At 53.7% G+C, this 112,202-nt stretch carries 114 protein-coding genes and 2 riboswitches (2 of these 116 cut by a window edge); of the genes, 63 read left to right on the plus strand and 51 right to left on the minus strand.

Annotation, left to right across the window (positions count from 1 at the left end):
- From ACT53G_RS07145 to ACT53G_RS07190, 10 genes are all read right to left on the minus strand, one after another.
- Window positions 1-88, minus strand: the beginning of a protein-coding gene (locus tag ACT53G_RS07145) for an aminotransferase-like domain-containing protein (RefSeq protein ID WP_476169061.1). 1,337 nt of this gene lie to the left of the window's left edge; 88 of the gene's 1,425 nt are visible here — the first part of the coding sequence; its start codon is at window positions 86-88; its stop codon lies beyond the left edge, outside the window.
- A gap of 161 nt (window positions 89-249) precedes the next feature.
- Complete coding sequence (locus tag ACT53G_RS07150; RefSeq protein WP_476169062.1) at window positions 250-612, minus strand: hypothetical protein; 363 nt, start codon at window positions 610-612, stop codon at window positions 250-252.
- The gene (locus ACT53G_RS07155) at window positions 602-2,926 is read right to left on the minus strand and encodes an FdhF/YdeP family oxidoreductase (RefSeq protein WP_476169063.1); all 2,325 of its coding nucleotides are present in this window, start codon (window positions 2,924-2,926) and stop codon (window positions 602-604) included. Before ACT53G_RS07155 ends, ACT53G_RS07150 begins: the two co-directional genes overlap by 11 nt.
- A gap of 335 nt (window positions 2,927-3,261) precedes the next feature.
- Window positions 3,262-3,750: a BLUF domain-containing protein gene (locus tag ACT53G_RS07160; protein WP_275357828.1), complete on the minus strand. Its 489-nt coding sequence runs from the start codon at window positions 3,748-3,750 to the stop codon at window positions 3,262-3,264.
- Window positions 3,751-3,964: 214 nt separating this feature from the next.
- On the minus strand, window positions 3,965-5,179 hold the full coding sequence (locus ACT53G_RS07165; protein ID WP_476169064.1) for a DUF2252 domain-containing protein: 1,215 nt from the start codon (window positions 5,177-5,179) through the stop codon (window positions 3,965-3,967).
- A gap of 84 nt (window positions 5,180-5,263) precedes the next feature.
- Window positions 5,264-5,443 (minus strand): hypothetical protein, encoded by a 180-nt coding sequence (locus tag ACT53G_RS07170; RefSeq protein WP_275357824.1) that lies wholly within the window; start codon window positions 5,441-5,443, stop codon window positions 5,264-5,266.
- Window positions 5,444-5,645: 202 nt separating this feature from the next.
- A complete protein-coding gene (locus tag ACT53G_RS07175; RefSeq protein WP_476169065.1) occupies window positions 5,646-7,400 on the minus strand; it encodes a putative bifunctional diguanylate cyclase/phosphodiesterase in 1,755 nt (584 codons plus the stop codon).
- Between the two features lie 2 nt (window positions 7,401-7,402).
- Window positions 7,403-7,846 carry a response regulator gene (locus tag ACT53G_RS07180; RefSeq protein WP_313985077.1) on the minus strand — a complete coding sequence of 148 codons (444 nt, stop codon included), beginning with the start codon at window positions 7,844-7,846 and terminating at the stop codon, window positions 7,403-7,405.
- Window positions 7,818-9,329: a sensor histidine kinase gene (locus tag ACT53G_RS07185; protein WP_476169066.1), complete on the minus strand. Its 1,512-nt coding sequence runs from the start codon at window positions 9,327-9,329 to the stop codon at window positions 7,818-7,820. Before ACT53G_RS07185 ends, ACT53G_RS07180 begins: the two co-directional genes overlap by 29 nt.
- A gap of 239 nt (window positions 9,330-9,568) precedes the next feature.
- Window positions 9,569-11,455 carry a sensor domain-containing diguanylate cyclase gene (locus ACT53G_RS07190; protein WP_476169067.1) on the minus strand — a complete coding sequence of 629 codons (1,887 nt, stop codon included), beginning with the start codon at window positions 11,453-11,455 and terminating at the stop codon, window positions 9,569-9,571.
- A 309-nt stretch (window positions 11,456-11,764) separates the two neighbouring features.
- Here ACT53G_RS07190 and ACT53G_RS07195 point away from each other — a divergent pair, with 309 nt between their 5' ends.
- Together ACT53G_RS07195 and ACT53G_RS07200 are read left to right on the plus strand one after the other, a co-directional pair.
- Window positions 11,765-12,031 carry a hypothetical protein gene (locus ACT53G_RS07195; protein WP_379074250.1) on the plus strand — a complete coding sequence of 89 codons (267 nt, stop codon included), beginning with the start codon at window positions 11,765-11,767 and terminating at the stop codon, window positions 12,029-12,031.
- A 43-nt stretch (window positions 12,032-12,074) separates the two neighbouring features.
- Window positions 12,075-12,632: a YgjP-like metallopeptidase domain-containing protein gene (locus tag ACT53G_RS07200; protein WP_313985089.1), complete on the plus strand. Its 558-nt coding sequence runs from the start codon at window positions 12,075-12,077 to the stop codon at window positions 12,630-12,632.
- Here the strand turns inward: ACT53G_RS07200 and ACT53G_RS07205 are convergent.
- Both ACT53G_RS07205 and ACT53G_RS07210 read right to left on the minus strand, forming a co-directional pair.
- Window positions 12,578-13,726, minus strand: a complete 1,149-nt coding sequence (locus tag ACT53G_RS07205; RefSeq protein ID WP_476169068.1) for a DUF1501 domain-containing protein — start codon at window positions 13,724-13,726, stop codon at window positions 12,578-12,580. The genes ACT53G_RS07200 and ACT53G_RS07205 overlap by 55 nt on opposite strands.
- Before the next feature lie 2 nt (window positions 13,727-13,728).
- Complete coding sequence (locus ACT53G_RS07210) at window positions 13,729-15,114, minus strand: DUF1800 domain-containing protein (protein ID WP_476169069.1); 1,386 nt, start codon at window positions 15,112-15,114, stop codon at window positions 13,729-13,731.
- Between the two features lie 226 nt (window positions 15,115-15,340).
- Here ACT53G_RS07210 and ACT53G_RS07215 point away from each other — a divergent pair, with 226 nt between their 5' ends.
- The 5 genes from ACT53G_RS07215 (at window position 15,341) to ACT53G_RS07235 (ending at window position 20,760) form a co-directional block, all read left to right on the plus strand.
- A complete protein-coding gene (locus ACT53G_RS07215) occupies window positions 15,341-16,687 on the plus strand; it encodes a sensor histidine kinase (protein WP_476169070.1) in 1,347 nt (448 codons plus the stop codon).
- Entirely contained in the window at window positions 16,672-18,021 is a 1,350-nt protein-coding gene (locus tag ACT53G_RS07220) for a sigma-54-dependent transcriptional regulator (RefSeq protein ID WP_476169071.1), read from the plus strand. The genes ACT53G_RS07215 and ACT53G_RS07220 overlap by 16 nt, the downstream gene beginning before the upstream one ends.
- Window positions 18,022-18,178: 157 nt before the next feature.
- On the plus strand, window positions 18,179-19,021 hold the full coding sequence (locus ACT53G_RS07225) for a hypothetical protein (protein ID WP_476169072.1): 843 nt from the start codon (window positions 18,179-18,181) through the stop codon (window positions 19,019-19,021).
- A gap of 145 nt (window positions 19,022-19,166) precedes the next feature.
- Window positions 19,167-19,514 (plus strand): DMT family protein, encoded by a 348-nt coding sequence (locus ACT53G_RS07230; protein WP_476169073.1) that lies wholly within the window; start codon window positions 19,167-19,169, stop codon window positions 19,512-19,514.
- 10 nt (window positions 19,515-19,524) lie between these two features.
- Complete coding sequence (locus ACT53G_RS07235) at window positions 19,525-20,760, plus strand: MFS transporter (RefSeq protein ID WP_476169074.1); 1,236 nt, start codon at window positions 19,525-19,527, stop codon at window positions 20,758-20,760.
- A 20-nt stretch (window positions 20,761-20,780) separates the two neighbouring features.
- Here the strand turns inward: ACT53G_RS07235 and ACT53G_RS07240 are convergent, their stop codons facing one another.
- Window positions 20,781-21,050: a KTSC domain-containing protein gene (locus ACT53G_RS07240; protein ID WP_338655598.1), complete on the minus strand. Its 270-nt coding sequence runs from the start codon at window positions 21,048-21,050 to the stop codon at window positions 20,781-20,783.
- A 6-nt stretch (window positions 21,051-21,056) separates the two neighbouring features.
- On the minus strand, window positions 21,057-21,296 hold the full coding sequence (locus ACT53G_RS07245; RefSeq protein ID WP_194748884.1) for a hypothetical protein: 240 nt from the start codon (window positions 21,294-21,296) through the stop codon (window positions 21,057-21,059).
- Window positions 21,297-21,578: 282 nt separating this feature from the next.
- Between ACT53G_RS07245 and ACT53G_RS07250 the strand changes: the two genes are divergently transcribed.
- The 4 genes from ACT53G_RS07250 to ACT53G_RS07265 all read left to right on the plus strand — a co-directional run bounded on the left by ACT53G_RS07250 (window position 21,579) and on the right by ACT53G_RS07265 (window position 24,511).
- A complete protein-coding gene (locus ACT53G_RS07250; RefSeq protein WP_476169075.1) occupies window positions 21,579-23,159 on the plus strand; it encodes a Na+/H+ antiporter in 1,581 nt (526 codons plus the stop codon).
- Between the two features lie 219 nt (window positions 23,160-23,378).
- Window positions 23,379-23,600, plus strand: a complete 222-nt coding sequence (locus ACT53G_RS07255) for a hypothetical protein (RefSeq protein ID WP_194748882.1) — start codon at window positions 23,379-23,381, stop codon at window positions 23,598-23,600.
- Between the two features lie 58 nt (window positions 23,601-23,658).
- On the plus strand, window positions 23,659-24,084 hold the full coding sequence (locus tag ACT53G_RS07260) for a YeeE/YedE family protein (protein WP_275357794.1): 426 nt from the start codon (window positions 23,659-23,661) through the stop codon (window positions 24,082-24,084).
- 7 nt (window positions 24,085-24,091) lie between these two features.
- Complete coding sequence (locus ACT53G_RS07265) at window positions 24,092-24,511, plus strand: DUF6691 family protein (RefSeq protein WP_379074282.1); 420 nt, start codon at window positions 24,092-24,094, stop codon at window positions 24,509-24,511.
- A gap of 5 nt (window positions 24,512-24,516) precedes the next feature.
- Here the strand turns inward: ACT53G_RS07265 and ACT53G_RS07270 are convergent, their stop codons facing one another.
- Window positions 24,517-25,881, minus strand: coding sequence for a sigma-54 interaction domain-containing protein (locus ACT53G_RS07270; RefSeq protein WP_476169076.1), 1,365 nt, complete (start codon window positions 25,879-25,881; stop codon window positions 24,517-24,519).
- 174 nt (window positions 25,882-26,055) lie between these two features.
- Between ACT53G_RS07270 and ACT53G_RS07275 the strand changes: the two genes are divergently transcribed.
- From ACT53G_RS07275 to ACT53G_RS07285, 3 genes are read left to right on the plus strand one after another with little or no spacing between them, the layout of a single operon-like run.
- Window positions 26,056-26,760, plus strand: coding sequence for an MBL fold metallo-hydrolase (locus ACT53G_RS07275; RefSeq protein WP_476169077.1), 705 nt, complete (start codon window positions 26,056-26,058; stop codon window positions 26,758-26,760).
- Window positions 26,757-28,484, plus strand: coding sequence for a SulP family inorganic anion transporter (locus tag ACT53G_RS07280; RefSeq protein ID WP_476169078.1), 1,728 nt, complete (start codon window positions 26,757-26,759; stop codon window positions 28,482-28,484). The genes ACT53G_RS07275 and ACT53G_RS07280 overlap by 4 nt, the downstream gene beginning before the upstream one ends.
- Before the next feature lie 34 nt (window positions 28,485-28,518).
- A complete protein-coding gene (locus ACT53G_RS07285; RefSeq protein WP_194748877.1) occupies window positions 28,519-28,698 on the plus strand; it encodes a YgaP family membrane protein in 180 nt (59 codons plus the stop codon).
- Here ACT53G_RS07285 and ACT53G_RS07290 read toward each other — a convergent pair.
- On the minus strand, window positions 28,695-29,141 hold the full coding sequence (locus tag ACT53G_RS07290; protein ID WP_476169079.1) for a hypothetical protein: 447 nt from the start codon (window positions 29,139-29,141) through the stop codon (window positions 28,695-28,697). The two genes, ACT53G_RS07285 and ACT53G_RS07290, sit on opposite strands and share 4 nt — an antisense overlap.
- Window positions 29,142-29,294: 153 nt before the next feature.
- Here ACT53G_RS07290 and ACT53G_RS07295 point away from each other — a divergent pair, with 153 nt between their 5' ends.
- Window positions 29,295-30,284, plus strand: coding sequence for an AraC-like ligand-binding domain-containing protein (locus tag ACT53G_RS07295; RefSeq protein WP_476169080.1), 990 nt, complete (start codon window positions 29,295-29,297; stop codon window positions 30,282-30,284).
- Here the strand turns inward: ACT53G_RS07295 and ACT53G_RS07300 are convergent.
- Window positions 30,281-31,288, minus strand: coding sequence for a zinc-dependent alcohol dehydrogenase family protein (locus ACT53G_RS07300; protein WP_476169081.1), 1,008 nt, complete (start codon window positions 31,286-31,288; stop codon window positions 30,281-30,283). The genes ACT53G_RS07295 and ACT53G_RS07300 overlap by 4 nt on opposite strands.
- Before the next feature lie 365 nt (window positions 31,289-31,653).
- On the opposite strand from ACT53G_RS07300, the gene ACT53G_RS07305 reads away from it, so the two are divergent.
- The 3 genes from ACT53G_RS07305 to ACT53G_RS07315 are packed head-to-tail and all read left to right on the plus strand — an operon-like array spanning window position 31,654 to window position 35,270.
- Entirely contained in the window at window positions 31,654-32,109 is a 456-nt protein-coding gene (locus ACT53G_RS07305; RefSeq protein WP_194748873.1) for a (2Fe-2S)-binding protein, read from the plus strand.
- Between the two features lie 11 nt (window positions 32,110-32,120).
- Window positions 32,121-34,283, plus strand: a complete 2,163-nt coding sequence (locus tag ACT53G_RS07310) for a xanthine dehydrogenase family protein molybdopterin-binding subunit (RefSeq protein ID WP_476169082.1) — start codon at window positions 32,121-32,123, stop codon at window positions 34,281-34,283.
- Between the two features lie 3 nt (window positions 34,284-34,286).
- The gene (locus tag ACT53G_RS07315; protein ID WP_476169083.1) at window positions 34,287-35,270 is read left to right on the plus strand and encodes an XdhC family protein; all 984 of its coding nucleotides are present in this window, start codon (window positions 34,287-34,289) and stop codon (window positions 35,268-35,270) included.
- Here the strand turns inward: ACT53G_RS07315 and ACT53G_RS07320 are convergent, their stop codons facing one another.
- On the minus strand, window positions 35,271-35,870 hold the full coding sequence (locus ACT53G_RS07320; protein ID WP_476169084.1) for a nucleotidyltransferase family protein: 600 nt from the start codon (window positions 35,868-35,870) through the stop codon (window positions 35,271-35,273).
- 126 nt (window positions 35,871-35,996) lie between these two features.
- On the opposite strand from ACT53G_RS07320, the gene ACT53G_RS07325 reads away from it, so the two are divergent.
- Window positions 35,997-36,917 (plus strand): CE1 family esterase, encoded by a 921-nt coding sequence (locus tag ACT53G_RS07325; protein WP_476169085.1) that lies wholly within the window; start codon window positions 35,997-35,999, stop codon window positions 36,915-36,917.
- 38 nt (window positions 36,918-36,955) lie between these two features.
- On the opposite strand, the gene ACT53G_RS07330 is transcribed toward ACT53G_RS07325, so the two are convergent.
- Complete coding sequence (locus ACT53G_RS07330) at window positions 36,956-37,750, minus strand: MipA/OmpV family protein (RefSeq protein WP_379074314.1); 795 nt, start codon at window positions 37,748-37,750, stop codon at window positions 36,956-36,958.
- 147 nt (window positions 37,751-37,897) lie between these two features.
- Between ACT53G_RS07330 and ACT53G_RS07335 the strand changes: the two genes are divergently transcribed.
- The gene (locus tag ACT53G_RS07335; protein WP_194748867.1) at window positions 37,898-38,332 is read left to right on the plus strand and encodes a DUF3429 domain-containing protein; all 435 of its coding nucleotides are present in this window, start codon (window positions 37,898-37,900) and stop codon (window positions 38,330-38,332) included.
- Between the two features lie 29 nt (window positions 38,333-38,361).
- On the opposite strand, the gene ACT53G_RS07340 is transcribed toward ACT53G_RS07335, so the two are convergent.
- Window positions 38,362-39,378, minus strand: coding sequence for a trypsin-like peptidase domain-containing protein (locus tag ACT53G_RS07340; protein WP_194748866.1), 1,017 nt, complete (start codon window positions 39,376-39,378; stop codon window positions 38,362-38,364).
- 200 nt (window positions 39,379-39,578) lie between these two features.
- Between ACT53G_RS07340 and ACT53G_RS07345 the strand changes: the two genes are divergently transcribed.
- Window positions 39,579-39,953: a hypothetical protein gene (locus tag ACT53G_RS07345; protein WP_194748865.1), complete on the plus strand. Its 375-nt coding sequence runs from the start codon at window positions 39,579-39,581 to the stop codon at window positions 39,951-39,953.
- A gap of 199 nt (window positions 39,954-40,152) precedes the next feature.
- Complete coding sequence (gene sbmA, locus ACT53G_RS07350; protein WP_275357771.1) at window positions 40,153-41,379, plus strand: peptide antibiotic transporter SbmA; 1,227 nt, start codon at window positions 40,153-40,155, stop codon at window positions 41,377-41,379.
- Window positions 41,380-41,411: 32 nt separating this feature from the next.
- Here sbmA and ACT53G_RS07355 read toward each other — a convergent pair whose 3' ends face one another.
- Together ACT53G_RS07355 and ACT53G_RS07360 are read right to left on the minus strand one after the other, a co-directional pair.
- On the minus strand, window positions 41,412-43,571 hold the full coding sequence (locus tag ACT53G_RS07355) for a sensor domain-containing protein (protein ID WP_476169086.1): 2,160 nt from the start codon (window positions 43,569-43,571) through the stop codon (window positions 41,412-41,414).
- A complete protein-coding gene (locus tag ACT53G_RS07360; RefSeq protein ID WP_476169087.1) occupies window positions 43,571-46,153 on the minus strand; it encodes a chemotaxis protein CheW in 2,583 nt (860 codons plus the stop codon). The genes ACT53G_RS07355 and ACT53G_RS07360 overlap by 1 nt, the downstream gene beginning before the upstream one ends.
- Before the next feature lie 292 nt (window positions 46,154-46,445).
- On the opposite strand from ACT53G_RS07360, the gene ACT53G_RS07365 reads away from it, so the two are divergent.
- On the plus strand, window positions 46,446-46,904 hold the full coding sequence (locus tag ACT53G_RS07365; RefSeq protein WP_275357768.1) for a DUF2721 domain-containing protein: 459 nt from the start codon (window positions 46,446-46,448) through the stop codon (window positions 46,902-46,904).
- On the opposite strand, the gene ACT53G_RS07370 is transcribed toward ACT53G_RS07365, so the two are convergent.
- Window positions 46,901-48,010 carry an HPP family protein gene (locus tag ACT53G_RS07370; protein ID WP_476169088.1) on the minus strand — a complete coding sequence of 370 codons (1,110 nt, stop codon included), beginning with the start codon at window positions 48,008-48,010 and terminating at the stop codon, window positions 46,901-46,903. The genes ACT53G_RS07365 and ACT53G_RS07370 overlap by 4 nt on opposite strands.
- Window positions 48,011-48,257: 247 nt before the next feature.
- Between ACT53G_RS07370 and ACT53G_RS07375 the strand changes: the two genes are divergently transcribed.
- The 5 genes from ACT53G_RS07375 (at window position 48,258) to ACT53G_RS07395 (ending at window position 52,712) form a co-directional block, all read left to right on the plus strand.
- Window positions 48,258-49,718 carry a DegQ family serine endoprotease gene (locus tag ACT53G_RS07375; protein WP_313985187.1) on the plus strand — a complete coding sequence of 487 codons (1,461 nt, stop codon included), beginning with the start codon at window positions 48,258-48,260 and terminating at the stop codon, window positions 49,716-49,718.
- A gap of 126 nt (window positions 49,719-49,844) precedes the next feature.
- Window positions 49,845-50,891 (plus strand): nicotinate-nucleotide--dimethylbenzimidazole phosphoribosyltransferase, encoded by a 1,047-nt coding sequence (cobT, locus tag ACT53G_RS07380; protein ID WP_476169089.1) that lies wholly within the window; start codon window positions 49,845-49,847, stop codon window positions 50,889-50,891.
- Window positions 50,888-51,679 carry an adenosylcobinamide-GDP ribazoletransferase gene (locus ACT53G_RS07385; RefSeq protein ID WP_194748858.1) on the plus strand — a complete coding sequence of 264 codons (792 nt, stop codon included), beginning with the start codon at window positions 50,888-50,890 and terminating at the stop codon, window positions 51,677-51,679. The genes cobT and ACT53G_RS07385 overlap by 4 nt, the downstream gene beginning before the upstream one ends.
- Window positions 51,676-52,257, plus strand: a complete 582-nt coding sequence (gene cobC, locus ACT53G_RS07390) for an alpha-ribazole phosphatase (protein ID WP_476169090.1) — start codon at window positions 51,676-51,678, stop codon at window positions 52,255-52,257. The genes ACT53G_RS07385 and cobC overlap by 4 nt, the downstream gene beginning before the upstream one ends.
- Window positions 52,258-52,466: 209 nt before the next feature.
- Window positions 52,467-52,712, plus strand: coding sequence for a DUF2171 domain-containing protein (locus ACT53G_RS07395; RefSeq protein ID WP_194748856.1), 246 nt, complete (start codon window positions 52,467-52,469; stop codon window positions 52,710-52,712).
- A 105-nt stretch (window positions 52,713-52,817) separates the two neighbouring features.
- On the opposite strand, the gene ACT53G_RS07400 is transcribed toward ACT53G_RS07395, so the two are convergent.
- On the minus strand, window positions 52,818-53,042 hold the full coding sequence (locus ACT53G_RS07400) for a glycine zipper 2TM domain-containing protein (protein WP_476169091.1): 225 nt from the start codon (window positions 53,040-53,042) through the stop codon (window positions 52,818-52,820).
- Between the two features lie 261 nt (window positions 53,043-53,303).
- Here ACT53G_RS07400 and ACT53G_RS07405 point away from each other — a divergent pair, with 261 nt between their 5' ends.
- From ACT53G_RS07405 to ACT53G_RS07415, 3 genes are all read left to right on the plus strand, one after another.
- The gene (locus ACT53G_RS07405; protein WP_476169092.1) at window positions 53,304-53,702 is read left to right on the plus strand and encodes a BON domain-containing protein; all 399 of its coding nucleotides are present in this window, start codon (window positions 53,304-53,306) and stop codon (window positions 53,700-53,702) included.
- Window positions 53,703-53,873: 171 nt separating this feature from the next.
- Window positions 53,874-54,032 carry a DUF3309 family protein gene (locus ACT53G_RS07410; protein WP_275357757.1) on the plus strand — a complete coding sequence of 53 codons (159 nt, stop codon included), beginning with the start codon at window positions 53,874-53,876 and terminating at the stop codon, window positions 54,030-54,032.
- A gap of 76 nt (window positions 54,033-54,108) precedes the next feature.
- Window positions 54,109-55,263, plus strand: a complete 1,155-nt coding sequence (locus tag ACT53G_RS07415; RefSeq protein WP_476169093.1) for an OmpA family protein — start codon at window positions 54,109-54,111, stop codon at window positions 55,261-55,263.
- A gap of 151 nt (window positions 55,264-55,414) precedes the next feature.
- On the opposite strand, the gene ACT53G_RS07420 is transcribed toward ACT53G_RS07415, so the two are convergent.
- The gene (locus ACT53G_RS07420; RefSeq protein WP_275357754.1) at window positions 55,415-56,824 is read right to left on the minus strand and encodes an aminotransferase-like domain-containing protein; all 1,410 of its coding nucleotides are present in this window, start codon (window positions 56,822-56,824) and stop codon (window positions 55,415-55,417) included.
- A 105-nt stretch (window positions 56,825-56,929) separates the two neighbouring features.
- Here ACT53G_RS07420 and ACT53G_RS07425 point away from each other — a divergent pair, with 105 nt between their 5' ends.
- Complete coding sequence (locus tag ACT53G_RS07425) at window positions 56,930-57,214, plus strand: hypothetical protein (protein WP_476169094.1); 285 nt, start codon at window positions 56,930-56,932, stop codon at window positions 57,212-57,214.
- Complete coding sequence (locus ACT53G_RS07430; protein ID WP_476169095.1) at window positions 57,201-57,842, plus strand: FMN-binding negative transcriptional regulator; 642 nt, start codon at window positions 57,201-57,203, stop codon at window positions 57,840-57,842. Before ACT53G_RS07425 ends, ACT53G_RS07430 begins: the two co-directional genes overlap by 14 nt.
- Here ACT53G_RS07430 and cobD read toward each other — a convergent pair.
- Window positions 57,828-58,808, minus strand: a complete 981-nt coding sequence (gene cobD, locus ACT53G_RS07435; protein ID WP_476169096.1) for a threonine-phosphate decarboxylase CobD — start codon at window positions 58,806-58,808, stop codon at window positions 57,828-57,830. The genes ACT53G_RS07430 and cobD overlap by 15 nt on opposite strands.
- A complete protein-coding gene (gene cbiB / locus ACT53G_RS07440; RefSeq protein WP_476169097.1) occupies window positions 58,801-59,754 on the minus strand; it encodes an adenosylcobinamide-phosphate synthase CbiB in 954 nt (317 codons plus the stop codon). Before cbiB ends, cobD begins: the two co-directional genes overlap by 8 nt.
- A gap of 2 nt (window positions 59,755-59,756) precedes the next feature.
- Here cbiB and ACT53G_RS07445 point away from each other — a divergent pair, with 2 nt between their 5' ends.
- Window positions 59,757-61,208 carry a cobyric acid synthase gene (locus ACT53G_RS07445; protein WP_476169313.1) on the plus strand — a complete coding sequence of 484 codons (1,452 nt, stop codon included), beginning with the start codon at window positions 59,757-59,759 and terminating at the stop codon, window positions 61,206-61,208.
- Here the strand turns inward: ACT53G_RS07445 and ACT53G_RS07450 are convergent.
- From ACT53G_RS07450 to ACT53G_RS07490, 9 genes are all read right to left on the minus strand, one after another.
- Window positions 61,205-61,423 (minus strand): RNA-binding S4 domain-containing protein, encoded by a 219-nt coding sequence (locus ACT53G_RS07450; protein WP_194748846.1) that lies wholly within the window; start codon window positions 61,421-61,423, stop codon window positions 61,205-61,207. The two genes, ACT53G_RS07445 and ACT53G_RS07450, sit on opposite strands and share 4 nt — an antisense overlap.
- Before the next feature lie 35 nt (window positions 61,424-61,458).
- On the minus strand, window positions 61,459-62,274 hold the full coding sequence (locus tag ACT53G_RS07455; protein ID WP_476169098.1) for a DUF4198 domain-containing protein: 816 nt from the start codon (window positions 62,272-62,274) through the stop codon (window positions 61,459-61,461).
- A 14-nt stretch (window positions 62,275-62,288) separates the two neighbouring features.
- Window positions 62,289-62,813: a bifunctional adenosylcobinamide kinase/adenosylcobinamide-phosphate guanylyltransferase gene (gene cobU, locus ACT53G_RS07460; RefSeq protein ID WP_194748844.1), complete on the minus strand. Its 525-nt coding sequence runs from the start codon at window positions 62,811-62,813 to the stop codon at window positions 62,289-62,291.
- Entirely contained in the window at window positions 62,810-63,613 is an 804-nt protein-coding gene (locus ACT53G_RS07465; protein WP_476169099.1) for a cobalamin-binding protein, read from the minus strand. The genes cobU and ACT53G_RS07465 overlap by 4 nt, the downstream gene beginning before the upstream one ends.
- Window positions 63,610-64,284, minus strand: coding sequence for a 5,6-dimethylbenzimidazole synthase (bluB, locus tag ACT53G_RS07470; protein WP_476169100.1), 675 nt, complete (start codon window positions 64,282-64,284; stop codon window positions 63,610-63,612). The genes ACT53G_RS07465 and bluB overlap by 4 nt, the downstream gene beginning before the upstream one ends.
- Window positions 64,281-65,582, minus strand: coding sequence for a cobyrinate a,c-diamide synthase (locus ACT53G_RS07475; RefSeq protein ID WP_476169101.1), 1,302 nt, complete (start codon window positions 65,580-65,582; stop codon window positions 64,281-64,283). Before ACT53G_RS07475 ends, bluB begins: the two co-directional genes overlap by 4 nt.
- Window positions 65,582-66,187: a cob(I)yrinic acid a,c-diamide adenosyltransferase gene (gene cobO, locus ACT53G_RS07480; RefSeq protein WP_476169102.1), complete on the minus strand. Its 606-nt coding sequence runs from the start codon at window positions 66,185-66,187 to the stop codon at window positions 65,582-65,584. Before cobO ends, ACT53G_RS07475 begins: the two co-directional genes overlap by 1 nt.
- A 12-nt stretch (window positions 66,188-66,199) precedes the next feature.
- Window positions 66,200-66,769, minus strand: coding sequence for a hypothetical protein (locus ACT53G_RS07485; protein ID WP_476169103.1), 570 nt, complete (start codon window positions 66,767-66,769; stop codon window positions 66,200-66,202).
- Between the two features lie 87 nt (window positions 66,770-66,856).
- Entirely contained in the window at window positions 66,857-68,899 is a 2,043-nt protein-coding gene (locus ACT53G_RS07490; protein WP_476169104.1) for a TonB-dependent receptor domain-containing protein, read from the minus strand.
- A riboswitch (cobalamin riboswitch) is annotated at window positions 68,900-69,111 on the minus strand. It abuts the gene before it with no gap.
- 90 nt (window positions 69,112-69,201) lie between these two features.
- Here ACT53G_RS07490 and ACT53G_RS07495 point away from each other — a divergent pair.
- Window positions 69,202-69,438: a hypothetical protein gene (locus ACT53G_RS07495; protein ID WP_194748837.1), complete on the plus strand. Its 237-nt coding sequence runs from the start codon at window positions 69,202-69,204 to the stop codon at window positions 69,436-69,438.
- A gap of 2 nt (window positions 69,439-69,440) precedes the next feature.
- A complete protein-coding gene (locus tag ACT53G_RS07500; RefSeq protein ID WP_338655521.1) occupies window positions 69,441-69,743 on the plus strand; it encodes a cell division protein ZapA in 303 nt (100 codons plus the stop codon).
- A gap of 283 nt (window positions 69,744-70,026) precedes the next feature.
- Here ACT53G_RS07500 and ACT53G_RS07505 read toward each other — a convergent pair whose 3' ends face one another.
- On the minus strand, window positions 70,027-70,386 hold the full coding sequence (locus tag ACT53G_RS07505; protein WP_275357727.1) for a DUF2237 family protein: 360 nt from the start codon (window positions 70,384-70,386) through the stop codon (window positions 70,027-70,029).
- A gap of 68 nt (window positions 70,387-70,454) precedes the next feature.
- Between ACT53G_RS07505 and ACT53G_RS07510 the strand changes: the two genes are divergently transcribed.
- The 5 genes from ACT53G_RS07510 to ACT53G_RS07530 all read left to right on the plus strand — a co-directional run bounded on the left by ACT53G_RS07510 (window position 70,455) and on the right by ACT53G_RS07530 (window position 75,999).
- Entirely contained in the window at window positions 70,455-70,919 is a 465-nt protein-coding gene (locus tag ACT53G_RS07510; protein ID WP_194748834.1) for an EVE domain-containing protein, read from the plus strand.
- A 34-nt stretch (window positions 70,920-70,953) separates the two neighbouring features.
- Complete coding sequence (locus ACT53G_RS07515; protein ID WP_476169105.1) at window positions 70,954-72,126, plus strand: GGDEF domain-containing protein; 1,173 nt, start codon at window positions 70,954-70,956, stop codon at window positions 72,124-72,126.
- Between the two features lie 58 nt (window positions 72,127-72,184).
- The gene (locus tag ACT53G_RS07520) at window positions 72,185-73,063 is read left to right on the plus strand and encodes an alpha/beta hydrolase (RefSeq protein WP_476169106.1); all 879 of its coding nucleotides are present in this window, start codon (window positions 72,185-72,187) and stop codon (window positions 73,061-73,063) included.
- Entirely contained in the window at window positions 73,050-74,624 is a 1,575-nt protein-coding gene (locus ACT53G_RS07525) for an FAD-binding domain-containing protein (RefSeq protein WP_476169107.1), read from the plus strand. Before ACT53G_RS07520 ends, ACT53G_RS07525 begins: the two co-directional genes overlap by 14 nt.
- 367 nt (window positions 74,625-74,991) lie before the next feature.
- Window positions 74,992-75,999: a S1 family peptidase gene (locus ACT53G_RS07530; RefSeq protein WP_228518842.1), complete on the plus strand. Its 1,008-nt coding sequence runs from the start codon at window positions 74,992-74,994 to the stop codon at window positions 75,997-75,999.
- Window positions 76,000-76,082: 83 nt separating this feature from the next.
- On the opposite strand, the gene ACT53G_RS07535 is transcribed toward ACT53G_RS07530, so the two are convergent.
- The gene (locus ACT53G_RS07535; RefSeq protein WP_194749138.1) at window positions 76,083-76,232 is read right to left on the minus strand and encodes a hypothetical protein; all 150 of its coding nucleotides are present in this window, start codon (window positions 76,230-76,232) and stop codon (window positions 76,083-76,085) included.
- A 226-nt stretch (window positions 76,233-76,458) separates the two neighbouring features.
- Window positions 76,459-76,541, plus strand: a riboswitch (S-adenosyl-L-homocysteine riboswitch).
- A 93-nt stretch (window positions 76,542-76,634) separates the two neighbouring features.
- On the opposite strand from ACT53G_RS07535, the gene ahcY reads away from it, so the two are divergent.
- The 3 genes from ahcY to metF all read left to right on the plus strand — a co-directional run bounded on the left by ahcY (window position 76,635) and on the right by metF (window position 79,383).
- Entirely contained in the window at window positions 76,635-78,044 is a 1,410-nt protein-coding gene (ahcY, locus tag ACT53G_RS07540) for an adenosylhomocysteinase (RefSeq protein ID WP_476155843.1), read from the plus strand.
- Window positions 78,045-78,146: 102 nt separating this feature from the next.
- Window positions 78,147-78,497, plus strand: a complete 351-nt coding sequence (locus ACT53G_RS07545) for a phage holin family protein (protein WP_194748829.1) — start codon at window positions 78,147-78,149, stop codon at window positions 78,495-78,497.
- Window positions 78,498-78,555: 58 nt separating this feature from the next.
- Window positions 78,556-79,383 carry a methylenetetrahydrofolate reductase [NAD(P)H] gene (metF, locus tag ACT53G_RS07550; RefSeq protein ID WP_194748828.1) on the plus strand — a complete coding sequence of 276 codons (828 nt, stop codon included), beginning with the start codon at window positions 78,556-78,558 and terminating at the stop codon, window positions 79,381-79,383.
- A gap of 72 nt (window positions 79,384-79,455) precedes the next feature.
- Here the strand turns inward: metF and ACT53G_RS07555 are convergent, their stop codons facing one another.
- From ACT53G_RS07555 to ACT53G_RS07565, 3 genes are all read right to left on the minus strand, one after another.
- The gene (locus ACT53G_RS07555; protein ID WP_275357717.1) at window positions 79,456-79,923 is read right to left on the minus strand and encodes a Smg family protein; all 468 of its coding nucleotides are present in this window, start codon (window positions 79,921-79,923) and stop codon (window positions 79,456-79,458) included.
- A 78-nt stretch (window positions 79,924-80,001) separates the two neighbouring features.
- Entirely contained in the window at window positions 80,002-81,114 is a 1,113-nt protein-coding gene (gene dprA / locus ACT53G_RS07560; RefSeq protein WP_476169108.1) for a DNA-processing protein DprA, read from the minus strand.
- A gap of 11 nt (window positions 81,115-81,125) precedes the next feature.
- Window positions 81,126-82,163, minus strand: a complete 1,038-nt coding sequence (locus ACT53G_RS07565; RefSeq protein ID WP_476169109.1) for a LysM peptidoglycan-binding domain-containing protein — start codon at window positions 82,161-82,163, stop codon at window positions 81,126-81,128.
- Window positions 82,164-82,329: 166 nt separating this feature from the next.
- Between ACT53G_RS07565 and def the strand changes: the two genes are divergently transcribed.
- From def to ACT53G_RS07600, 7 genes are all read left to right on the plus strand, one after another.
- Window positions 82,330-82,845, plus strand: coding sequence for a peptide deformylase (def, locus tag ACT53G_RS07570; RefSeq protein ID WP_194748824.1), 516 nt, complete (start codon window positions 82,330-82,332; stop codon window positions 82,843-82,845).
- Between the two features lie 14 nt (window positions 82,846-82,859).
- Complete coding sequence (gene fmt, locus ACT53G_RS07575; protein ID WP_476169110.1) at window positions 82,860-83,780, plus strand: methionyl-tRNA formyltransferase; 921 nt, start codon at window positions 82,860-82,862, stop codon at window positions 83,778-83,780.
- Window positions 83,781-83,864: 84 nt separating this feature from the next.
- Entirely contained in the window at window positions 83,865-84,734 is an 870-nt protein-coding gene (htpX, locus tag ACT53G_RS07580) for a zinc metalloprotease HtpX (RefSeq protein WP_194748822.1), read from the plus strand.
- 119 nt (window positions 84,735-84,853) lie between these two features.
- The gene (gene rsmB, locus ACT53G_RS07585) at window positions 84,854-86,143 is read left to right on the plus strand and encodes a 16S rRNA (cytosine(967)-C(5))-methyltransferase RsmB (protein ID WP_379074419.1); all 1,290 of its coding nucleotides are present in this window, start codon (window positions 84,854-84,856) and stop codon (window positions 86,141-86,143) included.
- Window positions 86,121-86,696, plus strand: coding sequence for a DUF4390 domain-containing protein (locus ACT53G_RS07590; RefSeq protein ID WP_194748820.1), 576 nt, complete (start codon window positions 86,121-86,123; stop codon window positions 86,694-86,696). The genes rsmB and ACT53G_RS07590 overlap by 23 nt, the downstream gene beginning before the upstream one ends.
- A 4-nt stretch (window positions 86,697-86,700) precedes the next feature.
- Window positions 86,701-88,863, plus strand: coding sequence for a sensor histidine kinase (locus ACT53G_RS07595; RefSeq protein WP_313985275.1), 2,163 nt, complete (start codon window positions 86,701-86,703; stop codon window positions 88,861-88,863).
- A 9-nt stretch (window positions 88,864-88,872) separates the two neighbouring features.
- Window positions 88,873-90,135: a sigma-54-dependent transcriptional regulator gene (locus ACT53G_RS07600; RefSeq protein WP_194748818.1), complete on the plus strand. Its 1,263-nt coding sequence runs from the start codon at window positions 88,873-88,875 to the stop codon at window positions 90,133-90,135.
- 39 nt (window positions 90,136-90,174) lie between these two features.
- On the opposite strand, the gene ACT53G_RS07605 is transcribed toward ACT53G_RS07600, so the two are convergent.
- On the minus strand, window positions 90,175-90,555 hold the full coding sequence (locus ACT53G_RS07605) for a DoxX family membrane protein (RefSeq protein WP_194748817.1): 381 nt from the start codon (window positions 90,553-90,555) through the stop codon (window positions 90,175-90,177).
- Between the two features lie 251 nt (window positions 90,556-90,806).
- Here ACT53G_RS07605 and ACT53G_RS07610 point away from each other — a divergent pair, with 251 nt between their 5' ends.
- The 4 genes from ACT53G_RS07610 to ACT53G_RS07625 are packed head-to-tail and all read left to right on the plus strand — an operon-like array spanning window position 90,807 to window position 93,421.
- Window positions 90,807-90,998, plus strand: coding sequence for a hypothetical protein (locus tag ACT53G_RS07610; RefSeq protein WP_194748816.1), 192 nt, complete (start codon window positions 90,807-90,809; stop codon window positions 90,996-90,998).
- Window positions 90,999-91,019: 21 nt separating this feature from the next.
- Window positions 91,020-91,457, plus strand: coding sequence for a response regulator (locus ACT53G_RS07615; protein WP_476144555.1), 438 nt, complete (start codon window positions 91,020-91,022; stop codon window positions 91,455-91,457).
- On the plus strand, window positions 91,447-92,238 hold the full coding sequence (locus ACT53G_RS07620; RefSeq protein WP_476169111.1) for an HD-GYP domain-containing protein: 792 nt from the start codon (window positions 91,447-91,449) through the stop codon (window positions 92,236-92,238). The genes ACT53G_RS07615 and ACT53G_RS07620 overlap by 11 nt, the downstream gene beginning before the upstream one ends.
- Before the next feature lie 37 nt (window positions 92,239-92,275).
- Entirely contained in the window at window positions 92,276-93,421 is a 1,146-nt protein-coding gene (locus tag ACT53G_RS07625) for a sensor histidine kinase (RefSeq protein ID WP_476144551.1), read from the plus strand.
- On the opposite strand, the gene ACT53G_RS07630 is transcribed toward ACT53G_RS07625, so the two are convergent.
- On the minus strand, window positions 93,416-94,048 hold the full coding sequence (locus tag ACT53G_RS07630; RefSeq protein WP_476169112.1) for a response regulator: 633 nt from the start codon (window positions 94,046-94,048) through the stop codon (window positions 93,416-93,418). The two genes, ACT53G_RS07625 and ACT53G_RS07630, sit on opposite strands and share 6 nt — an antisense overlap.
- Before the next feature lie 154 nt (window positions 94,049-94,202).
- Here ACT53G_RS07630 and ACT53G_RS07635 point away from each other — a divergent pair, with 154 nt between their 5' ends.
- From ACT53G_RS07635 to ACT53G_RS07645, 3 genes are all read left to right on the plus strand, one after another.
- A complete protein-coding gene (locus ACT53G_RS07635; RefSeq protein WP_476169314.1) occupies window positions 94,203-94,631 on the plus strand; it encodes a GNAT family N-acetyltransferase in 429 nt (142 codons plus the stop codon).
- 47 nt (window positions 94,632-94,678) lie between these two features.
- The gene (fae, locus tag ACT53G_RS07640; protein ID WP_313985285.1) at window positions 94,679-95,221 is read left to right on the plus strand and encodes a formaldehyde-activating enzyme; all 543 of its coding nucleotides are present in this window, start codon (window positions 94,679-94,681) and stop codon (window positions 95,219-95,221) included.
- Window positions 95,222-95,305: 84 nt separating this feature from the next.
- Entirely contained in the window at window positions 95,306-95,707 is a 402-nt protein-coding gene (locus ACT53G_RS07645; RefSeq protein ID WP_194748810.1) for an RDD family protein, read from the plus strand.
- Window positions 95,708-95,725: 18 nt separating this feature from the next.
- Here ACT53G_RS07645 and lptG read toward each other — a convergent pair whose 3' ends face one another.
- Together lptG and lptF are read right to left on the minus strand one after the other, a co-directional pair.
- Window positions 95,726-96,820 carry an LPS export ABC transporter permease LptG gene (gene lptG / locus ACT53G_RS07650; RefSeq protein WP_194748809.1) on the minus strand — a complete coding sequence of 365 codons (1,095 nt, stop codon included), beginning with the start codon at window positions 96,818-96,820 and terminating at the stop codon, window positions 95,726-95,728.
- Window positions 96,817-97,926: an LPS export ABC transporter permease LptF gene (gene lptF / locus ACT53G_RS07655; RefSeq protein WP_194748808.1), complete on the minus strand. Its 1,110-nt coding sequence runs from the start codon at window positions 97,924-97,926 to the stop codon at window positions 96,817-96,819. The genes lptG and lptF overlap by 4 nt, the downstream gene beginning before the upstream one ends.
- Window positions 97,927-98,014: 88 nt before the next feature.
- Between lptF and ACT53G_RS07660 the strand changes: the two genes are divergently transcribed.
- From ACT53G_RS07660 to ACT53G_RS07670, 3 genes are read left to right on the plus strand one after another with little or no spacing between them, the layout of a single operon-like run.
- On the plus strand, window positions 98,015-99,496 hold the full coding sequence (locus ACT53G_RS07660) for a leucyl aminopeptidase (RefSeq protein ID WP_194748807.1): 1,482 nt from the start codon (window positions 98,015-98,017) through the stop codon (window positions 99,494-99,496).
- 5 nt (window positions 99,497-99,501) lie between these two features.
- Window positions 99,502-99,930 (plus strand): DNA polymerase III subunit chi, encoded by a 429-nt coding sequence (locus tag ACT53G_RS07665; protein WP_476155826.1) that lies wholly within the window; start codon window positions 99,502-99,504, stop codon window positions 99,928-99,930.
- Window positions 99,931-99,942: 12 nt separating this feature from the next.
- Entirely contained in the window at window positions 99,943-100,896 is a 954-nt protein-coding gene (locus ACT53G_RS07670; RefSeq protein ID WP_476155824.1) for a hypothetical protein, read from the plus strand.
- Here the strand turns inward: ACT53G_RS07670 and xth are convergent.
- Window positions 100,893-101,669 carry an exodeoxyribonuclease III gene (xth, locus tag ACT53G_RS07675; protein ID WP_476155822.1) on the minus strand — a complete coding sequence of 259 codons (777 nt, stop codon included), beginning with the start codon at window positions 101,667-101,669 and terminating at the stop codon, window positions 100,893-100,895. The two genes, ACT53G_RS07670 and xth, sit on opposite strands and share 4 nt — an antisense overlap.
- A gap of 277 nt (window positions 101,670-101,946) precedes the next feature.
- On the opposite strand from xth, the gene ACT53G_RS07680 reads away from it, so the two are divergent.
- Window positions 101,947-105,636 (plus strand): EAL domain-containing protein, encoded by a 3,690-nt coding sequence (locus tag ACT53G_RS07680; RefSeq protein ID WP_476169113.1) that lies wholly within the window; start codon window positions 101,947-101,949, stop codon window positions 105,634-105,636.
- Window positions 105,637-105,800: 164 nt separating this feature from the next.
- Here the strand turns inward: ACT53G_RS07680 and ACT53G_RS07685 are convergent, their stop codons facing one another.
- Window positions 105,801-106,685 (minus strand): TorF family putative porin, encoded by an 885-nt coding sequence (locus tag ACT53G_RS07685; protein WP_476169114.1) that lies wholly within the window; start codon window positions 106,683-106,685, stop codon window positions 105,801-105,803.
- Between the two features lie 385 nt (window positions 106,686-107,070).
- Here ACT53G_RS07685 and ACT53G_RS07690 point away from each other — a divergent pair, with 385 nt between their 5' ends.
- Window positions 107,071-108,057: a helix-turn-helix domain-containing protein gene (locus ACT53G_RS07690; protein WP_476169115.1), complete on the plus strand. Its 987-nt coding sequence runs from the start codon at window positions 107,071-107,073 to the stop codon at window positions 108,055-108,057.
- Window positions 108,058-108,072: 15 nt separating this feature from the next.
- Here the strand turns inward: ACT53G_RS07690 and eutC are convergent, their stop codons facing one another.
- The 4 genes from eutC to ACT53G_RS07710 form a co-directional block, all read right to left on the minus strand.
- Window positions 108,073-108,873: an ethanolamine ammonia-lyase subunit EutC gene (gene eutC, locus ACT53G_RS07695; protein ID WP_476169116.1), complete on the minus strand. Its 801-nt coding sequence runs from the start codon at window positions 108,871-108,873 to the stop codon at window positions 108,073-108,075.
- A gap of 1 nt (window position 108,874) precedes the next feature.
- The gene (locus tag ACT53G_RS07700) at window positions 108,875-110,272 is read right to left on the minus strand and encodes an ethanolamine ammonia-lyase subunit EutB (protein WP_338655476.1); all 1,398 of its coding nucleotides are present in this window, start codon (window positions 110,270-110,272) and stop codon (window positions 108,875-108,877) included.
- A gap of 66 nt (window positions 110,273-110,338) precedes the next feature.
- Window positions 110,339-111,685 (minus strand): ethanolamine permease, encoded by a 1,347-nt coding sequence (gene eat / locus ACT53G_RS07705; RefSeq protein WP_194748798.1) that lies wholly within the window; start codon window positions 111,683-111,685, stop codon window positions 110,339-110,341.
- Between the two features lie 274 nt (window positions 111,686-111,959).
- A protein-coding gene (locus ACT53G_RS07710) for a DMT family transporter (RefSeq protein WP_194748797.1) crosses the window boundary here: on the minus strand, window positions 111,960-112,202 show its 3' portion. It continues 75 nt past the right edge of the window; 243 of the gene's 318 nt are visible here — the last part of the coding sequence; the start codon falls outside the window, past its right edge; its stop codon occupies window positions 111,960-111,962.

Here is a 112,202-nt window from a genome sequence, read left to right on the forward strand (position 1 = left end):
GTACCGAGAAGATTTTTTCGCCTGGCCGCAATACGCCTTCATCAATCATGGCGCGGACGCGGGCGGCAAACGAGACGTAAAGCTTCATGGATGGCAAGGCTTGCGGGTGTGAAGATGCTTGCCATTATACGTGAAGCCAGCGGGCGAGGACTCGACCGTGACATGCCTGATGGCAGTATTGATTTAGCACCAGCGATGAAAAAAGCCTGTGGACGCGCACAGGCTTTTCGGAACAGGTTCAGGCGTTGATTATGCTGCTTGCAAAGCGAGCGCAACCTCTGCCCCAGCGGCGGTCAAGCTGGCAACCAAGCGGTCTTTTTGCGCACATACGTGAACCAGCGCTTGCTCATCCAGTGCGGTCAACAGGCGCTGCACAGTGCTCATGCGCAGCTCGAGACGTTTGCATAGCGCGGCCAGTGGCATATGTGCACGGCCTTGGCTGTGTTCGGTATACAAGCATTCGAGGATGCTTAACAGCATCACTGCGCTTGGGTCCAGCGGCGTCAGGTTGATGGGGGTTTCATCTAGCGCCTGCCTGTTTTCAACCTCGGGCGTTAATGTCACCTCAGCTGCGAGCATGGACTGTAAGCTGTGGTCACGTTCAAGCAGCATGGGCGACCTCAGGGGTAGTGGTTTTCTCGATGATCACCGGAATCGATTTTGAGGTCGGGGTGCGCGAATCGTCGGCCACACTCTCCAGTGGCACCAGGTTATTGGTTTCCGGGTAATAGCCACTTAGGCAGCCTGACGGAATATCGTAAGCCACGACCAAAAAATTGTCTGCGCGGCGCGTGATGCCATCCTGCCAGACGCTGACCAGATTGATCCAGTCCCCGGCTTGCAGGCCCTGGCGAGTGATATCGGCCGGGTTCATGAAAATGACGCGGCGTTCCCCAAACACCCCGCGGTAGCGGTCATCCATGCCATAAATGGTGGTGTTGTACTGGTCATGTGAACGGGTGGTCATCAGCACAAATAACTGGTCGCCATATTGCTCACGGGCCTGATGGATGGGCGAGTTGTTAGGGATGGCTTGCAGCGTGAATTCCGCCTTGCCGGACGCCGTGTTCCAGATACGCTCGCTGGAGGGCACGGGCAGGCGGAATCCGCCTGGGTGCTTGATGCGCTCGTTATAGTCTTTAAACGCGACCGGCAGGGTTTGTTCAATCAGGTCACGGATTTTGCTGTAATCCTCAATCAGCGCCAGCCAGGGGATGTTGCTTGCCTTGAGCGTTGCCGCGGCCAGGCGCGCCACAATCGCCGGCTCTGATAACAAGTGCGGCGAAGCAGGTTTGTTCATGCCGTAGGAAATATGCACCATGCTCATAGAGTCCTCCACGGTCACACCCTGTGGGCCTGTGGCCTGTGTATCGATTTCGGTACGGCCCAGGCAGGGCAGAATCAACGCCTGTTTGCCATGCACCAGGTGACTGCGGTTGAGCTTGGTGGTGACATGGGCAGTCATCTCGCAATTGCGCATGCCTTGCCAGGTGCGGTCAGTATCTGGCGTGGAAATCGAGAAGTTACCACCCAGGCCAAAAAAGAATTTTACTTTGCCTGCAATCATGGCGTCGATGGCGCCGACGGCATCGTAACCTGGTGCTTTCGGCACATTGAGGTCAAACACCTGGTCCAGCCGTTGCAGAAACTCCAGCGGCATTTTTTCATAAATGCCCACTGTGCGGTTGCCCTGTACGTTGCTATGGCCGCGTACAGGGCACAGGCCTGCGCCTTCCTTGCCGATATTGCCGCGCAACAGCATCAGGTTGACCAGGGTTTTAATGGTGGCCACGCCATGTTTGTGCTGGGTAATGCCCATGCCCCAGGTCGCAATGACGCGATCCCCCGTGGCATAAATGCGGGCAATTTCCTCAATTTGTGCCAAGGGGACGCCGGATTCTTCAACGATGACCTCCCAGCTTTCCTGACGCGCATCTGCGGCAATCGCCGCAAAGTTATTGGTGTGTTCGGCAATGAAATCGACATCGACCACGCGCTCGGTGCCGTGCAGAATGGCTTCGTCATCCCACTGAATGACGAACTTGATCATGCCTTTGATCAGCGCCAGGTCCCCGCCCAGCTTGGGCTGGATAAACAGGCTGCTGATCTTGCTGCCTTTAAAGCTCAGCATGTCAAACGGGCTTTGCGGGTCGGCAAAACGTTCCAGGCCACGCTCTTTCAGTGGGTTGATGGCGACAATGCGTGCGCCGCGTTTAGCCGCTTCACGTAACTCACCCAGCATGCGCGGATGGTTTGTGGCCGGATTCTGGCCAAAAATAAGTAGCGTATCGGCATGCTCAAAGTCATGCAGGGTCACCGAGCCTTTGCCGATGCCCACCGTGGCAGGCAAGGCAATACTGGTGGATTCATGGCACAGGTTGGAGCAATCAGGAAAGTTGTTGGTGCCAAATGCACGCACAAACAGCTGGTAGAGAAAGGCGGCTTCATTGCTGGCGCGGCCCGAGGTGTAAAACACGGCCTCATCTGGATGATCCAGACCGTTAAGCTGTGTTGCCATCAGCGCAAAGGCCTCGTCCCAGGACACTTCTTCATATTTGTCGGTGACCGCGTTATAACGCATGGGGTGGGTCAGGCGGCCTTCATTTTCCAGGGCGAAGTCGCTCCAGCCCATCAGTTCCGTCACCGTATGTTGGGCAAAAAAAGCCGGTGGGACACGTTTAGCCGTGGCCTCAGCGGCCACCGCCTTCACGCCGTTTTCACAAAACTCAAAGGTAGAGGTGTGTTCTTTGTCCGGCCAGGCACAACCTGGGCAGTCAAAGCCATCGGGCTGGTTTTGTGACAATAGCGTCATCACGCCCTTGACCGGGATTTTTTGCAGCGCCAGTTGGGCGGCCACTTGCTTCAATGCGCCCCAGCCAGCGGCCGGGTGGTGATACGGTTTAATCACAGCTTTGGATTGCGACATAGTTTCCAGTAAGATTGCGTCAGTACGTTTAACAGTGACAACAGGCGAGATTCAACTTGTCTGTCAGTGGGTTGCGCGGATTGCGGATGGTGTTTATCGTAGTCAGGTTGAGGCAACAAAAACAGACACAGAACCGCCCTAATTTTTAGGATACAGTTATTACGGCAGCGATTCAGATTCCTGCAGGGTCAGGCGTGGTTTTCAGTCAAAACGCCATTCCTTAAACGAGAATCCGAGCAGCGTTGCGGGAGTGTTTGACCCAGGCAACACCGCCCATGTGGAGACCTGTGTTGTGCACGTGAGGTTGAGGTGTGCACGTAGATGAAGCAGCAGACTTAGGCGACGTGCTGATAGCGGTATTGTTGGGTATTACGGGTCTGCCAGCGACCCTGTCTAAATGCGTTGATCAGGGTTTTCGCCCGCTCACTGTGCATGCCGTCAAAACCGGGTTGATCCCTATCCAAAAAGTCGGTCAATCCAGTCACATGAGCCAAGTCTTCACGCGTCACATGGCGATACCCCATACTCCAGTCGTTAAAACTGCGCGCATCAATGGGTTCTTCAATCAGCTTCATCACATGATGGTGGCGCTGATCATGCGCGATTTTTTCATAGAGGGCATCGATCACCGCCCGCTCCCCTTCCAGCACTTGAAAGAAACATCCTTCCATGTACAGCAGCATGCCGGTGATGTGCAGGTGGCGGTTGTTCTCTCGCGCCATCGCCAGAAGCTGGATCAGCTCCTGGCTAGACATCAGGTGGTCGGCAATGCTGGTATAGCTCAGCATTACGAGGTCGTTTTCCTGTATCGGATCATGGTCCATGGCAGTTCCTTGATGAAACAGACAAACACTATGACCAGTTTGCTTGGGCGAAGGTTCTGGGTGGATGGGAGTGCATGCCTGAAGCCACGCAGACAAACTTAAGCACCTCATCCCGGCTCGCCAGCAGACTAAAAAATCTGCGGCCATGACGCATGGCATAAAGCAGGCGGCACCCGTATGCAACGCGGCCTTGGGCGTCGCTGATCCTTCAGAATTAAGAGGATTTCTTGAAGGCGGCCTGGTAGGCGCTCACATAGTCCTGCCATTGATGGATGGTCTGATCGGCCACCTGTTTCGCCAGCGTGAGCACGGGGCCTCGCCAGTCGGCGACTTGCGCACCAAACGCCATCAAGGCTTCGCGGTTGGCGGCGCCCAGATAACCGGCATTGCGCAAATGGGCCCAGGCGGTAAGGGCGGCCATGCTGGCAAAAATATTATCCAGCACGCTGAGTTTGCCATCCCACTGCGTGAGGTCTACCCGGTCTTGCGAGGGTTGCAGCGCTTTGATCAAATAAGACTGTTTGTCTACGCACACGGCTTTGAGAAGGGCGGGCGGCAGGATTTGGGCGCCTGCCTGTATGGTCGCGACGCGTTGAGATTCCAGCATCCAGTCAGGTTGTGTGAGTTTGATTGCTGCGGTGTTCAGGTAAGGGCTCAGTGCACTCTGGTTGCTGGCTTTCATGTCTATGAGTGCGCGGCGCTCTGGCCCTTTGCCGTTCACGAGCACGACATAGCGTTCCAGGCCCAGGCTACCGGTGCCAGCAATGCGGCGCGCAATATCCAGCGGATAAAAGAAGTCTTTTTTAGACTGCACTTGCATGGCCTTCATGTATTTTTCCAAGGCGGCTTGTTTTTGCGCTTTGTCCAAGGCCAGCGCACGTTTGCCGTCTATCAGGAGTGTGTCCGGTGCTTTGGCATTGGTCCGGCTTGCGATAAAGGCCTGGTTGCTGCGCTTGCTCAAGTCTGACAACAGATGCCTGATCGAGCCACGGGCCGTTTTGCGCTCTACCCATTTGGGTTTGCCTTCCGCCAGTGCCTGCGCGTAGTTCTGCACCATGATGTCAAGCAGTGCAGTGGTTTGTTTGGGTTTGAGCTTGAGTGTGTCCTGGGCGACCAGCAGGCTGGTCAGCAAGCGCGTCAGCTCCCACAGGCAAGGCGCCAGGGCGGCTTCATCAAAGTCGTTGAGGTCAAAATAGGCCAGGCCGTTTTCGGCTTTGTAGCTGCCAAAGTTTTCCAGATGCAGGTCGCCGCAAATCCAGGCGGCAGGGCTTTTTAGCTTTGCTAGGGCTGGGTGCCAGTCTTCATAAAACAAATGGCAGGTGCCGCGCAAAAACACAAACGGGTCTTTGCACATGGCGGCCAGTTTCATTTGCAGACGCTCAGGGTCGCGGCCGGCGTTGTAGTGTTGGATTCTGTCTAAAATAGGCATGGCGGTTCCGGATAAGGATGCAAAGCGTTGTTTGTGCGTGGCGGGTTCTAGGAGGAATGCTAGGGGCTTTCAGCACGCAACGGTTTAAGGCAGGCCGACCAGCTTGAGATATTCCTCCAGCGTCAGCGTCAATCTTTGCAGTGAGGCATTCACCTCATCCAGCGGTTGGTTATCATGTAAATGCAGTTTCTCCAGCAGGCTTTTATGGGCCTCGATGGCTTGCAAGTGCGCTTCGAGCTTGGATGTTTTGAGGTCTTGGGTCATGGTGGATTCTCCATCATCGTCGGGGGCGGTGAACAGGCTTGAGCGCCTGCTGCAATCTATGTATGTCTGGTTCGAGTATCAATCGGATGACTAAGTTTTGTGGCGCCTGCTGAAAATGATGTGTTGATGGCTGGGCGCTTGCCCAAGCCCCGGTAATTTTCCAACATGCCGCGCTGAGACTGCTTGCCTGATCACGCCTGACTCATCCTGCCTGGTCTGGCTCGCCATACAGTGACAGGTAACGGGCGGGCTGATGCGAGCTTAAAAAATGTTCAAAGTCGTCTGGCGACAAGGGTTTTGCAAACAGGAATCCTTGCAGCTTGTCTGCACCCAGTGCTCGGCACAGGGTGGCTTGTGGCAGGGTTTCTATGCCTTCGACAATGACTTCAAGATCCAGACTTTTGGCCATGACGATCATGGCTTTGAGCAGGCGACAATCCGCCTCATTCTCTGGCACATTTTGCACAAAGCTGCGGTCTATTTTCAGGATAGAGGCAGGCAGGTGTTTCAAATAGGTCATGGACGAGTAGCCTATGCCAAAATCATCCAGTGCCACTTTGAGCCCAAACTGCTTGAGGTGACGGAGTCTTGCCGAGGTTTTGTCAAAGTCAGACACCAGTACACTTTCGGTAACTTCCAGTAACAAACAGCTGCCAGGCAGGTCAATCTGCCTTAAATCACGCTCAATTTCAGTCAGCATGTGTTCATGTTGTAACCATTGTGCGCTGGCATTCACTGCGAGTACGCAGTCCGCGTCAATCAGACCGCTCTGGCGCCAGCGTGCAAACTGTAAGCAGGCCAGTTGCCGGTTTCTGCTGTCGATCTCGGCAAAAAAGCCAAGCTCTTCCACCACATCGATAAAGACCGCCGGTGGCAGCAGACCTTGCGTGGGATGCTGCCAGCGCATGAGCATTTCTGCACCGCACACGGTAAAGTCTTGTGCATTCAATACCGGTTGGTAGTACTGCACCAACTGGTTTTGCAGGCGTTGCGAACGCAGTTCGTTCTCTACCATCATGCGATGGATAATCTGCTCTTGCAGTACTTCGCTGAAAAAGTGAAAGCCATTTCGCCCTGCACGCTTGGCATGATACATCGCCAGGTCGGCACGCTTTAACATGTCTTCTGCCGTGCTTGCGCAGCGGGGAAAGGTGGCAATGCCTATGCTGCAGGTAATAAATTGTTCGGTTTGATTCAGCGCAAAAGGCTCACGCACCTGTTCGAGGATGCGCTGCGATAAGGCGCCGACGGCGGTTTCATTTTCCAGATCGTGCACGATAATGGCAAACTCGTCCCCTCCCAGGCGGCAGACCATGTCGCCTTCTCTGACCACTTCCTGCAGTCGCTGTGCGACCTGCTTCAGCAGGTGATCGCCAGAGTCATGTCCCAGGCTGTCATTGACCAACTTGAAATTATCAATGTCCAGATAAATTAAGCCGAGTTGAACGTTGAGGCGATGCGCACGTTGCATGGCATTGCGCAAATGCTCTTCAAAATAATATCTGTTTGATAATCCGGTCATCGGGTCATTCTCTGCCAGATACTTCAATCGCTTGTGCGTTTCAATCAACTTGTTGTTCAGGGCATGGCGGGCTTGCGCGTGTACCAGCGCTTTGGTCAGGTGTCGCTCAGACAGCTCTTTTTTAAGTAAAAAATCCTGGGCCCCGGCGAAGATGCAATTTCTTTCTATGGTCTCGTTATCTTCCATGCCGGTCAGGATCACCACGGCGGCCTGCTTTTCTGTGTGTTGTGTGAGTTGGCTTAACAGATCCAGGCATTCCATATCGGGCAGGCGGTAGTCGAGCAGTACGATATCAAAATCGTTTTCTTCATACAGTTTCAAGGCCTTGACGGCGGTATTTGCATGCACAATATCCTTCACCAGTGATGGGTTTTGCAACACCCGTACCACCGCCATGCGGTCCAATTCATCATCATCTACCAGTAGCAGGCGCATGGTTACTCCTTCGTGGCTGGCAGCTCAACAATGCGCCAATAATGCTCAATTAGCCCCATGACTTCCATAAAGTCGCGGTCCATGTGCTGCTTGAACACATAGCCCGCGACATGTTTGCGGTAGGCCGCGACCAGGTCCTCGTCTGATTTTGACGTCGTCAGCACAAACACCACAGCATGGGTTAATAATGGATCCGTGCGTAAGGCTTCCAGAAACTCCAGGCCATTCATGCGCGGCATATTCAGGTCAAGCAGGATAATATAGGGTGCAGGAATCTGGCCCGAACGCAGCAACTCCAGCGCTTCACGGCCATCGCGGGCACGAAACAGGGTGTTCAACAGTCTTAATTTGCGTAATGCGCGCTCCAGCGAGATGGCATCAATGTCGTCATCGTCAACAATCAGCAACGATACTTCCTTATAACGATGTTTGGGCAGGATTTGCACGCATCAACCTTTCTTCTATATTGATCGGCCAGGTGAACGTGATCGCACAGCCGCGCTGACCATCGGAGCGGATGCTGGTACTGCCCCCATAGGCTTCGACGATTTTTTTAACCAGTGCCAATCCCATGCCGCTCCCTTCCACCTCATCGCGCGGCCTCAAGGTCTGGAACATGATATAAACCCGCTCCTGGTATTCTGGTGAGATGCCCGGCCCATCATCAATGACGCTGAACTCATAGTAATGCGGGTTGGTCTGCTGCCATTGCAATTGTATGCTGCCGCGCGTTTGATCATGGTGTTTGATGGCATTGCTAAACAGATTGCGCAGCACCTGTTCCAGCGGGGTGGCCAGCGTATAAAACGTGGGCAAATCGTCTGCCATCTTCAGGCTAAAGCCTGCAGGCGGAGCTTGCATCTCAAAAATGGACTGCGCTACTTTGCCCAGGTCGACCTGGCTGACGCTGCCTTCCAAACGTCCGGCGCGCGAGTAGGCCAGTAAATCATCCAGCAGGCGTTCCATTCTGCGCAACCGTCCGCGCAAGAGGGACATGTGTCCACTAATGGCCTCCACTTTGCCCTGGTTAAGGTCTTCTTCGATCCAGTGCGAGATTTGGAAAATGCCGCGTAATGGCGATTTGAGGTCGTGGGAGGCCACATAGGCAAAAGTGGCCAATTCTTTATTGCTGCGCTCCAGCTCGTCACGGTGTTGCGCCAGCTTTTCACTGGCTTTGACACGGGCAGAAATGTCCGTAATGGCCGACAGCACCTTGACGCCGTCATCGGTTTCTATCGGATTGAGCCCGACCTCGACAGGAAACTCACTGCCGTCCTTGCGGCGGCCGTATAAGTCCCGCCCGGTGCCCATCGCGCGCGGACTCAGCTCGGAAAAAAAGAAGGCCCGGTGATGGGCATGCTGATGGCGCAAGCGCTCAGGTAACAACATATCTATGGATTGCCCCAGCAGCTCCTCGCGCGGGTAGCCAAAAATACGTTCTGTTTGCGGATTGACCATTTCGATCAAGCCATTTTTATTCACCATCACCATGGCATTGGGCGCGGCTTCGACGACCTGGCGAAAGCGCGCTTCCATGCGCTTGCGTGCCGAAATGTCGGTAATGGCTGACAAGACTTTGACGCCATCATCGGTTTCAATGGGATTGAGCCCGACCTCGACAGGAAACTCGGTGCCATCCTTACGGCGGCCATACAAATCCCGCCCGCTGCCCATGGCGCGAGGTCTGAGGTCAGAGAAAAAGGCGGCGCGATGATGCGGGTGCTGTTGGCGGAAGCGCTCAGGTAACAAAATGTCTATAGTTTGTCCCAGCAGCTCTTCTCTTGGGTAGCCAAAAATGAGTTCTGTCTGGGTATTGACGAGTTCGATCAGGCCGCGACTGTTTACCATTACCATGGCGGTCGGGGCGGCTTCTACTACTTGCCGGAAGCGCAGATTGGCTCGCGCAACGTCTCCACTTTCATCATGCATACCCAATCTCCCATGGTGACTGCACTTAATATTTTTATTTTAATAGTTGATGTTGCACTGTTGAAAAGAAGCACATGCGACCACTGGGCTGCCGAGAGAGCTGATGCTGCAAAAGTATTCTTGCCGCTCGCTGAACCGTGGTTTTTATGATGAGTCACAGTCTACACCCATCTTGCTGACTCTTGTATAGTACATCAGCGTGGATAATCTTGCTGTCAGACAGTCAGTATCGGTGCTGGTCAGTCTGTTGGCGCAATACTGACAGCGTTCCGTCCAGACTGTTTGGCCTGATAGAGAGCCGCATCTGCCTTGATCAGCAGTTTTTCCAAGCTGGTGCTGATCTCCGAGGTGGTAGCTAAGCCAATCGAAATAGTCAGTTGAAGTGCGCGGTGGTTTCCAAGGTGCATTTCGGTGTTGGCTGCAGTCGTTCGCAAGCGCTCCGCGACTTCTATCGCTTGTTCTTTCTGCGTATCTGGCAACAAGATCGCAAACTCCTCACCACCATAGCGGCTGATCAAATCAATATCGCGCAACTGCGTCTGACATTGCCGGGCAAACGCTTGCAATACAACATCGCCAGCCTGGTGGCCATAGTTGTCATTGATTTTCTTGAAATGATCGATGTCTATCATCAATAAAGCGATGGCGCCGCCACGGCGTTTGAGTCTTGCCAGCGCGATATTGGCCTCTTGGATAAAGTGGCGTCGATTGGGCAATCCGGTTAAAAAGTCTTGATTGGCTTGCTTCTGCAATTTTTCCTGTAGCGCCTTGTACTCAGTAATATCTTGTATTTGTACGACAAAGTGCTGGAGCTGGCCGGCTTCATCTTTAATGGAGGAGTAGGTTAACAATACCCAAAGCGTATGACCTTGGCTATGAAAAAAGCGCTTTTCTACCTGATAGTTATCTCGCTGGCTAGTGAGCAGCGAGTCCAGCAGCAGATGGTCAAGCTGGTGGTCTTCAGGGTGGGTGATCTGCTGGATGGTTTTCTGGCATAACGCCGCTTCATCTTCCCCCAGCATATGGCATAAGGCCCGATTTGCCTGCATAAACCTGCCATCGAGGCCTAGCAAAGCCATGCCGATGGCTGCGGAGTCATAGGTTGAGCGAAACAGTTTTTCGGATTGAAACAGGGCGTGTGAATGTTCAGCCGCCATTCGTGCGTGTTTGCTTTCACGGCGTTGGAATACAAACAACATAGTGAATGTAAAGAGTGCAAAAATACTGAAACAGATGATCTGAATCATGGCATTTTCGTACCAGTATCTAAAAATGCGTTCAAGGTCGCGGCTGACCGCCACCATGAGTGTGCTATGCAGTTTGAGGTCGCCGGGGGTCAGTGTGGTTTGAGCCACCATACGCTGCTGCCGGGTTGAATATAACTGACCGCTAAATACGGTCACCGCTTTGCCGCTTTGGATATGCCGGGTAAAAAATGAACCAGGGGTTGCCAGATTTGTGCCCGGCTTGAGCCCGTTATCGGGCACGCTCATGAACAGCACGCCTTTGCTGTGTATCAGTGAGCTGCGGCTATCCTGCGTGTATAACACAGAGGCTAGCAGCGGTTTAAAGTATTCGGGATCCAGGATGGCAGTGACAATCCCGGAAAATTCACCTTGCTTGCCAGGAATGATCCGGGTCAGGTTGAGTATATAGTTACCGCTCATACCGGTGAAAGGGGGCGAAACGTAAAGCCTATCGGGATCACTAACCCGCCGGGCGGTCTGGTAATAATCACGGTAACTGAAGTTCATGCCGAGATATTCTGGAAAACTAGTGTATATCAGTGTTCCATCGGCATCAAACACGTCAAATCCCCGTATTCCTGGCATGGTGCTCGCCATGGTTGTCAAGCGTTTGGTCGCGACTTGCTGTTGATGTTTCCACTCCGGGATTTCTTGAATAATGGCCAGTAAGGCTTGATTGGCGCCTTGAAACTGGAAGGCCAGGTTTTTTGAAATGACATTGGCTTGCGTAATCAGGCGGTCGCGTTCATTCGCTTCAATTTGCGCATGCTCATGGTAAATATTGAGCGCAATCAAGCCGCCAAGCACAGACAGTGCGAGCACAAGTTCTATCCAGAGCACAACGGTCAAGCGAGTTAATAACTTTTTATGCGTGATCATGCGATGTTTTTTGCGCTACCAATGTTGACCAGGGCGAAGTGCGATTGTCCATAGCAGAGTAATTAGCATACTGCAATATTTACGCGATATCTATATGGTCTTTGCACGTACGCAGTGTTCATGGCATTTTTGATGGATACCGCGCATGCGCGACGGTAGATGAGGCAGAAAATTGGCCGGCCTGTGATGGTTTGATTGGCCTGACGCAGGATGAACTGGTTTAAGCGGCTGTTAACAGGAAGCTTTCCCGTTGTGGCCTGGCGGCAGCTGGCTTAGTCTATGCGGTCATAGGTATGCAAGAGGCCAACAATGAGACTTTTCACTAATGTATGGATATTGGCGACGATCTTGTCTGCAGTGGTCGGGGTGGCCTGCGCGGCAGATGCGGGCGCGACGACGCAAGATGGCCGCCCTTTTGCGAGCCTGAATGCGGAGGCCATCGCGCAGCTGAGTCCTGTCGATCAACAGGCATATGATGCCTGGAAACGGGCGTCAGCACCGCCGGTGACGACATCTACCTATCAGGAGGACACTGGTCCCAACACCATGGATTTGTCTTCCGATTTTTCAATGTAACTGATTTTTGAATGTTGTGGCCGTTGCCGTTTAAAATGGCGGCATGTCTGCGACCTTGATTCAACAATTTCTGCCGGGGTATCCCGCGCATTTACGTGCGCAAATTGCCCAGTTGCATGCCCAGGGCCAACTGGGCCATTATCTGCAGCAGCGTTATCCCGAGACGCACACGATTCAAAGTGACAAGGCGCTGTATGATTTTTGTAATGCGCTCAAGCAGCGCTATTTGAAAAACGCGCCCTTGCTCGACAAGGTCTATTTCGACAACCGGCTCACCATAGAAAAGCAGACACTGGGGCTCAATGCCGCCATTTCGCGGGTGCAGGGCGGCAAGCTCAAAGCCAAAAAAGAAATCCGGATTTCGGCTTTTTTTAAAACGGCGCCGCTGGCATTTCTCAACATGATCGTGGTACACGAACTGGCACATCTCAAAGAGCGCGAGCATGACAAGGCGTTTTACCAGCTCTGTCTGCATATGGAACCCGACTACATGCAATATGAGTTTGATTGCCGGGTGTATTTGTTATGGGGCGCCCTGCAAAAACATCAGCTGGATGCCGGAAACAGTGTGCGGGCGACCTTGCCTGGCTCCAAGCCATAGTGTGCGCTCACCAATGCCGTGATTGCCTTATCCAGCGCCAGTGTGGGTTGCAAGTCGCGCCCCTGATACAGCTGGCTGTCTTTGAGGCCGGGCCAGTCGGCGATGACTTTGCCGGCTGGCCAGCTTCGATTGCTTGCCGTGATAGCGGGCAGGGCGCCCCCAAACGCCAACATGGCGGCGCCTGTGCCATGGTCGGTGCCGCCTGTCCCATTGGCGGCGGCGGTGCGGCCAAATTCGGTGGCGACGATGATCAGCGTTTGCTGCCAGTGATTCCCCAGATGAATTTGCAGGCTGGCGAGCAGGGTGTCCAGGTCAGACAACTGTTTGCTCAAACGGCTGTTTTGGGCGCTATGGGTATCCCAGCCGCCGGTTTCCAGCATGGCAATGCGCGGGCCGTCTGGCCGGCTTAAAAAATCACCGACCATGTTGCCCAGCGCTGCTGGTTGCTGGCTGTTTTGCCCTTGCATGCCTTTGTCCGCCATATTCTCGACTTGCATCGCACTTTCCCAGGCGGCATGTAATTGGGCATCCTGCTGGTAAAGTTGGCTGACTCTTAACAGTAAATCATCGGAGGGTTGTGGCAGCTTGGCACTGGCATAGGCATCGACCTGATAGTTGCCACGCAAGGCCAGCGGAATGGTGGGGGAAAATGCAATCGCCTCGTTTTGGGCGGGCGGCAGCAGGCCGAGCAAGCGGTTCAACCAGCCATCTTTAAGCTGATAAGCACGCGTCCCCCCACTTTCCAGCACATTCTGCCCGTCAAAATGGGAACGCTCGCGGTAGGCAGAGGCCACCGCATGTACAAACAGTGCATGTTGCTGCTGGTAAAGCGCCTTGGCCGTGACCAGCGACGGGTGTAGCGCAAACAGGCTGTCCAGCTTGGTGTCATTGATGTCTTGCACGGCCAAGGCGCCACGCAAGCGCTGGTAATCGGGATCTGCATACGGAATCACGGTGTTCAAACCATCTGCCGCGCCACGCTGGATGATGAAAATAAAGCGTTGTTCGGTCGCCGCCGCCGCAAAACTCAAGCTGGGGAGCCAGAAGGCGGCCAGCCCGGCACCGCATAATTTCACAAATTGTCTGCGCTGCATGGCTATCTCCTTAAAAATTCAGGGCTGACCAGCAGAAGGGCAAAACCGGTGTGCGCAGATTCGGCGCGGCTCACTTGCTGCAAGGTCTCCTGGCTGAGCCTGCCGCGCAGGACGGTATTGGCCAGCACCGCGGGTGGCATGCTCAGCTTGGTCAGCGAAGCCAGCCGCTGCGCATACTCCACCCGGCGCAACAAGGCGTTGGAGGCGAGCCAGCTTTCGGCCACATCGTCATAACCGGCGGGGGAGCCTGGTTTCCAGATCGGTTGTCCCAGCTGGGTCATGACTTGCGAGACGCGGACATGCGAAAGGTCAATGTCCAGCGCCCGTACACTGCTAATCAGCCACTCCCATGGGGTTTTGAACTTGACCGGCGTGGGCACGCGGCACTCCGGCGCTTCTATCAGCACGCGATACAGTGCCGGAAGTTGGCCCCCGGTTTGCAGATAGGTGTCGCGTAGCCGGTTAATCAGAGCGGGCGGTGGCTGGTCGCCAGCAAAATGGCAGGCCAGTTTGGTCGCCACATGCGTGGCCGTGGCCGGGGCGGCGGCCAAGTCAGTGAGGATGGCTTCGGCTTGTTGCACGCCAGGTTGCGCATAGGTTTTGCCGAGTAACTGACGGACATCAGGCTCGTGTACGCGCTCATTAAAGACAAAGCCAGGATAGCGCGCATCGGTCTCGCCTGTGAGCTTGGGACCGGGCACGGTCCAGCCGGTCAGTGCGCGTGCAAATTCGGTCACATCCTGTTGGCTATAACCGCTGCGTACGCCCAGCGTGTGCAGTTCCAGAATTTCGCGGGCAAGGTTCTCGTTGAGGCCACTTTTCTTGTCCGGCTGGCGGCGCATTTGCCGTTGTACGGCTTCGCTTTGTGGCCCGCGTGATTGCTGCTGGTCTAGGTAGATCAACATGGCCGGATGCTTCTCGACCGCAAACAGCATGTCTTTAAACGTGCCCAGTACAAACGGACGGATGGCTTGCAGTTCAAACAATCCGGCCAGTTGTGTGACCTGCGATTTTTGTGCCGAGATTGCAAAATGGTTGGACCAGAAATGCACCAGTCTTTCCACAAACGGGGTATCGGTCTGCTGCGCCACTTGCGCGCGTACCTGCACTGCCTCGGTATAGCTGTCCCGCGCTTCGTTACGCATTTGGCGGCGCAACTGCAGTTTGTCCTCAGGCGATTCGGCCTGATTGATCATGCGCATTTCCTGCATCTCTTGCTCGATGGACGGCAGCGCTTGCTGGTATTGCTGCCACAATGGCGGCAAGGCCTGGTAACGGCTAAATTCGTCTAGCAATGCCTGCGAGACACTATTTGAGGGCGTAGTGGCCGCGGCGCGTGCGCCCAGACCAAAACGTTGATTAATGATCAATGCGTCATCCGTCATCATCGACTCCAGACGTGAGTGGGAACAGAAATACTAACAGCCATGGCCAGACTAACAAAGCTGGATTACAGCGGGCTTACAATCGCACGGGGACCAGTCCTGCGGTGCGCTTGGTCAGCCGCCAAGGCTTGTCAGCGCCAGCCTGATTGAAGCGCTGTGAGTGATGTGCTACCGTGTGGTTGCCGCTTTAACCTTCTTACTCACACCATCGACTCTACACAGGCTTTTTATGCAGACCCATACCCACAAGGTGCGCCGAGACCTGCTCCTGCTCTGGGCTGTGATTGCGGCCGTCTCGGCGTTGCTGGTCTGGCTGTTGATCGAACTGAGCCGCCAGGGCGCGGCCTCGCAGATTGCTGAGGCCAGGCTGCATGCGGCTGCCAGCTGCCAGGCCATGCAACATGGGGTACACCTTGCGAGGCTGGAGAGTGCTTCTGCGCAGGCAGGCTGGCAGGCGGTGATAGATCTTGCCTTGCGCGAAGAGCCTGGCAGTGAAGGCGGCTTTTGGCGGCCAGGCCAAGGCGTGTTTGCATATGCCTTTCCCACCTATGATGGCACCGGCGTCAAGCGTGATCCACCGGTGGCCGAACTTGAAAAAATCACTGCCACCGCCGAACTAGCCAGCCGCAGCCACCAGTTGATTCTGGAGGTGCGCCCCGGCTTGCGTGAAGCCATTGTGTTTGCTGCCTGCCCACTGACCCAAGCCCCCGGCACGTCTGTCGCCTGGGTGATGAAACGCGTGTTGCTGATTCAGGCCGAGGTACTCAATCATTTGAGCCTGGCGTTAGCGCTGCTGATAGGCCTGGTCGTGATGTCAGGCGCCTGGCTGGCCTGGATGCTGCTGCGCTGGCAGCGCCAGATGGCTACACTGATGCAACAGCTGGCACAGTCTGAGCGCATGGCGACGCTGGGCCGGGTCTCTGCCGGGTTGGCACATGAAATCCGTAATCCGCTGGCCACCATGCGCATGAAGGTTGAAAATGCCATGGCCGCGGCCCCTGAGCGCTATCAGCAACGCAGCCAGAGTGCCTTTGAGGCGGTGCTGGCGCAAACCTCGCGCCTCGAAAGCCTGATCTCCAGCTTGCTGGCACTGACCCATCCCTTGCAAATACACAAACAGTCAGTGGATTTGCGTGCCTGGCTGACCAGCCTGACCAGCTTGCATCAAGAGGCCATGACTGCGCAGCAGGCACGCTGGAAGTTAAGCCTGAGTGATGCCGTAGTGACACGTGCTCAAGCGCAGGCCGTGCTCGACCCGGATAAAATGGCGCAAGTGATGGACAATTTGATCCTAAATGCGCTGGCGCATATCCCCGTGGGAGGCGAGATTGAGTTGGGGCTGGACAGCGTCACTTCGGGGCACCTGCGATTGTGGGTGGCCGACAATGGCAGTGGCGTGCCCGCGCATTTGCGCCCCCAGGTGTTTGAACCTTTTAGTACGGCGCGCAGTGGTGGTACCGGCCTGGGCCTGGCCCTGGCGCGCGAGATTGTCCAGGCGCATGGCGGCGAGCTACGCTTGGCCGATACTGCCGCGGGCGCCCGTTTTGAGATTGAATTGCCATGGCACACCTCCTGATTATTGACGATGACCCCGCCTTTAGAAGCAGCCTGTCTGAAATGCTGTCTGACCTGGGGCACCATGTGCTGGAAGCCAGCCATGTGCAGGCGGGCCTGCACTGCTTGCGGACGGCGCCGGTAGAGTTGGTGATCACCGATCTCAAACTCACCGTGGAAGACGGCTTGTCCTTCTTGCGTCAGGCGCAGGCGATCAAGGCGGTGCCCTGCATCATGCTTACCGCCTACGCCAGTGGCAGCAATACGATTGAGGCCATGCGGCTGGGTGCGTTTGACCATTTGACCAAGCCCGTTTCACGGCAGAAGCTGATGGAAACCTTGCAACGCGCACTGCCCGAGCGCAGCGCTGACCGCGAGTCTCGCCTGGAGGCCGACGCGTCGCTGACCGCAGACAACCCAACGGCGGAACGCTTGATTGGCAACAGTGAATGCATGCGCGAGGTGTTCAAACACATCGGCCTGGCTGCGGCGACCGAGGCAACCGTGCTGATTTTGGGCGAGACCGGCACCGGCAAGGAAGAGGTGGCGCGTGCACTGCACCGTAACAGCTTGCGCGCCCATGGCCCTTTTGTGGCCGTCAACTGCGCCGCCATCCCGGCAGAATTAATGGAAAGCGAACTGTTTGGGCATGTCAAAGGTGCGTTTACCGGTGCGGTGGCTGACCGTAAAGGTTATTTGCGACAAGCGACTGGCGGCACCCTGTTCCTCGACGAAATTGGTGATATGCCGCTGGCGCTGCAAGCCAAGATTTTGCGGGTGCTGGAGGCGCGCGAGTTTAGCCCGGTCGGCGCGCAAACGGTGCTTGCGCTGGATGCGCGCATCATTGCTGCCACCCATAGAGATTTACCTGCCGCCGTCCGCGCCGGGCAGTTTCGTGAAGATTTATGGTACCGGCTGCAGGTGATGCCGATTGCCTTGCCACCACTACGCGCGCGCGGTGAAGACCTGTTGCTGCTGGCACAGCATTTTTTGGCCAGTGAAGCTGCGGGTACTCCCAAGCGTCTGACCGCTGAAGCCGCACAACAGCTGGTGCAACATGACTGGCCGGGGAATATCCGTGAACTCCGCAACACCATCGCGCGCGCGCAGATTTTGAGTCATCATGCCTGGATCGAGGCTGAACATATTTCTTTTACGCCACGTCCGCAGGCGGCAGACGCTTCTGGTCGTGGCGCCGCCACCGGCACGCTGGCCGAGACCCTGCAGCAAGTCGAGCGCGAGATGATAGAACGCGCCTTGCGCGAGAGCGGTGACAACCGCAGTGAAGCGGCGCGTAAACTGGGGTTGTCCCGTCAGCAACTTTACCGCAAGCTCGAAGAGCATGGCCTGACATAAGCGCTGACAGCTGTCCGCCCAGCGGACAGTGTTGTGTCACCAAAGCGGACAAGTGTGCCAGGGTTTATTTTTCAAGCAATTGATTTAAAATGATTTTTTATCTGGCATGCCCCTTGCAATAGAGGAGATAACCTCTATCCATGACAAGGAGCATTTCATGTTAACTTCTTCTGTATGTACACGTAGCAGCCATCTTGCACGCGGCAGTCGTCCTCTGCGTGCCGCGCTGCTCGTCACTACCCTAAGTATGACCCTGCAAGCATTTGCCTTGCCGCCCTTAGCTGCGAATCCTTCTCCGCTGACGCCTGCGCCACTTAATCTGGGACCAGGCGCATCGGCACCACTGGCGCCTGCGCCTATGGTCCCCGCTCCGCTTGCGCCTGCAGGCGCGCTGGATTTACAGGCGACGGCGGCGCTGCCCGCGGTAGCTGAGGCGACTGTCAAGTCCATCCTGTTTAATCCGTATGGGGAAGCGGATGGCTTGCGCTTGGCGAATGACGTGATTGTCAAATTCCCCCCGCACCGTTCGCAGGCCTTGCTAGGCGCCGTGCAACCCGGTCAGCATGTGCGTATTCTTGGGCATGCTGAAACGCCAGCCATGGTTAAAGCCGATGCCATTATCAATGTGACCACCGGCAATATTGTGGTGGACCAGCCACCAGCCAATAACCTGCCCTTGTTACCCCCACATTTGCGGGCACAGTCATTGCAGCCGCTGCAGGTGGAAGGCAAGGTCGATCTGATCCTGAATGGTCCGCGCGGCGAAGTCGATGGTGTCATCCTGGATAACCAGAGCATTGTTCACTTTCCGCCTGAAAGCCTGAGTATGCCATTGCGCCCAGGGCTGCGTATTGCGGTGGCTGGTCTAGGGACCAGGACGGCCAATGGTGTATCACTGGAGGCGATTCGCATGGGGAGCTCCGCCGCTACGATGCAGCCACTCTATGCGTCCGCGGCCCCAGCTTGCCAGCCAGCGGCTGCGGTAGCCGGCCAGTGCTAGACCCTGATTTAGCCCAAGCCAACGCTTCATCCGGCGTCGCCTGCGATTTAAGCAAGTTAGGTATTGCTTAAATCGCTTTGGGCAACAGCGGTGCTGCCTAAAGGCCGCCGCCCACGCTGGACGCCCTCTTTTGACAGGATGCATCATGATTGCAAAATTAGCCCCTATTCTATTGTTACTGATCTCCAATGTGTTTATGACGGTGGCCTGGTATGGCCATCTCAAGTTCACCGAAAAGCCGCTGTATGTGGTGATTGTGGTGAGCTGGTTGATTGCCCTGTTTGAGTATTGTTTTGCGGTGCCGGCCAACCGGATCGGCCATACCGTGTATTCGGTGGCAGCGCTCAAAACCATGCAGGAAGTCATTTCACTCAGCGTGTTTGTGGTGTTTTCGGTGTATTCGCTCGGCGAGCAATTCACTTCCAGCCATGTTGTCGGCTTTGCCCTCATTGGTCTGGGCGCCTTTTTTATCTTTAAAGCCCCTGTGGTGTAAGGAGAAAAGCATGCGTCTATTCAAACGGCCTGCAGATTCAAGGCAATGGCTGGCGGTGATGAATTTTTTCATGGCCGATGTCCGCGACGGGCTGGGCGCCTTTCTCGGTGTGTACTTGTTGGCACAGTCCTGGCAGGCGGATGATATCGGCTATGCGATGACCATAGGCGGGTTGGCAACCATGATGGCGGGAATCCCGGCGGGTGCCCTGATGGACCGCACACATGCCAAGCGCTTGTGGCTGTCTGTGTGCGCCATCCTGATGGTGGTCGGTTGCCTGGTGTTGTTGCTGTGGCACTCGTTTGCGGCGATTGCCTTGTCGCAAGCGGCTACCGGTGTGGTCCGTGCCATGATCGGGCCCGCGATTGCCAGTATCAGCCTGGGCCTGGTCGGGTCTAAATATTTGTCCAGGCAGCTTGGCCAGAACGAGGCCTGGAGTCATGCCGGTAGCCTGGTGTCAGTCTCCGTGGCTGGCGTGCTCGGTTATTTCTGGGGCTTGTCTGCCGTCTTTATGCTACTGGCGGTGATGGCGGTGCTGGCGCTGCTGTGCATCCGCCGCATTCGCCCGCAGGAGATTGATTACCATGCGGCGCGCGGTCTGGAGTCACATGCTGCGGTCAGTGATTCTAGCCGTGCCGTATGGAAGGCCTTGCTGCAGTCACGCCCGTTATTGATGCTGGCTTGCATCATGATGCTGTTTCATTTGGCCAATGCTGCCATGCTACCTTTGCTGGGGCAAACCATGGTGTCACAAGGTCTGGTCAACGCCAGCCTGTTTACGGCTTTGACGGTAATGATTGCGCAACTGGTGATGATCCCCATGGCATTGCTAGCCGGGCGTTATGCCGAGCAGTTTAGTTACGAACGGCTGGTCACGCTGGCCTTGCTTGCCTTGCCGGTGCGCGGCGTGATTGCGTCCACCTGGAACTCGCCCTGGGCGGTGGTGCCCGTGCAGTTACTGGATGGCGTCGGCGCGGGGCTGTTAGGGGTGGCTTTGCCAGGACTGGTGGCCAAGATGTTGCAAGGCAGTGGGCATTTCAATGTCGGGCTGGGATTTGTGTTGACCATCCAGGGCCTGGGGGCAGCCTTGAGTCCGGCCATGGCAGGCTGGGTCGCGCAGCGTTATGGCTACGCCATGAGTTTTACCTTACTAACGGGGGTGGCGGTGCTGGCGATATTGTTGTGGTGGCAACAGGCCAGGCAAACGGCTGCTCAATCTGCGGCAGGCTTGCAGGCGGGGACTTGAATGATTATCTGTACCCGCGGTTACTGGAACAAATCATCCAGCGGGTTGCGGCTCACGGTCGTGGCCAAGGTGACTGGGGTGCTCACCCGTTGGCAACCGTATGCTTCTTCGATATTATCGCGGTAGTAGCTCCACTGGGCGCTGGCGCTTTTGAAGCTGCGCCAGACGCTTTCGCCGACATTGGTATATTCGAGGGTGCTGCCGTCTTCCAGCCTCACGCGCAACGCCCGCTTGCCTGCATCATAGCCAATCGCCCGCAACTTGCCGGCATGGATGTTGATCATGTCCATCAGGGCCTAGCCGCAGCAGCCGGGTTTGCAGCCGCAGGATTTACCCGCAGGCTTGAGGCCTTTTTGTTGCCAGGCTTGCAAAAACGCTTCTTTGCTCATGGGCTGCAGTTGCAAACTTTGTTGCAAGGCGGGATCCACCACTTGCGACTGGTAATGCTGAAAATGCGCCAGATATTTGGCATACGCCCGATCTGCACCGCGCCAGGCCTGCCATTGCCGCCATATCCATTTTTTCAAGCTAAACATGTTTACTCCTTATCCTGTGCCGGACTGCCGTCATCTTACTCCAACTTGACGGTATTCAGTGCGGCCACTTCATCTTTGAAAAGGACACTCTTTGGTTTGAGCCATTGCGGGCATGCAAGTTCAAGCCCGCGTCAAACAGGCGCTTCCCCCGCACACTCACAACAGACAAATCCTGTTAACGCAAGCCTGGCGCAAGCTGCCTGTGTTAGATTAGCGGCACTGGCGCGCCTCAGTGGTGCGGTTTCATCTGTTTACATGAGGGCCTGACCCTCTCGGTCTATCATGAGTAATTCGTTTTATTTCAATTTAATCCTGTTTTTTCTGGTGGCGATTATTGCACTCGAGGTCCTGGCCAACAGGCTGCGCTGGCCGCCTGCGGTAGCACAGCTGGCGGGTGGTGCCCTGATTGCCCTGGTGCCAGAATTACCGGCTTTTGAGATTGATCCTGCCCTGGTCATGGAGGTGTTTTTACCGCCGTTGCTGATGGCAGGTGCCTATTTCACGGTCTGGCATGAGTTCAGGCGGCACCTGGGCGGCATTTTACTGCTGGCGATTGGTGCGGTGCTGTTCACCACGCTGGCGGTGGGGCTGGCCTTGCATAGCTTCAATCCCAGCCTGCCGTGGGCGGCCTGTTTTGCCTTGGGCGCAATTGTGTCACCGCCGGATGCGATTGCCGCCAAAGCCGTGCTGCAACGCGTGGCCTTGCCACGCAAGCTGCTGGTGTTGCTCGAAGGCGAGAGCTTGCTCAATGACGCCACCGGGCTGGTGCTGTACAAGTTTTCGATTGTCGCCTTGCTGACCGGCGTGTTTTCACTGAGCGGTGCGCTCGAAACTTTTGCCTGGCTCAGTGTTGGGGGCGTATTGTTTGGCGCGGCTATGGGCTATCTGGTGTTTAAAACCCTGCGCTATCTGCATGGCACTAAACTCATGGTGCTGGCCTCGGCCTTGCCGGGGTGGATTTGTTATGTTGTGGGCGAGCACATCGGTGTTTCAGGCGTGATCGCCACGGTCACCTACGGCATGATGCTGGGCTGGCACCAGCATGAAATCATGTCGGCCACAGCGCGCCGGCGCGGTGCCGCGTTTTGGGAAATCATGATTTTTATCTTTGAGTCGCTGGTATTTATCTTTATCGGCCTCTCTTTGCGCGGCGTCTGGGAGCGTGTCGCCCATGCCGACAAGTCCCTGGGGGCCTATGGACTGGAAGTGTTGCTGGTGCTGGCCGTGGTGATCTTGTCGCGCTTTGTCTGGATTTTCATGATTGATGGGTTGGCCAGACTCATCCGCAAGCCGCATGCGGCGCATGGACACAGCACCTGGGGCGAGTCTTTTGTCAAAAGCTGGGCAGGCATGCGTGGCGTGGTCACGCTGGCGGCGGCACTGGCGGTGCCTGCTCAGGTGCCCGGACGCGATTTGATGCTGATGTGCGCGTTTGCTGTGATCCTGGTGACGGTGGTGGTGCAGGGGACGACAATTGGTCAGGTGATCCGCGCATTTAAACTGAAGGCGACCAAGCATGAGCACATTTACCTTAATGAGCCGCAGGTGTGGGCCCGGATTGAGCAGGCACAGTTTTCAGTGGTTAACAAACTGGCCTATAACGAACATGGTGCATTAATGCACCCGCGGTTGCTGGAACAGTACAGCTACCGGCAAAGCCTGTCAGACAAACATAAACATGAAGACAGTCTGCCCGACGACCTCCGCAAAGCGCATTTTAATGTAGTGCTGGCTGCCGTGGCGGCCGGTCGCGAAGAGCTACTTAAACTGCATCGCTCGGGGCAGATTCATGACGAGTTGCTGCATCTGATGGAACGTGATCTGGACATTCAGGAAATCGCTGCGTTACATAGCCGAGGTTAAGGGCGCCTGTCCACATTTTTTGTGGATAACTTTTATGGTGAGCTGTGGGTGAGTGTCTTAACTATTTGATTTTATGTATTAAATTAGACCTGATTAAAATCTGCACGTTAAAATTATTTGATGAAAAATCTTGCTCAAGGCGATTTTTTGTGTATTGCCAGCCTCCTGGCGACAGCGTAGCATAGGTCTTGTCTAGTGCTGTGATGAGGAGCAATTAACATGAAACGACTGTTTTATATCGACTATCCGCAAGAGCACTTTGAAGGCCAGGCCCACCGTTACCGTTGCGCCTACTGCAAGCAGGAAACCACCCATATCAACGGCAAGCTGGAAGGGCATTTGCCCGGCTGCGAGTATCGGGTTGCGCTGGAAAAAGCCGGTTTTGAATGTAACCAGCTTGCGGAACCCGCCCATGAGGACATGGCCGACGAAGTCGATTGAGGAGTGATCACGCTGGCTAGGCCTGTTCATAAACGCTGTTGAGGATGTAGAAAAAAGCATGATTTCTTTTACCCCCTGGCAATCACTGATGGGTGGATTGCTCATAGGATTTTCCACCTTGCTGATGATCCGCTGGCTGGGCAAGGTCACTGGCATCAGTGGCATTGTGGGTCAGGTCTGGTCGGCCGCCGCCGGTGACCGGGCCTGGCGCCTGGCTTTTGTCGCGGGTCTGGTGCTGTCGCCATTGGTTTATGTGCTGGCACGGCCGTTGCCTATGGTGGAGATTCAGGCGTCCACGCCCTGGTTGATCGTGGCGGGATTGCTGGTGGGCTTCGGTAGTCGCCTGGGGTCGGGGTGCACCAGTGGTCATGGGGTTTGCGGCTTGTCACGGCTGTCGCCACGCTCGCTGGTGGCGACGTTGACGTTTATGCTGGTGGCGATGCTGGTGGTCTGGCTTTGGCGCCATGTGTGGATGATAGGGTAGAAGCAAGATGGCAAATATGATGGCATTAATCGCCGGGCTGATCTTCGGCGTGGGGTTGATTGTGGGCGGGATGACCAATCCAGCCAAGGTACTGGCCTTTCTGGATGTGACCGGTGACTGGGATCCGTCACTGGCATTTGTGATGATGGGTGCGATTGCGGTGGGCTTTTTTGCCTTCAAGTCTGCGGCCAGGCACTCCACCAGTGTCTTGGGCCTGCCTGTGCAGTTACCAGGCACGCGCCTGATTGACCGCAAACTGGTGCTGGGGGCGGTGATCTTTGGCACCGGCTGGGGCATTGCCGGATTTTGTCCCGGCCCAGCCATCGCCTCACTCTTGACGGGTGGCCCGGCGGTCTGGCTGTTTGTCGCCAGCATGCTGGCGGGAATGGCCGTGCATACGCTGGCGGTGCGTCGCGGCTGGTTGTGACCGTATCAGTCTTTTTGCCAAAGTTTGCGGTAACGCCACAGTGTGGTGCGGCCAATCCCGAGTTGTTTGGCCGCCTGGGTCAGGTTGCCCTGGCAGTCAGTGACGGCTTGCACGATGGCGGCTTCTGAAAGCGCCTGGCGGCCCGGTTTGGCGACTGGCGCTACCATTGCATGTGTTGACGCGGGTATCGCTTGTAGTTCGGGCGGCAAGTCTGCGGTGTCGATCTGTTTGCCATCCGACATCACCAGTGCGTAATTCAACACATTGCGCAGTTCGCGCACATTGCCTGGCCAGTCATAGGCCATCAGTTGCTGCATGGCGGCGGCCTTCACTACGGGCAGCTGTTCCCCGGTAAATTGCTGTTTAAGCAGGTGACGCACGATGAGCGGAATATCCTGTTTGCGCGCCTGCAAGCTGGGTAAGAAGATGGGCACCACGCGCAAGCGGAACAACAAGTCCTGCCGGAAACGTCCGGCTTTAACCTCTTCGCGCAAGGCTTTATGTGTGGCGGCAACAATGCGGACATTGGCCTGCATGGACTGACTGGCCCCGACGGGCAGGTATTCACCGGTTTCGAGTACGCGCAACAGTTTGGCCTGTAATTCGTAAGGCAGTTCGGCGATTTCATCCAGAAACAGCGTGCCGCCCTCGGCTCGGCCAAACAGGCCCTGATGATCTCGAATGGCACCGGTGAAGGCACCCTTGACGTGGCCAAACAGCTCACTCTCCAGCATGCCCGCATTGAGCGTGGCACAGTTGATGGCGACAAAGGCGCCGCGTTGACGCGGACTCTCGCCATGAATGGCGCGGGCCACCAGCTCTTTGCCCGTGCCGGAGTCGCCGCGGATCAACACCGGGATATCTGTCACTGCCACGCGGCGTATCATTTCAAACACTTTTTGCATTTCCGGCGCATGGCTGATCAAGCCATATTTTTCACCCAGCGAGGATTGTCCTGCGGTCTTGCCTGCGTCCGCCTGCTGGGGCAGCAGGATTTCGAGGCCGCCCGCAAACGCGCCATCTTCTGGCAGGTAGGCCATGGCATATTTCAACACTGCCTGTCGTTCACCATCAGACCGGTGCAGCAGCAGGGGAGCGCCCTCGACTTTGCCAGACTCGGTGAGCCCACAGCCGCGCATACACTGTTCGCAGCGGTTGGCGGTCAGGCAGTTTTCACCCAGGAGCGTAGCCTGAGTGAAGCCTAGCAGTTTTTCGGCACCCGGGCTCCAGTAGCTGATCCGCTTTTGAGCATCGACGGTAAACACGGCTGCATCTGGCATGATCAATGAAATCATGCGGGCCAGCGATTCGCCCTGTGCCCGGCTCAGACCGGCCTGCTGGCTGAAAAAATCGGGGGTGGTTTGTTCCATTTTTTTATTTGAAACGTTTCATGATTGTGGTTTTGTGTTTCATTGAAACATTTTTGGCGGGGGTGGGCAAGTGATATTTTTATATAAGTCATTGATTTGACTGTTTTTAAATTTTTATTGAAACATTGGCACTGGTTTTGCTGAATCAACGCCATCTTGATAAGGAGCACGCGGATGATTTTCAAGCAATTTTTTGAGCCTGAAAGTAGCACTTATACCTATCTGCTAGGCTGTGAAGAAACCCGGCAGGCGGTGATGATTGATACCGTAGGCAGCGAGGTAGACAAGTATGTGGCGGCTTTGCAACAGCATGGGTTGACGCTGGTGTTTACCCTGGAAACGCATGTGCACGCCGATCATGTCACCGCTGCCGCCACCTTGCGCGAGCGTCTAGGCAGTAAAAGTGTGGTGCATCGTGATGCTGGCGCGCAATGCGGCGATGTGCTGGTGACCGATGGCGTGCACTTGCAAGTTGGCACGCTGGATATCGAGGTCCGTTACACGCCCGGGCACACCAACGGCTGCGTCAGTTATCTGGTCGGTGACCGCATTTTTACCGGCGATGCCTTACTGATTGATGGCTGTGGCCGCACCGACTTTCAGCAAGGCGATGCCGGGCAATTGTATGACAGCATACATGCCAAAATTTTCAGCTTGCCAGAAGATACGCTGATTTTTCCCGGCCACGATTATCAAGGCAGGACGGTCTCCACGGTCGGCCACGAGAAGCGTGAAAACAAGCGGCTGGGCGGGCAGATTTCCCGCGCGGAATTTATCAATATCATGGCCAATCTCAAGCTGGCGTATCCCAAGCAAATTGATGTGGCCCTGCCTGCCAACCAGGCCTGTGGGCAAGTGATGATCAAGCAGTCGGCATGAGCACAGCGATGTTGACTCGGCTGGCCCGTTACGTGCCCGCCCTCCGCTGGGGGCCGCATTATCGGCGCGAGCAGGCCATGCATGACCTGATGGCGGCGCTGACGGTGACCCTGATGCTGGTTCCGCAGGCGCTGGCTTATGCCATCCTGGCGGGCTTGCCGCCACAAGTCGGCCTGTATGCCAGCCTGTTGCCGTTGATCGTCTATGCCCTGTTAGGCACCAGTGCGACGTTGGCCGTAGGCCCGGTGGCGGTGGCGGCACTGATGACTGCGACCGCAGTAGCGCCTTATTCAGCACAGAGTCCCGCGCTGGGGCTGCAAGCGGCGCTGATCCTGGCGTGTTTGTCTGGTCTGTTTCTGATGCTGGCCGGGATGTTCAAATTAGGCTTTCTGGCAAATTTTCTATCCCACCCCGTCATGAGCGGCTTTATTGCTGGCGCCAGCCTGGTGATTGCCAGTAGTCAGCTGCCCACCTTGCTTGGCATCCGGGCCGAGGGCAGTCATGTGCTGGCGCTCTGGCAGAGTATGCTGGGGCAATGGCCGCAGATTCATCTTGCTACGGCTATGCTGTCAGTGCTCACCCTGCTATTGCTGGTGCTGGCCAGGCGGCAAGGGCAATCGCTGTTGCTAAGTCTGGGCTGCTCGCCGTTTTGGGCGCAGGCGTTGGTGCGGGCAGTGCCTGCGCTGCTGGTGTTGATCGGGACGATTGCCATGCATGCCGGTTGGGCCCTGCTCACCGGGGTGCGCACCGTAGGGCAGATTCCCGCCGGGCTGCCTGCGCTGGCCTTGCCGCATGGGAGTCTGGCAATGTGGCAATCTTTATTGGCCCCGGCCTTGCTGATTTCCATCATCGGCACGGTGGAGTCGATTTCTGTGGCGCAGAGTCTGGCCATGAAACGGCGTGAACGCATAGACCCTGACCAGGAGTTGATTGCCTTGGGTGGCGCCAATCTGGCGGCCAGCCTGAGTGGGGGGCAGCCGGTCACCGGCGGCGTGTCGCGCTCGGTGGTGAATATGGATGCGGGTGCGCAAACGCCGGCAGCGGGTTTGTTTACCGCATTGGGCATGTGGTTGGCCACGGTTTTCCTGGCCTCGTGGCTCAGTGCGTTACCCAGATTTATTTTGGCCAGCACGATTATCGTTGCGGTGATGAGCCTGGTGGACGGACGCGTGTTTATCGAGACCTGGCGGCGTAACCGCAGTGACTTTGCCGCCTTGCTGGTGACTTTTATGATCACCTTGCTGGTCGATATTGAACATGGCATCAGTGCAGGCGTGTTGCTGTCCATGGCCATGCATCTATACCGCAGCAGTCGGCCGCACATTGCCATTGTCGGGCAGGTGCCGGGTACCGAGCATTTTAGAAACGTGGCGCGGCATGCGGTCAGTGTGTGCCCGGATGTGATTACTTTGCGTGTGGATGAGAGCTTGTATTTTGCCAATGCGCGCTATCTCGAGCAAAAAGTGCTCGAAGTGGTCGCCGATAACACGGCATTGAAACATGTGATCCTGATGTGCTCCGCCGTCAACGAGGTAGATGGCAGTGCCCTGGAGGTGCTGGAAGTCATCAACCACCATTTATCTGCATTGGGAATTGGCTTTCATTTGTCCGAGGTCAAAGGCCCGGTGATGGACATGTTGCAACATGCTCCACTCAGGCAGCAGCTCAATGGTGAGATTTATCTGACCCAACATCAGGCTTATGCAGCGCTGTCCTGTCATTAACGGCGTTGATCGCCGCTAAATATAGGAGGCTGCCATGGCAGATAATATCGGGCAATTGGAACAGTATTTAAGAGTGATTATCGGCGCCGGATTGCTGATGTGGACCCTGTTTTTCCAGGGTCCCACCTGGGGCTGGTTTGGGCTGGTGCCGCTGGCGACCGGGCTGATCCAGTGGTGCCCGCTTTATGCCTTGCTCAAGATTAACCGTCGCTAAGGTTCTCGGTGAGGGGTTGTTTGCAACCCAGACTTTAAAATCAGCACAGAGGCTTTGCCAAAACCATAGCTGGTGGTAAAGAGGCTGGCAAACAAATAGCCCTGAAACAGCAAGGGCGGCGGGAGCTCAGGATTGTCCAGCGCCGGGAAAATGGCCATCAGTAAAAACAGGCTGGAGTTGGTAAATGCGCCTATCACCATCGCCCAGCGTACATGCCATGGCAACGAGACCCGGCTGGCCGCAATGCCAAAAATGAGGGCGGTCATCAGCAGAAAATCGATATGTGCTTGCAACAGCCGCGTGAATTTTCCCGCGAAAATCGCCTTGAGTGGGGCCACACCAAAGTTCAGGCCCACCATACACCATGCCAGTAACAACGCCATCAGCAGCCAGCATGCGGCCCCTTTCAATAACATCTGGTGGGCTTGTGGGGTCGATTGCATCAAAGTCTCCTGGGGGATATCGTGTCCCCAGCATAGCCCATCTGTCATGGTTTGCTTGATCTGGACGGAGCTCACGCTTGACTGAAACGGAGATGACTCGCTTGCGAAATCTAGCTGTTTGTGACTTAATTTCGCTCAGCAAAGGAGAGGGTCATGGCGCAGCAAGCAAGGACAGTAGTCGCAGCGACAGGTCGAAAATATAGCTCCGATCTGGTCGCACCCAGTCAGCGCAAGGCATGGTTGTGTGAGGTGATTGGACGTGAATATGCGGAGGTGGACATCGTCCCGCCCACGGCAGCCCCACTTTACAACGAGATGACGCTCTATCCTTGGCAGGCGTTGCAACTATCCGTGATCCACTCCAACAGCCTGACCATCCAGCGCGGGACGCGAGAAATCAGTCGTCCGCAGTTGGATAATTATTTTGCCGTCCTGTTGCTGCAAGGCCGGTATTGTCTGCAACAGCAAGGGCGGGAAGTGTTTTTGCGCCCTGGCGACATGACTATTTATGATGCCACGGTGCCGCACTATATCCATTGTCCAGAGGCGTTTTCCAAGCTGATTGTTTCTATCCCAAGAACCTTGTTGCATCAGCGTTTGCCGCAGGCCGGGCATCTGACGGCGATGCCCATGCGATTGCAGCACGGCATGACCGCCATGTTGTCGCCGTTTTTGCAACAGCTCAAGCGTCAGCTGAATCAACTCTCCATGCAGGCATTCGATGCCAGCGCGGCGCCCATGCTAGACATGCTGGGCAATGCGCTTGAAACCTTGCAAGACCATACGCTGCCGCGTTCGCCTGGCCGCAGTTTGTCATTGTTGCAAATCAAGCAGTGGCTCAGTAAGCACCTACAGGATGCAGACCTGGATAGTGACGCCATTGCCGCTGCCACCGGATTTTCCAGCCGGTATATCAATCAATTGTTTGCCGATGAACAGACGTCTTTGATGCGCTATGTCTGGCAACAGCGGCTGGCGCTGAGTGCGCAATACCTCAAGCAACCGGCCTGGCAGCACCGGAGCATTTCCGAGATCGCGCTGGCTTGCGGCTTTAACGATTTTGCACATTTCAGCCGGGCCTTTAAGCAGCAGTTTGGCGACGCCCCCCGTGCTTTTCGGCAGCAGGGGGCTTTACTCCGTTAAATCTGCAGGCAAATTTTGCCAAAGTGCTGATTGGTCTCCTGATACTGGAAGGCCTGCACCATTTCCTCCAGCGCAAACACCTTATCCACCACCGGTTTCAGGCCATTCGCGTCTATGGCCTTGATCATGGCTTGCTGCATGCTGCGGCTACCCACCAGCACGCCTTGCAGGCGCAGTTGCTTGATCAGGGCCGTGACCAGGGGAAAGTCGCCCGCCAAGCCGGTCAAAATACCAATGACAGAGACATGGCCACCGACGCGCGCCGCCAGCATGGACTGTTCGAGGGTGGCCGGACCGCCCACCTCGACCACGTGATCGACGCCACGGCCGCCCGTCAGTTCGCGCGCCAGCGTTCCCCAGGCCGGGGTGGTTTTGTAATTGATCAGGTGATCTGCACCCATGGCCTTGAGTTTTTCCAGCTTGGCTTCGCTGGACGAGGTGGCAATCACGGTTGCGCCTGCCAGCTTGGCAAATTGCAAGGCAAAGAGGGAAACGCCACCCGTGCCTTGCACCAGCACAGTATTGCCAGGGGTGAGCTGATCATCAGACATCAGTGCGCGCCAGGCCGTCAGGGCGGCGGTAGTCAAGGTGGAAGATTCGATATGGCTCCAGCCTTTGGGGGCCAGCGTAAAAGATTCCACGCTGGCGGTGACGATTTCACGCGCATAGCCATCCACACCATCGCCTGGCACGGTGGCAAAGCCTTCAACCAGCGGTTCACCCACTTGCCAGGTGGGGAAAAAAGTACTGACCACGGCATCGCCTACTTTGAATTCGGTGACGCCTGCGCCGACCGCGACTACTTCACCCGCGCCATCCGCCATCGGGATACGCGGCTCGCTGGGCCCCCACATGCCGCTGACCACGGCAAAATCATGGTAATTGAGCGAGTTGGCATGCAGCCTGACCGTGATTTGCCCGGCAGTTGGCGCAGGCGCTTCGCGTGTGCCGACGGTGACATTTTGGTAGCCGCCGCCCGGTTGCAGAATAATGGCTTTCGTCATGGCGTTCTCCTAATCAAGCGTGACATGGGGATTGCATTTATAAGGATAAATGTTCACGGTAAGCGCTTGATTCTGCCCTGACTTGCAGACAAAGTAAATCGCCCGGCACCAGCAGGCGGACGGGAGTGAAGCCAATGTAAAGACTGTTTCAGGATCTCGTCCTGATTGGATCGACAGATGTAAAGCGGCTGCGTGACCAGCTAAATCACGGGCTGCACGCTGTAGACTTAACACGATTAAATTTAAATTTATGCAGCTCCGGGACGCCCATACATACAATCATGTATGTTAGTATATTTTCACGATAGCCAACCTTAAATTGGTTTTGCGACTGCAGCATCAGATTTTAAAAAGGAACAAACACGATGAAACTCAATATCAATGGCAAAGAGACCGAGCTCAACGTGAGCGATGACATGCCTCTTTTATGGGCAATCCGCGATGTGGCTGGCATGACCGGCACCAAGTTTGGCTGTGGCATGGCGCAATGTGGAGCCTGTACTGTGCACCTGGATGGTCAGGCCATTCGCTCTTGTGTGACCCCGGTCAGTGCGGCCGCGGGTAAAAAAATCACCACCATAGAAGCCATGCATGACGACAAGGTGGGCCAGGCCGTACAAGCCGCCTGGCAACAGATTGATGTGGTGCAGTGTGGCTACTGCCAATCCGGCCAGATCATGTCTGCGACCTCACTGCTCAAGCAAAACCCTAAACCCAGCGACGCCGATATTGATGCGGCCATGAGTGGCAATATTTGCCGTTGCGGGACTTATCAACGTATCCGGGCAGCAATCCACGAAGCCGCTGCCAAACTGGCTTAAGGAGAGACCCCATGAATGATCTCATTAATCTCTCCCGCCGCAGTTTTATCAAAAGTACGGCCCTGGTCGCTGGCGGCCTTGTGGTGGCATTCAGTATTCCGCAAGCCAAACGCTTTATGGGCGTAGCCAATGCGGCAGAAGCGCTGCCGCTGCCTGCGCCCAATGCCTTTTTGCGCATCGGCGCCGATGACAGTATTACCGTGATGTTGGCGCATAGCGAAATGGGGCAGGGCGTGTGGACCACCTTGCCCATGCTGATTGCAGATGAGCTGGATGCCGACTGGAGCAAGATCAAGGTCGAGCATGCGCCTGCGGCGCCTGCTTATGTGCATACCGCCTATGGTATCCAGATTACCGGCGGCTCTTCCACCACATGGTCAGAGTTTGACCGCTATCGCCAGGCGGGCGCATTGACACGTGTTCTGTTGCTGGAGGCGGCGGCCAAGCAATGGAAGGTGCCAGTAGCTGGCTTGCGCACCGAAAATGGTTTTGTCATCAACGGTACGCAAAAGCTCAGTTATGGCAAGCTAGTGGAGACCGCCAGCCAATTGCCGACACCGACCAGCGTCACGCTTAAAAAACCGGAGCAGTGGAAATTGATCGGCAAGGCCACCAAGCGTCTGGACAGCGCAGAAAAAATCAATGGCACGGCCAAGTTTGGTCAGGATGTGCAGTTTGAAGGACTCAAAGTCGCCATGGTGGCACGTGCGCCGGTGTTTGGCACCACACTCAAAAGCCTGGATGATGCCGCTGCACGCAAAGTGCCGGGCGTGATCAAGGTGGTCAAAGTGCCCACGGGGGTTGCCGTGATTGCCGAGCATTACTGGGCCGCCAAGCAGGGGCGCGAGGCTCTCAAGCTGGAATGGGCGCTGGCCGGGCATGACAAACCGGATACCCCTGCCTTGCTCAAGCAATATCAGGCGCTGGCGCAAAAGCCAGGCTTGCAGGCTGCGAAAGCGGGCGATGTCGCCACGGCCAGCAAGCAGGCCAAGCAAACCATACATGCGGAATATGTGTTGCCTTATCTGGCGCATGCACCGATGGAACCTTTGAACTGTGCCGTCAAAATCTCTGATCAGGGCTGTGAAATCTGGACCGGGACGCAAATGCAAACCACGGACCAGGCGTCAGCTGCCAAGATTCTGGGCTTGAAACCAGAACAAGTGAAAATTCACACGCTGTTTTTGGGGGGCGGTTTTGGCCGTCGTGCCAATCCCCGTGCAGACTTTGTGTCTGAAGCGGTTGAAGTGGCCAAAGCGGCAGGCATGCCGGTGAAAACGGTTTGGAGCCGCGAAGACGATATCAAGGGGGGGTTCTACCGGCCGATGTTTGTTCACAAAGCCAGTATCGCGCTCGACACACAGGGCAAACCGCTGGCCTGGCAACAGACGCTGGTCGGACAGTCCATTATCAAAGGCACGCCCTTTGAAGGCGTTATGATCAAGGACGGCATTGATGCCACCTCGGTGGAAGGCGTGGCTGATTCGCCCTATGTGAAAGGCACTCCGCATCATGAGGTGCAGTTGCACTCGGTGCAAAGTGAGGTGCCGGTGTTGTGGTGGCGCTCGGTCGGGCATAGTCATTCTGCCTTTGTCATGGAAAGCCTGATTGATGAACTGGCGCATGCCAGCAAACAGGATCCGCTGGCGTATCGCCGCCAGTTGCTGAAAGACCATCCCCGTCATCTGGCGGCACTCAATCTGGCGGCCGATAAAGCGGGCTGGGGCAAACCGTTGCCTGCGGGCGTGTTCCGTGGCATTGCCGTCCACGAATCGTTTGGCAGTTATGTGGCACAGGTGGCCGAAGTGTCCGTCAAAGGCGGCGAGGTCAAAGTGCACCGCGTGGTGATGGCGATTGATTGCGGGCTGGCCGTGAACCCGGATGGTGTCAAAGCGCAGATGGAGTCTTGTGTCGCCTTTGCGCTGGGTGCCGCGCTCAGTAGCGAGGTGAGCTTCAAAGACGGCCAGGTAGAACAATCCAACTTCCACAACTACCAGGTGTTACGCATGAAAGATATGCCCAAAGTGGAGGTGCATATTGTGCCTAGCACCGAAAAAATGGGCGGGGTGGGGGAGCCGGGCGTGCCGCCGCTGGCACCTGCCGTGACCAACGCCATTTTTGCTGCGACTGGCAAGCGTATCCGCCGGTTGCCGATTGGTGATCAGCTGGCTTAAGCCATGCAGTCCTCTGATTGGGAAGTGTTACAACGTGCCCGTGACTGGCTGGACCACGGCTATGGCGCACATCTGTTTACCGTGATCCAGACCTGGGGCTCTGCCCCCCGGTTGCCGGGTGCGATACTGGTGGTGCGTGAAGATGGCCATTTGGTCGGCTCTGTCTCTGGCGGCTGTATTGAAGATGATCTGGCAGACAAAGCCCGCCATCAACAACTGCCCGCGCAGCCTGCAATCATGGAGTATGGCGTCAATCAGGCAGAAGCACAGCGTTTTGGCATCCCTTGTGGTGGCCAGCTCAAGATTTTTGCCGAGCCACTGACGCAGGCGGCGCAATTAACGCCCATGCTTGAGAGCTTGTCACAGCGACGCTTGCTCAAACGATCGGTGCATGTGCATCGCGGCGAAGTGCGGCATCAATACGTGTTGCCTGAAGGTCAGCCTTATCTGGAAAGTGACTGGTTTCACAGCTATTTTGGCCCGCAATGGCGGCTGCTGATTATTGGCGCCAACCAACTGGGCTCCGTGTTGGCGGCCATGGCACAAGCGCTGGATTTTCACGTCATGATCTGCGATCCGCGTGAGGAAATGCGTGCTGAATGGCATGTGGAAGGCGCAGACTGGTTGCCCGGCATGCCGGATGATGTGGTGCTGGAGATGGCGCCTGATCCACACACGGCGATTGTGGCCGTCACCCATGATCCCAAACTGGACGACATGGCGTTGCTTGAAGCGCTCAAGTCAGACGCGTTTTATATTGGCGCCTTGGGCTCCGTCAAAAATCAGGAAAAACGCAAACAGCGCTTGCGCAGTTTTGACCTCACCGAGCAAGAGGTGAACCGCCTGCATGGCCCGGTCGGTCTGCGTATCGGCAGCCGCACGCCGGCCGAAATTGCCGTGTCTATCCTGGCTGAGTTGATTCAGGAACGCGCACAGTTGCAGCAAACGGGCCTGGTCTCACGGGCGCACAGGCTGGCGATGGCCTGATCATTTCAGGTCGGCGGGGGTATCAATATCCCTGAAGATGCCCGTGTCCTCGCACGCAATGTGTATGCTCTGTCCCTGATGGGCGCGCACCACCTCCCGCGCGCCCTGGTCGCCTTCCACCCGGAGTAATTCAGGAATCAGCGCACGGCTGAAACCCACCGGATGACCGGCTTTGCCTGCCATGACCGGTTGTGCCAATGGATGCTGAGCCAAGGCATTCGCGACATGCTGTATGGTCTGCGGCTGGATAAAGGGCATGTCTGCCAAGGCAATCACCACGCCGGCGTACTGCGGAAAGGCCGTTAACACGGTGTTCAACCCCAGCTTGAGACTATCGGCCATGACCTGCTCCTGCTCGCCACATTCGACCACTATCAATCCCAAGGCCTTGAGTGCGGCACTCAACTCAGGCACATTGGCGCGTATCACGGCGACACTGTGAGGCAAGGCGGTGATCAGGCTGCGGGCGGCCACTACTGCCATGCACTCACCATTAGGCAAGGGCTGTAAGAGTTTGTTTTGCGCACCAAACCGGCGGGAGAAGCCAGCGGCTAACAGCAGGCCTACAGGGGGGGCGTCAGAGGGAAGGTGCGTATGCATCTGGGCCTGATCGTCTAAAAAATGCTTTTCTAACATAAGGCGGTGGGTTCAGCTACAGCGCTGCGTCAACATCATCGTATACTTGAGCGTTCATGACAATATTCTGTTCTGGTTGAGGGGGTCCCCATGTCCTGGTTTCGGCGCTTGATGGTGTATTTGCTGTGCAGTGTAACCTGTTTGCCCGCCCTGTGCCGGGCAAATCTCGCCTCTGGCGATTATGCCTTTGAGGTCAATGTTGGTGGTGAGACGCGCGAGTATCTCGTGCATGTGCCCAAGCAGGTCGGCGCAGGCCAGGCCTTGCCCATGGTGCTGGTGCTGCATGGCGGGATGGGCAATATGCAGGTACAGGCCACCGAACGGTTTTATCACCAGATTTCTGCGGCCGAAAAACATGGCTATATTGCCGTGTTTCCTAATGGTTACAGCCGGTTGCCGGGCGGCAAGTTCGCCACCTGGAATGCCGGTAACTGTTGTGGTCCAGCGCTCAAAAAACAAAGTGATGATGTGAGTGTGATCCGGGCCATGATTCAAGCCATGCAGCAAAAGACAGCCATTGATGCCAACCGCATTTTTGTCGATGGCATGTCCAATGGTGGCATGATGTCTTATCGGCTGGCCTGCGAGTTGTCAGACACCATCAGTGCGATTGCGGCTGTCGCCGGGACAGACAATACCAGGCAATGTCTGCCCAGCAAACCGGTGGCGATTTTGCATATTCACGCCAAAGACGATGACCATGTCCCATTCAATGGTGGTCCGGGCGAGAAATCCATGACAGATGTCAGTTTTAATTCGGTGCCTGCCACTATACAGAAATGGGTAAAGCTCAACCAGGCCAATCCACAGGCGGAGCGTATCCTTGAAGTCAGCGGTGCCTATTGTGAGGTGCATCGTGGCGGGTTGGCGCCCGTGCAGCTTTGTGTCACCGACAGTGGCGGACATGCCTGGCCGGGGGGCAGCAAACCCCGTGGTGGGGAGGCTGGATCAACGGCGATTGACGCCAACGATGTGGTCTGGGCCTTTTTCAATGCCAATGGCCGCCATTAAGCCTCCGTCGGCATGTACGCCGCGCTGGGCTGTTTATGTTAAAACGGGATGCTATAGCCGACGTAAGCCATGGGTTGTATGCGTGTTTCTGTGATCGGGCTGTCGTATTGTTCATCACTGAGTCGGGTGATGAATGCACCAAAAAGCAGTGAGTGATTCGTCATCACAGGCATCATGCCATTGATGCCTGCCTGCCATTCAACGCCGGATCCCGCGCGGTAAAACGGCCGACTGGCGTTGACTTCATTGTTGCGCACCCCAAAGTAATAGTTGTTGAATTTCTGGCTGTTCCAGGTCGCCCCCACCAGGCCGTTCAGGCGCAAGTTTGGCGACCTTAACAGGCTCTTGATGTATTGCACCTGAAACTGCTGGCCGTTACTGTTGCCACTGGCATCCGTGGTCCATTGCGCATTCAATGTGCCATAGTCTGTTTGCCAGCGGAGCAGCGGCCCAACAAAAATCGAAAAGTCGCGGTCATCCATGCCGCGCGTACGGTCGCCCTTACTGGCATCCCAGCCAAACTTGGCCTCGGCAGACAGGCCAAAGCGTAAGCGTTTATCCTCGCTATCCACTAACCAGGCGCCCGCTTGCAGGGCATTGATAAAAAAACGGTCGCCATAATTCGCGTTAATAATGGGCAAGACCAGCGCGCGGTATTCATCCGAGCCAGAGGTCTTTGGCAGGACGCCAACGCCAATCCCATACAGGTTTTGTGCTCTGGGCACGGCAGTTTCTGTTTGCCGGTCTATGCGGGATTCGGCAGACGTAAGGGGACTGAAGAAGGTGATGGCCATACAAGTGCCAACCACGGGCAATGCGCGATGAAAGTTCATGGTGTGTATCCGTATATTATTTTATGTTGATGGCATGAGCGCTTAACTGCTGATTTAGTTCCCGCATGCCATACAGGCTTTTTCGTCTGCAGCCCCAAAACCAAAATGATTGACCATGGTCACATCGCTGCAAAGAGGAGAAAACACATGCGACCTATACATATTCAGCTGGCTAAAACATTGACCTTTATGGGCGCGCTGCCTTTTGCGGGCGCCGTGGTGGCGCAAATGCAGGGGATGGCGCATTATCATACCGGCTATCTGGCGCTGACCTATGGCGCCGTTATTATCTCATTTTTATGTGGGATACACTGGGGCTTGTTTTTGAACCATGCCCAAGACACCCGCCTGAATTTGCTGGTCACCAGCAATTTGCTGGCCCTACTTGCCTGGGCTACCCTGTTTTTTGTGGTGCCGGTCACCCAATATCTGGTGCAGATCGCCGCCTTTATCGTTTTATGGCTGATAGACCGCAAGCTGGTGGCTGAGGGGCTGATTGAACGCTGGTTTTACCAGTTGCGCACACAAATCACGCTGCTGGTGACAGTGTGTTTGTGCGCGATGCTGGTGTTGCAGTTTTAAAAGCCAGGCCAGCGTCAGATTAGACCGGCTCAGGGACTGGCTTGCTTTAAGGCCTGGATTTGTTGCGTGACTTTTTCGCCTTGTTCCGGGTCTATCGCCTGAATCGCTGGCTGGATAGACTCTAATGTCGCCAGATCTTTTTGCACAAAAGCGACTCTGGACAGCGCAAGCATGGCATCAACATCGCGCTGGTTAAGGTCATAGGCTTTTTTCAGGTCCTGCTCTGCCTGCACATAATGCTGCAAGCCTTCTTCCGCCAGCCCCAAAAAATACCAGGCATCGGCAGAAGCCGGTTCTTGGCCCGTCCATTGTCCGGCAATGATTTTCAAATCACGCCAGTCTGCATTTTGGTAGGGAATTACCACCTGCATGAAATAAGGCCGTTGTTCCAGCGGCAACGCCCAGAAAGGGACATCATTGGTTTTGAGTGACGTGGTTTCAGGCGCCGCCATCAGCTCCTTGATCCACTCGACCGGTAGGCTGTAATAAAACGCTGGTTGGCCCGGGCTTTTGAACGTGGTCAGGCCAATCAGGTTGTAGTGCTGGTCAAACAAGGCGCCGCCGCTAGAGCCCATGTAAAAAGAGGCGTTCGAGCGCACAATCAGGCTGCCATCAAACGGATAAATGCCCTTGATCGCGCCATAAGACAGCTGGGGCACTGGCGCACCGGCTGGAAAACTCATGCTAAAGACTTCTTCTTCATATTGCAGGCTTTGACTGTCTCGCATGGGGATGGGTTTGAATGGCAGCGGGTCAAACTTGAGCAGGCAGACATCGCGCTTCCAGTTGGCTTTCAGGCCTATCGGCTGATAACCATCTCTAAATTTGGCGATATTCACACCTTTGCTATTGGCAATCACATGACAGTTGGTCGCCACGTATTCGGGGCTGACCACTACACCAGAGCCCCTGCCGTTTGAGCCATCCGGCAAATCGGTGGTGACCATGACAATCGAGTGTCCGAGTTCCAGCGTATCAACAATACTGGGCTGAGCATTTAAAACATTGGTCAGCAAAAGCAAGCTGGTGAGCAAGATTGACTTCATAACCCCTCTATTCTTTATTTAGGTCTGTCGGATAGTTTAGTAAAAAATTCTTAAGCGGTAAGACCTGTCAGGATCAAAAACGTTTTCGGGGCGGTACGAGTAAGCATTTTCTGACAGGCAAATCAGCGGCAGCCTACGGCTAAGTGCGGCGCTTACCATTAAGATGGTGCCTGACTCAACCTTCAAATATTGAGCATAAAATGCATTCCCACAAATCGTACATGCTTCCCAAACTGATTTTCCTCAACATGTTGGCCTTGATGATGATTACCTTTGAACATGAAGCGCCTGCCGATAACCGTTATTTTCTTAAAGCTGTGAATGCAGGTGAAGGGGCTAAGCCTGAGCCTGAGCAGCGCGTGCAATTGGCTGAGGCTAGTGACGCCATGGCTGATGCCGCACAAGCCACGCCAGTTCAAGCCACACCCGGTAAGGTGGAGTCTGCAAGAAAAGCGCCGGTAAAACGGCGGCTGGTCAGCCACAAATCTTCACCCAAGGCTAAAGTCATGCTTCAACGCGCCAGCTATCAAAGCAACTCCCCTTTAGGGTGCTGCTTTAGAGGCAATTACAGTTAACACGACCGTTTTAAAGTCGGCTATGTAAAAGATTTTGAACATTTTCCCCGCACAATACTCAAGCTCCCACATGGGGGCTTTTTTGTTGCCGGACGTTATTTGATCTGCAAAACTTGATGAATCTGATTGCATGACCTTGTTGCAGGCCAGGGCAAGAGCCAATACACTGAACACTTGTTAATAAGAATATCAATCGCCTATGTTCAAATCCTTTTTTCCCGACTCCCGCTGGTTCTGGCCGTCTGTCATTCTGTGGGCAATGGTCTGTTGCGGCATATGGTTCGAGTATTCTTCTGCCATTGGCACGGCATTGGGTTTATCCATGGTAGAGAAGGAGCCGGTGATCGGACTCGGGCATTTTGTCACTGACCCGTTCAAGCTGTTTTATCTGTATTACCTGGTGAGCGTCGCGATTTTTGCGCTGATGTGGTTCAAGCTTAAACCTAGCCGCTGGCAATGGTGGTCGATTGTCGGTAGCGCGTTTATTTTGTTCTCGACCTATTATTCTGTGCAGGTATCGGTAGCGCTCAATAACTGGCGCCGGCCTTTCTTTGATGCGGTGCAAGCGGCGCTTTCGCCCAACTCCAAGGTCACGACCGCGCAGTTGTATATCCTCATGTTGCAGTTTGCCGAAATCGCGTTCGTGGCCATTTTTATTTATGTCCTGACTCGCTTTTTTGTCAGCCACTATATTTTCCGCTGGCGTACGGCGATGAACGATTTTTATACCCACCAGTGGCCGCAGGTGCGCAACATTGAAGGGGCATCGCAACGGGTACAGGAAGACACTATGCGCTTTGCGACCATCATGGAGGGCCTGGGCGTGTCTATGGTGGAGGCGGTGATGACCTTGTTTGCGTTTTTGCCGGTGTTGTGGAGCTTGTCTGCGTATGTAAGTGAGCTGCCCGTGTTTGGGGCGGTGCCTGCGCCGCTGTTCACGGCGGCAATTGCCTGGTCTGTGTTCGGTACCTTTTTGTTGGCTGCGGTCGGGATTAAGTTGCCAGGCCTGGAATTCAGAAACCAGCGGGTAGAAGCCGCGTATCGTAAAGAGCTGGTGTATGGCGAAGATGACCCGGCACGCGCGCAACCTGAGACGCTAAAAGCCTTGTTTCTGGATGTGCGTAAAAACTACTTCCGCTTGTATTTTCACTATATGTATTTCAATGTCGCGCGCAGCCTGTATTTGCAGGCGGATAATATCTTTGCCTACTTGATTCTGGTGCCTACCATTGCTGCGGGTAAAATCACGTTTGGTATTTTGCAGCAGATTCTGACGGCGTTCTCACAAGTGAGTAACTCGTTTCAATATCTGGTCAACTCCTGGACCACCATTGTCGAGCTGCTGTCGGTTTACAAACGGTTGACCGCATTTGAAGCCGCCATTAAACACGAGGCCCTGCCTGAAATCGAACGCAGCAACGCTTAGTCGGTTGCAAGCTGGATATCGCAGGTGACCGCCTAGCGGCTCACCTGCAAATGGTCAAACTTGGGCCGTTGCTCGCGCATGAACTCTGCCAGCGCTTCATCCGACAAGGGCTTGCTGTAATAATAGCCCTGGCCGACATCGCAGCCGCTGTGCAATAAAAAGCGGTGCTGATACTCGTTTTCTATGCCTTCTGCGGTCACTGATTTATGCAAGCTTTTACCCAGATTGATCAATGCCAGCAGGATATTGCCATTGGTCACGCTTTGTTCCAGGTCCTGCACAAACGCTTTGTCAATCTTGAGTTCGTCAATCGGATAGTTTTTCAGATAGGCCATATTGGAGTAGCCGATGCCGAAGTCATCAATGGCAATACAAACGCCCAGGCGTTTGAGTTGCTCCAGTGTCCGCGTAAACATGGCTTCATCCTTAAAGCGCGCATTCTCGGTCACTTCCAGCGTAATCAAGTGTGGCGGGACGCGTTCCTGCCGTAAGACCCGCTGCACCGTCTCCACCAGGTTGCCGCGCAAAAACTGGATAGGCGAGACGTTGACCGCAATCGGCACCAGATAGCCCCATTCGGTTTGCATGGCTTTGATTTTCTTGCAGGCAGTCTGCAAGACCCACTCACCAATGGCAAAAATATGGCCGGTTTCTTCGGCCACCGGAATAAACTGGTCAGGCGGGATCAGGCCGCGCTCCGGGTGCTGCCAGCGGATCAGGGCTTCCAGGGCGCTGATATTGCCGTGCTGCATATTGATTTGCGGCTGGTAATACAGCATGAGTTCTTGCCGTTGCAGGGCATGTCCGAGGCCATATTCAATTTCGTTACGTTCGCCCAGTTGCTGTGCCAGGGAGCCACTAAACATTTGCACTTTATTTTTACCGGCATTTTTAGCGCTATACAGTGCAGAGTCGGCGCACGTCAGCAAGGTATCAATGTCTTGGGCATGGTCCGGGTAGATGCTGACGCCAACGCTACAAGTCATGTTAAACACATAGTCGCCAATGGCAATCGGTTGCGAAATGGCTTCCATCACGCGTGACAGCAAGGGTTGGGCATCTTCTGCCGAGCGCATGCCGGGGTAGAGCATGACAAACTCATCGCCGCCAAACCGCACAATGGCATCCGTCGGGCGTGTACTCTGAATCAGCCGTTGCGCGACGTTCTCCAGCAGCTTGTCACCGGCACGGTGGCCCAGCGTGTCGTTAATGAGTTTGAAATGGTCGAGGTCAATAAAGGCAATCGCTATTTTGTAGTGAAACTTGTCGGCTTCCGCAATCAGGCTGGCCAGTTTGCCACTGAAGGCATGGCGGTTTAACAACCCGGTCAGGTTGTCTGTCACCGCCAGTTGGCGGATTTGCAACTCATAGTTTTTACGGTCGGTGATGTCTTCGACCGTGCCCTCGTAGTAAAGAATACTGCCTTGTGCATCATAGACGGCATGCGCGTTTTCCGAGATCCAGATGGTTTCGCCATTCAGCCGGTAGACTTGCGACTCAAAATTCTGCACACGCCCCTGCAGGCGGATGGCTTCGGTAAAGTCGTGACGGCGGCTGTCTTCTACATACAGTTGCGTGCTGATATTGTTGAGGTCGCTGATCAGCTCCGCCGGCGAGGCATAGCCATAGAGCTTGGCCAGCGCCAGGTTGGCATTCAGGTAGGTGCCAGATTCTGTGGTTTGGAACATGCCTAGCGTCGAGTTCTCAAACATGGAGCGGTATTTTTGCTCGGTGCTGTAGAGCGCCTGCTCAATGCGTTTGCGTTCAGTGATGTCTTGAATAATGCCTTCAAGGGCGACGGGTTTGCCCTCGGGATCAAAGACGCCACTGCCGCGTTCGGCCACCCAGCTGATTTCGCCATCGGCACGCACAATGCGGTATTCAAGTGCAAACCGTTGTTTGCGACTGACCGCTTCATGAATGATTTTGCGCGCCTGTGCACGGTCTTCAGTGTGCGTGATCCGTTCGTAGGACTTGACCTTGTTCAGGATCAAGTCTTGCGGAGCATAGCCGGTCAGCGACTCACAGCCTTTGCTGACATAAATCATGGTCCACTGATCATCATACAGGCAGCGGTATATCATGCCATCCAGATTATCCAGTAGCGTATCCAACAGCCGTTGTTGCTGTGAGGTCATTAAGGCATCGACGATTTGTGTTTGCATCATGTCCCAGTTGATCTGGCCACGCATTACAGCATCGCCTGTTCAGTTTGCCTTTGCTGGCCGATAGTGACTTTTTCCCACAGGCTTTGGGCATTGATCAGGGTCAGCATGCTTTGCTGGGCGAGATTGGCAATGGCAATGCCGGGGTTGTTGCTAATCCCCTTGAAAAAAGTATTCATGGGCTGAATCTGGTTGGGGGCAAGGTAAGGAATCTCGCCCAGCGCCGAGACAAAGACCCCGAATTTGAGGGCGACGGCCTTGTCTTCAATCACCACAATCTGCCGGTAATCGGTAAAGTAGTGCGCGTGACCCAGCATGCGCGCCAGGTCGATAATAGGGATGACCTGATCGCCATAGGGGTGCATGCCCGCTATAAAGGGCGCCGACTCTGGCAGCGTGCGTAACTGCACTTCGTCAATCGCTTCGCGGACAAAGCGGGCCTCTATCCCTAGCCAGCTGTTGCCGACATAAAAGGTTGCGTACTCCTGGCTGTCTTCAGCATTTTGCAGGAACAGGTTAGGGTTAAATTTGTTGTGGATGACCTGCGACTCTGCCGTGATGCGCTGGTTGATTTCGTTGACATTGCCGAGTGGGGTAAAGATCAAGGCAAAGACTTTATTCCGGTAGTTGTCTTCTGCCCCCTTGAATTCACGATAACCATACGCCGCATGCACCCCCACCGCATAGTAGGTGTGATGGTAAATGGCAATATCAAACAGTCGCTGGCCTTCGTTGAGTGTGCTGATTTCCGGCATCAATGCAAAGTCATCGCCGGTGACAAAGTCTGCATGCGTGCTGGAGATCACCTTGAGCTGCTCGTTGACAAACAGCGTAAAGCTGCCGCTGACCGGGGTATCGGTTTTGTCCCGTGGAATCACATCACGGAGCATGGCCTGGAATTGCGGCTTGCTGTCAAACACAATGCCTATGCCACCGACAATACTGTTGCCATCCAAATGCCGGATCGGCGCTGCGTAAATATAGGTTGCCTGATGGTTGTACAAGGGCGTCGGTTCAAACTGCGACACCACATAGTCCTGGCTTGAAGTGCAGCTGCGCGTGCGGCCTACCCATTCTTCGGTGAGCTGGCTGTCGATCAACTCATTGTAACGTGGGTTGGACACTGCAATCACCGTGCCTTGCCGGTCAAAGACGATCAGGTTGTCGTAAACAGTATACAAGCCATTGATGTAGCGCAGAATTGAGCTGATCTGGTTTTTATCCTGTGCAGAGAGCTGGGCATTACCCAGGCACTCTCTGAAGACGTGGGTGAGTGCCCACCAACGGACGTCATTCGCTCGCTCGTACAGGTTGCGGTCCATGATCTCTACCGCCAGCTGCGCATAAAAACTGGAGTTTTCGAGCATCACCGAGACCACGGTCTGATACAGCTCAGAGACCATGCCCTCAATAATTTGCTGGGTTTTATGTCCGGTATTGCTGATCTCCGAGAGCAGGCTCTTGGAGAAGTTCTTTTGCTGGGTGTTGACGTAGTTGCTCTGCCAGATATTGCCGTTCCACACCGACTGGTTCAGCTTGCTCTGAATGTTGGCCGCCTGTTTTGGAATATTCAGCAGGCTTTCAGAAAAAATCAGCGGGCTGCGCATCACCTTGCGCAAGATTTCCGCATCAATATTGCTGATCATGCCCTGCATGCTCTGGTTGAATGCATACTCAAGCGGAATCATGGCTTGTCCCAGCCAGCCTGGCCCTGAGTAGCCTTGATAATTCTCGGCCTGCTTGGTGACACACAGGTATTCACGGCCCGCAAATCGCGCCACAAACCAGTCCTTGTCCGTGTCTGCACAGAGGGTGATGCCAATGGGGATTTGGTGTGGATCGCTAGAGGCAATCACGTGACGATGCTCATCCAGCAGGATGCCTATGGTCCAGTCCGAGCCAGAAATCAGGTTTTGAAAAATGGTTTGCAGTTCGTTCACAAACTTGAAGCACAAGCACAGGACGCCTAAAGACCGCAGGCCATCACTGCTGCGCACTTCATGCGCATACATCAGGGATTGGTAAGGTTTGCCGTTGATTTCCGTTTCATAAAAATACTCGACATACGGCGCGCTGGATTGTGCTGCCAGCTTGAAAATTGCGTGTTGGTCTACCAGCGTCTGCTGGGAGGCATCCAGCTGATGCAGCAAGTTGCCCGCCATATCAAAAAGGGCAATATTTTCGTAGACGGTATATTTCTTTTGATATTCCTGAAAACGGTGCGTGATACGCGATTGCTCATGCGCCGTGACTGCGCCTGCCGCATGTTTTTCAAGGTAGCCCCTGACATCATCGTCGGTGGCAAAAAAGCCGATATCCGCCGTGCGTTCAAACAGGTTGCGGATCAGCAGGTTAATGACCTCAAATGCCTTGGATGTCAGCTGTGCCGCCGTTTTGTGCAAGGTTTCTTCTGACAGGTGGCGTAACACGGCATTCGAGATTTTGTTGAATGCCGTGCGTGTTTCTTCCATTTCGGAGCCTGTGCCAGACAGTTGCGCCATCAGCGCAAGACTGTCCCAGGCATTTTGTAGCTGGTAGATGTGTGAACGGAAATCGTTGACCTTTTTAAAATGGCTGGCGAGCTCTTCAGTCAAAGGTTGTGGGTGCATATATTTCTAGTGTTCTTCCATGATTGCAATTAATTCCGCCTATTTATAGCAAGAATGGTTCCCATTTAGCGGGGTCGAATTGCAAAACAATGGCAAGAAAAATGCTTTTATTTAAATATTAAAACCTGAGGGACATGATTTCGCTGGTGATTGGTCAAATAAACGCTACCTGCTTTGCGCGCATGCCTTGTGTTGGTGCGCAGTTGGCTAAAATGGTGCACGCGTGTCTGGTGTTTTTCATGTCAAAATAGGCCTTCCTTTTTCCTGAGTTCGCCAGCGCATGATTAATACCATGATAGAAATCCACAGTGTGTCGGAAGCGATCCGTGATGCGGTGGCGCCCGTGTTTTTACTCACTGGCATCGGGTCTATTCTCGGCGTGTTAATTGGCCGCCTGGGCCGCTCGATTGACCGTGCCAGGTTTTTAACCGATACGCCGGAGGAGAAGCGTGAGCGGTTCAAGGATGAGCTCAAGATTATTGTCAGGCGCACCAAATGGCTACGCCGGGCGATTGGCCTGGCCACGTTTGCCGCCTTGTGTATTTGTGTCTCCATCGCCAGCATGTTTATTTCGGTGGAAACCGGCTTGCGCTTGCCGCACCTGGTGATGGTGTCGTTTATTATCTCGATGGCGTCACTGATATTGGGACTGCTGTGTTTCTTGCGCGAGATTGTGCTTGCCTCACGCGAAGTGATCGTGCCGTATCAGCAATTGGAAAAACCGGCGCGCAAGCAGGCGGGCAAGTCCTAGCGGTAAAGTGCGCGGATCACGTCGGTTTGTGTCAGCAGGCCGACCAGTTTGTTGGAGGCATCCACCACGGGCAACAGTTGCAAGTGATGGCTGGTCATGAGCGGAATGGTATGCATGAGATGCATCTGGGCCTGGATGGTGATAGCTGGCGTGGTCATGATTTGGCCGACAACTTCCGCTTTGTCGCTATGGGTGGTGGGTGACCAGCGGATCAGTCGCTGCAGGGCAGGCCCCACTTCGCGATAACTGCTCGCCTGGGCATGCCGCAAAAAGTCTGACAGGCTCAATATCCCTATCACCAGCTTTGCCTTGTTGACTACAGGCACCGCAGGTTCGGTCTGCGCCAGCATGGTGTGCCAGGCGGCTTCCAGAGGGTCGCCATATTCAAAGGTGGTCTCCACTGGCCGCATGATCTGTTCGCAGGTAATCGCCTCCAGTTTACGGTGGTAGGCAATCAATTCGGTTTGCTCAAGCAGGTGTTGTAATTGCGAGGGGTGAATGTCCAGCACTTCGTGAGACTGCCCCAGTGCCTGCTGCAAATCTTCAGGCGTGAATCCAAACTGGTAGCGCATATGCGTGGGCGTCGCTGCGGCATGGTCATGATCCGCCACCGGGTATCGATAGCCGGTCAGACGATGGTAAATCCAGGCTGTGAGTACCAGTAACAGGCTGTTTGCCAGCACCGGCCACCAGATAAAGCCAAAGCCGAGTTGCCAGATTGGTTCGCCGCCCAACACGGCAGTCAGGGCCACCGCGCCGCTAGGCGGATGCAGGCAACGAAAGGCAAACATCAACGCAATGGCCGACAGCATGGCAAGCGCTGCGGCGGTGACCGGAAAATCTGGCAACCATTGCGCAAACAATACCCCGCTTAAGGCGGCAAGCGTATTGCCTGCCAGCAAGGCCCACGGTTGTGCCAGCGGGCTGGATGGCAAACAAAACAAAATGACAGCGGAGGCCCCCATGGGCGCAATCAGGAACACAGCAGTATGCCAGTCTGCAGCTGGCGCTTCTGCGATGACCAGGCCGGCCATCCCGCCAGTGAGCAAAATCCCCAGGCCCGCGCCCAGCGCCGCCCGTGCGTAATCGCGCAACGACCCGGTCATGCGCCGCGGCCAATAAGGCTTTAAAAAACGGGCGAGGTTTGCCATTCCAATTCAAAAAAGCAAAGACCGCAGTGTAACACGGACCCTTTTTAGGGGTGATGTTGGTGTGACGATGAGCGGGAATTTCTCCCGATACAATTCGGTTACAAAAATTCGGAAACTTAGGCCCTGTTTTAAAGCTCATAAGCGCTGAATGGTCCTGCAAGAAAGGACACAACTTGATTGATGCAGAAGAAAGGAAACTGTGATGCAATCGTTCTTACAATCAAAATTGACGCATTGGGTGTCTGTGCCTTTGGCCGTGGCAGCACTGTTTGGTGCTGGCTACTGGATGAAAGGCTACACGCTGGTGAATCATGCGCAGGCGACTGCGCCGGTGTCGGCCAAAACCATGACCGCGCCAAGTGCTTATATCACGCTGCCTAACTTTGCCAGTATCGCGTCTACCCAGGGCGCTGCAGTGGTGAATATCAGCGTCAGTGGCACCGTGAAAACCGCCGGGATTCCGGGCATGGATCCTAGCGACCCCATGTTTGAGTTATTCCGCCGGTTTCAGCCCAATATGCCACAAACCGAAACGCCGATGAATGGCCTGGGTTCAGGCTTTATCGTCAAGTCTGATGGCGTGATCCTGACCAATGCCCACGTGGTGGATAAAGCCGATGTGGTGACCGTCAAACTGTCTGACAAGCGTGAGTTCCAAGCCAAGGTGGTCGGCGTGGACAAGCTGACCGATGTGGCGGTGCTGAAAATTGATGCCAAAGATTTGCCGACTGTCCGTATTGGCAGTACCAAAAGCAGCAATGTGGGGGACTGGGTCGTGGCAATAGGCTCGCCCTTCGGCTTTGACAACACGGTGACGGCAGGCATTATCTCGGCCAAATCCCGCGCCTTGCCAGACGAGGGCTATGTGCCTTTCCTGCAGACTGACGTGGCTATTAACCCCGGTAACTCTGGCGGGCCGCTCTTCAACCTGAATGGTGAGGTCATTGGCATTAACTCGCAAATTTACAGCCGTAGCGGTGGCTATCAGGGCCTGTCATTTGCGATCCCGATTGATGTGGCCATGGGCATTGAGCAGCAGTTGCTCGAAAAAGGTAAAGTCAGCCGTGGCCGTCTGGGCATTGGTGTGCAAGCCATTAACCAGGATTTAGCTTCTTCATTTGGCTTGCAGGCCCCCAATGGTGCCCTGGTCAGCAATGTCGAGAAAAATGGCCCTGCGGATAAAGCCGGCCTAGAACCTGGCGATGTGATCTTGAAGTTTAATGGTCAGAGCATAGACCGCTCCAGCGACTTGCCGCCCATGGTGGGCAGTATCAAGCCGGGCAGTACGGTCAGCGTTGAAGTCTGGCGCAACAAACAGCTCAAAAAACTGACTGTGCGTATTGATGAAATGCAAACCGCGCAGGCAGACCCTGCTGCAAGCATGGATAGCAAGCAAGCCAGATTAGGGGTGAGTGTGCGCCCGCTCACTTCGCAAGAGCTGGCGCAGACGCAACTTAAGCAGGGCTTGCTGGTGGAAGAGGTGGGTAAGGGTCCTGCCGCCAATGCCGGCATCCAGCCAGGTGACGTCATTCTGGCCGTTAATGGCGATCAGGTGAAAAGCGTCAGCCAGTTGCAGGACAAGTTAACGCAAAACAGCAAGAATGTAGCGCTACTGGTCATGCGTGGGGACAGCAAACTCTATGTTCCCGTTAAAATAGGTTGATTCACGTGTTGCTTCCTTAGCCATTTGCCCCGCAGTTGCGGGGCTTTTTTATTCAGGCAGCGGTGTAGACGCCAAAGCGTTTAACAATTCTGCCAGACTGACCTTTTTGCCCGGTAAAATAACAATATGCAAACATTTCAAATCACCCCCATCGAAGACCAGACCCTGCAAGCCGCGCTGGCCCAGCAGATCAACCAAAAAACCAAACCCTTAGGTGCTCTTGGGCGGCTGGAAGCCCTGGCCATGCAACTGGGGCTGATCCAGCAAACCGTACATCCGGTGTTGCAGCAGCCCACCATGCTGGTGTTTGCGGGCGATCATGGCATCGTTGCCGAAGGCGTCAGCCCTTATCCGCAAGCGGTGACGGCGCAAATGGTGTTTAACTTTTTAAATGGCGGCGCCGCCATCAATGTGTTTGCGCGCCAGCATGGGTTTGAGTTGCATGTGGTGGATAGCGGCGTCAATGCCGTATTCGCCCCGCACCCCAAGTTGATTGATGCCAAGGTGGGCATGGGCACCGCCAGTTTTCTGCATCAGCCAGCGATGACGGCCGAGCAATGCGCTCAGGCGATTTACCGCGGCTCGCAAATTGCCAGGGATGCCATTGCACAAGGTTGCAATGTGCTGGCACTAGGCGAAATGGGCATCGGCAATACCTCCAGCGCCAGTTGCCTCATGAGCGTGTTGTGTGGCTTGCCCATGCATCAATGTGTGGGGCGTGGCACCGGTGTCAGCGACAAAGGGTTGCAGCACAAACTGGCTGTTCTCACTTCTGCCTTGCAAGCGCATCATGTGCCTGCCAGCGATCCTCTGCATGCATTGGCCGTTTTTGGCGGCTTTGAAGTCGCCATGATGGTTGGGGCATTGCTTGCCGCTGCCGAAGCCCGTGTCACCTTGCTCATTGATGGTTTTATTGCCACCTCGGCCTTGCTGGTAGCCGCCAAGCTGTATCCGCAGGTGGTCGACTATTGCGTTTTTGCACATTGCTCTGACGAAAGTGGCCATGGCATCATGCTGGCACACCTCAAGGCGCAGCCCTTGCTGCATTTGTCTTTGCGTCTGGGTGAAGGCACCGGCGCCGTACTGGCTTATCCCTTGCTGCAGTCTGCCATCGCCTTTCTCACCGAAATGGCCAGCTTTGAGAGTGCTGGCGTCAGCGAGCAAGTGCAGTGAAATCGCAATGGCGTTCCTTTTTGCTGGCCGTGGGCTTCTTTACGCGTATCCCGGTGCCTGCACTGCCTGATTTTAAAGAAAGTGATCTGAATCAGGCGGCCCGCTATTTTCCGCTAGTCGGCCTGTTGGTGGGCTTACTGGCCGCCATGGTCTGGTGGCTGGCGCACGGGCTGTTCAACCCGGCATTGGCCGTGTTGTGCAGCATGGCTGCCACCATCCTTGCCACAGGCGCCTTTCATGAAGATGGCCTGGCCGACAGTGCGGACGGCTTGGGCGGAGGCATGACGCGCGAGCGCAAGCTGGAGATCATGCATGACTCTCGCCTTGGTAGCTACGGCGCCATTGCGCTGGTGGGCATCTTGCTGTTCAAGTTTGAGGCTTTGTCTGCGCTTGCGCCCGCCATCTTGCCGTTTGCACTGATTGCCAGCCATGCCCTGAGCCGACTGGCGGCGGTGTATGTGATGGCGACGGCCAACTATGTGCGCACTGCGGGCAAGGCCAAACCGCTAGCCACCACGCTGACCCGGCAGGATATTGTGTACGCCAGCGTCTTCGGCCTGCTGTGCTGGCTGGGCTTCGCCCTGATGCTGGGCATCAATCAGTCATTGATGGCTGCCGGACATTTTTTACTGATCACCAGCTTGCCTGTGCTTGTGGTCTGGCAGATGTGGCGGCAAACGATGTTACGACAGATTCAAGGGTATACCGGCGATACGCTGGGTGCGACACAGCAACTGACTGAAGTCGCTTTTTATTTGGGCCTGCTGGCCTGGGAGCGCTTGGCATGAAATTGACGTTGGTGAGACACACCAGTTTACAAATCGCTGAAGGCATCTGTTACGGACAAAGCGATGTCGATGTCTCGGCCAACTTTCATCACGAGTTGGCCAGCGTGCAGCAAAAGCTGCAAGTCGATGCTTTCCACGCGCTCTATACCAGCCCTTTGCAGCGCTGCCACAAACTCGCACTGGGTCTGGCCCACGGACTGGGGCATGCCGGAGACATTCAGGCCGACGCACGCCTCAAGGAGCTGCACTTTGGCGAATGGGAGATGCAGGCCTGGAACGATATTCCGCGTGAGCGATTTGATGTCTGGGCCCAAAACTATGCCGAACTTTCGCCGCCACAAGGCGAAACCTTTGCCCAGTTACAGGCGCGCGGTGTGGACTTTTTGCAAGAGATACAAGCCCGCCATGCCGGTGAACATGTGCTGGTGGTCACCCACGGCGGCATGATACGCGCGCTGATTGCGCATGTGCTGAATATGCAACTCAAAGGCTTGTTCCGGTTGCATATCGATTACGCCAGTTTGACCCGCATGGAATTTTTCGGGGACATTCCCAAAATTACGTTTGTGAATCGTTAGTATCAGGCTTGTATCACCTGCATGCACGCTCTCCATGTGGGTCACCACGCTGCGCCTCAAAAAACAGTCTGTTCTGCCATTGGCCGGAGGGGAATCCCGCTTCGTCGCTGTCTGACCAAGCGTGGGCTAGCGTACAGTCGGGGCTTAAAAAGGCTGCGACACTCTAAGGCCCTAAACGCAAACACTTGGTACAAGTGGAATGGAGAACAATGAATACAGTCAAAGCAAGTGACATCAAGCCGGATATGTCGGTGGTCTGTTCGCAAAACAATGAGTTTGCCAAGGTCGACCATATGGAAGGTGAGCAAACGATTAAATTAATGAAGGATAAAAGCGGCCAGCACCACTTTATCCCGCTGAGCTGGGTCGTTTCAACAGAAAACAATCAGATTCAGGTAGATCGCTCTGGTGAGCAAGCCATGAAGGATTGGAAAAGCTCGGCATCGGCCAACTAAAGTAGTGTAGCGCATCGTCTTGCATCTCTTGTTGGCATCCGCCGCGGGGGATGTTTTTTTGTGTGGGGCGACAGCGTCCGAGGACGCTCCGGCATGCGTAGCCGCTTATTTTTTGTCTTTGCCAATCTGGTTGCCAATGATGCCACCAACGGCTGCCCCACCCACCGTACCCAGTGCACCTCCACCCGTCAGCACTGCACCTGCCACACCGCCCATACCAGCGCCAATCGCTGTACTTTTATCTCGTGTGGTCATGCCACTGCATCCTGTCAGCAATATAAACAGTATGGCAGCCAGCAGCTTGTTGCTTTTGTGATTCATCGTATTCATGTTGAGACCTCTTGAGTCAGGGTTGAGTAAGCGTAGACAAAGAGCTTATCTCCGCATCAACACCCGGTCTGTGCGCTAGCTGTAGATGCAGTGGCTGACCATGATTCCGGTGGCTGCCCGCTAAGCGCGCTAACGCACAGACCCCGGGTGCATTCATTCCAATAATGGCAGCAATCAACACGCAGCTTGTGTTTTCAGCATGGCCGGGCAGGCGTGATGCAATCGTCACCTGGCTGCAGTTAAAAAATTGAGGAGCAGGGAATGAATCGTTTAGCAATCAGGCATATTTTTATCGCCGGGCTGTGTGGTCTTGCCGTGACCGCCTGCAATGACCCCAAGAACGCACCGGATGTGGGTAAGGAGATAGACCAGGCCGTCGAAAGTGCCGAGCAGCGTCTGGGCCAGGCCCAAGACCCACTGGAAAACAAGACGGATGCCGCAAAGGAAGCGCTCTCTGATACGGCTATTACCACTAAGGTTAAAGCTGCGTTTCTGGCCGAGTCCAGTATTGCCAGCATGGATATCGCGGTCAGCACCCTCAACGGGGTCGTTACTCTGAATGGGGTGGTCACTTCGCTGGCCAGCCGCGATAAGGCTGTGGAGATTGCGCAAGCGATGCCCGAGGTGAGCAAAGTCGATAATCAATTGAAGATACAGTAGTTTTTTAACAGAGACAAAACTCAGGCGCGGAGATGCGCCGGGTTCATATTGAAAATCACTCGAAACCATACAGCGGCAGAGTGCACGCTCACGCATGACCAGATTGATGCCTTGCGTGACAACATCACGCACCAATAAGCGCACTTGCTGACGCTGCCTACGGAGAAGACCATGACCATGATACAGATTTTGATCCTTGTTTTTATATTGATGCTGATTGGTGCCTTGCCGCGCTGGCCACATAGCCAGAACTGGGGCTATCTGCCCAGCGGCGGGCTGGGGGTGATATTGCTGGTGTTGCTCATCTTGCTGTTGACCGGACGGATTTAATTGACTGACAACATGTCGCGTGGCCAGGCTTGCGCACTGGTTCATGCAACCCATTTTTACTTACTTAAGGCATCGTATGCATCCTGCTGTCATGAATGTTCCGCTTAAAACTATCGCTGTAGCCACCTTGTTATCCCTGAATATCGGCATGGTACATGCCGGGCAGATGTATCAGGGCGACTGGTATGTGTTACCGGGTGCCAGCAGCATGCGCACCGATGACCAGCTGGATGCCAAACAGCATGGCGGCGGCTTTTTTATCAAGCTGGGCAAGGAGCTCTCGCCTGACTGGGATGTGCAGGGCGGTTTTACTTACAATCGCGTGGCTGAAGATACCGGTATCGCCGGCGTCGGCGGGCATTACAAACAAATCACCCTGGGTGCTGACGTGTTATATCTGTTCAGCCGTCAGGCGCTACGGCCATTTTTACTGATAGGCGGCGGCGTCGCACGTAATAATGTGGATTACAGCAATCTGCCTGGCTTGCATCATGAAATGCGCACCTCCTGGATGGGCAATGCCGGTTTGGGCGCGCAATGGATCATCAGCGATCGCTTTGGCGTACAGGTGGATTGGCGACGTCAATGGTCAAAGTCTGATGCCCATGCACCGGGTACCAGCGTGGATACCTCAGGCACCATTGCTAACGATCTGTTCAATATCGGCGGCATGTGGCGTTTTGGCGCACCGCCGCCGGCCATCCTAGCTGCAAACGACATGCCGCCACCCAATGCCCCGGTCACACGCCCCATGCCACCAGCCACACAAACTGAGCCCAGAACAACGGCGACTCTCCCGGTCGCCGCGCCGCCTCCTGATTGCAAAGCCCAGTTTGAAACAATTACGCTGTCGGCAGAAAAGCTGTTTGATTTTGATAAAGCCCAGATGCGTGAAGGCGCAAAACCATTGCTGGATGACGTGGTGAGCAAGTTAAACGCGCATCCTGAATTTGAGCTGGTGATGGTGACCGGCTACAGCGATCGCATCGGCAAGCAACAATACAATCAGCGGCTTTCTGAACAAAGAGCCAATCAGGTCAAAGACTATCTGGTGCAGGCAGGCGTAGCGTCCGGCCGACTGAAAAGTGTAGGCAAAGGCGAGGCCGATCCCAAAGTCAGCTGTCAGGGCATACATGGAGAGCCACTGATTCTATGTTTGCAACCCAATCGGCGCGTGGTCATCGAAGATCAGGCACAGCACCAGTTGCCTGACCGGCCCGGGTGCTCTTAACGCCAAGGCCTCCATGGGGCAGGGCGGGCCGCCGACGCCTACTCTTGGGTGGCCTGTTAACCTGAGCGGCAGCAGCGTCACGTTGCCAGCATCGCCACCTGAATGTGTCAGGTGCGATTCCCAAGGTCGGTTTTGTAAACCCGTTAAGACGCTAGGCGGTGCTTAATAGCTCAAATACCTTGTCGCCCTCGCAATGCGCCACGTTAAAGCGCAACCACGATGAAGGCTCCTGATACGGTCTGAACAAGTTGCCAGGGGCCAGCATGACGTTCTGTCTGGTCGCCAGACTGGCGATTTCGGCCGCCTGTCTGCCATGGCCCAGGCTGGCCCAGACGAACATGCCTCCGGCCGGTTCGGTGTAAAGCGTCAGCCCGCATTGCTCTAGTGCCTGAATGACTTGCCCTCTTTTGACTGCCAGGCGGTTGCGTACTTTCTCCATATGCTTGCGATACCTGCCCTCCACCAGGATTTGGTACATCACGCGCTGGTTGATTTCAGAGCTGGTCAGCCCTGTCAGGAGCTTGAGGTCTAGCAGCCTGCGCGCCAATTCTGCCTGGCAGGCGATAAAGCCCACACGCAGGCTGGCAGAAATGGTTTTGGAGTAACTACTGACATAAATGACGCGGTTGAGCTGGTCCAGGGCGGCGAGCCTGACCGCCGTCTGTGGGTGAAAGTCACCATAAATATCGTCTTCCACCAGATAAAAACCATATTTTTCTGCCAGCTGTAACAACTGGTGTGCCACCGCCAGGCTGGTGCTGGTGCCGGTCGGGTTATGCAGCACGGTGTTGGTGAAAAACAGCTTGGGCTTGTGTATGTGCAACAGCTGCTCCAGCTGTGCGATATCGGGACCATGGAGTCCGCGCGGCACGCCAACAATCTGGGCGCCCATGGATTTGAGCAGGCCAAATAAGGTGTAATAGCCGGGATCATCCACCAGCACCACATCGCCCGCTTTGATCATGAGTCTGGCGATCAGGTCTAGCCCATGCGAAGCGCCGTTGGTGATGAGCAGTTGCGAGGCCTCAGCGTGGATACCGATCTCGCCCAGGATTTTTTGGGCGAGCAACTGCCTGAGCGGTAAATAGCCGCTGACGTCGCCATAACTGGTTAAAAAACCGCCAGACTTTCTGGATAATTCATTCAGGCTTTTTTGAATGACTTTTTGATCCAGCCAATCCTTGGGTAGCCAGCCGCAGCCCGGCCGGATCGCCTCTGGCACATCCCTGAACGTGTTATGCAACAGCCACAATACATCATCTGCCCGCTCCAGATAAGACGTGTCCGTTACCGCCGTTTGCAAGGGGGTGACGGGCGCCACATAAAAGCCAGAACCGCGCCGCGACAGCAGGTAGCCCAGCGCGACCAGGCGATCATAAGCATCGACCACGGTAAAGCGGCTGACCCCATGTTGCGCGGCAAAATCACGGATAGACGGCAGGCGCGCACCGGTGCGTAGCACCCGCTGTGCGATCTGTTGCTGGATCCCGCTGACAATTTGCTCAACCAGTGGTATCGGTTCAAGCGGGTTAATGGTGATTAGCGGCTGTGTGACTGGCATGGTAGATGGGCCTGTACAGTTTTGTAGATTGATGCATAAAGTGTATATGTAGTGTACTGGTTTTGGCGATTACGATCACGCTGTCTTTCATCAAGGAGCGTCATCATGTCTTTGGTTCTGAGTAGTGTGCTGGTGCTGACACTACTGGCTGCATGTGTGATCCCTGCACATCCCTTTCACCAACAAGCGCTATCCCCCAGCCAGCCGCCGGTATGCCTGCAAAACCTGACTCGCCCTCTGGGGTGCGACCCTGGTAACCGAACACGACAGGCGGCTGTGATGGTCAGGGGGCAGGTGTTGTGGGTATCGCCTGTCACCAATCAATCGCAGGTCACAAGTCAGTCACAGGCTAAGGCTCAGTCGCAGGATGAATCAAATGTATCTCCCTAAACATTTTTCTGCACCGAGTGACGAAGCCCTGCTGTCATTGATCCATCGCTATCCTTTTGCGACATTGATTGCATCGTTGCCGACCGGACTGGAGGTGAACCACCTGCCGCTGTCTTTGCAGGCCGGTCGCTTATGCGGGCATTTGGCGCGTGCCAATCCGCTTTGGCAACACTGGCAACAGAATGCGTCAGCGCAAGCCGTGATGGCGGTTTTTCATGGTCCGCATGCGTATGTTTCGCCCTCCTGGTACCCCAGCAAAACGCAGCGTGGAAAAGGGGTGCCTACCTGGAATTACATGGTGGTCCACGTGCAAGGTCAATTACGGTTGATTGAAGAGGCGGATTGGTTGCGCGAGCATTTGCGGGCGCTGACTGCGCAGCATGAGGCCGAGTTTGAACATCCGTGGCAGCTTGAAGATGCACCGGCTGACGATATTGAGCGGATGATGCAGGCGACCGTGGGCATCTCGATAGAAATCATGCAACTGACTGGCAAATGGAAGGTGAGCCAGAATCAGCCGCTGGAGAATCAGCAAGGCGTATGGCAGGGCTTGCAGGCAAGTGAGGCACCGCATGCCAGGGACCTGGCTGCCATTGTGCAGGCGGTGAATGGGTTAAACGGCAAGTGATCCTAGCGCCTGCGCCAACCGCGGCCAGTCGGCCTCAGAGGGCAATCCAAACCGTAGCGCTTGTGGCGCGGCAAAATAACGCGTCCACACACCATATTGGGCCAAAGACTGGTGAAACTGGTGCGCACAAGGATGTTGCACATATTGAAATAAATCCGTGCCGCCGTAAGGGGTCAGTCCATATTGCGTAAGCAGTTGCGCTAAGTTCGCCGATTGCACAGGCAACTGTGCACGCATCTGTTGCTGCCATGACCGATCCGCCAGGGCTAACTCGGCCAGGTATTGGCTGGGGCCGGCAAGGGTCCAGGGGCCAAGCAGGGCGGCCACTTGCGCCAGGGCCGTAGGCTCCCCCAGTAAAAAGCCGACCCTGAGCCCGGCCAGTCCAAAAAACTTGCCTAGTGAACGCAACACCCATAACCCTGCCTGACCGCTCTGGCTGGCGAGGCTGTGTTGTGGCGTGCTGTCCATAAACGCTTCATCCACCACCAGCCAGCCGCCCCGCCGCGCTAATGCGGCATGCCAGGCAAGCAGTGTCTTAGCGGCGTACTTCTGGCCGGTCGGGTTGTTGGGGTTGCAGACCACTAACACCTCGCATTGTTGCAACAGGACGTCGTCTGGGGACTGTTCAAAAAAGTGCACTTGGTGGCCAGCTTGTTGCCAGGCATGTGCGTGTTCCTTATACATGGTGCGCGGCATGGCGACGTGGCAAGGCGCGCGCAAACGCGGCAACACTTGCAGGGCCGCTTGTGAGCCCGCACAGGCGAGCACATGCGGTGCGCCGTAATAGGCTTTTGCCATGGCGTGCAAACTGTCCGCCGCAGCAGGCAGCCGATGAAACAAGTCGGCAGGCAGTGCGGCGATCGGGTAATGTTGCGGGTTGATGCCGGTCGAGAGATCCAGCCAGTCGGCCAGTGGTCTGTCGTATTGCTGCGCCGCTTGCTGCAGATTGCCGCCGTGCTCAAGCATAGGCTAACCCTCCAATCAATAGCGCCACCATCAGCCAGCTCAGCATGCCATTGCGCACCAGTTGCAAGGCGCGTGGGATATCCTCGGCGGTGGGCGGTGTGTGGGTGCCCAGGCGTGGGCGTTCATGCCATTCGCCATGGTAGCGGGCGCGCCCGCCCAGCTGCACGTTGAGTGCGCCTGCCCCTGCGGACATGACCGGGCCTGCGTTCGGGCTATCCCATAACGGTGCCTGGGATCGCCAGGATTGCCAGGCAAGGCGGGTGTGTCCGAGCAATGCATAGGTGATGGCTGTGAGGCGGGCCGGAATGTAATTCAATACATCATCCAGCCGTGCGGCGGCCCAGCCAAAATAAAAATAACGTGATGTTTTATAGCCCCACATGGCGTCCAGCGTATTCACAAGGCGGTAAGCCAGCGCGCCCGGGCCGCCCGCGACAAAAAACCAGAACAGGGCGCCGAATACACTATCGTTGCCATTTTCCAACACGGATTCTATGGTTGCGCTGACCGGCTCTATCGCCTCCACATCGCGGCTGACCATATACGAGGTGGCAAGCTGTGCCTGCTTAAATTGCCCGGCTAGCAAGGCCTGATAAACAGCCAGCCCATGCTGGCGCAAGCTGCGCTGACCAATGGCAAAATACAGGCAATACACATGCAATGCGAGCGCGAGCCAGACGGAGACTTGCATCAGTAATACCACCGCAATCAGCACTGGCAACACCAGCAGGAGCACACCAACGATACCACTGATATATTGGCCGCGTAACGGTTGCCTAGATAAAGGATTCAACCGTTTTTCAAGCCTGGACGCTAACCAGCCAAAACCGACTAATGGGTGCCAGCGCCTGGGTTCGCCAAGCCAGAAATCGAGCAGCACCGCGCCACAGGCAAGCCCGGCGAGTGTGAGATAATCAGGGGATGGATAAGCAGGCAGTGAAAACATTAATGGTTCAAGGCACCACGTCGGATGCCGGTAAAAGTACGCTGGTGGCCGGATTGTGCCGCGTATTGTACCGCAGCGGGGTGGCGGTGGCGCCATTCAAGCCGCAAAACATGGCGCTCAATGCGGCGGTGACTGAAGACGGCGGCGAGATTGGCCGTGCGCAAGCGGTGCAGGCCATGGCCTGCGGATTGCCGCCGCATACCGATATGAATCCGGTCTTGCTCAAGCCTAACTCGGATACCGGCTGCCAGGTGATCATTCATGGCCGGGTGGTGGGTAACCAGGAAGCGAGTACTTACCACGACTACAAAAAGACCGCCATGCAAGCGGTGCTGCAATCCTATGCGCGTTTGCAGCAGCAATATGCATGCATTATGGTCGAAGGCGCGGGCAGCCCGGCTGAAATTAACCTGCGCGCTAACGATATTGCCAATATGGGCTTTGCTGAGGCGGTGGATTGCCCCGTCATTCTGGTGGCTGATATTGATAAGGGGGGCGTATTTGCCCACCTGGTTGGTACGCTGGCGTTGTTATCGGCAAGCGAACAGGCCAGAGTGGTCGGCTTTGTGATTAACAAATTCCGCGGCGATCTTGCCTTGCTGCAACCAGGGCTGGATTGGCTGGAGCAACGCACAGGCAAGCCCGTGATTGGCGTATTGCCGTATCTGCATGACTTGCATCTGGAAGCCGAAGATGCGGTTGCCAAGAGCGACACGAAAAAAGTGGGTACACAACTGACGGTTGTGGTACCCGTATTGCCGCATATCGCCAACCATACTGATTTTGATGCCTTGCGTTTGCACCCGCAGGTCGATCTCAGGTTTGTGCGGTTGAGTGAAGAGATGCCGGCGGCTGATCTTATCATCCTGCCTGGTAGCAAAAATGTACGCGGTGACTTGGCGGCCTTGCGTGAACATGGCTGGGAGCCACGGATCGCGCGCCATTTGCGTTATGGTGGCAAAGTGCTGGGCATTTGCGGTGGCTTTCAGATGCTGGGCCAGCAATTGCATGATCCACTAGGGCTGGAGGGCGAGGTAGGTAGTAGTGCCGGCTTGGGCTGGCTGGAAATGGAAACCACCCTTGAGGCGCACAAACAGCTCAAGCAGGTGTCAGGTCAGTTGGCGTTTGCCAATGCCCAATTGCAAGGCTATGAAATTCATATGGGCGTCAGTACCGGACGGGCATTAGCACGCCCGGTGCATCTGCTGAGTGGCCTGGCAGAGGGAGCGTTATCCGAAGATGGCCAGGTGGCAGGCAGTTATATCCATGGCCTGTTTGACCATCCGCAAGCTTGCGCTGCCTGGTTACAATGGGCCGGTTTATCTGAGCAAGTGGCTTACGATTACACGCAATTGCGCGAGCAGAGCCTGGAAAAATTGGCAGACAGTGTGCAGCAGCACTTCAACTGGTCTGCGCTGGCGGCTTATCTGCCGCAAGACTTTAAGCCAGATTAAGCAGCCACGACCTGGATGGTCTGTTCAAACGCCTGCACCACTTGCCCGGCGCGGATTTTGGCGGTTTTTCGGCGTTCAATTTCGCCATCAACCTTGATCAATCCTTCCGCCACCATAGACTTACCCTGACCGCCACTGTCGGCCACCCCTTCGAGTTTGAGCAAGTCACAGAGTGCGATGTATTCGCCTCTCAGTTCAAAAGTCGTCGTTTGCATGCTGTGTTTCCCTTCAATGCCTGAAAGCAGTCATTTTAAGGCTTGTTTGCCGTCTCTGGCGGTAAATTCACTTCCAGGGTCAGTGAAGCATTCAGGCTTTCCCACAGATGTTCATTGAGCTGGTGATGGACCGTCACAAACAGGAAGTTCAACCCGGCTTTATGCGGTTTGAAGGTAAACTCGCCTTGCTGATTGGCATGGAGGTTGGACGGCCTGACGTTTTCAACATCGTAAAGGTCCTCTATGCGGCGCTTGCTAAAGTGCTCGTTATCGGTAACCACGATAATGCGGGCATTAGGCACCGGCTTGCCATGTTCGAGGACTTGCAAGCTGAGTTCACCCCCTAATAGCACACCATTGGGCGAGGCCAAGGGGATAATTTCCAGGCCTTTGTTTAAAGGCACAGGTTTGTATTTCTGTTGTCCTTTGAAAATATAAGTGTCGGCATAACTGTAATAGTTCATGGTGGTCGGCTTGCCACTAACCCGTTTCATATCTGCCGCAAAATACAGTTTTTTGTCCGGCGTCTCCACCGCTTTATAAATAGGCCCTACACGCTGGCCGGTGCTGATACGGTAAGTGCCTTCTTCTTTGAGTTCCGGCTCCAGATAAACCGCCGCCTTGGTTTTGGCGATCGGTTTGATGGCAGTCACTTCGCCGGCAGGCGACGTGATGGTGAAGTTAGGCGAGTCCATGGCAAAGTCAGCCTGGAATGGAAACTCGGTAAACGCAGATTCAATGGTCAGGCGGTGATGCGTGACATTAAACTGGTTGGGTTTTAAAAACGGCACATGCGCCTCGGCAGCCAAAGCGGTGACTAAAGCGAGCAGGGCGAGGGACAATCTTTTCATACAGGTCTTTCTTGTTATTTAAGTGTTAATGGCAAGCCTGCGGCAATAAAACTCACGTGGTTTGCAACCGCTGCCACGTGCTGGTTGAGGCGACCTTGTTCATCCTGAAACTGGCGGTTGATTTCACCCAAGGGCACAATGCCCATGCCGACCTCGTTGCTCACTAAGAATACGTGTGCTTGCAATTGCGGCAAGGCCGCCAGCAGCGCCTGTTTTTCTGCCTGCCAGTCCAAGCGTTCCGGTTTGTCGCAGTCCGGGCAGATGCATTGCGCCAGCCACAAGGTTAAACAATCGACAATCAGGCAGGTGTCTGGTGCGTCGTTGTCTAGCAAGGTCTGCCCGAGGTTGAATGGCGCTTCGACCAATCCCCAGTAAGGCGGACGGCGGGTTTTGTGATGCTCCACGCGTTTGGCAAATTCGTCATCGTAGACTTGGGCAGTCGCGATATAGGTGACCGGGCATTCAAGTGCCGAGGCCAGCCGCTCGGCATAGGCGCTTTTGCCGCTGCGTGCCCCGCCTAAAATCAGGTGCGTAGTCATGCGTGACCCCCTTGGTGTTGCCAGCGTTGAATAATGGTTTGCAATTGCACCAGGCCTTCGCTAAACAAAGCTGGCCCCGGTTGCAGAATATCGACCGACTTGATTTCGTACACATGCCCGTCGCGGATCGCAGGCATGGCTTGCCAGCCTGGGCGGGCTTTGACTTTTTCCGGCTGGAATTTCTTACCGCACCAGGAGCCGATGATGATGTCCGGTTGTGCTGCGATCACTTGCGCTGCGGTGACCTGGCGGTTCCTGGCACTGTGAAACTGGCTCAATTCAGGGAAGCAATCTTGCCCACCGGCAGCAGCGATCAGCTCCGCCGCCCAGCGGATGCTGCACATCATGGGTTCATCCCACTCTTCAAAATAGACCTTGGGTTTGCGCGGCCAATTGGCTGCCTGCTGGCGGGCTGCCCCCAATTGTGCCTGGTAGCGTGCTACTAAATCTTCTGCTTTTTCGCTGGCCCCGACCAGATTACCGACGGTGAGTATCATCTGCAGTGTTTCATCCAGGCTGCGCTGGTTAAACACATGCACCTGGCAACCGGCTTTGATCAGTGAGGCCGCGATATCGGCCTGCAAGTTAGAGAAACACAGCACTAGGTCAGGCTGCAGCGCCAGGATTTTCTCAATATTGGCACTGGTAAAGGCACTGATCTTGGGTTTTTCTTTGCGGGCGATGGCCGGGCGCGTGGTAAAGCCTGAAATACCGACAATACGGTCCTGCTCGCCCAGCAAGTAGAGTACCTCCACCGTTTCGGTAGTCAGGCAGACAATGCGTTGTGGCCAGCGTTTCATGTGTGTGTACTTTCATGAGGTTGCCAGCCGTTTTCCATCAGCATGTCAGCGAGCGGTTTTTCTGTCGTCCAGCCTTCTTCCACCAGCATGGGCGATTTGTAAAACGTATTCACATAGCCCAAGCATAAAATGGCGACTGGTTTGGCGCCCTCAGGCAGATTCAATAATTGCGCCAGTTGGTGTGGGTCAAACAGGCTGACCCAGCCCATGCCTATGCCTTCTGCACGTGCAGCCAGCCACAAGTTTTGAATCGCACAGCTGACCGAGGCCAGGTCCATTTCCGGCAGTGTACGACGGCCAAAAATATGTTTTTCACGCTGGTCGCACAGGGTGGCGACCAGCACCTCGCCACAGTCCAAAATGCCTTCCACCTTGAGCCGCATGAATTCGGCCATGCGTGCCGTGTCTTCAACTTCGCCGATGGCCTGGGCCGTGAGTTTGCGTTCTTCATCGACCAGCGTGTGGATGGCTTTTCGCAATGCGACATCGCTGATGCGGATAAACCGCCATGGCTGCATCAGGCCGACACTGGGCGCGTGATGGGCGGCTTGCAGTAATTTCTGCAATAACTCGGGGGCGATAGGCGTGGGTAAAAAATGCCGCATATCGCGTCGTTCGGCAATCACTTTGTAAATCGCCGCTTTATCGGCGTCAGGGTAAGCAAAACTCATGACAGGAAAAACTGGGCGGCCAACGCCGGATTGGATGGGAAGTAAAAGTGCAGAAAGCTGGCAGTGATGGATTGGTGCCGATAGACTGGCTCGCCCGCGCCATATTTACCTTTGCCTTGCGCAATGACCGGCAAGTCGGTGTCAAAGCGGGCATAGTGAAAAGTGTGCGCGCCTATCATCGCCGCGTCATCGCCAGTTGCGCTGTTGTCAGCCGCTGAAAAGGTTGCATGCTGCGTCCCCAGGCCTTGCAATTTGGGCTGAAGCGCGGCGCTGCCGGGGAGCAGGCCGAAGGCGGGTTGTCCATTTAGTGTTTCACCGAGTGCCAGCATGCCGCCACATTCGGCCAATATGGGTTTGCCTGATTCGGCGGCTGCGCGTAATCCTTCACGCATGCTGTGGTTGTGGAGCAGTCGCTCCAGATGCAATTCCGGGTAGCCACCCGGCAGCCAGTAAGCATCCGCAGCCGGTAATTGCGTATCTTGCAAGGGTGAAAAAAATGCAATCTGTGCGCCTAGTGTCTGTAGCAGATCCAAATTGGCCTGATAGGTAAAGCAGAAAGCAGCATCTTTAGCCACGGCAATGGTTTTGCCTTGCAATAATGGTGTTATCGCCTGCTGTTCGGGTGCGGCAAACTGCACGCTCGGCGGCAATGGCATGTCTTGCCCCAGTAATTGCGCAGCAGCTTCTATGCGCTGGTCTATATCCGTGATTTCCTGGGCAAGATGCAAGCCCAGATGGCGCTCTGGCAAGCTCAGTTGCGTGTCATATTTCATGGCACCCAGCCAGGGGATGTCCGTGGGGAGTGCTTCTTTAATCATATTGGCATGACCCTCGCTGCCGACCTGGTTGGCAATCACTCCGGCGCGCTGCAGGGCGGGCCGAAAGCCATACAAACCATAGGCGACCGCGGCACAGGTCTGTGCCATGGCTTTGGCATTGAGCACCAGTGCGACAGGGATGCCAAAGCGCTCGGCAATATCGGCGCATGAAGGCTTGCCATCATACAGCCCCATCACCCCTTCGAGCAGAATCACGTCATTGTCTTGGGCGGCCTTGTGCAGCAGCCGTTGTGCATCGGCTTCACCACACATGCCAAGGTCGAGGTTATACACTGGCTTGCCAGTTGCCACTTGCAGAATCATGCCGTCGATAAAGTCCGGCCCGCATTTGAACGCCTGCACGCGTAAGCCGCGGTTTTTATAAGCCCGGGCCAAGGCCGCGGTAGCTATGGTTTTGCCTTGCCCAGACGCCGGGGCCGCCATTAACATGGCCCGGCAGCTTGCCGCCGTTGCTAGCATTACAGATCTATCCCGGCCTGGGCCTTGATGCCTGCACGCCAGGCATGCTTGACATCCATCAGTTCAGACACCGTATCGGCAGCGTTTCTCAATGCCTCGGAAGCGCCGCGGCCAGTGATGACCACGTGCTGCATGGGTGGGCGGTTGGCGATGGCATCCAACACCATTTGTTCATCAAGGTAGCCATATTTGAAGGTGTAGGTGAGCTCATCCAGCACCACCAGATGGATGGCCGGATCTTGCAGCATCCTGGCCACAATCTGCCAGCCATGCATGGCGGTTTCGGTGTCGCGTTGGCGGTCTTGTGTGTTCCAGGTAAAGCCTTCGCCCAGCACATGCCAGGTCACAGCAGGGTGCTGGCGAAAAAAGGCTTCTTCGCCCGTATCTGAACGGCCTTTGATAAATTGGGCGACACCAACACGCATGCCGTGGCCCAGCGAGCGGGCCACCATGCCAAAGGCAGAAGAGCTTTTGCCTTTGCCGTTGCCTGTGAGGATGAGTAGCAGGCCTTTTTCTTGGTTGGCCTGCTCGATTTTTTCGTCAATGACCGCTTTTTTGCGGATCATGCGCGCCTTGTGGCGACTGTCGCGATCATTGGTTTCCATGGTGCGTAATACTTAAGCGTTTTCGCGCACGGAGCGCTTGGCCAGGCCAAATGCCACATGTGCAATCACTGCAACCACAACCCAAAATGCAATCGCTTCAATTTGTTTCGGGAAGTATTTGACCAGACGCGCGCCAAACTCAACCAGGGTCGGTTCGGCGTAGCGGCCACCAAAGAAGTAAAACCCACCGCTGGAGAACAGCTCAGCAAGCACAGATCCCACCAATACCGCACCTGTCAGCTTGAACAGGCTGCTTAATTGCCAGGTGGTGTTCGACGCAGCCCAACGGCCAGCCAGCCACATGCTGCCATAAGCCGGCAACAAAAAGCCATAAGCAGGGGTCACGCAGAAATTACTCACACCGCCCCAGGTGATGGCTGCCATATCCAGCGCAGCACACAATCCCAGCAAGGCCACAAACACCAGTGTTGAGCGCAGGTAATAACCCGCGATAAAAAACGCTGCATAAGAAGCGCTCGGTAAAAAATCAATCGAAGCAAAATGATGACCACGCGTGATAATGACCATCAAGGCAATGAGAAAGCCAATTGCCAGAGACTGAGTTGAAAGGTTACGTGGCATGCCAACGACTCCAAAATTAAGGTTAATTATAAGACGTGGATTTTAGCCCAATTCGCACGGGCTTGGGCAAAATCCCCCGTTCCCGGTTTACTTCATATCGTAATTCAGGCTGATAAAGACGTTGGTACCCATGGTGTTGTAATCAGGCGCGTTGGGCGAAAACGAGCTCTTGGTGGTTGCCAATACATAATCTTTATTCAAAAGGTTGTTTGCCCGCGCGAGAAGTTTCCAGTGGGAAGCTAACTGATAGCCAAGCGAAGCGTTTAATAAAGTGTAGCCCCCTAATCTGAAATTATTTTCCGAGTCGTTGTAACGAGCTGATGATGCTGAGAGTTCGGTGCTAGCATTCCAATTGCCTGATTTATATAGCAACTGCAAATTGCCATAGCGCTGACTTCTTCTTGGCAGCAGTTTATTTGTATCATCGCTTCTTGGGGACTGAATAGTGAGGTTTCCAGCGAGTTGCCATTCATCGTCCAGCATGGCACCTCCCTCGATGGTTAGTCCTTGAATAACAACTTTACCGGCATTGACGGGGCAGAATCCTGTAAAGGAACATCCTGAGGTTGCAGGCCCAACGTTCTGAATCAGGTCGCGAATGTGATTCTCAAATACAGTCATTTTGGCCTGTATGGCGGTGTTTTGGTACCGCAGGCTCGTTTCAAAGTTATCAGACTTTTCTGGTTTGAGCGTTGGATCACCAAAGCTAGGGAAATACAATTGGTTAAATGTAGGTGCTCTAAACGCAGAACCATATTGAGCAGTGACTTTCCATTCTGGCGAAAATGTATAACCATAACCAAAACCGCCCGTAACGTAGTTGCCATATTGACTGTTATGGTCTTCACGCACTGACATCTGGGTGCTGTGTGCAGCACGGTTTCCCACAAAGCTCACAAGAAAGCCGTCATCATTTCTTGTTCTGCTAATGCTTGGAATGCCATTTGACAAAGTATCTACATCTTGTTCGAGTCTATCGTAGGCAAATGTTAAGGTCCCAACAGCTAGGGAGTAATCGTGTTGCCATGTGATCTGCGTCTGCTTTGAGTCGAATTTACTATTACTGGTAGCGCTATTCAGGCTAAACGAGCGCTCGCGACCGATTCCATATTTTAAGGTACTGTTCCAATGTTCAGTAAGTTGATTTTTGAGCGTTGCGCCATAGGCCTGCTGATTGGTTGTAGAGTAGTTGTTATATGCATTGTCAAAATCATTCCGTCCATCAGATTCCATGAAGTTGACGCCCAGGCTGTGTCCTTCTCTGAACTCTAAGTCGGCATAGGCACTTCCACTCAAGTTACGATAGCCGTCCCGATCGCGATCAATGGCTTGAGGTGGGTGTTTCTTGGCAGATATGCCGCGTGTGTCATAGCTGTTTATTTGCCCCCCAAATTGCAAGGCACGATAGCGGCTGCCAAACCCTGCGCTACCTGTGTAGGTATCATAGCTACCTGCGCCTACGCTACCAAAAAATCTTGTTTGATCGGTTTTCCCCCGCCGAGTAAATATCTGAATAACTCCGCCAATGGCATCTGCGCCATACAGGCTGGAAGCTGGGCCACGAAGAATTTCTATTCTATCTATCAACGCAAGCGGCAGGTTTTCAATCGCAGTCGTACCCAATGTTGCCGAATTAATGCGCAAGCCATCCACTAAAATCACAACCTGTTCCGCATTGGTGCCACGTAAAAATACATTGCTTGCGGTTCCCATGCCTCCATTGGTGGAAATTTGTAAACCCGGTTGCAATCTGAGCAAGTCAGGAAGTGAACTGCCTTTTAAACGATCAATTTCATCGTGAGTAATGACAGTAACATCTCCAGTAGCTGTTTTAGTCGAAACGGGAACCCTGGCTGCCGTTACAGTAACTTCATCCAAAGACAGTGAAGCAATTTCACTACTACTATTTGAAAAGACTTCTTGCGCTTGAGTAAGCGTAGGAGAAAGGGCGATGAGTCCCAAAATGATTTTTTTATTCATGATTGTTTCCGATAATGCATGCGACCCCGCATGCAAAAAGTAAAAAGGAAACGCAAGGTAGACAGGCTCAACATCAAAGACATTGATGGAGACATTTAATAGCTTGAGAATGTCATTCGTTTTGAAACCGTCACCCCGCGGTATTTCCATGCTTATTTAAGTTATAAGGCCGGTCTCCGGGCTGGCAAGTTTTGGTCTATCGCCTTCCCAAGTTTTTACTCAGTGGCGTGTGGATAGACCCGCACTTGCTTACCGTTGCGGGGGCAGCACAGGCATTGCGAACGAGGTTCGCGCACCTGTTTCCCAGTTTCACCCTTGTCTGCAAGAACGCAGACGCAGGCACCTGACAACTGTTCGGCATTCTAGTCTAAAGCGGTGACTTTGACCAGTTGCAAGGTGTCTTGCGAGGGGCTTCAAATTCTTAATTTACTTTGAAAAAATGCGCTTAGCTATTGACCACACTCGTTTTTTTAAAAGATAATGGGCTGATGGATGCCGATTTAAAAAGTCTTGAAGAGCGTGTGACGAAGCTGATTGCTTTGTGCAGCCAGCTGCGTGACGAAAACGTGGAGTTACGTCAGGAGGTCACGCGTTTGCATCAGGAGTCACAATCTCTAAAGCTGAACATGACGCAAGCCAGTGTACAGCTGGAGCGGTTGTTGTCGGCATTGCCTGAGGAAGGTCGTTAGTCATGGCCAAACAGCCGATTGATATCGAGATCATGGGCCGCGCGTTTAGCGTGACCTGTACCGACGAAGAGCGCGACATTTTATTGCAGGCGGTGGGTTACCTTGATGGTAAAATGCGCGAAATTCGTGATGTGGGCAAGATGGTGAGTGTGGAGCGCATTGCGATCATGGCCGCGCTGAACATTACCCATGAGTTGTTGAATACGCGTAGCGGCGGGGTTGATGTGGGCGATGTGAAAAAGCGCATTTCTACCATGCAGCAGCAGATCGATGATGTTTTGTCCGGCCAGCACAAATTATTGTAATCCGCTTCATTTCACAAAATTTTAACCGTCATTAGTATTAAATGACGTATCATAAAAGTGGTGTGCTAAGGCGTTGCCTGAGTCCAAAATTCCTTGAACTAGTCTTTGTTATAGGTTTCGGCTCATCAGGTGCGGTGCGATCGCACTAAGTTGGGCGGTCTTTTAAGACGCCCTTGGCGTGCGAACCTAATGTACCTTAGGCTGTTACCACCTGAACTTTTTTGGTTCAGGATTAGCGGCTCAGGTAACCCCTTAGCACATCCCCTCTCGCACCTTTGTCTTGTTATCTTAAGGCATGGTATTTCAAGTCCGCCAGGCTAATGATTTCCAGGCAGTTTTCGTGGCAAGACTCCAGAATCACTGGCGGCGCATAACCCGCTTCACTGGCTTCCAGCCATCTTCTCGCACACAGGCACCACCGATCACCAGCCTTGAGCCCGGGAAATGCATAGTCTGGTCTGGGGGTGGACAAGTCATTGCCTTGCGCTTGCGAAAACGCCAGAAACTCATCTGTCATTTCTGCGCAGACGGTATGTTTACCTAAATCTTCCGGGTGGTGACTGCAACAACCATCACGCATAAAGCCTGTGACTGGTTGCATACTGCAAGGGATCAGAAGAGTGCCTAAAACGTTTTTTGTCATGATTTTCAACTGTGCTCTAACTTGGTTTATGATACTGGCATTTAGATGTGTAAAGAAGGTTTTCAGGCATGGCGCGTTACTGGTTAATGAAATCCGAACCCTCGGATGTCTCCATTGATGATTTGGCGGGATTCCCCAATCAAACTGTAGACTGGTATGGGATACGCAATTATCAGGCGCGAAACTTCATGCGTGACCAGATGAAGGTGGGCGATGGCGTGTTGTTTTATCACTCCAATTGTGCTGAGCCTGGCATCGTCGGCATTTGCGAGGTCAGCACCTTGGCCTATCCCGACCGTTTTCAGTTTGTGCAAGGGCACAAGTATTTTGATCCCAAGTCTACACCGGAAAGTCCACGCTGGGTGAATGTAGATGTCAAGCTGGTGCGCAAAACGCGATTGCTGAGTTTGAAAGAGATGCGGGAAACGCCCGCCCTGGCCACCATGCGTGTCTTGCAAAAAGGGAACCGCTTGTCTATTACCCCGGTCGATCCCAAAGAGTGGGCGTTTATCACGGCCCTGCTCAGCACATAACCTTTTCTTTGGCGACTTTGGTGGCGTACATGATATGAGTATCAGGCGTAGAAAAGCAGTCTTGTATATCCTTGTCGCCGGTTTTATGATCGTTCTGATCGGTGTGCTGCTGTTCCTCTGGATTTATTTTTCCAGTATGCGGGAGATGCACCAGACCACTCGCAATTTCTATGAGCAGTCTTTTACGGTTTCCAACGCTGCGCAGGCGCTGGAGTCTCAGCTGCATCAGATCCGAAGTGACTTGCTCTATGCCACGCTGATTCAGGCAGACAGCGTGCATTTGATCAATACCGTGGCGGCGATTAAGGGGCATGAGGCCGCTGCCCAACAAAAAATCGCCAGCATAGAACGTAATTATTCGGGAGATCGCGCGCCATTACCGCTGCTCAAACAGAATATTCAAGCGCTGGACGAAATGACAGCCTCGGTAATCAAGCAATTGGCTGAGGGACGGTATACCGAAGCAAGCACCCTGATTGAGACGGCCTGGAATGCGCGCTTTGCCAAGGTGGCAAAACTCAACGAAGCCATCCTCGCGCATGCGGACTTGCGCGCCAACGAGTATGTGGCCGAAAGTGAAAAGCGCATGGAGCGGCACACCCATCAAGGCATCACTTACGCAGCGCTGCTGGTGACCCTGTTTTTGCTGGTAGGCCTCTTTGTTGGGGGCCGCATATACCATTTGCATCTTGAAGCAGACAAATTTGCCTTTACTGACTTTTTAACCGGGATCGCCAACCGGCGGCACTTCATTCATGAGTTGGAGTCAGAAATCCGGCGCTATCAGCGTTACGGCTCCTCGTTTTCATTTGCCATGGTGGACATCGACTTTTTTAAAAAGATTAATGACCAATACGGACATCATGCTGGCGACCTGGTTTTGCAGAATTTTTGCCTGCGCTGCGTGAGTGCCTTGCGCACCAGCGACATGGTTGGGCGCCTGGGGGGCGAAGAGTTTGGCATTCTGATGCCGATGACGGACCTGCATGAAGCGGCACATGTGATTGAGCGCTTGCGCTCAGAAATTGATCACAGTGTGATGAGCGAGCAAGGAGAGCAAATTCATTACACGGCCTCTTTTGGGTTAGTGTCTACCGCGCAACTGGGGACGCAAGATGGCTTGACGCAGCTGATGAAAATGGCAGACTTTGCTTTGTACACGGCCAAGCAGCAGGGCCGTAACCGCGTCTATATTGCCAACCATTAACGATAGCGATCATTATTGCGGCGGGAATTTTCTATCTTGGGCATGGTCATCAATGCCTATGAATCTGCAAAATCCTCAATTGACGCGGCGTAGCTGGTTGACTGGCTTGGCCGGTCTGCTGCTTTCGGCCTGTCGGCCAGTCACTTTGTTAAACGCGGTGATTCCCGATAAAGGTATGCGCATCCATCGCGATATCGCTTTTGGGCCGCACAGCAGGCAGCGCCTGGATATTTATCAGCCACGTGACCATGCTGCAACACCACGCCCTGTGGTGTTGTTTTTTTATGGCGGTAGCTGGGAGTCTGGCAGCAAGCAAGATTACCTGTTTGTGGCAGAGGCGTTGACGTCGCAAGGCATGCTGGTTGTGATTGCCGATTACAGGCTCTATCCCGAACTTAAGTTTCCGCAATTGATGCAAGACCCCGCGCTGGCATTGCAATGGGTCAAGCAACACGTGGCCGAGTATCAAGGCGATGCGTCGCGTGTCTTCTTGATGGGGCATTCTGCGGGCGCACATCTGGCCGTCATGCTGACCTTGAATGCTGCCTATCTGGCGGCTGTAGGATTATCACCCACCGCGATTAAAGGCACCATAGGCCTGGCCGGACCTTATGACTTTTTGCCGCTCACCTCGGATACGTTACGCGCGATTTTTGCACCTGCTGAGCAGGAGTGGCAATCACAGCCTATCCGTTTTGTCAGCGGCCAACATCCGCCTTTACTACTGCTTGCCGGCCTGAAAGACCAAACCGTTTGGCCCAGAAACTCGATCAATCTGGCGCGTGCGCTTGAGGCGCAAGGCAGCGAGGTCAAGTTGCTGACTTATGCCAACTACAACCATGTGGATATGGTCGCCAAGCTGGCCAGACCCCTGCGCGGCAACAGTCCATTGCTGCAAGATATTTGCGACTGGATTGGCCAGCATGCCTCTGCGTGATGTGCATGTGGTCTGGTTTAAGCGCGATTTACGTGTCGCGGATCATGCCGCGCTGTCTGCCGCCTGTGAGGCTGGGCCGGTTTTGCCGCTCTTTATCTGGGCTCCACAAGTGTGGTCGGCAGAGGATGCCAGCCTCAGTCAGGCCATGTTCGTGCGCGACTGTTTGCAGGACCTTGCAGATGCCTTGCAACAGCTGGGATTGCATTTGCATGTCTATCATCACGACCCCTTGACGCTGTTACAGAGGCTGCATGCAAAATTCGGGATCGCCGGACTGTATAGCCATGAAGAAACCGGGAATCAACACACCTACACCATCGACCGGCAGGTGCAAGCGTGGTGCAGGATGCAAGGAATCGTCTGGCAGGAATGGCCTCAGAATGGGGTGGTGAGACGCCTGTCAGACCGGCAACAGTGGCAAGCGCAGTGGGCGTTACGCATGCAGGCGCCTGTCATTGCGGTGCCTGCATCCGGGCTTGCTGTTCGGTTACCGGATCATGGCTTGGAGCGGTTGCCAGCAGTGGCTGGCCACGCGCAAGCGGAACGTCAGGTTGGCGGTATAGGAGTGGCTGAGGCGGTGATGGCGGATTTTTTGACGCGCCGCGTACATGGTTATCAGCGGGGGATTTCCAGCCCGCTCAGTGCTGTCCAAGCCTGTAGCCGCCTGTCACCTTATCTGGCATGGGGCGCTGTGAGCCTGCGTACCGTGGTACAGGCTACCCGGGCCCGTGCGCAGCAGACTGAAAACGTGCAACAGCGCCGTCAGCTGCACAGTTTTGAAAGCCGCTTGCACTGGCATTGCCATTTTATGCAAAAGCTTGAAAGCGAACCGCGGATTGAACACCAGAGTTTTTACCGGGGCTTCGAGGCACTACAGTCCCGGTTACCCGATGCTGGGGTCGCCTTACGTTTACAAGCCTGGCAGGATGCCCAGACTGGCTGGCCACTGGTAGATGCCTGCATGCAGATGCTCAATCAAAGCGGGTGGCTGAATTTTCGCATGCGCGCCATGCTCATGAGTACCGCCAGCTATTTGTTGCAACTGCCCTGGCGGCAAAGCGGGTTGCATCTGGCCAGAGCTTTTGTTGATTACGAGCCGGGGATTCATTGGCCGCAAGTGCAAATGCAGTCTGGCACGACCGGCATCAATACATTGCGCATTTACCATCCGGTTAAACAAGCCTTGACTCAGGACCCTCAGGGGGTGTTTGTCCGCCAGTGGCTGCCTGTTTTGCGACAGGTGCCAGACAGCTGGATTTTTGAACCCTGGCGCATGCCTACGAGTTTACAGCGGCGGTATGGCTGCCTGATTGGCCGCGACTATCCTGCGCCCATGGTTGATATTGGCGAGGCCATCCAGACAGCCAAGCAGGATTGGTTTGCAATCAGGCAGACCATGCCAGCGCATGCTGTCGCAGATATTTTGCAGCGGCATGCTTCGCGCAAATCGCGCCATTTTCCCAAGGTAGACCGTGGCAGTCTCCGCAAAAAATCAAATCGGAGTACGGCTTCCGTGAGTGCACAAAGCCCGGCAGCATCCCAGCTTTCACTGCAGTTTTAGCCTTTCACCCGTTGCTGATGTTTGCGAAACCGATAAGGCGTGCGACTCGGTAGTGCATGCACTGATTTTGCGCACTGATTTTGTGCGTGTGCTGAGCGGTCTGCTGCGGCACTTCTGGCCGCTCGCTCAAGCAGTCGACTGAGCGACTACAGTGATACGATAGTTATTTTTACGTATCTCATTGATTTTTAAATGTAAATATAAAATCTCTCCTTTCTTTCTCATGGTCTCCCCATAGTCTGGCGGGAAGTGAGCCCGCATTCTCCAGCTTGGAATACGTTTTGCTATAAACAGTTTAAGAAGCTTTCCAAAACGTATTACAGGTAGTGCATTCCTTGTTGCCTACCTTCGCAGATTGGAGCAAGACATGGCAAAATGGTTGATCGGATGTTTGTTAGGTTGCCTGGCAATCCCATTGATGGCAGAGCCTTCTGCCGAGCTCATGCAGGCGTTGAACAGCCGCGTGCTACGTGTGCAGGTCGGCCTGAAAAATGGGCAATACGGGCTGGGTTCAGGCGTCGTGGTGGCTGAAAATCAGGTTGTGACCAACTGCCATGTGGTTGCCAATGCCACCAGTATCAGCGTAGTCAGTGGCGGGGCGGCTTACCATGCCGTGGGTGTCAAACCGGACTGGAAGCATGATGTTTGCATGCTGCAAATGGATGACCTGCCGATTAGCCCAGTCACCATGAAGTCCAGCCGCGATCTCAAATACGAACAGGCAGTGTTTAATATCGGCTATCCGAGTTTTGTCGCCGCGCCTGTAAGCAGCCAAGGGGTGGTCAAGGGGCTGTTTGCCATGGATGACTCCGTGATTGTGCGGGCAACCAGCAGTTTCAGACAAGGCGCCAGTGGTGGTGGTCTGTTTGATGAGACGGGCGCGTTGGTCGGCCTGATTACACTCAAGAGCCCTGGTAAAGATGCCTACTACTATTACATGTCGATTGACTGGGTTCAGGCTTTGATCGCGCAGCCAGCGGGCCCGATTGTGGTAAAAAGCGAGCTGCCTTTCTGGGGCAAGCCAGCAGCTGAATGGCCTTATTTCATGAAAGTGGTGTTTCCTTACCTGCACAAGGACTGGGATGGCCTGAAAGCGATTGCCCAGCAATGGACGACTCAGGAACCTCATAATACAGAAGCCTGGTTTTATCTGGCTGCAGCTGAATATGAAACCAAGGATCTCACCATGGCTGAGCAACACTTGCACCGTGTCGTCAGCATGAACGATCAGCATAGTCAGGCTTTTTATTACCTGGGCCTGATTGCGGAGTCCAACGGTAAACATATAGAAGCCTTGGCCAATGTGGATACGCTGACACAGCTGGATGCCGAAAAGGCTGAAGAGCTCAAAGTGGCGATGAAAACCTTGCCTTGATGCGAGGCTGGCGGTGTTGTGTCAGCCCCAATACAAAAGCGCCTTAACTGGCGCTTTTTTCTTTTGATGTCGGGACGGTTTGCTTAGGCGACGGCCAGATCCAGCTCTTCGACATGATAGTAATGTTCATCATCCCACAGGGTGAAGTCTTGTGCGGTATACATGGCTTCCTGAAAATGATGAAAGGTTGCGATGCAATGATTTTCTTCATCCATTACTTGATACATGGTCATAGTAATCACCTTTCTATACTAAATGAGGATATTTGAGAACGTGATGTCATCATGGCACAGGCGGGTGAAACTGATTTGACAGAGTAGCAGCAGGTAATTCGGTCAATTTAATGAATCGGTAAAAAGGGTATTTCTAGGCCGCTATTTGAGCAGGTTTTCAGTGGTTGTTCTTTGATTGCTCAGGATTTGTTTTTTGTAAAATCCTTGGGTTCGCGTATAATTCGCAACTTCTGAGGAACGCTGCGAGAGTCACTCGACTCCCAGGCTCAGAGCATTTGCTGTAAAGCATCTCAACGGCGTTCACTTTTCACTGTGCGAGCACGGAAAAAAGGTGAACAACGTTGCCACCGGTTCTTATCGAACTTTTCCTGCTCAGTTTTCATTTTTTTAAGGATTTGAAACATGAATACTGTAGCTGATATCAAAGATTATGTAGTCGCAGATATGGGCCTGGCCGCCTGGGGTCGCAAGGAAATTGCGATTGCCGAGACTGAAATGCCTGGCCTGATGGCAATCCGCGAAGAGTACGCGGCGCAACAGCCACTGAAAGGCGCGCGCATTACTGGCTCTCTGCATATGACTATCCAGACCGCTGTACTGATTGAAACCCTGAAGGACTTGGGTGCTGAAGTGCGCTGGGCTTCTTGCAATATTTTCTCAACCCAGGACCATGCCGCCGCTGCGATTGCCGCGACGGGCACTGCCGTGTTTGCCGTGAAAGGCGAAACGCTGGAAGAGTATTGGGATTACACCCACCGTATTTTTGAGTGGACGGATGGTGGCTACTCCAACATGATTCTGGATGATGGTGGCGATGCGACCCTGTTGCTGCATTTGGGTAGCCGTGCCGAAAAAGATGTGTCTGTGGTGGCGAACCCCACTTCAGAAGAAGAAATCTGCTTGTTCAACGCCATCAAGGCCAAGCTGAAAACAGACCCGACCTGGTACTCCGTGCGGTTGGCTGCGATTAAAGGCGTGACCGAAGAAACCACCACGGGCGTGCACCGTTTGTATCAAATGCATAAAGAAGGCAAGTTGGCTTTCCCTGCGATTAACGTGAATGACTCTGTGACCAAGTCCAAGTTTGATAACTTGTATGGTTGCCGTGAGTCTCTGGTGGATGGCATCAAGCGTGCGACCGATGTCATGATCGCAGGCAAGATTGCCGTTGTTGCCGGTTACGGTGACGTGGGTAAAGGGTCTGCACAAGCGTTGCGTGCTTTGTCAGCCCAGGTTTGGGTGACCGAGATTGACCCGATTTGTGCCCTGCAAGCCGCGATGGAAGGCTACCGCGTTGTGACCATGGATTATGCGGCTGAACATGCGGACATTTTTGTTACAGCGACGGGTAACTACCATGTGATTACGCATGAGCACATGGCCAAAATGAAGGATCAGGCGATTGTGTGTAACATTGGTCACTTCGACAATGAAATCGATGTTGCCAGCATCGAAAAATACCAGTGGGAAGAGATCAAGCCACAAGTCGATCACGTGATTTTCCCGGACGGCAAGCGCATCATCTTGCTGGCCAAGGGCCGCCTGGTCAATTTGGGCTGCGGCACAGGTCATCCAAGCTATGTGATGAGCTCCAGCTTTGCCAACCAGACCATTGCGCAGATTGAATTGTTTACCCAGGCCGACAAGTATCCGGTTGGCGTTTACACCCTGCCTAAACATCTGGATGAAAAAGTGGCGATCTTGCAGTTGAAGAAACTCAATGCGCAATTGACCACCTTGACCGATGCACAAGCAGCCTATATTGGCGTAAGCAAAACCGGCCCATTCAAACCTGAGCATTATCGCTATTAATCACGCGCTTTTCAGCGTGCGCTAAACCATGCCGCCCTGCGCCAGATGTTCTGGCGCAGATTTGGTGTACACTTTGCCTCATCTTTCATCCAAGGAGGCGGCATGTTTAAACTACTGGTTGTTTGGGTACTCAATGCATTGGCACTGATGGCCGTGGCTTATCTGGTCCCAGGCATTCAAGTGGCCAATTTCAGCGCTGCGCTGGTGGCTGCTGTCGTGATTGGTCTGGCCAATATGCTGGTGAAGCCGATTCTGGTGCTTTTGACCTTGCCGATTACCTTGCTGACGTTGGGACTGTTTCTGTTAGTCATCAATGGTCTGCTCTTCTGGTTTGTCGGCCACCTGTTGCAAGGCTTTGTCGTCAATAGTGTGATGACTGGCGTCATAGGCGCCCTGGTGTATAGCGTGATTGCCTGGATACTGAGTGCGATTGTGTTCAACGAAAAAGACTGACCCCTGACCATCCCCGCATCTGCCTGAAATCACGCGTTTAGAAATAAAAGAGAAAACAGTGAATCAAAAAATCGCTTACAGTTTTGAGTTTTTTCCGCCCAAAACGGCGGAAGGCATGGCGAACCTGCGTCAAGTACGCAAAGAGCTGGCCGTATTCTCTCCCGAGTTTTTTTCCGTCACGTTTGGTGCGGGGGGCTCAACCCGCGACCGTACCATGGACAGTGTGCTCGAAATCCAGGCTGAAGGCCATGGTGCAGCCCCACATATCTCCTGTATTTCTTCCAGCAAAGAAGAAATCCGCGAATTGCTGCAAGCCTATCAGGCGAAAGGCATCAATAGACTGGTGACCTTGCGTGGCGATATTCCCTCAGGCGAAGTGAGTGCGGGGGATTTTAAATATGCCAATGAGTTGGTGAGTTTTATCCGCGCCGAGACCGGCGACTGGTTTCACCTGGAGGTGGCGGCTTACCCCGAGTTTCACCCGGAAGCCGGCTCGGCACAAAAAGACCTTGAAAACTTCAAGCGTAAAATCGATGCTGGCGCAGATTCGGCCATTACACAGTATTTTTACAATGTGGATGCCTATTTCCGTTTTGTAGAAGCGGCGCAGAAGCTGGGTGTCACTGCACCGATTATTCCCGGCATCATGCCGATTTATAACTATACGCAACTGGCGCGCTTCTCCAGTGTGTGTGGTGCCGAGATTCCACGCTGGCTGCGTATGCGGCTGGAAGCCTATGGCGATGATATGGCTTCATTGCGCGCTTTTGGCGCGGAGGTGGTCACTGATATCTGTACCAAACTGATTGAGGCAGGCGTAGATAAAATGCACTTCTACACCCTGAACCAGGCGGGCATTATTGGCCAGATTATCCGGCAACTGTAGTCGTAAAAATACTGGTAAACAAAAAAGCGCGGACTGAATCAGCCGCGCTTTTTTTTGTGTCGCTCTGTTGGGTTATTGCAATGACAAACCTTGCGGGTTAAACAAGGCATCTTCAACAAACAGGTAATCCTGCTTGCGCGTTTCGTCCCACAGCACCATCATGGTGATCCAGCGGATATCTTCCATGCTCAAGGTTTCTTGCGGCAAGACCATGGCACGATCAATAATCAGGTCGCGCTCATAAGCCGTGATGATGTCGCTTCTTTGTAGCAAGCCCAGAAAGTTCAGACTGTCGTCACTGATCTTGTTGCGTTCCATCTCGCAATAGACGCGAATCGCAAACGGGTCGTGCTGGTATTGCGGCTGTTGCACCGAGCGACGCAGGTCTTTCACCCAGCCCACGGCATGTAAAATATCCTGGTGGTTAAACCCGGCCTGGGAGAGCTCATAGGCCATGATGGTTTCGTCTGTTTCTTTCAGCTCAAACGCATCATGCTTATCCCAATAATTTTGATAGATAAATATCAGTACTTCCAACATGTCTAAATTCTCCTCAAACACGCTGCTCCGCTATTAGTAGTGAATAGCAGCGATACTGGGGTGGGTCTGAACCGAGCTTTAAACCAATCGCTGGAATTGGCCGTTGGCGAGATGGCTGACCACACCTTCTAATTCAAGTAGTGTTAGCATGGTGGAAACTTGTTCGGGCGTCAACCCGGCGCGGGCCGCAATGAGCTCTGCAAAGATGGGGTCAAACCCCATGCAAGCCAGGACAGGACTGGCTTCGGCGGGTAGATTAGTCCAATCGGGTAGTGACCCATTCGGGCTAATCGAAAGTGCGGGGTTGGGCAGGCGGACATGCTTCAATTCGCTGACAATGTCCTCGGTGGACTCGACGAGCTTTGCCCCTTGTTTGATCAGCGCATGGCACCCTTTGGACACCGGCGAATGAATGGAGCCGGGAATGGCGAAGACTTCACGGCCCTGTTCGATCGCTAGGCGTGCAGTGATGAGTGAGCCGCTATCAATATTGGCCTCTACCACCAGACAGCCTTCAGACAGGCCGCTGATAATGCGGTTGCGTCTGGGAAAGTTGTGCGTCAAAGATGGCGTCCCTAGTGGGTACTCGGAGAGCAACAAGCCATACTGCACAATCTGGTGGGCCAGGGCTTTATGCCGTGCCGGATAGACAATATCCAGCCCCGTGCCGACCACAGCAATCGTGGCACCATCTGCTTTGAGCGCGCCTCTGTGTGCGGCGCCGTCTATGCCTAATGCCAGCCCGCTGACCACGGCAAATCCGGCCCGGCACAAGCTTTCGGCAAATTGTTCGGCGGTAGACTCGCCTTGCGGTGTGGCGTGGCGGCTGCCGACAATGGCCAGGCCAGGCCGCTTGAGCATTTGCAGGTTGCCTTTGGCATAGAGCACGGGCGGCGGCTGGTCTATGCTGAGCAGGCGTTGCGGATAGTAGGCATCCGCCAGTGTGATCAGGTGGTTATCTGGTTGTGAGAGCCAGTCTAGTGTCTTGGCAATATGCGGGTCTTCTGGCGCTTTTTGTATCCCTTCGGCGACGTCTTTGCTGACCAGTTCGCACAAGCTGCTATAGGAGGCGGCCAGAATCGCCTGCGGGGTTTTAAAGTGCAGCAACAGCTGGCAATAGGTGACACTGCCCAGCCCTTCGACCAGGCTTAAGGCAATCCAGGCTGCGCTCTCTTCAGTATCTGTGACCATCAGTGCGGAGATCAGGGGGTGCGCACCACGTCTTCTACATGGATAGGTTGCGACGCTTGCATGACGAGCGCGTATGACAGCTTGGGAAAGGTTTTGAAGACCATCACCAAGCCGACAGGCTCATCCGGCAACTGGATCATGACAGGATGCTTAGGGTCTGCGGATTCGGGGTCTACCATGCTGGCGCCTTTGCGCAGCACCGAAAGCACGTGACCGCGCTCCAGGCCTTGCGCTTCGCCGCGATTGAGCACCACCACGCGGCCATAGCCAGTCTCGTTGATGCCTTCGCTCACGCGTGCAATCTGGCCTTCAATCTGGCGTTCGGGCGCATGCGGCAGATAAGGCGGGCTAAGGGAGTCTTCCATCGCAATCAGTTTGTCTTTAACCGCAATTTCCTCTTTGGCCTGGGTTACGGTCAAGGTGGCAGGCTGGCCTGAGCGCAGCAGTTTGGCCTCCCCCAGATAATGCGCTTCTGTGCCCAGCAGCTCACCATTTTCAGGGTTTTTGATCGCCTCCCCCTCGCGGTAGATCGCCCAGGCGTTGCGTGGAGCGTCTGGCAGGCCCTGCACATAAATGCGTGTGCCTGGGCTCAGAATCTCACGTTCTTCCTGCGCCGCCACAATTCTGGGCGCCGACTTGAGCGCCTCTGGCGCAATCAGCATGGGCTTGGTCAAAAAGGGCTGGATGATATTGGGCTGTATGGCGGGGATGGCATCGCCTTTGATTGGCGTGACGATCATGCCAGGCTCCAGGGTGACAGATTCGCGCACCAGTTTGAGTACGGGTTGGCCGCTGCTGGTGTCGAGCACGATGACATCCCCCGGATAAATCCAGTGCGGATCTTTAATGCTAGACCGGTTTAATTGCCAAATCTGTGGCCATTGCCATGGATTTTTCAGAAACTTGGCCGAAATATCCCACAAGGTATCGCCTTTGACGACGACATGCCGGTCGGGGTGCTGCGGCCGCAACGGAATTTCTTCTGCCTGTAACAATAAGCTGCTACAAGCCAGCGCAAGCGAGGTTATAATTTGAACAATTTTCGTCATGTGGCGTCTCTGTTTTATGCGACACAAATGGATGGGCTGTACCTGCGCACAGCCACTGCGCAATATCAACCAATCTAGCATGGCTTTAAAGTTCTGATCAAGGTGAAAAAGCAGGCGTTTTGCCCTGTTTTTGCACAAACTATTTGAATGGAAAGATTTGTAGAGCATGGCACTACTTCCAATTTTGCAATATCCGGATCCACGCCTGCATACGGTGGCCAAACCGGTGCAAGTATTTGATGAGGCATTACAGCAACTGGTCAGCGATATGGCTGAGACCATGTATGATGCGCCAGGCATAGGCTTGGCTGCTACGCAGGTCGACCAGCACATCCAGTTGATCGTGATTGACTTGAGCAAGGAAAAAGACGATTTGCTGGTGCTGATCAATCCTAAAATCATTGCCCAGTCAGGTAGCCAGGATTATGAAGAGGGTTGCCTGTCAGTGCCCGGCATCTATGAAAGTGTGACGCGCGCTGAATTTATTACCGTCGAAGCGAAAGATGTGCATGGCAACACTTTCAGGTTGGATGCGGATGGTTTGCTGAGCGTCTGTATCCAGCATGAAATGGATCATTTGCTGGGCAAGGTGTTTGTGGAGTATCTCTCCACGCTCAAACGTAACCGTATCCGGACCAGAATGGTCAAGCACGCGCGCGAAATCGAGCGCAACAGTTATTAAGTCAGGAAGGTTGCATGCGTATTATTTATGCCGGGACCCCGGAGTTTGCAGTACCGGCTTTGCAAGGACTCATAGACGCGGGCCATGACATCGTCATGGTGTTGACGCAACCAGACCGCCCCGCGGGCCGTGGCATGCAGTTAAAAGCGAGTCCGGTCAAACAGCTCGCCTTGCAACACGGCTTACGTGTTTTTCAGCCAGAAAGCCTTAAGCCCGCCGAGGTGCAGTCCGAGATTGCCGCGGTCAACGCCGAGGTGCTGATCGTTGCGGCCTATGGCCTGATTATTCCGACCGCGGTGCTGAACATCCCGACGCGAGGCTGTTACAACATCCATGGCTCCTTGCTGCCACGCTGGCGCGGGGCTGCGCCCATCCACCGGGCCATTCTGGCTGGGGACGCCGAGACGGGCGTCACCATCATGGAGGTGGTGCCCAAGCTGGATGCCGGCAATATGATCAGTAAATGGTCGGTGGCGATTACTGCAGCCGATACCACGCAGACCTTGCATGATGCGATCAGTCGCGAAGGGGCGCGCTTGATGGTCGAGGCGATGCAGACCTTGCAAGCTACCGGTCGTCTGGCCTCTGAAGTACAGGACGAGGCGCTGGTGACCTATGCGCACAAGCTCGAAAAAGCCGAGTCAGCCATTGACTGGACGCAATCTGCTCAGCAACTGTCACGTCAGGTTCGTGCATTTAATCCCTTTCCGGTCGCTACAGCCAAATTTAATGATCAAGTCTGCAAACTGTGGTTTGCTCAAGCCGTGGCGGGTCAAGGCGAGCCAGGCACTGTGTTGCAGACTCATCCGCTGCAGGTGGCCTGTGGCGACGGCGCATTAGAATTGCATGAGTTGCAGATGCCGGGTGGCAAGCGCCAAACGGCACAACAGTTTGTGCAAGGTCAGCATGTGCAAGTCGGCGACCGCTTTTTCTAGTCAATCTGGTGCAGGCATTGAAAAATGCCTGTCATCCCCGCATATTAAAGTCGATATTACTCACCGAATTGTGAAGGAGTCACTATGTTAGGTAACTGGACCAAAACCTTTGTGTTGATGGCCGCGATTACTGCCCTGTTTGTTGCGGTGGGCGGCGCGCTGGGTGGCCAGGGCGGCATGTTGCTGGCGCTGTTGCTGGCAGGCGGCATGAACTTTTATGCCTACTGGTTTAGCGACCAGGCGGTGCTGAAAATGTATGGCGCAGTTGAGATCAATGCTGAAAATAATTTTGGCAATGGGCAGTTCCGCAACTATTACAACATGGTCAAAGAGCTTGCCGAGCGGGCCCAATTACCCATGCCGCGTGTGTTCGTGATCAATGAAAGCCAGCCGAATGCGTTTGCGACCGGCCGCAACCCCGAGAACGCTGCCGTGGCAGCTACTACCGGCATCATGCAGATTTTGAGTGAGCGCGAATTGCGCGGTGTGATGGCACATGAGCTGGCGCACGTGAAACACCGCGATACCTTGATCTCTACTATCTCCGCCACCGTGGCCGGGGCCATTTCATCGATTGCGCAATTTGGCCTGATGTTTGGCGGGCATCGGGAGGGCGAAGACCGACCCAATCCCATTATTGGTATTTTGATTATGATTCTGGCACCGTTGGCCGCTTCGCTGATCCAGATGGCGATTTCACGGTCGCGCGAATATGAAGCAGACCGCATGGGGGCTGAGATCAGCCGCGACCCGAAAGCCTTGGCAGCCGCGCTGGAGAAAATCCACAATTATGCGCACCAGATTCCCAATATGACTGCCGAGCAACACCCGGAAACCGGGCAGATGATGATTATCAACCCCTTATCAGGCGCAGACCTGGCGGGGTTGTTCAGCACCCACCCGCAGACCGAAGAGCGGATCCGCCGTTTGCTGGCGTTGGCTAACCAGTATTAAACGCGATTTCAACAGACAAAAAAGGCTTTCGCAAGAAAGCCTTTTTTATTGCGTGAGTTTTTGTCTGTGTATTTTGGGCGCATCAAGTAGAATAGTCTTTTTTTCACCAGAGTATTCTTTTGCAAGTTGCCCAGCTCATAGCCGCATCTGCGGTGGCCGAAGTGTTGGCCGGACATAACCTGACTGTTTCCATGCCCAAGGCATTGCGCAGGGTCAAGTCAGCGACGCCGCAACAGCAGGCGGCTGCACAGGATTACAGTTACCTCACCTTGCGCTTGTATGCCGAAGCCGCGGCTTATTTGCAGGCGCTGACGGCCAAGCCCGTGACGGATGCACGTGTACACGCGCTGTTGCTGGTTGCCCTGTCGCAGCTGTTGCATGGGGCCGAAGATGATTTTACGGTGGTCAATCAGGCTGTGGAAGCCGCGGGCAAAACCGGGCTGCGCTGGGCAAAAGGGCTGGTTAATGCGGTATTGCGTAATTTTTTGCGCCAACGGTCAGCCTTGCAGGCGCAAGTGAGTCAGTCGGAAGCGGTGCAATTTAACTATCCGCAATGGTGGATTGATACCCTCAAACAACAATATCCTCAGCATTGGCAGTCGATTCTGACCATAGGCAACAGCCACCCCCCCATGACGTTGCGCATTAATCTGCGCAAAACGGATGTCGCCAGCTATATGCAGGCGCTGGATGATGCGGGGATTGCGGCGCAAGCGCTGGGCGGTACGGCGATTCAGTTGCAGCAGCCGTTGCCGGTGCACAAGCTGCCGTATTTTGATCAAGGCTGGCTCAGTGTGCAGGATGCCGGCGCACAGTGGGCGGTTCCTTTGCTGGATGTGCAAGCAGGCATGCGCGTGCTGGATGCCTGTAGCGCGCCGGGCGGTAAAACTTGTCACTTGCTTGAAGCCAGTGATATTGACTTGCTTGCCCTGGATGTGGAGGCAGAGCGCCTGCGCCGTGTCCACGACAACCTGCAGCGTCTGGGCTTGCAAGCCAAGGTCAGGACAGGCGATGCGGCAAAAGCCGACTGGTTTGATGGTCAGTTATTTGACCGCATTCTGGCTGATGTGCCCTGTAGCGCCTCAGGCATCGTGCGCAGGCATGTCGATATGAAATGGTTGCGTCGGCCACAGGATTTGACGGTATTTGCCCAGATGCAACAGCAAATATTATTGAATTTGTGGCATATGCTGGCAAAAGGCGGTAAATTGCTGTACGTCACCTGTTCGATTTTTCAACAAGAAAATGAAATGCAGATTCAACAGTTTTTAACCATGCATGCAGATGCGGTCAGGTTGCCAGTGCAGTTTGATGCCTCGGGCCTCCCTTGCCAGCAGTCAATTGGCGGGCAATTGCTGCCCACTGCCGCGCATGACGGATTGTTTTATGCGCTTTTACAAAAACATTAAATATTATTCGGCGCTTTTTTTTCTGCTGACCATGACAGCATTGGCACTGGCTGCCAATAACAATCATGCCCATGTCAAAAGTGCCGAGCTGGTATTGCGTGAAGATACCTGGGCGCTGGATGCGGATCTGGACATCCATTTTGGCCGCGCGCTTGAGGAAGCTTTGAGTAAGGGCATCGCCCTGACATTTTTGTATGAATGCCAGATCATCAAACCCATGAAGTACTGGTTTGATGATGAGGTGGTGACCGAGCGTCGCGCCGTCACGCTCAACTATCACGCGCTGACCAAGCAATATCTGCTTAATTATCCGCAACAGCAAAAAGGATTCGACAGCCTGGCTGAAGCCAGGCGTGAGTTGGGCCTGATCCGCGACTGGCGCTTGACGCCGCATGCCACACTAGAAAAAAATCAGCCCTATCAGGCGGCGCTCAAAATGCATCTGGATACCAGCAAGCTGCCTAAAGCCTTGCAGCTGGATGCCCTGGGCGAAAGTGACTGGGAGCTGGTCACGCCGACGTTTAGCTGGTGGGTAAAGGACACCCAGCGTTAGCCCTATGCGGTATGTCCTGATTTTGTCCATTCTACTGGCGGCAGCCCTGCTGTACCTGCTGTCTCTCGCCAGTGCCAACACCGCCATCAGTGGGGATTATTACCTGATCCTGCTGTATATCAATGCTGGCCTCGCCGTGTTGTTGCTGGGGGTGATTGCCTATCAGTTACGCCATCTTTACCAGACCACCAAAGCCAAACAGGTAGGCAGCAAGCTGAATTTCAGATTGCTGGTGTCTTTTGCCCTGATGGCGTTGATTCCAGGCATGATCGTCTATCTGGTTTCCGTGAACTTCCTGTCACGCTCGATTGAGTCTTGGTTTAACGTTAAGGTCGAATCCGCACTGGATGGGGGGCTGAATCTGGGGCAACGGGCGCTGGATATCATGCTGGAGGACGTCAAGGAAAAGGCGCAAAGCATGGCGGTCTCGCTATCACTGCAAACGGCCCGCTCACATTATGGACAACTGAACGATCTGCGTGAAAAAGCCGGCGTTCAGGATGCGGCATTGCTGACCCCGCAAGGTGCGATTCTGGCTGTCAGCAGCTCTGACCCCAGCAGCTTTTTACCCGAACTGCCTTCTGTGCCGCAGTTGCGCCAGGCACGTAGTCGTATCTACGGCAAAATCGAGCCTATCCCCGGCAAAGGCCTCTACATGCGTGTGCTGATTCCGGTGGAGTCCTTGGGGATCACGGGCGAGATGCGGATTCTGCAATTGATGCAACCGGTGCCCAAGGCGCTCTCGAATACTGCCGAATCGGTGCAGGAGGTCTACCGCGAGTACCAGACCTTGTCGTACAGCCGGCAGTCACTCAAAGACATTTTCATGCTTACGCTGACCATGATTTTGCTGCTGTCCATGCTGGGCGCATTGACCATCGCATTTGCACTGAGTCGGCGCATGGCGCAACCCTTGACGGTACTGGCGGAGGGGACCCGGCTGATTGCCAGTGGCGATTATTCGCAGCAGCTGCCCTCATTTGGCAAGGATGAGCTGAGTGTGCTGGTGAAGTCGTTCAACAGCATGACGCGACAGTTGCAGGAAGCGAAAAATGCCTCCGAACAGAGCCGTCAGCATGTGGAGTCTGCACGTGCCTACCTGGAAGCTATTTTGTCGCACCTAAGCTCAGGCGTGATGACCATTAATGAACAGGCGGAACTGCGTGTTTACAATCTGGCTGCCACCAATATTTTGGGGATTTCGCTGGTGGGCTTTAAAAACAAAGTCTTTACCGACATTGCGGCCGAAAATGATTACCTCACGCCTTTTACAGCGTTGGTGATGCAGCACTATGAAGACACGTTGCAATTTGACCACCATGAGCGGCATTTAAGCAGCCAGATCGAAATTGAAGGGGTGCATGGCAAGCAGATGCTGATGCTGCGGGTGACGCGGTTGCCGGAAGGGGCGGGGCACGGCCTGGTAGTGGTGTTTGATGATGTGACCGCCATGGCGCAAGCCCAGCGCGATGCCGCCTGGGCCGAGGTAGCCAGACGGCTGGCGCACGAAATCAAGAATCCGCTGACACCGATACAGCTGTCTGCCGAGCGCTTGCAGCTGAAGCTGCGCGACAAACTGGAAGAAAAGGATGCGGAGATGCTGTTTAAGTCTACCGATACCATCGTCAACCAGGTGCAGGCGATGAAGAATATGGTCAACGAATTTAGTGAGTATGCCAGAACGCCTGCCGCCCAACTGGTAAGGCTGGATTTGAATGCCTTGATCCGCGATGTGAGCCGCCTTTATAACGCCTCTGTGGTCAAGCTGGTACTGTCCCTGCATGAGCAGCTGCCCGAGATTTATGCCGATGCCACCATGATGCGCCAAATCCTGCATAACCTGCTGCAAAATGCCCAGGATGCATTGGTGCAAACTGAACAACCGCAAATTGTGATCTTGACCGATTATGATGGCGAGCGTATAAAATTGTCAGTGACGGATAACGGCAGTGGTTTTCCCACCGAGGTGATGGCGAGGGTGTTCGAACCTTACGTCACAACCAAGTCACACGGTACCGGGTTGGGATTAGCCATTGTCAAAAAAATGATAGAAGAGCAGCGTGGACAGATACGCATTGATAATCTGCCACAAGGGGGCGCCAGCGTCACCATCAGCTTGCCGGTCGATAAACAACAACAACGTCGGCGCGTTGAGCGCATCGTGTAAGGAAGTACCATGGCTTCACGTAATATTTTGGTCGTCGATGATGAAATCGGCATCAGGGAGTTATTAAGCGATATCTTGCGGGATGAGGGGCACGTCGTGCGCCTGGCAGAAAATGCACAAATTGCCAGGGACGAGCGGCTCAAGCAGCGACCGGATCTGGTGTTGCTTGACATCTGGATGCCTGATTGCGATGGCATCAGTCTGCTTAAAGAATGGGCCAATGCCGGCTTGCTGACCATGCCGGTGATCATGATGTCTGGGCATGGCACCATAGATACCGCGGTCGAGGCCACTCGCCTCGGGGCGTTCGACTTCCTCGAAAAACCGATTGCCTTGCAAAAGCTGCTCAAAACCGTAGGCGCAGCGATCAAGCATACCGAGCATCTGGCGCATACCGAAATTAACCTGTCCAGCTTTGGCAAAAGTGCCGTCATTCAGGAGCTCAAGCAGCGCTTGGAGCAGCTGGCGCGCCATAAAAACACCTTGTTCCTGATTGGTAAAAAAGGTGGCAGCGTGCCATTGTGCGCCAAGTTTTTGCGTCCGCAGAATACGCCGTGGGTGGCCTTGACCGAGTATGAGAAGCTGGTCACCGCACCGATGGAAATTCTCGAGCAGGCCCGCGAAGGCGTGGTGTTTGTCGATGAAGTCACCAGACTGGGCAAGACCGAACAAAAAGGCCTGCACCTGCTCATCAATAAATCCGAAAAATACGGCGTACGCGTGATTTGCGCCAGTGAGCATGGCTTGCCGCAACTGATTGAAAAAGCCATGCTTGAGCAGGCCTTGCTGCAAACGCTGGCTGGGTCAGCGGTGAAGGTGCCTTGCCTGGATGAGCACAAAGAGGATATTCCCGATCTGGTCAATGCGATGGCGACCCTGATGGTTGAAGCCAGCAAGATTGACTACAAGGCGTTTGATGTGGCGGCGCTGAATGCGCTGCGCAATGCTGACTGGCCAGGTGATTTGGACGAGCTGGAGTCCGTCGTGCAGAACCTGCTCATGACCAGTTTGGGTGAAAGCATTACCCAGACCGATGTGCAGCGTGTTCTGGCCAATTTTCAAGGGCAGCGCGGCGAGTCGTCTGAGCAGCATATGCCGCTTAATCTGGACCAGCCCTTGCGTGAAGCGCGCGATGACTTCGAGCGTTTTTACTTCCAGTACCATATGCGGCTGGTCAAAAATAATATGAGCCGGTTGTCAGAAATTTCGGGGCTGGAGCGGACACACCTCTATCGCAAGCTCAAACAGCTGGGGATCAAAATCAAGGGATAAAAAAAGCCGGGCTAACCCGGCTTTTTACGACTGAATCGTTTATTTGTTGCGGTTATCCAGACTGCAAGCAGTTTGCGGATAAATACTCAACAACCACATGCCACCGGCGATGCCCAGGTAGGCAAAAAACGCGTCCAGCGAAGCCTGGCCCAGCACCAGTGCCATAAATACCGCCAACACGCCTAAAACGCGCGCAGAGAGTTGGGTTTTGTACCCCACGATCAGCAACAGACCAAACACAAACTGAATGAAAATCAGCAATGGTGCAAACACGGCTGGCAGGCCAAATTGGCCTAACATCATCTGGTATTGCAGATAGCCATCAGGCGTATTTAAAATGGCCATCAGCTTTAAAATCACCACCCCAAAAAACACCAGCCCCAGTAAAATCCTGGCCGCTGCGGTTTGAAAACGACACATAACTTTTCCTCAAGTCCTGTTTTAATAAAGGACGTATGATGCCTGGGGGGTCAGATAATTGCAATATTTGACCACCGCCTTGGCCATTTCGCTCCCTTCATGCGCATGCCCCGTCCTTGCTTGAGCAAAATTTCCACATTTATGCCTTATCTGTAGTGAAATTTTCCCTTGCGTTGTATAAAATTACTCCTTAAATTGATAATCTATTAATTTAATATTATTATTAAATAAAATATTAAATTTGATTAATTATGAATATCGAAGATGACTCAATTGAAAAGCTGCGTGCATTGAAAGACCAGTTGTCGAGAGAAATTAACCAAAATTTCAATGACACGCGTTTTAATTTGATTGTGGCTGTTTCTGATGCAGCATTAAATCTGCTGTTTGAGGAAATGCAATCCGCCTTGCGTCCAATCCCGCATGGCAGAGACTCCTTGTGATTTGAGAAAGAAGCGCCTTTGATGTCCGATAAACAGAATGAGTGGTGGAAGCTGACGCAATTTATTGATTCAACTGCGCAAAGAAAGAGAATACTGGTTGTGGATGATCAGCTCCACACGCGATTGCTATTGAAAACATTATTTGCTGAAGAGGATTATCAAGTCGAGTGTGCAGAGAATGCGGTGTCGGCCCTTTATCTGGCCGAACATCATCTGCCGCATCTGATTATTATCGATTTGATTTTAATGGATCGTGTCGATGGGTTAATGTTGTGTAAACAACTGCGAGCCTTACCTGCTTTAAATGATTCTTTGATTTATGTCTTGAGTGGCATGACCGATACGCAAACAAAGTTTGATGTTTTGCTGGCCGGGGCTAATGATTTTATTGAAAAACCCTTTAGTCCCATAGATTTATTGGAACGGGTTTCCAGAATAAGGAGTACATATGGCAAGTAAACTGCAACTTGGCACAGCATTTATTCACGAGATGGTTGAGGCTTCCAGTTCTAACTTGGTTGAGCAACTGCTTAAATTGGCGCAGGATTTTTCGGTGCTAAAGGGTGAAAAAGAGGCTAATCACGATGCGCTGGTCAGTGCGCATCACACCACCTTATGTAAGTTGGCACGGGTGGCAGCCAGTAAAGATGATGACACCGGCGTGCATATTACCCGCGTCGGTTACCTCTCAGAGTATCTCTGCCATTTATTAAACAAGCCTCAGGATTTTTGTTGCATGGTGAGGTTGGCCGCGCCCATGCATGACATCGGCAAAGTCGGGGTGCCTGATGACATTTTGAAAAAACGAGGAGCGCTCACGGTGGATGAGCGGCTGATCATGAATCAGCACGCGGAAATCGGTGAGAAGATACTCATGGACGAACTCCCCTTGTTTAAATTGGCCGCGTTGATTTCGTTAACACATCACGAGAAATACGACGGCACAGGCTATCCGCGAGGGTTGGCAAAAGAAGCAATCCCTCTGGTGGGGCGCATTGTGGCACTGGTCGATTTTTTTGATGCACTGACCATGGATAGATGTTATCGAAAAGCGTTTAGCTATGAGGAGACCTATCAGCAGATAGAGAAACTTGCGGGTACACATTTTGACCCCGCGTTAACGGAAGTTTTTTTAAAGCACTATAAGCAATTTGAGCGATTGAAAAAGCATATTGATCAGAAGGCGATTTCTTACGAGCAAATGCTTAAATACTCTGCTTTGAGTTTTTTTGATAAATAGTTGTCAGGTAGAAACGTTGAATATGGCGGGGCAAATTTTGGAAAACATTTCATATGAGCATCGTGTCAAAGACGCGCGCGCGCCTTATTGGCAGACCGCCATGCGGCCTGATGAGGACTTACGCTCTGCCTTAGAATATTCACCAGATGGCATCATCGTGATTTGCCATGATGATACGGTGAAATTCGTCAATGAAAGTTTTACCTTGCTCACCGGGATCAAAAAAGAACAGATACTTTCTCAAGATCAGCAAGTATTGAATGATATTCTGACCCGGCTCAGTAGTCGGGTGATTGAGAAAGGGCGGGTGGGGCTACTCTACAAATTACGCCAGGATAACTTCAATAATCCGCATAAGTTTTATCGGCGTAAAACTGATCGAGTGAATCAACTATTCACCGAGACCCCGGAGTTTCGCGTGCTGCAAAAAATCGTCCGTCATCCATCAGATGGCGCCGTGAAAGAGATTATTTATTACCGAGACATTACGTATGAGTATCATTCGAATGTTACGAAGTCTGAGCACCTGCTGGCAGCAGCGCATGAGCTAAGAAATCTGATTGGAAATATTTTAGGCTTCTCTGAAATACTAAAAACGAAACTATGTGCTCAGGATGAGAACGCATTTCTCGTGGATGCCATTCACTCCCAATCCGGTTTTCTGAATCAAGTCCTCAAAGACTTATTGAGCCTCAATCAATTTGAGATCAATGCCGGGAGTGAGATGGAGTTACAAAAGGTTGAGCTGAATACGGAAGTGAGAAAAATGACAGACTACTACTTTCCGCCTGCCAATAGAACGCCTATCGAGTTTGTCCCTGCCACACGCAGGATAGAAGTTGTCATGGATGTCAATAAATTCAAACAAGCGCTGTATAACTTGATCAGTAATGCTTACAAGTACTCGAGTGGGCGTGTGATTGTCAAAGTGAATGCGCCTAGCGCTGAGCATGAGGTTGCCATTACCGTCATTGATTACGGGATTGGTATCACTTGCGAACAGCAAAAGCATCTATTTAAAAAATACTGGCGTGCCAAGGCTGATCAAGCCATTGAAGGCACTGGCTTGGGCTTGGTGTTGGTGAGGGAAATTGTAGAGCTTTTTAATGGCCGCGTAGAAATAAGCAGCGAGAAGGATAAAGGGACCGCCGCGACGATTTTCTTGCCTAGGCAGCGGTCATAGCCTGTTGAAACATGTTTTGAGTTTGTGGCTGATCTGGGCAACAAAATAGCCATGTAAAAACTCAAAATTGATCGGTTTGTGCAGGACGGTAATCCCTGAGTCTGGTATTTTGCCTTCTATTTGGGCCGGAGTGAGTCCAGTCGCCACAATGATATTAATGCCCTGTAGCGAGTAGTCTTCTTTGAGGATGGACAGTAATTGAAAACCGTCTATCCCTTGCATTTTTAAGTCGGTGATCAGGATGTCAGGCACAGATTTCACCAGCTGAATAAGCCCTTCTATGCCTGAGTTTACAATTTCCAGCTCGATATCCAGTTGCCACTCAGCGATTTTCAATGCATATAACCTGGCAAGCTCCTGATTATCTTCAACAATCAGGACTGAAAGTTTGGCGGCTGAGGCGAGATCCGTTTTGTTGATGGAGGAGGCGTAGTTAATGATCGAACTTTTCAAGATTCTGCGGTGCCCCCCCTTGGTTTTCCAGGCCTCCAGCAAACCATTCTCAACCAGTTTCTGAACGGTGGCAACAGACAGGTCAAGCAGTTTTGACGCATCCTTGGTACTCAGTACCTCCTGGTCCTGAGGAATGCGATTATTTTGCGCTCTAAATACTTTGACACTATCCAATTTATTTACCCTGTTGATTTTAATGATAATTTATCAAATTTTAGATTAAAATATTAATTTTATGAAACAATAAATTCTACTTTAAATATTTTTAATAGTTAAAAGGCTAGAAATAGCTATTTTTTTAAATTAGATCGGTCAGATCTTGAATATTGTGACTCATTTTCGTATCGAGCAATTTTACCTTCCAGATGATCGCTGGCCCAAGTGCCAAGCCATTCGCCAGACTGTGTTTATTGAAGAGCAGCGTGTGCCAGAGGCGCTGGAGTGGGATGCTGAAGATGGGGGCGCAATGCATTTACTAGGCATTAAACATGGTACCCCGATTGCGTGTGCGCGTGTTTTATATAACGGGTATATCGGGCGTATGGCCGTCTTGCACGAGTGGCGACGGCAGGGTGTTGGCCTTTGCATGTTGCAGTCTGCGATAGAGGGGGGGCGAGCGTTATCTGTGCCCTGCGTACGGCTTTCTGCCCAAGTGCATGCGATCGATTTTTACAGGCGTGCTGGATTCAAAGTCACCAGCGAACCTTATCTGGATGCCAATATCCTGCATGTCGATATGCAGCTTGAACTGATATAATCACGGTTTGAATTTTCTCCAACATCCAGACATACAAAGGAATTCTCATGTCAAAAATCGTATTTAAAGCGGGTGAAGCTACCGTGTTTTCCGAAGGCAAGGACGTGACTGCCGCGATGCCAGAAATCGTGATCGGTGCCGTGGACGGCCCAGTGGGTACGGCTTTCGCGAACATGATGGCGCAAACCAAAGGCCACACAGCCATGTTTGCCGTGCGTGACATCAACCAGATGGTGCGCCCAGCGACCATGATGGTGCCAAAAGTCACCTTGAAAGACTCCTTGAATATCGAATTGTTCGGTGGTGTGGTGCAAGCCGGTGTGGCTGATGGCATTACCGATGCAGTGATCGAAGGCATTGTTCCTAAAGAGCTGGTCAATGATCTGTGCATTATTGCCTTGCTGTGGATTGATCCGGGCTGTGCCAAAGAAGCCAATCTGGACAAAGCCGATCTGTACAAAAACAACTACGAAGCGATCAAGCTGGCCTTGAAACGCGCGTTGAACGACGAGCCTAGCATTGATGAGCTGATTGCTAACCGTCACAAAATCAAGCACTGCATGTGGGAAGATAGCTGGGATCAGAAATAAGTCAGGATCCCCCGTTTATCCTGTGTGAGATAGGCCCCGCATGTGCGGGGTTTTTGTTATCCGGCGAAAGTGGGCAGACGCGCAATGAAATATTTAATTAAACGATATCTGGCCGTGATTTATGAAGCCTTGTTGATGCTGGCCTTGGCCTTGGCACTGACCGCCGCTTATGTGCTGGTGGTGGGGGATGCCAGTCATGGCTGGCGGCGTTTAGGTTTGCAGATGCTGTTGTGGCTGTCGATAGGCGCTTACTTTGTGCGCTGTTGGGTGGTGACCGGCCAAACGCTGGCCAGCCAGACCTGGAAGCTGAAAGTGGTAGATGCCGAGGGCCGTTTGCTGGACTGGCGCCTGGCTTTGCTGCGCTATGGGGTGGCAACACTGTTGTTGCTCCCGGCTGGGCTGACATTGTGGTGGGCAGTACTGGATCGCGAGCAGCAGTTTTTGCATGACCGGCTGCTTGGCACGCGGATAATCAGCATCACATAAGCACGAGTCAGGCGGGTTTTAACGCCGCTCTACGTAGTAAAGCATGCCCAGGCCGACCAGCAAAAACAGTAGCGTCGGGCTGATGGCACTCACCAGCGGTGGCCAGTCATTGAGCACACCCAAATGCACGAACACGCGGTTCATGATCTGGTAGACCACGCCCAGAAAAATACCGGCAAAGATTTTGGCGCTGATGCCACCGGCACGCTGTTGCAAAAAGCCAAACGGTAAGGCCAGTACCACCATCACCAAACAGGCCAGTGGATAGACCAGCTTAGCCCACAGTGCGACCTGATAGCGGGTACTGCGTTGTCCATTTTGATGTAAGTATTGAATGAAGCTATACAGGTTCCAGGCCGACATTTTTTCTGGCAATACCAGCAGCACATTCAACAGTTCTGGCCGGATCAGTGACTCCCAGCGCGTCTGCTTGAAAAACTGTGAGGTGATCGAGTTATCCTGAATCTGTTTGCTGTGATTGATATTGGTCTGGGTGACGTTAGACAGTACCCAGTGGTCATCCTGAAAGTAGCCTTTCTCTGCATGGCTGATGTGCTTTAACTTGAACTGGGGGTCGAAATCATAAATGCGGATATCGACCAGGCTGGTGTCTGGCATGACCGAGCTGACATTGACAAAACTGCTGCCGTCTTTAATCCAGAGTCCGGATTGAAAGTCCTGCGCGACGACGGAATCAGTGGCTTGAATACGGATGCGCTGCGCCAGTTTTTCACTGATGGGTGCAATGATCTCGCCAATCAGAAAGGTCACCAATGCAAATACTAGGCCGATTTTAAGCAGAATCATGGCAATGGATTGCAACGAAATGCCGCTGGTGCGCATGACAATCAGCTCCGAGTTCCCGGCCATCGCGCCCAAGGTGTAAACGATGCCCAGCAATACGGCGACTGGCGCCACCTCATATATATGGCCTGGGATACTGAGAGCGACATAGGTGAGCATGCTGTTGATGCCATAGTGACCTCGTCCCAGGCTGTCCAGCTCCTGTAGCAGGTCAAAGAACGAAAACATGGCAAGCAGGCCCAACAGCACCAGCATGATGCTGAAGCTGATCTCTTGCCAGAAATAACGGTTTAAACGGGTCAGGGTCATGGCTTAGCGATTTTGGGGGTGCGTTTGAGCCAGCCCGGCATCAACGGTTTCAGATGTTTGCGTCGGTGGTAAAGATACCAGCCGAGCAGGATAAAGCTTAGGTGCACGGGCCACAATCCCACCAGTACCGAAATTTTGCCTTGCGTAATCCAGGCCTGAAAAATGCTGAGCAGGTTGTTGTAGATAATAAATATCAGGATCGCAAACATGATGTTGAGCGAGCGGCCTGCGCGTGGATCGACAAAGCTGAGCGGGATGGCAAGCAGGACCATGACGATGGTTGAGATCGGAATCGCCATGCGCCAGTGCAGCTCGGCATGGTCTGCGGCGCTGGCATCGCTCAGCAGCGATTGCGTGGACTTGATCTGCGCGGTGGTGGTGGCGGGCGCAGTCTCTTTGGCTTCGACCCGGATATCATAGCGCTCAAACTCGGTGGTCATGACCTCCAGACTGTTGGGCGTTGTTTCATAACGCCGGCCATGTTCCAGCCGTAAAAAATTATCACCGTTGCTGGCTTTGTAGCGGCTGCCACGATTCGCAGTAATAATGCCAATTTTGCCGTTTTGTTTGGATTGGACGAACACGTTTTTGACTTCGTAGCCAAGCTTGTCAAAGCTCTCAATAAAGTAAATGCGATCGCCCGCGCTCGACTCCTTAAAGGTCCCGGGGCTGATTGATGACAGTTCGTCCCGTTTTTTGAGCTGCTCGCGGTAGCTGTCAGCCTTGCCACTGGCCCAAGGCATAATTATCAGGCTGAACAGACTGATGATGAGCACAATCGGCGCCAGAAACCGCATGATAGGCAAGACCCATTGCCTTAAACTCAGCCCTGCGGACATCCAGATCACCATTTCCGAGTCGCGGTGCCAGCGTGTCAGCGTCAATAGCACGGCCAGAAAAACGGCGAGCGACATCATCATGGGCATGAATTGCACCAGGCTAAAGGTCAGGATGGTGCCAATGGCATCGTTAGGTAAAATGCCTCTGGAGACCTGGCGTACGATATTGCCCGCGCGCTGGGCGACAACGATGCCGAGGATAATCAGGAAGATGGCAGAGGCAGAAGACATCAGCTCTGCAGACAATGCACGTTTGAAAATTTTCAATTTAAATGCACCGCTTTGAAATCAGCATAAAACACTAGATAATACAACCATCACTTAAGCTAGTTGCATGGAACCAAAAAGGATAAAGATGGAATTTAGCATAAAAAGCACTTCCCCGGAAAAATTGCGTACAGATTGCTTGCTGGTGGGCATTTTTGAAGGCCGTAAACTCAGCGATTTAGCCAAGCTGCTGGATGGCGCCACTGAGAAAGCCATCTCGGCGGCCGTCAAGTCTGGCGATATGGAAGGTAAGGCTGGTACCACTCTGATGTTGCGCCAGTTGGCAGGCGTCGCGGCGCCCAGAGTGCTGCTGGTCGGCTTGGGTAAAGCCGATGAGCTGAATCTCAAAGGATTGCGTGCCAGTTTCCGCGCCGCGATTAAAGCGTTGCCAGCAGGCGTAGATCACCTCGCCACCGACTTTGCCGCGCTTGCGTTGAAAAAAGTCAGTGTGCAGCAAAAAACGGCAGCTTTGGCTGAGGTGGCGCTCGATGCCACTTACAAAGTGAATGCGGTCAAAGAGAAATCGGTGGAGCCGCATCCGCTGCAATCCGTCAGCGTGTTGCTTGAAAAATCCGCACAAGCCGAGGCCGAGCTGGGGCTGAAACAAGGGCAGAGCGTTGGCCAGGGCGTGGCGTTGGCCAAAGACCTGGGCAATTTGCCACCAAATATCTGTACGCCCAGCTATTTGGGCAAGCAGGCTGAAAAGTTAGCCAAGGAATATGGCTTCAAGGTCGAAGTGCTGGATCAGGCTGCGATTGAAAAACTCAATATGGGCTCATTTTTAGGCGTGACCCGTGGCAGCGAAGAGCCGCCGCGCTTTATTGTCATGCAGCATTTGCACGGTAAAAAATCGCAAAAACCGGTGGTGCTGGTGGGTAAAGGCATTACGTTTGATACTGGCGGCATTTCACTCAAGCCAGGGGCTGAGATGGATGAGATGAAGTATGACATGTGCGGCGCGGCATCCGTGTTTGGCGTGTTCAAGGCCTTGGGTGAGTTGAAGCTGCCACTCAACGTGGTTGGCTTGATCCCGACCTGTGAGAATATGCCAAGCGGCCGCGCGACCAAACCTGGCGATATTTTGACCAGTATGTCTGGCCAAACAATAGAAGTATTGAATACCGACGCCGAAGGCCGTTTGATTCTGTGTGATGCCTTGACCTATGCCGAGCGCTTTGAGCCTGCCGCGGTGATTGATATTGCAACCTTGACCGGTGCCTGCGTGATTGCACTCGGCCATCATGTCAGTGGCTTGTTTGCCAATAATGACCAGCTGGCCAAAGCGTTGCTGGAGGCGGGGGAGCAAGCCGGTGACCGTGCCTGGCAAATGCCGCTGTGGGATGACTATCAAGCACAACTGGACAGTAATTTTGCCGACATGGCCAATATTGGCGGGCGCGCCGCCGGCAGTATTACAGCCGCCTGCTTCCTGTCGCGCTATACCAAAAAGTATGACTGGGCACATCTGGATATCGCAGGCACTGCCTGGAAATCTGGCAAGGAAAAAGGTGGCACTGGCCGGCCAGTGCCTTTGCTCATGAGTTATCTGTTGGCGCAAGCCGCACAATAAAAGGCATGACCAAAATTCGTTTTTATACGGATGTGCCGGATACGCCTGCATTGATGCAACATTTAATATCGCAGGCGTTTTCCAGGCAGCGCAGTGTCACCGTCTATTTGTCAGATCGTCAGCAGGCTGAGCAGTTGAGTACTCAGCTTTGGCAGCAGCCGGTTGAAGGCTTTTTACCGCATGTGCTCGCCGATGCCGACCATGCAGCGCTGACGCCTGTGCAGATTGCCTGGGCGCCTGAGCAGATCCGGCAGGATGATTTATTGTTTAACTGCCAAACAGCATTGCCCAAGTTTTTTAGCCGTTTTCGGCATGTGTTCGAAATCATTGGGCAAGACGAAACTGAAAAAGCGACTGGTCGCCAGCGCTGGGCGTTTTACCGTGATCGGGGCTATGAGATTCAGCATATCAAGTCCATGCAGTCACAAGCATAACGGGGAGGGTGTGTGGAAACTTCAGAAATTCCGGTGTTAACCAAAGTTGTTCAAAAATCTGCGGCGCCAGTGGCCGAGGTGGTGATGCCAGACATGAACGAACTGGTGGCACAGCTCAAACAGGCTTTATTGCCTGAGATCACGCAACTCATCACGACGCAGTTGGCCGAGCAGTCCAGTGAGTCGCTCGCGCAGCACCAGCAAGGGCTGACCCAGTATGCCAACGCGTTGCAACAGACCGTGTTGTCACAGGCACAAACCCAAATCGGCGAAAGCATACAGTCGATTGAGCAAGCTTTTCGTGAAGCGATGGGCAATGTCAGCAAGCAACAGGTGGAGGGTCTGGAGGCGCGCCTGAGCGCGCTGACAGAGGGGCAGCTCGCTCAGATGCAACAACGGGAACAAGCGTTTACCGAGGCGCTGGAAAGTCAGTCCGAGCAACAGTTGCAGGCGGTCGAAGATAAGCTGGTCCAGCTGAATGCGTCGCAGCAGGCCACATTTGCCACCACCGAACAAACACTGCTTGAGCGGTTGGAGGCCAATAGCCAGCAATGGCTGGATGAACGGCTCGCCAGTTTGTTGGCGCAACAGCAAACCGAACTCGAAAGCAGAGTATTGGCATTGCGTAGCCAACTGGAAGCAGCGTTGGAGACGCATTTGCAGCAATTACAGGAACAAGCCAAGTCTCGCTTGTCCGCCAGCCACGAGCTGGCTGCGGCGACTCTGGCTGCAGACTATAAACAATCGTTGCAGCAAGTGTTTAACGAACTGTCTGCACAACAACTGGAGGCCTTCAAGCAGGGCATGCAGGACGACTTGTCGGTCAATGCTGCCAGCATGCAAGAAAAAGTCGCTGCCTTGGTGGCGATGCAACTGCAGGTGATGGAAGAAGACATGAACAAACGGCTTAAGTCACGCATTCTGGAGGTGTTGCAGGGCATCAAGTTTGTGATGCCAACGGTTTAAGGGCTTGCGTTGGCCAGGGTCAGCACCACGGGCGTATGGTCGCTGGGGCGTTCGAGCTTGCGTGGTGTTTTATCTATCACACAGCTTTCGCAGTGTGGTTTGAGGGCGTTGCTGACGAGAATGTGATCAATCCGCATGCCCATATTGCGGCGGAAGGCGGCCATGCGGTAATCCCACCAGCTAAACTCGCCTGCCTGATCATTAAACAACCTGAAGCTATCATGCAAGCCTAAGGCCAGCAATTGCTGAAAGGCGGCCCGCTCAGCCGGACTTACCAGCACCTGGCCCAGCCAGGCCTGCGGGTCGTGGCAGTCACGGTCGTCTGGTGCAATATTGTAATCGCCAAGAACTACCAGTTTTTCATGTTGACTCAGTTCTGCTTGAAGCCAGCTTTGCAGTCCATTAAGCCATGCCAGCTTGTAATGGTATTTGTCTGAGTCTACTGCCTGGCCATTGACGACATAGGCGCAAATCACCCGAATGCCTTGTATGGTGGCCGCAATTATGCGTTTTTGCGTGTCAGCATAGTCTGGCAAGTCCAGGTGAACAGCCTCTATTGCATGCGGGCTTAGGATCGCCACGCCATTATAGGTTTTCTGGCCGTTATGCACGGCATTGTAGCCAGCCTCTTTGAGCGCCGCATACGGAAACTTGCTATCTTCCTGTTTGGTTTCCTGCAAGCACAGTACATCCGGTTGATTCGCACTGAGCCAGTCCAGCACATGCGGCAAACGCACGGTCAGCGAGTTAATATTCCAAGTAGCGAGTTTCAACCATCTTCCCCTTAAATTCAGTGCAACAAGCCGTGCTGACGTTGATTTGCCGCTATTTTACACGAGCAACTGAGATCACAGGCAATGCCTGCATGCCGGTCTAAACCGGCTTGTTAACTCACACCCGGAGCATTAATGAGATCAATTCTCCGGATACCTCATGGATTCTGTGTTTATTTCTGCAATCTGTTTGCATACCACTGCCGTATAAATACAGTTGGGCCTGACAGAACACCTCGCATCCAGTCAGGATATCTTTCATGTTGTCTGGATCCGCATGACACGCCGATGGATTGTTTTAGTCTGCACCTCGCTGCTGGCCATGGTTTGGTCAGCATTCGCCTATGCGGCACCCCCGGCTGAGCCTATCCGCTTACAACTCAAATGGCATCACCAGTTTCAATTCGCTGGTTATTACGCTGCCTTGCAACAGGGTTACTACCGTGATGAAGGGTTGGCGGTCGAGATTATCGAGGGTAACCAGTCCATCGATCCCTTAAAGCAGGTCTTGTCTGATCAAGCAGATTACGCCATCGGCGATTCCGAAATTCTGATTTCACGCTTGTCTGGCCAGCCGCTAATCGCTCTGGCCGCCATTTTTCAGCACTCCCCGTATGTGTTACTGAGTTTGCAAAACAGCGGAATCAAGCGGCCTCAAGACCTGATCGGCAAACGCATTATGCTTTCGGGTGAACATGGCCGTTTGCAATTTCAGGCCATGCTATTCAAGCAACATCTGGATATTCACCAAATGACGCTTCTGCCTTATCGCTCAAATCTGGATGATTTGATTGAGGGGCGCGTGGACGCCATGATGGCCTATGCGATGGATGAGCCCATGCAATTACAGCAAAGAGGCTATGCCCCCGCTATTCTTAGCAACCAGGCCTATGGCGCAGATTTTTATGGCGATGTACTGTTCACGACTGAACAGGAGCTGTTGCAACATCCTGCACGGGTTGAGGCTTTTTTGCGCGCCACCAAAAAAGGCTGGAAGTACGCGTTCAATCATCAAGAGGCCATGGCCAATGCGATAGCCAGCATGCCTGGCGTTGCGCAACGCGACATCAATCAACAGTCTCTGTTGCAGGAGGCGCGTTTAATGGCGCCTTATGTGTTGTCTGAGGTGGTGCCCTGGGGACATATGAATGAAGAGCGCTGGCAGTCGATTGCCCAGACCTATGCCGCGCTGGGGCTGGTTCCTGCCAATGCGCAACTACAAGGCTTTATCTACCACCATGATGTTTCTATAGAACGCCCCTATGTGAACTGGCTGATACGCGGGGTGTTTACACTCGTGCTGGTGGTGGCTGTCACCGTGTTGTGGAACCTGCAAATGCGCCGGCAGGTCTCTGAGCGAACGCGGGCCTTGCAAGAGGAAATAGATCAGCGGCGCCAGACTGAGTATTTGCTCAAAGTGGCGGGCAATGTGGCAAAAATCGGTGGCTGGGTCATAGACCTGCCTACAAAGCGTATGCGCTGGTCTGACGAAGTGGCGGCCTTACATGAATTGCCACCTGGATACTCTCCCAGCCTTGAGGAAGGCATGGGTCTTTTTGTACCAGCCTATCGGGCGATCATGTCCAGCGCGCTTGAGAAATGCATGTCGGAGGGAACCCCTTATGATCTGGAGCTGGAAAAGGTCACCGTGCATGGCCGCCGGTTCTGGGTGCGCGCAATGGGGCAGGCGTTGCGCGATGAGCACGGCCGGATTGTTCAGGTGCAAGGCTCGTTACAGGATATTACGGTACAAAAACAACTTGAAGCGATCAAGCAGGGACAAGACAAAATACAGGCGATGCTGCTCGCGGATATCCCTTTACCTGAGATTTTGCATGCGGCCGTGCAGCTCATCGAGGCGCATTTTTCCGAGGTGTATTGTGTGATTTTGCAGATGGACCAAGATGGGCGGCATCTGCATCATGCCGCCTCGCACCGCTTGCCAGCCAGCTACGCACAAGCGATGAGTCAGCTACCTGTTGCAGGCTATGGGATGCTCAGTTTGACGCAGAACCGGGTGATAGCCGAAGACATCAGCACGCATCCGCTATGGGCTGACTATGCAGACCTTGCGCTGAAACATGGCTTGCGTGCCTGCTGGAGTCTGCCCATTTTCTCACGCAGCCAACGGGTGCTTGGCATGCTGGCAATGTATCGTCAGTCTCGCCACTTGCCAGAGACAGCCGAGTTGGACATGGTCGAGAGTTATGCCCATATTCTCGGGTTGGCGATTGAGCGCGAGCAGGCCGATGAACAATTGAAGCTGTTACAAAGTGGTGTATCACGGCTGAATGATATGGTGATGATCACTGAGGCGCCGGTACACACCCCGTTACAGCAAAAAATTGTCTTTTTAAATGAAGCGTTTACACGTATCACCGGCTTGGCCGTGGACCAGTACAATCATCTTTCGCCGTTTGAGCTGTTTAAAAACAGTACGCCTGCCAACGATTTGCAACGCATTAAGGAAGCCTGGCAACAGCAATTACCGATTAAAACAGAAGTGGTGACTGTCGATCATCAAGGTAACGGCATTTCATTGGAAATGGATGCCTTGCCGCTGCATGACAAGCGTGGCCGTGTGACGCATTGGGTGGCTGTACTCAGGGACATCAGTGAACGCAAGCGCACCGATGCGCAAATTCGCCAATTGGCCTACTACGACACCATGACCGGCCTCCCCAACCGGCTGTTGCTGCAAGACAGGCTGGCGGCCCATATCCATAAATCCCAACTTAAAAAAACCGGTGGTGCCTTGATGTTTATCGATATTGATAACTTCAAAACACTCAACGATACCCATGGCCATGCGGTAGGTGATGCCTTACTGATTGAGGTCGCCAAACGCATTAAACACTCTGTGCGGCGGCAGGATACAGTCAGTCGCCTGGGCGGTGACGAATTTGTAGTGGTGCTCGATAGTTTGTCATCCGCGGCGGACCAAGCGGAAAAGCAGGCGCGCAAAATCTGTGAAAAGATCGTAGGCGCCTTTAAAAAGCCGTTCAAACTCGATCACTACCAGCATTACACGACCCCCAGCATCGGCGTCGTCCTGTTTGATCCTGACATGAGTCAGACCGATGAACTGCTCAGACGCGCCGATATGGCCATGTATAAAGCCAAAGAGGCCGGCAGAAATGGCTACCGATTTTTTGATGTGCAGATGGAAACCGAGCTTAGGCAGCGTGTGGCGCTGGAGGCTGAGTTACATGAGGCCATACAAAAGCGGGAGTTTGTCTTGCATTTGCAGCCGCAATATAACAGACAGCATCAGATGGTCGGTGCAGAAGCACTGTTGCGCTGGCAACATCCTGAACGTGGCCTGATCATGCCCGGTGAGTTTATTGCCCTCGCCGAGGCTAGCGGACAAATTGTCGCCCTGGGGCGCTGGGTCTTGCAGCAGGCCTGTGCCTTATTGCAGCAGTGGGCATTCCATCCGCAACTCAGTCAAATGGTGCTGGCCGTGAATGTCAGCCCCAAGCAGTACCTGCAATCAGCATTTGTCACGGAGGTGCAGCAATTGCTGACCGAGGCCAACATTGCCCCGGGCCGACTTCAACTTGAGTTGACGGAAAGCATGTTGATCGACAATGTGGAAGATATCATCGCCAAAATGACCGCGCTCAAAGCAGCAGGTGTCAGTTTCTCGCTGGATGATTTTGGCACGGGCTATTCTTCACTGTCTTATCTCAAGCGCTTCCCGTTTGATCAGCTCAAGATCGACCAGTCGTTTGTACGCGACATGTTGCAGGGCCAGGATCATCAAAGTATCGTCAATGCCATTATTTCACTAGGGATCAGCCTGCAACTCGACGTATTGGCTGAAGGGGTGGAGACCGAGGCGCAGCTCGACCTTCTCACACGTTTGGGATGTAATACGTTCCAGGGCTATTATTTCTCTGTTCCGCAGCGTACGCAGGATTTTGAACGTTTGGTCGCAACCGGACGGTCTGTCATGACAGGCTGATGCTTGGCAGCGCCAGCCTCTCACGCACCTTACATAAAAAAACTCCCGGTTAACCGGGAGTATGAGAGAGGACTGTGATTGGTCGCTAACGGCCTGGAGTGGCGCTCCAGGCTGCGCCAGTCGCATCAGACTGACGCGCGACCACGGATCAAACGCGGTGTTGATCAGAAGGTAGAACTCAGCGTGATTATCCAGCGATTATCTGTCAGGTCTTTGGACCGGCTTCCGCCGTTAAAACTGGAGCCACCGTAACCTTGGGGACTCCAGTAGCCAGTGTCATTCGCCCCCACATAGTACACGCCAAGGTTCAGCCCAGTCGTATTCGCTACTGCCAGCGTTTTACTCAATCCAATTTTGTAGTCAGTGTTGTCTGGATTCCCTTTACCAGCAGAGTAGTCACCATAAGAGAGTGGTGTTACCTTGGCCGCTACATCAAGCATCCCAACGTGTCCCACCAGAATCAGGTCATAAAACGGCAGCGGATAGTTGGCATTTAACTCGATGTAAGTGGAGCCACGGCTATCACTGTCAAAACCGGTACTCTTATTGGCGCCAAACCAGTCCGTGAGCGTGACAGACGCTTTTGCACTAATCCAGTCATAACTGAGGGCAACATTTGCTTCATAAGTGTCAAAGCGCTGGCTACCCACTCTGGTAACCCCGTCGCTGCGTTTACAGTTACATTTGTTCCAATTGCCGCCTGGATAGAGGTAGCCAATCAGCCCAGCTGACCAGGCGAGCTTTTCAACTGCAGCGAAATTGCCATTGTAGCCCGTGTAAATATCAATCTCGGTGGTGCTGTCGACATAGGTTTGTGGCGTGATACTAGACCCCCAAACGCCTGCATAAAAGCCGCTCTCATGGGCAAGATCCATCCCGGCCTGAACGGCAGGCTTGTGCCATGACTGAGAAATGCCGCGGGAGTAGTAGTCCGACACAAAGGCCACATTTCTGGACAATGTCCAGGCAGACTTTTCTTCTGCCTGGCTAAGCGTGGAGACGAAACTTGCGGAGACGAGTGCAAGAGCAAAAAGGATAGATTTACGCATAAAGAGGGTCCCTGTTAATAAATAATGTGAGCTCATTCTGCGGACTGCAGTGCCCTGCGGCTATCCCAAATCGGCAAAGATGCAGATAAAAATGGCAATGGGAGGTTTGAGGATTAGGTGAGCAACCTGATGCGCAGACAGTGCTTTTTGCGCCCATGCAATGCACTAAAAATAGGCGCAGCATGCCTAATTGCACCTGGATTGATAACTTTGTGATGAGGGTAACCAATGCTACGAAATAAAAGCGCGCAGGAAATGCTTTGTAAACCTGCATGGCGAGCTGAATGCTGGGCGGTGTGCTAAAACAGGAGAGTTGGAATGTTATTTGCTAACACAGCACTACAGTTAGCTCACACAATAATAAAGCAGACTCAGGGATACCATAATGTTAGAACACTGCGCGCGCACTGCGGCATTATTGACGCTGCCACAGTCAAAATATTTGCATAGGGAAAGTCAGGATTTTGATGAGCAGTCTCAGTTCCTGCAAGGCTGGCATCAGGATTACTCACAGCTCTCGGCCGGGCACTTTAATGGCTTTTTGACCCATGTGCACTTGCCTGAGGTGTCATTATTCCTTGAGTTTACTAATCAGCAACTCCATCAACAAGGCTATCTGGATGAGGAAAAAATCTCCATCGGGGTGCCGATGAATAGCATTGAAAAGGGTATGTTTTGTGGCAGCCTCTGCGAACAGCAGGCGGTGCATATTTTTTCTGGCAGAAACGGTTTTGAGTTTGTCTCGCCCGCAAACCTCACCATCGGCCTGATTGTGATTTCGAGAAAATTTCTGATGCAGTACTTGTCAGATGACGATCAGGAGCGACTGGACCAGCAGTGCAAGAGTGCCAAGATTTTATATTTGAGCCAAACAAAGTATCAGAACCTGGTCCGATTTGTGCGTTCTGTTTTCACGACGCTCAAGGCCCTGCCTGGCTTTATTCAATACCCTACGCTGGTGCAAGAAACACAAATGATGGCTTTGCAAATGGTGGCCGATACATTGCTCTGTGACGATTCGGCGCCGAGGACCGTTTATTATCAGCATCAATCCTGGCAAGTGGTCACCAAAACCCGAAAAATCGTGCGTGAACGCCAGGATGATCCTATCACCGTCGTCGAGTTGTGCGAGTCTTTGGCCATGAGCCACCGCACCTTGCAATATCATTTTCAAAGAACCCTGGAGAAAAGTCCGATCGTCTACCTGCGCACCGAGCGGCTCAATGGTGTCCGCCAAATGCTGAGGCACGCCAATTCTGTGACGGAGGCAGCCACGTCATGGGGGTTCTGGCATTTTGGACATTTTTCGCAGGAATATAAAAAGATGTTTGGTGAAGCGCCCTCTACAACCTTCAAGCGCTTTCATGAGTAATGCAGTGATTTAGCTTTATTGGCTCGAAGGCGCGTCTTGAATCATAACGACATCGCTTTCATCTTTGAGCGCAACGCCTGACAATTTTAAACGGTTGGCTTCTTTTGCCAGCCATAACAATTTTTTTGCGGCGGCGGCATAACCCAGGCCATCTGGCCTGACATTGGAAATACAGTTTCTGTCCGCATCACTGCGGCCACGCCGTGGCTGATGCGTCAAATAAATCCCCAGACTATCCGGCGAGCTGAGTCCAGGCCGCTCACCAATCAGCATGGCTACCATGTTTGCGCCTAGCATTTCGCCCACTTCATCGGCCAGTGCAACCCTGGCCTGGGAGGCAATCACCACCGGCCCCAGATGCCATTCCGCAGGGGCTTGCGCATGAATTTCTTGCAATAACGGCAGCGCGTGATTTTTGATTGCCAGTGAAGACAAGCCATCCGCCACCACCAGTAATAAATCAATCGCTTGTTTTGGTTTGGCAGCTTTGAGGTGTAGCCCGCTGTCCTCACTCAGTTGACGGCCCCAATCGGGTCTTAATAAATAAGAAGCCCGGTCTGGTGCCTTGCTCTGAACCTGATGGACATCGACTGACAATGTCGCTTGAATTTGCGCCATCAACGCCTGGGTATCCAGGCCAAGATGAACCGCATCCCTGGCCAATGCATGGCTCAAGCTGAAATCCAGGACTTCTTGCGTAGGCAGGCTGCTACCTACCCTGCCGAGTGCAATCCGCGCTTGCGTAAAGCTTTTAAGCTGTGACCAGGGATCTTCGCTGACGATGCCTGTGCTAGGGGCTGCAGGAGGCTGATCCATATTAAGGGGCACTCATTAATTGCTTGGGTTTATTTTGTAACAAGGCATGGCTATTGTCTACCGGGCGGATCATGCCGGTGTGATCCATCAGGTTCATGCGTTGTAGCCACTGCTCAAACTCCGGTGCTGGCTTCAGGTTGAGTGTTTTACGCAAATAGAGGGCGTCGTGAAAGGAGGTGGTCTGATAATTAAGCATGATGTCATCCGCCCCTGGAATGCCCATGATGAAGGTAATACCAGCCACAGACAGCAAGGTCATCAAGGTGTCCATGTCGTCTTGATCTGCCTCGGCATGGTTGGTATAGCAGACATCACACCCCAACGGCAGGCCCAGCAACTTACCGCAGAAATGGTCTTCCAGACCGGCGCGGATGATCTGTTTGCCATCGTACAGGTATTCAGGCCCGATAAAGCCCACCACCGTATTGGTGAGTAAGGGAGAAAAGTGGCGGGCGACGGCATAGGCACGTGCCTCGCAAGTTTGCTGGTCCATGCCAAAATTGGCGTTGGCCGACAGTGCCGAGCCCTGGCCGGTTTCAAAATACATGACGTTTTGGCCTACCGTGCCGCGTTGCAGTGACAAGGCTGCAGAATACGCTTCATCCAGAATCGAAAGATTAATACCAAACGTTTTATTGGCTTGTTCGGTGCCGGCAATCGACTGAAACACCAAATCAATCGGCGCACCTTTTTCGATGAGTTGAATCTGGTTGGTGACATGGGTCAGGATGCACGACTGGGTGGGAATCTCATATTGGTTAATGACTTCATCAACCAGGTAATATAAGTTCATCAAGCCAGGAATGCTATCGGTGGCCGGGTTGATGCCGATCACGGCATCCCCTGAGCCATACAATAATCCGTCGAGCAGAGAAGCGGCAATACCGCGGGCATCGTCGGTCGGGTGGTTGGGCTGCAAGCGCACAGACAAACGACCTGGCAGGCCGATGGTATTTCGAAATGCGGTCGTCACTTGGCATTTTTTGGCAACCAGGATCAAGTCCTGGTTGCGCATCAGCTTGCTGACCGCAGCCGCCATTTCCGGTGTGATGCCTTTGGCAACCCGCGTCAGCGTGGCGGTATCCGTGGTATCCAGCAACAGCCAGTCTCGAAAATCGCCTACGGTTAAATGGCTGATCTCACTAAATGCCTGCGCATCATGCGTATCAATGATCAAGCGCGTCACTTCGTCTTGTTCATAAGGCAGCAGCAACTCCTCTAAAAAGCGTTTGAGCGGCACACTGGCAAGGCACATCCTGGCGGCCATGCGCTCAACATAAGTCTCTGCAGCCACGCCTGCGAGAAAGTCGCCAGAGCGCGGCGGTGAGGCTTTTGCCATCACTTCTTTCAAGTCTTTAAACTGATACTGATGTACTCCGACGCTGTAACTGTAAGCCATCTTTTTCTCACTCTCCAAGGAATCAACAGGGGACTCCTTTACGTACCTTGCATGGATTGTCCGCGTTTAACGGTCAGTCGCGGTGTCGCGTTGCCCTTTTGTCAGGCTGAAATAAATATAGCCCACTGCCATCAGCACGGCAAACACCAGCGCCAATGCCTGATTGTAGTAGACCATGGTCAGCAAACTGATCACGGCAAGGCTCAAGGCAATGGCCGGAAACAGCGGATAACCCATGGTTCGGAACGGGCGTTCAAGCTTAGGCTCATTTTTTCTCAGCGCAAAAAAGCTCAGCATCGAAACGATATACATGACGATGGCCCCGAATACCGCCATCGTGATCAAGTTTGCCGTGAGCGTCATGCCATTAAACTGTAAGTCATCACTCAAAATAGCTGCCAGGCCGACCACGGCCCCAGCGATCAACGCGCGATGTGGGGTTCTAAAGCGCGCATGCGTGGCTTCAAAGTATTTGGGCATAAATCCGGCGCGTGCCAGGGCAAAAATCTGCCGTGAGCAACCAAGCAAAATTCCGTGAAAAGAGGCGATCAATCCTAGCAAGCCAATCCAAACCAGCATATGTAACCAGCCACTGTTCTCACCCACCACCACTTTCATTGCCTGTGGAATAGGATCATTGACATTGGCCAGGGTTCTCCAGTCACCTACGCCACCTGCATATAACATCACGCCTATGGCCAGAAACACCAGCGTCAGAATCCCGGCAATATAGGCTTTGGGGATCGTTCTTCTCGGATCTTTGGCTTCTTCTGCCGCCATGGCCACGCCTTCAATGGCGAGAAAAAACCAAATGGCAAATGGAATCGCCGCCACCATGCCTGGAATCGCTGCGCTGCTAAAAACGTCATTACCTGCCCAGCCATGTGCGACAAAGTTTGTCATCGAGAAACCGGGGGCAACCACGCCCATAAACACCAATAACTCAATAATCGCGAGCAAGGTGACCAGCAGTTCAAAGGTGGCAGCGATATGCACTCCAACAATATTCAAACTGACAAATACAATATAAGCACCCACGGCAAAAAGCTTGGGGTCTATGCCCGGATATTGCACATTCAGATAGGCGCCAATCGCCATCGCAATGGCCGGCGGTGCGAATAAAAACTCAATCAAGGTGGCATAACCGGCAACATACGCCATCTTAGGACCAAAAGCCCGTCTGGCGTAAGCAAACGGCCCACCGGCATGCGGAATAGAAGTAGTCAGTTCGGTAAAACTGAAAATAAAGGTGGTGTACATCAGCGCGATAAAGAGCGTGGTCACCAAAAAACCCAAGGTTCCCGCTTTATCCCAGCCGTAACTCCAGCCAAAATATTCACCAGAAATCACCAGCCCGACGGCCAGTCCCCATAAATGCCAACCATTCAGCGTTGGCTTTAACGATACGCTCATGACAGCTTCCCCTAGCAATTAAAAATCATGGTCGTATCATGCGAGTTTCGCGTGAATTCAACTATCCCATTTTCGCAATGATGGGTTGCGCGCTATAGATTACCTAAGGTTGGGCTTGAGTCGTACAAGCTTGGGTAATTGCAACGAAGTAAGCTACATCAGCAGAGTCTGCTTGATCACAGACGCGATGTTGAAAGAATAAATACGTCGTCTCACGCAAGGTGAGCGTTAAGTGAGCGACCCTTTAGGGCGAGTGCTGTTGCCATTTCATGGCTTATGATCCGCCAACTTTCATGAGTATCAGCCCAGAAATGATTAAGGTTGCCGCAAGCAATCGCAACATTGTGATGGGTTCAGAGAGCACCGTGATGCCAACGATAAATGCACCAACGCCACCAATCCCCGTCCAAACAGTGTAAGCAGTGCCCATGGGGATGGTGCGCATCGCTGAAGACAGCAACCAAAAGCTTCCTATCACGGTAAGCAGCGTCATGAGTGACGGTAGCAGTTTTGAAAA

This window comes from Methylophilus sp. DMC18, assembly GCF_056314005.1.

Excerpts from the sequence above, each read along its gene's own strand:
- ACT53G_RS07150 (WP_476169062.1), bottom strand. The coding sequence starts at position 612 with ATGCTGCTTGAACGTGACCACAGCTTACAGTCCATGCTCGCAGCTGAG.
- ACT53G_RS07155 (WP_476169063.1), bottom strand. The coding sequence starts at position 2,926 with ATGTCGCAATCCAAAGCTGTGATTAAACCGTATCACCACCCGGCCGCT.
- ACT53G_RS07160 (WP_275357828.1), bottom strand. The coding sequence starts at position 3,750 with ATGGACCATGATCCGATACAGGAAAACGACCTCGTAATGCTGAGCTAT.
- ACT53G_RS07165 (WP_476169064.1), bottom strand. The coding sequence starts at position 5,179 with ATGCCTATTTTAGACAGAATCCAACACTACAACGCCGGCCGCGACCCT.
- ACT53G_RS07170 (WP_275357824.1), bottom strand. The coding sequence starts at position 5,443 with ATGACCCAAGACCTCAAAACATCCAAGCTCGAAGCGCACTTGCAAGCC.
- ACT53G_RS07175 (WP_476169065.1), bottom strand. The coding sequence starts at position 7,400 with ATGCGCCTGCTACTGGTAGATGATGATGAATTGGACCGCATGGCGGTG.
- ACT53G_RS07185 (WP_476169066.1), bottom strand. The coding sequence starts at position 9,329 with ATGCATGATGAAAGTGGAGACGTTGCGCGAGCCAATCTGCGCTTCCGG.
- ACT53G_RS07190 (WP_476169067.1), bottom strand. The coding sequence starts at position 11,455 with ATGATCACGCATAAAAAGTTATTAACTCGCTTGACCGTTGTGCTCTGG.
- ACT53G_RS07195 (WP_379074250.1), top strand. The coding sequence starts at position 11,765 with ATGAGACTTTTCACTAATGTATGGATATTGGCGACGATCTTGTCTGCA.
- ACT53G_RS07200 (WP_313985089.1), top strand. The coding sequence starts at position 12,075 with ATGTCTGCGACCTTGATTCAACAATTTCTGCCGGGGTATCCCGCGCAT.
- ACT53G_RS07205 (WP_476169068.1), bottom strand. The coding sequence starts at position 13,726 with ATGCAGCGCAGACAATTTGTGAAATTATGCGGTGCCGGGCTGGCCGCC.
- ACT53G_RS07210 (WP_476169069.1), bottom strand. The coding sequence starts at position 15,114 with ATGATGACGGATGACGCATTGATCATTAATCAACGTTTTGGTCTGGGC.
- ACT53G_RS07215 (WP_476169070.1), top strand. The coding sequence starts at position 15,341 with ATGCAGACCCATACCCACAAGGTGCGCCGAGACCTGCTCCTGCTCTGG.
- ACT53G_RS07220 (WP_476169071.1), top strand. The coding sequence starts at position 16,672 with ATGGCACACCTCCTGATTATTGACGATGACCCCGCCTTTAGAAGCAGC.
- ACT53G_RS07225 (WP_476169072.1), top strand. The coding sequence starts at position 18,179 with ATGTTAACTTCTTCTGTATGTACACGTAGCAGCCATCTTGCACGCGGC.
- ACT53G_RS07230 (WP_476169073.1), top strand. The coding sequence starts at position 19,167 with ATGATTGCAAAATTAGCCCCTATTCTATTGTTACTGATCTCCAATGTG.
- ACT53G_RS07235 (WP_476169074.1), top strand. The coding sequence starts at position 19,525 with ATGCGTCTATTCAAACGGCCTGCAGATTCAAGGCAATGGCTGGCGGTG.
- ACT53G_RS07240 (WP_338655598.1), bottom strand. The coding sequence starts at position 21,050 with ATGGACATGATCAACATCCATGCCGGCAAGTTGCGGGCGATTGGCTAT.
- ACT53G_RS07245 (WP_194748884.1), bottom strand. The coding sequence starts at position 21,296 with ATGTTTAGCTTGAAAAAATGGATATGGCGGCAATGGCAGGCCTGGCGC.
- ACT53G_RS07250 (WP_476169075.1), top strand. The coding sequence starts at position 21,579 with ATGAGTAATTCGTTTTATTTCAATTTAATCCTGTTTTTTCTGGTGGCG.
- ACT53G_RS07255 (WP_194748882.1), top strand. The coding sequence starts at position 23,379 with ATGAAACGACTGTTTTATATCGACTATCCGCAAGAGCACTTTGAAGGC.
- ACT53G_RS07260 (WP_275357794.1), top strand. The coding sequence starts at position 23,659 with ATGATTTCTTTTACCCCCTGGCAATCACTGATGGGTGGATTGCTCATA.
- ACT53G_RS07265 (WP_379074282.1), top strand. The coding sequence starts at position 24,092 with ATGGCAAATATGATGGCATTAATCGCCGGGCTGATCTTCGGCGTGGGG.
- ACT53G_RS07270 (WP_476169076.1), bottom strand. The coding sequence starts at position 25,881 with ATGGAACAAACCACCCCCGATTTTTTCAGCCAGCAGGCCGGTCTGAGC.
- ACT53G_RS07275 (WP_476169077.1), top strand. The coding sequence starts at position 26,056 with ATGATTTTCAAGCAATTTTTTGAGCCTGAAAGTAGCACTTATACCTAT.
- ACT53G_RS07280 (WP_476169078.1), top strand. The coding sequence starts at position 26,757 with ATGAGCACAGCGATGTTGACTCGGCTGGCCCGTTACGTGCCCGCCCTC.
- ACT53G_RS07285 (WP_194748877.1), top strand. The coding sequence starts at position 28,519 with ATGGCAGATAATATCGGGCAATTGGAACAGTATTTAAGAGTGATTATC.
- ACT53G_RS07290 (WP_476169079.1), bottom strand. The coding sequence starts at position 29,141 with ATGCAATCGACCCCACAAGCCCACCAGATGTTATTGAAAGGGGCCGCA.
- ACT53G_RS07295 (WP_476169080.1), top strand. The coding sequence starts at position 29,295 with ATGGCGCAGCAAGCAAGGACAGTAGTCGCAGCGACAGGTCGAAAATAT.
- ACT53G_RS07300 (WP_476169081.1), bottom strand. The coding sequence starts at position 31,288 with ATGACGAAAGCCATTATTCTGCAACCGGGCGGCGGCTACCAAAATGTC.
- ACT53G_RS07305 (WP_194748873.1), top strand. The coding sequence starts at position 31,654 with ATGAAACTCAATATCAATGGCAAAGAGACCGAGCTCAACGTGAGCGAT.
- ACT53G_RS07310 (WP_476169082.1), top strand. The coding sequence starts at position 32,121 with ATGAATGATCTCATTAATCTCTCCCGCCGCAGTTTTATCAAAAGTACG.
- ACT53G_RS07315 (WP_476169083.1), top strand. The coding sequence starts at position 34,287 with ATGCAGTCCTCTGATTGGGAAGTGTTACAACGTGCCCGTGACTGGCTG.
- ACT53G_RS07320 (WP_476169084.1), bottom strand. The coding sequence starts at position 35,870 with ATGCATACGCACCTTCCCTCTGACGCCCCCCCTGTAGGCCTGCTGTTA.
- ACT53G_RS07325 (WP_476169085.1), top strand. The coding sequence starts at position 35,997 with ATGTCCTGGTTTCGGCGCTTGATGGTGTATTTGCTGTGCAGTGTAACC.
- ACT53G_RS07330 (WP_379074314.1), bottom strand. The coding sequence starts at position 37,750 with ATGAACTTTCATCGCGCATTGCCCGTGGTTGGCACTTGTATGGCCATC.
- ACT53G_RS07335 (WP_194748867.1), top strand. The coding sequence starts at position 37,898 with ATGCGACCTATACATATTCAGCTGGCTAAAACATTGACCTTTATGGGC.
- ACT53G_RS07340 (WP_194748866.1), bottom strand. The coding sequence starts at position 39,378 with ATGAAGTCAATCTTGCTCACCAGCTTGCTTTTGCTGACCAATGTTTTA.
- ACT53G_RS07345 (WP_194748865.1), top strand. The coding sequence starts at position 39,579 with ATGCATTCCCACAAATCGTACATGCTTCCCAAACTGATTTTCCTCAAC.
- sbmA (WP_275357771.1), top strand. The coding sequence starts at position 40,153 with ATGTTCAAATCCTTTTTTCCCGACTCCCGCTGGTTCTGGCCGTCTGTC.
- ACT53G_RS07355 (WP_476169086.1), bottom strand. The coding sequence starts at position 43,571 with ATGCGTGGCCAGATCAACTGGGACATGATGCAAACACAAATCGTCGAT.
- ACT53G_RS07360 (WP_476169087.1), bottom strand. The coding sequence starts at position 46,153 with ATGCACCCACAACCTTTGACTGAAGAGCTCGCCAGCCATTTTAAAAAG.
- ACT53G_RS07365 (WP_275357768.1), top strand. The coding sequence starts at position 46,446 with ATGATAGAAATCCACAGTGTGTCGGAAGCGATCCGTGATGCGGTGGCG.
- ACT53G_RS07370 (WP_476169088.1), bottom strand. The coding sequence starts at position 48,010 with ATGACCGGGTCGTTGCGCGATTACGCACGGGCGGCGCTGGGCGCGGGC.
- ACT53G_RS07375 (WP_313985187.1), top strand. The coding sequence starts at position 48,258 with ATGCAATCGTTCTTACAATCAAAATTGACGCATTGGGTGTCTGTGCCT.
- cobT (WP_476169089.1), top strand. The coding sequence starts at position 49,845 with ATGCAAACATTTCAAATCACCCCCATCGAAGACCAGACCCTGCAAGCC.
- cobC (WP_476169090.1), top strand. The coding sequence starts at position 51,676 with ATGAAATTGACGTTGGTGAGACACACCAGTTTACAAATCGCTGAAGGC.
- ACT53G_RS07395 (WP_194748856.1), top strand. The coding sequence starts at position 52,467 with ATGAATACAGTCAAAGCAAGTGACATCAAGCCGGATATGTCGGTGGTC.
- ACT53G_RS07400 (WP_476169091.1), bottom strand. The coding sequence starts at position 53,042 with ATGAATACGATGAATCACAAAAGCAACAAGCTGCTGGCTGCCATACTG.
- ACT53G_RS07405 (WP_476169092.1), top strand. The coding sequence starts at position 53,304 with ATGAATCGTTTAGCAATCAGGCATATTTTTATCGCCGGGCTGTGTGGT.
- ACT53G_RS07410 (WP_275357757.1), top strand. The coding sequence starts at position 53,874 with ATGACCATGATACAGATTTTGATCCTTGTTTTTATATTGATGCTGATT.
- ACT53G_RS07415 (WP_476169093.1), top strand. The coding sequence starts at position 54,109 with ATGCATCCTGCTGTCATGAATGTTCCGCTTAAAACTATCGCTGTAGCC.
- ACT53G_RS07420 (WP_275357754.1), bottom strand. The coding sequence starts at position 56,824 with ATGCCAGTCACACAGCCGCTAATCACCATTAACCCGCTTGAACCGATA.
- ACT53G_RS07425 (WP_476169094.1), top strand. The coding sequence starts at position 56,930 with ATGTCTTTGGTTCTGAGTAGTGTGCTGGTGCTGACACTACTGGCTGCA.
- ACT53G_RS07430 (WP_476169095.1), top strand. The coding sequence starts at position 57,201 with ATGTATCTCCCTAAACATTTTTCTGCACCGAGTGACGAAGCCCTGCTG.
- cobD (WP_476169096.1), bottom strand. The coding sequence starts at position 58,808 with ATGCTTGAGCACGGCGGCAATCTGCAGCAAGCGGCGCAGCAATACGAC.
- cbiB (WP_476169097.1), bottom strand. The coding sequence starts at position 59,754 with ATGTTTTCACTGCCTGCTTATCCATCCCCTGATTATCTCACACTCGCC.
- ACT53G_RS07445 (WP_476169313.1), top strand. The coding sequence starts at position 59,757 with ATGGTTCAAGGCACCACGTCGGATGCCGGTAAAAGTACGCTGGTGGCC.
- ACT53G_RS07450 (WP_194748846.1), bottom strand. The coding sequence starts at position 61,423 with ATGCAAACGACGACTTTTGAACTGAGAGGCGAATACATCGCACTCTGT.
- ACT53G_RS07455 (WP_476169098.1), bottom strand. The coding sequence starts at position 62,274 with ATGAAAAGATTGTCCCTCGCCCTGCTCGCTTTAGTCACCGCTTTGGCT.
- cobU (WP_194748844.1), bottom strand. The coding sequence starts at position 62,813 with ATGACTACGCACCTGATTTTAGGCGGGGCACGCAGCGGCAAAAGCGCC.
- ACT53G_RS07465 (WP_476169099.1), bottom strand. The coding sequence starts at position 63,613 with ATGAAACGCTGGCCACAACGCATTGTCTGCCTGACTACCGAAACGGTG.
- bluB (WP_476169100.1), bottom strand. The coding sequence starts at position 64,284 with ATGAGTTTTGCTTACCCTGACGCCGATAAAGCGGCGATTTACAAAGTG.
- ACT53G_RS07475 (WP_476169101.1), bottom strand. The coding sequence starts at position 65,582 with ATGCTAGCAACGGCGGCAAGCTGCCGGGCCATGTTAATGGCGGCCCCG.
- cobO (WP_476169102.1), bottom strand. The coding sequence starts at position 66,187 with ATGGAAACCAATGATCGCGACAGTCGCCACAAGGCGCGCATGATCCGC.
- ACT53G_RS07485 (WP_476169103.1), bottom strand. The coding sequence starts at position 66,769 with ATGCCACGTAACCTTTCAACTCAGTCTCTGGCAATTGGCTTTCTCATT.
- ACT53G_RS07490 (WP_476169104.1), bottom strand. The coding sequence starts at position 68,899 with ATGGAAATACCGCGGGGTGACGGTTTCAAAACGAATGACATTCTCAAG.
- ACT53G_RS07500 (WP_338655521.1), top strand. The coding sequence starts at position 69,441 with ATGGCCAAACAGCCGATTGATATCGAGATCATGGGCCGCGCGTTTAGC.
- ACT53G_RS07505 (WP_275357727.1), bottom strand. The coding sequence starts at position 70,386 with ATGACAAAAAACGTTTTAGGCACTCTTCTGATCCCTTGCAGTATGCAA.
- ACT53G_RS07510 (WP_194748834.1), top strand. The coding sequence starts at position 70,455 with ATGGCGCGTTACTGGTTAATGAAATCCGAACCCTCGGATGTCTCCATT.
- ACT53G_RS07515 (WP_476169105.1), top strand. The coding sequence starts at position 70,954 with ATGAGTATCAGGCGTAGAAAAGCAGTCTTGTATATCCTTGTCGCCGGT.
- ACT53G_RS07520 (WP_476169106.1), top strand. The coding sequence starts at position 72,185 with ATGAATCTGCAAAATCCTCAATTGACGCGGCGTAGCTGGTTGACTGGC.
- ACT53G_RS07525 (WP_476169107.1), top strand. The coding sequence starts at position 73,050 with ATGCCTCTGCGTGATGTGCATGTGGTCTGGTTTAAGCGCGATTTACGT.
- ACT53G_RS07530 (WP_228518842.1), top strand. The coding sequence starts at position 74,992 with ATGGCAAAATGGTTGATCGGATGTTTGTTAGGTTGCCTGGCAATCCCA.
- ACT53G_RS07535 (WP_194749138.1), bottom strand. The coding sequence starts at position 76,232 with ATGACCATGTATCAAGTAATGGATGAAGAAAATCATTGCATCGCAACC.
- ahcY (WP_476155843.1), top strand. The coding sequence starts at position 76,635 with ATGAATACTGTAGCTGATATCAAAGATTATGTAGTCGCAGATATGGGC.
- ACT53G_RS07545 (WP_194748829.1), top strand. The coding sequence starts at position 78,147 with ATGTTTAAACTACTGGTTGTTTGGGTACTCAATGCATTGGCACTGATG.
- ACT53G_RS07555 (WP_275357717.1), bottom strand. The coding sequence starts at position 79,923 with ATGTTGGAAGTACTGATATTTATCTATCAAAATTATTGGGATAAGCAT.
- dprA (WP_476169108.1), bottom strand. The coding sequence starts at position 81,114 with ATGGTCACAGATACTGAAGAGAGCGCAGCCTGGATTGCCTTAAGCCTG.
- ACT53G_RS07565 (WP_476169109.1), bottom strand. The coding sequence starts at position 82,163 with ATGACGAAAATTGTTCAAATTATAACCTCGCTTGCGCTGGCTTGTAGC.
- def (WP_194748824.1), top strand. The coding sequence starts at position 82,330 with ATGGCACTACTTCCAATTTTGCAATATCCGGATCCACGCCTGCATACG.
- fmt (WP_476169110.1), top strand. The coding sequence starts at position 82,860 with ATGCGTATTATTTATGCCGGGACCCCGGAGTTTGCAGTACCGGCTTTG.
- htpX (WP_194748822.1), top strand. The coding sequence starts at position 83,865 with ATGTTAGGTAACTGGACCAAAACCTTTGTGTTGATGGCCGCGATTACT.
- ACT53G_RS07590 (WP_194748820.1), top strand. The coding sequence starts at position 86,121 with ATGCGCTTTTACAAAAACATTAAATATTATTCGGCGCTTTTTTTTCTG.
- ACT53G_RS07595 (WP_313985275.1), top strand. The coding sequence starts at position 86,701 with ATGCGGTATGTCCTGATTTTGTCCATTCTACTGGCGGCAGCCCTGCTG.
- ACT53G_RS07600 (WP_194748818.1), top strand. The coding sequence starts at position 88,873 with ATGGCTTCACGTAATATTTTGGTCGTCGATGATGAAATCGGCATCAGG.
- ACT53G_RS07605 (WP_194748817.1), bottom strand. The coding sequence starts at position 90,555 with ATGTGTCGTTTTCAAACCGCAGCGGCCAGGATTTTACTGGGGCTGGTG.
- ACT53G_RS07610 (WP_194748816.1), top strand. The coding sequence starts at position 90,807 with ATGAATATCGAAGATGACTCAATTGAAAAGCTGCGTGCATTGAAAGAC.
- ACT53G_RS07615 (WP_476144555.1), top strand. The coding sequence starts at position 91,020 with ATGTCCGATAAACAGAATGAGTGGTGGAAGCTGACGCAATTTATTGAT.
- ACT53G_RS07620 (WP_476169111.1), top strand. The coding sequence starts at position 91,447 with ATGGCAAGTAAACTGCAACTTGGCACAGCATTTATTCACGAGATGGTT.
- fae (WP_313985285.1), top strand. The coding sequence starts at position 94,679 with ATGTCAAAAATCGTATTTAAAGCGGGTGAAGCTACCGTGTTTTCCGAA.
- ACT53G_RS07645 (WP_194748810.1), top strand. The coding sequence starts at position 95,306 with ATGAAATATTTAATTAAACGATATCTGGCCGTGATTTATGAAGCCTTG.
- lptG (WP_194748809.1), bottom strand. The coding sequence starts at position 96,820 with ATGACCCTGACCCGTTTAAACCGTTATTTCTGGCAAGAGATCAGCTTC.
- ACT53G_RS07660 (WP_194748807.1), top strand. The coding sequence starts at position 98,015 with ATGGAATTTAGCATAAAAAGCACTTCCCCGGAAAAATTGCGTACAGAT.
- ACT53G_RS07665 (WP_476155826.1), top strand. The coding sequence starts at position 99,502 with ATGACCAAAATTCGTTTTTATACGGATGTGCCGGATACGCCTGCATTG.
- ACT53G_RS07680 (WP_476169113.1), top strand. The coding sequence starts at position 101,947 with ATGACACGCCGATGGATTGTTTTAGTCTGCACCTCGCTGCTGGCCATG.
- ACT53G_RS07685 (WP_476169114.1), bottom strand. The coding sequence starts at position 106,685 with ATGCGTAAATCTATCCTTTTTGCTCTTGCACTCGTCTCCGCAAGTTTC.
- ACT53G_RS07690 (WP_476169115.1), top strand. The coding sequence starts at position 107,071 with ATGTTAGAACACTGCGCGCGCACTGCGGCATTATTGACGCTGCCACAG.
- eutC (WP_476169116.1), bottom strand. The coding sequence starts at position 108,873 with ATGGATCAGCCTCCTGCAGCCCCTAGCACAGGCATCGTCAGCGAAGAT.
- ACT53G_RS07700 (WP_338655476.1), bottom strand. The coding sequence starts at position 110,272 with ATGGCTTACAGTTACAGCGTCGGAGTACATCAGTATCAGTTTAAAGAC.
- eat (WP_194748798.1), bottom strand. The coding sequence starts at position 111,685 with ATGAGCGTATCGTTAAAGCCAACGCTGAATGGTTGGCATTTATGGGGA.